Source organism: Actinomycetospora sp. NBRC 106375 (genome assembly GCF_030269665.1).
Lineage (GTDB): Bacteria > Actinomycetota > Actinomycetes > Mycobacteriales > Pseudonocardiaceae > Actinomycetospora.
This window is the reverse complement of the sequence record NZ_BSTS01000006.1, coordinates 55,049-165,738: the sequence shown is the minus strand read 5'-3', so window position 1 is coordinate 165,738 and position 110,690 is coordinate 55,049. Positions and strand designations below refer to the sequence as shown.

General features: G+C 74.9%; 118 protein-coding genes (2 of these 118 running past the window's edge). 59 read left to right on the top strand and 59 right to left on the bottom strand.

What is annotated here, in order from left to right:
* From QSK03_RS12265 to QSK03_RS12240, 6 genes are all read right to left on the bottom strand, one after another.
* Positions 1–353 carry the beginning of an SDR family NAD(P)-dependent oxidoreductase gene (locus tag QSK03_RS12265; RefSeq protein ID WP_285652157.1) on the bottom strand. The gene continues 463 nt to the left of window position 1, outside the view, so 353 of the gene's 816 nt are visible here — the first part of the coding sequence; the start codon lies at positions 351–353; the stop codon falls past the left edge of the window.
* A gap of 2 nt (positions 354–355) precedes the next feature.
* Positions 356–637, bottom strand: coding sequence for an antitoxin (locus tag QSK03_RS12260; protein WP_285652154.1), 282 nt, complete (start codon positions 635–637; stop codon positions 356–358).
* Positions 638–717: 80 nt separating this feature from the next.
* Positions 718–1,866: a DUF3500 domain-containing protein gene (locus QSK03_RS12255; RefSeq protein WP_285652152.1), complete on the bottom strand. Its 1,149-nt coding sequence runs from the start codon at positions 1,864–1,866 to the stop codon at positions 718–720.
* A gap of 31 nt (positions 1,867–1,897) precedes the next feature.
* A complete protein-coding gene (locus QSK03_RS12250; RefSeq protein WP_285652150.1) occupies positions 1,898–2,224 on the bottom strand; it encodes a putative quinol monooxygenase in 327 nt (108 codons plus the stop codon).
* A 77-nt stretch (positions 2,225–2,301) separates the two neighbouring features.
* The gene (locus tag QSK03_RS12245) at positions 2,302–2,832 is read right to left on the bottom strand and encodes a hypothetical protein (RefSeq protein WP_285652148.1); all 531 of its coding nucleotides are present in this window, start codon (positions 2,830–2,832) and stop codon (positions 2,302–2,304) included.
* A gap of 16 nt (positions 2,833–2,848) precedes the next feature.
* A complete protein-coding gene (locus QSK03_RS12240) occupies positions 2,849–3,343 on the bottom strand; it encodes an inorganic diphosphatase (RefSeq protein WP_285652145.1) in 495 nt (164 codons plus the stop codon).
* Positions 3,344–3,520: 177 nt separating this feature from the next.
* On the opposite strand from QSK03_RS12240, the gene QSK03_RS12235 reads away from it, so the two are divergent.
* Positions 3,521–4,576, top strand: a complete 1,056-nt coding sequence (locus QSK03_RS12235; RefSeq protein WP_285652143.1) for a YihY/virulence factor BrkB family protein — start codon at positions 3,521–3,523, stop codon at positions 4,574–4,576.
* Positions 4,577–4,610: 34 nt separating this feature from the next.
* Here the strand turns inward: QSK03_RS12235 and QSK03_RS12230 are convergent, their stop codons facing one another.
* Positions 4,611–5,165: a YceI family protein gene (locus QSK03_RS12230; protein ID WP_285652142.1), complete on the bottom strand. Its 555-nt coding sequence runs from the start codon at positions 5,163–5,165 to the stop codon at positions 4,611–4,613.
* A 118-nt stretch (positions 5,166–5,283) separates the two neighbouring features.
* Entirely contained in the window at positions 5,284–5,715 is a 432-nt protein-coding gene (locus QSK03_RS12225; RefSeq protein ID WP_285652139.1) for a hypothetical protein, read from the bottom strand.
* A 218-nt stretch (positions 5,716–5,933) separates the two neighbouring features.
* On the opposite strand from QSK03_RS12225, the gene ilvD reads away from it, so the two are divergent.
* Genes ilvD through QSK03_RS12210 form a run of 3 tightly spaced genes read left to right on the top strand, consistent with a single transcriptional unit; the run spans position 5,934 to position 8,878 of the window.
* The gene (gene ilvD, locus QSK03_RS12220; RefSeq protein ID WP_285652136.1) at positions 5,934–7,622 is read left to right on the top strand and encodes a dihydroxy-acid dehydratase; all 1,689 of its coding nucleotides are present in this window, start codon (positions 5,934–5,936) and stop codon (positions 7,620–7,622) included.
* Entirely contained in the window at positions 7,619–8,047 is a 429-nt protein-coding gene (locus QSK03_RS12215) for a GNAT family N-acetyltransferase (RefSeq protein WP_285652134.1), read from the top strand. Before ilvD ends, QSK03_RS12215 begins: the two co-directional genes overlap by 4 nt.
* A gap of 45 nt (positions 8,048–8,092) precedes the next feature.
* Entirely contained in the window at positions 8,093–8,878 is a 786-nt protein-coding gene (locus QSK03_RS12210; RefSeq protein ID WP_502872161.1) for a hypothetical protein, read from the top strand.
* An 11-nt stretch (positions 8,879–8,889) separates the two neighbouring features.
* On the opposite strand, the gene QSK03_RS12205 is transcribed toward QSK03_RS12210, so the two are convergent.
* Both QSK03_RS12205 and QSK03_RS12200 read right to left on the bottom strand, forming a co-directional pair.
* A complete protein-coding gene (locus QSK03_RS12205; protein ID WP_285652130.1) occupies positions 8,890–9,192 on the bottom strand; it encodes a protealysin inhibitor emfourin in 303 nt (100 codons plus the stop codon).
* On the bottom strand, positions 9,189–10,289 hold the full coding sequence (locus tag QSK03_RS12200) for a M4 family metallopeptidase (protein WP_285652128.1): 1,101 nt from the start codon (positions 10,287–10,289) through the stop codon (positions 9,189–9,191). The genes QSK03_RS12205 and QSK03_RS12200 overlap by 4 nt, the downstream gene beginning before the upstream one ends.
* 197 nt (positions 10,290–10,486) lie before the next feature.
* On the opposite strand from QSK03_RS12200, the gene QSK03_RS12195 reads away from it, so the two are divergent.
* The 4 genes from QSK03_RS12195 (at position 10,487) to QSK03_RS12180 (ending at position 14,388) form a co-directional block, all read left to right on the top strand.
* Positions 10,487–12,088: a DEAD/DEAH box helicase gene (locus QSK03_RS12195; protein WP_502872164.1), complete on the top strand. Its 1,602-nt coding sequence runs from the start codon at positions 10,487–10,489 to the stop codon at positions 12,086–12,088.
* Between the two features lie 136 nt (positions 12,089–12,224).
* Positions 12,225–13,145, top strand: a complete 921-nt coding sequence (locus tag QSK03_RS12190) for a TIGR04222 domain-containing membrane protein (protein ID WP_285652123.1) — start codon at positions 12,225–12,227, stop codon at positions 13,143–13,145.
* Entirely contained in the window at positions 13,142–13,984 is an 843-nt protein-coding gene (locus QSK03_RS12185) for an MbnB/TglH/ChrH family RiPP precursor modification enzyme (RefSeq protein ID WP_285652121.1), read from the top strand. Before QSK03_RS12190 ends, QSK03_RS12185 begins: the two co-directional genes overlap by 4 nt.
* Positions 13,981–14,388 carry an SCO6045 C-terminal-like domain-containing protein gene (locus tag QSK03_RS12180; RefSeq protein WP_285652118.1) on the top strand — a complete coding sequence of 136 codons (408 nt, stop codon included), beginning with the start codon at positions 13,981–13,983 and terminating at the stop codon, positions 14,386–14,388. Before QSK03_RS12185 ends, QSK03_RS12180 begins: the two co-directional genes overlap by 4 nt.
* Positions 14,389–14,546: 158 nt before the next feature.
* Here the strand turns inward: QSK03_RS12180 and QSK03_RS12175 are convergent, their stop codons facing one another.
* Both QSK03_RS12175 and xylB read right to left on the bottom strand, forming a co-directional pair.
* Positions 14,547–15,080, bottom strand: coding sequence for an Hsp20/alpha crystallin family protein (locus tag QSK03_RS12175; protein WP_285652117.1), 534 nt, complete (start codon positions 15,078–15,080; stop codon positions 14,547–14,549).
* Positions 15,081–15,290: 210 nt separating this feature from the next.
* Positions 15,291–16,688 (bottom strand): xylulokinase, encoded by a 1,398-nt coding sequence (gene xylB, locus QSK03_RS12170; protein WP_285652115.1) that lies wholly within the window; start codon positions 16,686–16,688, stop codon positions 15,291–15,293.
* Between the two features lie 34 nt (positions 16,689–16,722).
* Between xylB and QSK03_RS12165 the strand changes: the two genes are divergently transcribed.
* Positions 16,723–18,402: an NAD-binding protein gene (locus QSK03_RS12165; RefSeq protein WP_285652112.1), complete on the top strand. Its 1,680-nt coding sequence runs from the start codon at positions 16,723–16,725 to the stop codon at positions 18,400–18,402.
* Positions 18,403–18,411: 9 nt separating this feature from the next.
* On the opposite strand, the gene QSK03_RS12160 is transcribed toward QSK03_RS12165, so the two are convergent.
* A complete protein-coding gene (locus tag QSK03_RS12160; protein WP_285652109.1) occupies positions 18,412–19,470 on the bottom strand; it encodes a LacI family DNA-binding transcriptional regulator in 1,059 nt (352 codons plus the stop codon).
* A 223-nt stretch (positions 19,471–19,693) separates the two neighbouring features.
* Between QSK03_RS12160 and QSK03_RS12155 the strand changes: the two genes are divergently transcribed.
* Genes QSK03_RS12155 through QSK03_RS12140 form a run of 4 tightly spaced genes read left to right on the top strand, consistent with a single transcriptional unit; the run spans position 19,694 to position 24,038 of the window.
* The gene (locus QSK03_RS12155; RefSeq protein ID WP_285652107.1) at positions 19,694–21,073 is read left to right on the top strand and encodes an ABC transporter substrate-binding protein; all 1,380 of its coding nucleotides are present in this window, start codon (positions 19,694–19,696) and stop codon (positions 21,071–21,073) included.
* Between the two features lie 34 nt (positions 21,074–21,107).
* Positions 21,108–22,052, top strand: coding sequence for a carbohydrate ABC transporter permease (locus QSK03_RS12150; RefSeq protein WP_502872160.1), 945 nt, complete (start codon positions 21,108–21,110; stop codon positions 22,050–22,052).
* Positions 22,052–22,933 (top strand): carbohydrate ABC transporter permease, encoded by an 882-nt coding sequence (locus QSK03_RS12145; RefSeq protein WP_285652105.1) that lies wholly within the window; start codon positions 22,052–22,054, stop codon positions 22,931–22,933. Before QSK03_RS12150 ends, QSK03_RS12145 begins: the two co-directional genes overlap by 1 nt.
* A 13-nt stretch (positions 22,934–22,946) precedes the next feature.
* Positions 22,947–24,038, top strand: coding sequence for an ABC transporter ATP-binding protein (locus QSK03_RS12140; RefSeq protein ID WP_285652103.1), 1,092 nt, complete (start codon positions 22,947–22,949; stop codon positions 24,036–24,038).
* Here QSK03_RS12140 and QSK03_RS12135 read toward each other — a convergent pair.
* Entirely contained in the window at positions 24,035–25,189 is a 1,155-nt protein-coding gene (locus tag QSK03_RS12135; protein WP_285652101.1) for an FAD-dependent oxidoreductase, read from the bottom strand. The two genes, QSK03_RS12140 and QSK03_RS12135, sit on opposite strands and share 4 nt — an antisense overlap.
* A 92-nt stretch (positions 25,190–25,281) precedes the next feature.
* Here QSK03_RS12135 and QSK03_RS12130 point away from each other — a divergent pair, with 92 nt between their 5' ends.
* Genes QSK03_RS12130 through QSK03_RS12120 form a run of 3 tightly spaced genes read left to right on the top strand, consistent with a single transcriptional unit; the run spans position 25,282 to position 27,806 of the window.
* A complete protein-coding gene (locus QSK03_RS12130) occupies positions 25,282–26,193 on the top strand; it encodes a GntR family transcriptional regulator (RefSeq protein WP_285652098.1) in 912 nt (303 codons plus the stop codon).
* Positions 26,194–26,250: 57 nt separating this feature from the next.
* A complete protein-coding gene (locus tag QSK03_RS12125) occupies positions 26,251–26,553 on the top strand; it encodes a Dabb family protein (protein WP_285652096.1) in 303 nt (100 codons plus the stop codon).
* Positions 26,554–26,600: 47 nt separating this feature from the next.
* Positions 26,601–27,806: a macrolide family glycosyltransferase gene (locus QSK03_RS12120; RefSeq protein ID WP_285652093.1), complete on the top strand. Its 1,206-nt coding sequence runs from the start codon at positions 26,601–26,603 to the stop codon at positions 27,804–27,806.
* A gap of 22 nt (positions 27,807–27,828) precedes the next feature.
* Here the strand turns inward: QSK03_RS12120 and QSK03_RS12115 are convergent, their stop codons facing one another.
* From QSK03_RS12115 to QSK03_RS12105, 3 genes are all read right to left on the bottom strand, one after another.
* Positions 27,829–28,221, bottom strand: a complete 393-nt coding sequence (locus QSK03_RS12115) for a VOC family protein (RefSeq protein WP_285652089.1) — start codon at positions 28,219–28,221, stop codon at positions 27,829–27,831.
* A gap of 79 nt (positions 28,222–28,300) precedes the next feature.
* Positions 28,301–28,729, bottom strand: coding sequence for a CBS domain-containing protein (locus tag QSK03_RS12110; RefSeq protein ID WP_285652087.1), 429 nt, complete (start codon positions 28,727–28,729; stop codon positions 28,301–28,303).
* A 58-nt stretch (positions 28,730–28,787) separates the two neighbouring features.
* A complete protein-coding gene (locus tag QSK03_RS12105; RefSeq protein ID WP_285652085.1) occupies positions 28,788–29,915 on the bottom strand; it encodes an MFS transporter in 1,128 nt (375 codons plus the stop codon).
* A gap of 167 nt (positions 29,916–30,082) precedes the next feature.
* Here QSK03_RS12105 and QSK03_RS12100 point away from each other — a divergent pair, with 167 nt between their 5' ends.
* On the top strand, positions 30,083–30,730 hold the full coding sequence (locus tag QSK03_RS12100) for a class I SAM-dependent DNA methyltransferase (protein WP_285652083.1): 648 nt from the start codon (positions 30,083–30,085) through the stop codon (positions 30,728–30,730).
* 17 nt (positions 30,731–30,747) lie between these two features.
* Positions 30,748–32,724, top strand: coding sequence for an acetoacetate--CoA ligase (locus QSK03_RS12095; RefSeq protein ID WP_285652081.1), 1,977 nt, complete (start codon positions 30,748–30,750; stop codon positions 32,722–32,724).
* 237 nt (positions 32,725–32,961) lie between these two features.
* Here QSK03_RS12095 and QSK03_RS12090 read toward each other — a convergent pair whose 3' ends face one another.
* Entirely contained in the window at positions 32,962–33,510 is a 549-nt protein-coding gene (locus QSK03_RS12090) for a hypothetical protein (protein WP_285652077.1), read from the bottom strand.
* Positions 33,511–33,513: 3 nt separating this feature from the next.
* On the opposite strand from QSK03_RS12090, the gene QSK03_RS12085 reads away from it, so the two are divergent.
* The gene (locus QSK03_RS12085; RefSeq protein ID WP_285652074.1) at positions 33,514–33,942 is read left to right on the top strand and encodes a hypothetical protein; all 429 of its coding nucleotides are present in this window, start codon (positions 33,514–33,516) and stop codon (positions 33,940–33,942) included.
* Positions 33,943–33,953: 11 nt separating this feature from the next.
* On the opposite strand, the gene QSK03_RS12080 is transcribed toward QSK03_RS12085, so the two are convergent.
* The 9 genes from QSK03_RS12080 to QSK03_RS12040 all read right to left on the bottom strand — a co-directional run bounded on the left by QSK03_RS12080 (position 33,954) and on the right by QSK03_RS12040 (position 41,478).
* The gene (locus tag QSK03_RS12080; RefSeq protein ID WP_285652073.1) at positions 33,954–34,607 is read right to left on the bottom strand and encodes a PAS domain-containing protein; all 654 of its coding nucleotides are present in this window, start codon (positions 34,605–34,607) and stop codon (positions 33,954–33,956) included.
* Positions 34,608–34,734: 127 nt separating this feature from the next.
* Positions 34,735–35,391 (bottom strand): CoA transferase subunit B, encoded by a 657-nt coding sequence (locus QSK03_RS12075; RefSeq protein ID WP_285652072.1) that lies wholly within the window; start codon positions 35,389–35,391, stop codon positions 34,735–34,737.
* Positions 35,388–36,161 (bottom strand): CoA transferase subunit A, encoded by a 774-nt coding sequence (locus QSK03_RS12070; protein WP_285652436.1) that lies wholly within the window; start codon positions 36,159–36,161, stop codon positions 35,388–35,390. Before QSK03_RS12070 ends, QSK03_RS12075 begins: the two co-directional genes overlap by 4 nt.
* Positions 36,162–36,163: 2 nt before the next feature.
* Complete coding sequence (gene pcaD, locus QSK03_RS12065; protein ID WP_285652071.1) at positions 36,164–36,928, bottom strand: 3-oxoadipate enol-lactonase; 765 nt, start codon at positions 36,926–36,928, stop codon at positions 36,164–36,166.
* A 51-nt stretch (positions 36,929–36,979) separates the two neighbouring features.
* Complete coding sequence (gene catC / locus QSK03_RS12060; protein ID WP_285652069.1) at positions 36,980–37,261, bottom strand: muconolactone Delta-isomerase; 282 nt, start codon at positions 37,259–37,261, stop codon at positions 36,980–36,982.
* 73 nt (positions 37,262–37,334) lie between these two features.
* Positions 37,335–38,435 (bottom strand): mandelate racemase/muconate lactonizing enzyme family protein, encoded by a 1,101-nt coding sequence (locus QSK03_RS12055; protein WP_285652068.1) that lies wholly within the window; start codon positions 38,433–38,435, stop codon positions 37,335–37,337.
* The gene (locus QSK03_RS12050) at positions 38,432–39,376 is read right to left on the bottom strand and encodes a LysR family transcriptional regulator (RefSeq protein ID WP_285652066.1); all 945 of its coding nucleotides are present in this window, start codon (positions 39,374–39,376) and stop codon (positions 38,432–38,434) included. The genes QSK03_RS12055 and QSK03_RS12050 overlap by 4 nt, the downstream gene beginning before the upstream one ends.
* Before the next feature lie 3 nt (positions 39,377–39,379).
* Positions 39,380–40,249, bottom strand: a complete 870-nt coding sequence (locus tag QSK03_RS12045; protein ID WP_285652064.1) for a dioxygenase family protein — start codon at positions 40,247–40,249, stop codon at positions 39,380–39,382.
* The gene (locus QSK03_RS12040; RefSeq protein ID WP_285652063.1) at positions 40,246–41,478 is read right to left on the bottom strand and encodes an FAD-dependent monooxygenase; all 1,233 of its coding nucleotides are present in this window, start codon (positions 41,476–41,478) and stop codon (positions 40,246–40,248) included. Before QSK03_RS12040 ends, QSK03_RS12045 begins: the two co-directional genes overlap by 4 nt.
* A 211-nt stretch (positions 41,479–41,689) precedes the next feature.
* Between QSK03_RS12040 and QSK03_RS12035 the strand changes: the two genes are divergently transcribed.
* Positions 41,690–42,841, top strand: a complete 1,152-nt coding sequence (locus QSK03_RS12035; RefSeq protein WP_285652062.1) for a cobalamin-independent methionine synthase II family protein — start codon at positions 41,690–41,692, stop codon at positions 42,839–42,841.
* On the opposite strand, the gene QSK03_RS12030 is transcribed toward QSK03_RS12035, so the two are convergent.
* Positions 42,822–43,349: a TetR/AcrR family transcriptional regulator gene (locus QSK03_RS12030; RefSeq protein WP_285652061.1), complete on the bottom strand. Its 528-nt coding sequence runs from the start codon at positions 43,347–43,349 to the stop codon at positions 42,822–42,824. The genes QSK03_RS12035 and QSK03_RS12030 overlap by 20 nt on opposite strands.
* 175 nt (positions 43,350–43,524) lie before the next feature.
* Between QSK03_RS12030 and QSK03_RS12025 the strand changes: the two genes are divergently transcribed.
* A complete protein-coding gene (locus QSK03_RS12025) occupies positions 43,525–44,010 on the top strand; it encodes a flavin reductase family protein (RefSeq protein ID WP_285652060.1) in 486 nt (161 codons plus the stop codon).
* Entirely contained in the window at positions 44,007–45,203 is a 1,197-nt protein-coding gene (locus QSK03_RS12020) for a CaiB/BaiF CoA transferase family protein (RefSeq protein ID WP_285652058.1), read from the top strand. The genes QSK03_RS12025 and QSK03_RS12020 overlap by 4 nt, the downstream gene beginning before the upstream one ends.
* Here the strand turns inward: QSK03_RS12020 and QSK03_RS12015 are convergent.
* A complete protein-coding gene (locus QSK03_RS12015; protein ID WP_285652057.1) occupies positions 45,200–45,634 on the bottom strand; it encodes an SRPBCC family protein in 435 nt (144 codons plus the stop codon). The two genes, QSK03_RS12020 and QSK03_RS12015, sit on opposite strands and share 4 nt — an antisense overlap.
* A gap of 37 nt (positions 45,635–45,671) precedes the next feature.
* Between QSK03_RS12015 and QSK03_RS12010 the strand changes: the two genes are divergently transcribed.
* Entirely contained in the window at positions 45,672–45,944 is a 273-nt protein-coding gene (locus tag QSK03_RS12010; RefSeq protein ID WP_285652056.1) for a DUF3253 domain-containing protein, read from the top strand.
* A gap of 77 nt (positions 45,945–46,021) precedes the next feature.
* Positions 46,022–47,089 (top strand): alpha/beta hydrolase, encoded by a 1,068-nt coding sequence (locus QSK03_RS12005; RefSeq protein WP_285652435.1) that lies wholly within the window; start codon positions 46,022–46,024, stop codon positions 47,087–47,089.
* A gap of 43 nt (positions 47,090–47,132) precedes the next feature.
* Here the strand turns inward: QSK03_RS12005 and QSK03_RS12000 are convergent, their stop codons facing one another.
* Positions 47,133–48,140, bottom strand: coding sequence for an aldo/keto reductase (locus tag QSK03_RS12000; RefSeq protein ID WP_285652055.1), 1,008 nt, complete (start codon positions 48,138–48,140; stop codon positions 47,133–47,135).
* A gap of 87 nt (positions 48,141–48,227) precedes the next feature.
* Here QSK03_RS12000 and QSK03_RS11995 point away from each other — a divergent pair, with 87 nt between their 5' ends.
* The 3 genes from QSK03_RS11995 (at position 48,228) to QSK03_RS11985 (ending at position 49,320) form a co-directional block, all read left to right on the top strand.
* Positions 48,228–48,683 (top strand): hypothetical protein, encoded by a 456-nt coding sequence (locus QSK03_RS11995; RefSeq protein WP_285652054.1) that lies wholly within the window; start codon positions 48,228–48,230, stop codon positions 48,681–48,683.
* Positions 48,684–48,751: 68 nt separating this feature from the next.
* Positions 48,752–49,054: a WhiB family transcriptional regulator gene (locus QSK03_RS11990; protein ID WP_285652053.1), complete on the top strand. Its 303-nt coding sequence runs from the start codon at positions 48,752–48,754 to the stop codon at positions 49,052–49,054.
* A gap of 26 nt (positions 49,055–49,080) precedes the next feature.
* Positions 49,081–49,320, top strand: coding sequence for a PASTA domain-containing protein (locus QSK03_RS11985; RefSeq protein WP_285652052.1), 240 nt, complete (start codon positions 49,081–49,083; stop codon positions 49,318–49,320).
* Positions 49,321–49,338: 18 nt separating this feature from the next.
* Here QSK03_RS11985 and QSK03_RS11980 read toward each other — a convergent pair whose 3' ends face one another.
* The 4 genes from QSK03_RS11980 to QSK03_RS11965 form a co-directional block, all read right to left on the bottom strand.
* On the bottom strand, positions 49,339–49,803 hold the full coding sequence (locus QSK03_RS11980; RefSeq protein ID WP_285652051.1) for a group II truncated hemoglobin: 465 nt from the start codon (positions 49,801–49,803) through the stop codon (positions 49,339–49,341).
* Positions 49,804–50,088: 285 nt separating this feature from the next.
* On the bottom strand, positions 50,089–51,732 hold the full coding sequence (locus tag QSK03_RS11975) for an FAD-binding dehydrogenase (protein ID WP_285652049.1): 1,644 nt from the start codon (positions 51,730–51,732) through the stop codon (positions 50,089–50,091).
* Positions 51,733–51,766: 34 nt separating this feature from the next.
* Positions 51,767–52,159, bottom strand: a complete 393-nt coding sequence (locus QSK03_RS11970; protein WP_285652047.1) for a transglycosylase family protein — start codon at positions 52,157–52,159, stop codon at positions 51,767–51,769.
* Positions 52,160–52,470: 311 nt separating this feature from the next.
* Entirely contained in the window at positions 52,471–53,310 is an 840-nt protein-coding gene (locus QSK03_RS11965; protein WP_285652045.1) for an SAM-dependent methyltransferase, read from the bottom strand.
* A 328-nt stretch (positions 53,311–53,638) separates the two neighbouring features.
* On the opposite strand from QSK03_RS11965, the gene QSK03_RS11960 reads away from it, so the two are divergent.
* The 5 genes from QSK03_RS11960 (at position 53,639) to mihF (ending at position 57,983) form a co-directional block, all read left to right on the top strand.
* Positions 53,639–54,796, top strand: a complete 1,158-nt coding sequence (locus QSK03_RS11960; RefSeq protein ID WP_285652043.1) for a glycosyltransferase family 4 protein — start codon at positions 53,639–53,641, stop codon at positions 54,794–54,796.
* 94 nt (positions 54,797–54,890) lie between these two features.
* Positions 54,891–55,775, top strand: coding sequence for a GNAT family N-acetyltransferase (locus tag QSK03_RS11955; protein WP_285652041.1), 885 nt, complete (start codon positions 54,891–54,893; stop codon positions 55,773–55,775).
* Entirely contained in the window at positions 55,772–56,701 is a 930-nt protein-coding gene (locus QSK03_RS11950; RefSeq protein WP_285652039.1) for a lysophospholipid acyltransferase family protein, read from the top strand. The genes QSK03_RS11955 and QSK03_RS11950 overlap by 4 nt, the downstream gene beginning before the upstream one ends.
* The gene (locus tag QSK03_RS11945) at positions 56,691–57,329 is read left to right on the top strand and encodes a class I SAM-dependent methyltransferase (protein ID WP_285652037.1); all 639 of its coding nucleotides are present in this window, start codon (positions 56,691–56,693) and stop codon (positions 57,327–57,329) included. The genes QSK03_RS11950 and QSK03_RS11945 overlap by 11 nt, the downstream gene beginning before the upstream one ends.
* 342 nt (positions 57,330–57,671) lie before the next feature.
* On the top strand, positions 57,672–57,983 hold the full coding sequence (gene mihF / locus QSK03_RS11940; protein ID WP_274284601.1) for an integration host factor, actinobacterial type: 312 nt from the start codon (positions 57,672–57,674) through the stop codon (positions 57,981–57,983).
* Positions 57,984–58,047: 64 nt separating this feature from the next.
* Here mihF and QSK03_RS11935 read toward each other — a convergent pair whose 3' ends face one another.
* Positions 58,048–58,977: a hypothetical protein gene (locus tag QSK03_RS11935; protein ID WP_285652031.1), complete on the bottom strand. Its 930-nt coding sequence runs from the start codon at positions 58,975–58,977 to the stop codon at positions 58,048–58,050.
* A gap of 575 nt (positions 58,978–59,552) precedes the next feature.
* Here QSK03_RS11935 and QSK03_RS11930 point away from each other — a divergent pair.
* The 4 genes from QSK03_RS11930 to QSK03_RS11915 all read left to right on the top strand — a co-directional run bounded on the left by QSK03_RS11930 (position 59,553) and on the right by QSK03_RS11915 (position 65,550).
* The gene (locus QSK03_RS11930; protein ID WP_285652028.1) at positions 59,553–60,311 is read left to right on the top strand and encodes a pyridoxamine 5'-phosphate oxidase family protein; all 759 of its coding nucleotides are present in this window, start codon (positions 59,553–59,555) and stop codon (positions 60,309–60,311) included.
* The gene (locus tag QSK03_RS11925) at positions 60,308–61,372 is read left to right on the top strand and encodes an MBL fold metallo-hydrolase (protein WP_285652026.1); all 1,065 of its coding nucleotides are present in this window, start codon (positions 60,308–60,310) and stop codon (positions 61,370–61,372) included. The genes QSK03_RS11930 and QSK03_RS11925 overlap by 4 nt, the downstream gene beginning before the upstream one ends.
* 159 nt (positions 61,373–61,531) lie before the next feature.
* Complete coding sequence (locus tag QSK03_RS11920) at positions 61,532–63,964, top strand: HelD family protein (protein WP_285652025.1); 2,433 nt, start codon at positions 61,532–61,534, stop codon at positions 63,962–63,964.
* Between the two features lie 194 nt (positions 63,965–64,158).
* Positions 64,159–65,550, top strand: a complete 1,392-nt coding sequence (locus tag QSK03_RS11915; protein WP_285652023.1) for a serine/threonine-protein kinase — start codon at positions 64,159–64,161, stop codon at positions 65,548–65,550.
* Between the two features lie 12 nt (positions 65,551–65,562).
* On the opposite strand, the gene eccB is transcribed toward QSK03_RS11915, so the two are convergent.
* Both eccB and QSK03_RS11905 read right to left on the bottom strand, forming a co-directional pair.
* Positions 65,563–67,026: a type VII secretion protein EccB gene (gene eccB / locus QSK03_RS11910; protein WP_285652021.1), complete on the bottom strand. Its 1,464-nt coding sequence runs from the start codon at positions 67,024–67,026 to the stop codon at positions 65,563–65,565.
* Between the two features lie 49 nt (positions 67,027–67,075).
* The gene (locus tag QSK03_RS11905) at positions 67,076–67,567 is read right to left on the bottom strand and encodes a hotdog fold domain-containing protein (protein ID WP_285652019.1); all 492 of its coding nucleotides are present in this window, start codon (positions 67,565–67,567) and stop codon (positions 67,076–67,078) included.
* 149 nt (positions 67,568–67,716) lie between these two features.
* Between QSK03_RS11905 and QSK03_RS11900 the strand changes: the two genes are divergently transcribed.
* On the top strand, positions 67,717–68,100 hold the full coding sequence (locus QSK03_RS11900; protein ID WP_285652017.1) for a DUF2795 domain-containing protein: 384 nt from the start codon (positions 67,717–67,719) through the stop codon (positions 68,098–68,100).
* Between the two features lie 5 nt (positions 68,101–68,105).
* Here the strand turns inward: QSK03_RS11900 and QSK03_RS11895 are convergent, their stop codons facing one another.
* Positions 68,106–68,375 carry a hypothetical protein gene (locus QSK03_RS11895; protein ID WP_285652015.1) on the bottom strand — a complete coding sequence of 90 codons (270 nt, stop codon included), beginning with the start codon at positions 68,373–68,375 and terminating at the stop codon, positions 68,106–68,108.
* A 113-nt stretch (positions 68,376–68,488) separates the two neighbouring features.
* Here QSK03_RS11895 and QSK03_RS11890 point away from each other — a divergent pair, with 113 nt between their 5' ends.
* Positions 68,489–69,784, top strand: coding sequence for an MFS transporter (locus tag QSK03_RS11890; protein WP_285652013.1), 1,296 nt, complete (start codon positions 68,489–68,491; stop codon positions 69,782–69,784).
* 109 nt (positions 69,785–69,893) lie between these two features.
* On the opposite strand, the gene QSK03_RS11885 is transcribed toward QSK03_RS11890, so the two are convergent.
* Positions 69,894–71,999 (bottom strand): ArnT family glycosyltransferase, encoded by a 2,106-nt coding sequence (locus tag QSK03_RS11885; RefSeq protein ID WP_285652011.1) that lies wholly within the window; start codon positions 71,997–71,999, stop codon positions 69,894–69,896.
* A gap of 239 nt (positions 72,000–72,238) precedes the next feature.
* On the opposite strand from QSK03_RS11885, the gene QSK03_RS11880 reads away from it, so the two are divergent.
* Positions 72,239–73,633 carry an LCP family protein gene (locus QSK03_RS11880; protein WP_285652009.1) on the top strand — a complete coding sequence of 465 codons (1,395 nt, stop codon included), beginning with the start codon at positions 72,239–72,241 and terminating at the stop codon, positions 73,631–73,633.
* Between the two features lie 177 nt (positions 73,634–73,810).
* On the opposite strand, the gene QSK03_RS11875 is transcribed toward QSK03_RS11880, so the two are convergent.
* The 3 genes from QSK03_RS11875 to QSK03_RS11865 all read right to left on the bottom strand — a co-directional run bounded on the left by QSK03_RS11875 (position 73,811) and on the right by QSK03_RS11865 (position 76,807).
* On the bottom strand, positions 73,811–75,322 hold the full coding sequence (locus tag QSK03_RS11875) for a S1C family serine protease (protein WP_285652006.1): 1,512 nt from the start codon (positions 75,320–75,322) through the stop codon (positions 73,811–73,813).
* 98 nt (positions 75,323–75,420) lie between these two features.
* The gene (locus QSK03_RS11870) at positions 75,421–75,948 is read right to left on the bottom strand and encodes a dihydrofolate reductase family protein (protein ID WP_285652003.1); all 528 of its coding nucleotides are present in this window, start codon (positions 75,946–75,948) and stop codon (positions 75,421–75,423) included.
* A gap of 10 nt (positions 75,949–75,958) precedes the next feature.
* A complete protein-coding gene (locus QSK03_RS11865) occupies positions 75,959–76,807 on the bottom strand; it encodes an alpha/beta fold hydrolase (protein ID WP_285652001.1) in 849 nt (282 codons plus the stop codon).
* A gap of 148 nt (positions 76,808–76,955) precedes the next feature.
* On the opposite strand from QSK03_RS11865, the gene QSK03_RS11860 reads away from it, so the two are divergent.
* The 3 genes from QSK03_RS11860 (at position 76,956) to QSK03_RS11850 (ending at position 82,618) form a co-directional block, all read left to right on the top strand.
* Entirely contained in the window at positions 76,956–79,079 is a 2,124-nt protein-coding gene (locus QSK03_RS11860; protein WP_285651998.1) for an ArnT family glycosyltransferase, read from the top strand.
* Between the two features lie 70 nt (positions 79,080–79,149).
* A complete protein-coding gene (locus tag QSK03_RS11855) occupies positions 79,150–80,424 on the top strand; it encodes a bifunctional glycosyltransferase family 2/GtrA family protein (protein ID WP_285651995.1) in 1,275 nt (424 codons plus the stop codon).
* A gap of 73 nt (positions 80,425–80,497) precedes the next feature.
* The gene (locus tag QSK03_RS11850; protein WP_285651993.1) at positions 80,498–82,618 is read left to right on the top strand and encodes a glycosyltransferase family 39 protein; all 2,121 of its coding nucleotides are present in this window, start codon (positions 80,498–80,500) and stop codon (positions 82,616–82,618) included.
* An 80-nt stretch (positions 82,619–82,698) separates the two neighbouring features.
* On the opposite strand, the gene QSK03_RS11845 is transcribed toward QSK03_RS11850, so the two are convergent.
* From QSK03_RS11845 to QSK03_RS11835, 3 genes are read right to left on the bottom strand one after another with little or no spacing between them, the layout of a single operon-like run.
* Positions 82,699–83,328, bottom strand: coding sequence for a class F sortase (locus tag QSK03_RS11845; protein ID WP_285651991.1), 630 nt, complete (start codon positions 83,326–83,328; stop codon positions 82,699–82,701).
* Between the two features lie 56 nt (positions 83,329–83,384).
* Complete coding sequence (locus QSK03_RS11840; RefSeq protein WP_285651988.1) at positions 83,385–84,053, bottom strand: class F sortase; 669 nt, start codon at positions 84,051–84,053, stop codon at positions 83,385–83,387.
* A 1-nt stretch (position 84,054) separates the two neighbouring features.
* Positions 84,055–84,738: a hypothetical protein gene (locus QSK03_RS11835; protein ID WP_285651986.1), complete on the bottom strand. Its 684-nt coding sequence runs from the start codon at positions 84,736–84,738 to the stop codon at positions 84,055–84,057.
* Positions 84,739–84,991: 253 nt separating this feature from the next.
* Between QSK03_RS11835 and QSK03_RS11830 the strand changes: the two genes are divergently transcribed.
* From QSK03_RS11830 to QSK03_RS11820, 3 genes are all read left to right on the top strand, one after another.
* A complete protein-coding gene (locus tag QSK03_RS11830; protein ID WP_285651984.1) occupies positions 84,992–86,140 on the top strand; it encodes an excalibur calcium-binding domain-containing protein in 1,149 nt (382 codons plus the stop codon).
* 5 nt (positions 86,141–86,145) lie between these two features.
* Complete coding sequence (locus QSK03_RS11825) at positions 86,146–86,814, top strand: sortase domain-containing protein (RefSeq protein ID WP_285651983.1); 669 nt, start codon at positions 86,146–86,148, stop codon at positions 86,812–86,814.
* 198 nt (positions 86,815–87,012) lie between these two features.
* On the top strand, positions 87,013–87,693 hold the full coding sequence (locus QSK03_RS11820; RefSeq protein ID WP_285651981.1) for a phosphatase PAP2 family protein: 681 nt from the start codon (positions 87,013–87,015) through the stop codon (positions 87,691–87,693).
* On the opposite strand, the gene QSK03_RS11815 is transcribed toward QSK03_RS11820, so the two are convergent.
* Together QSK03_RS11815 and QSK03_RS11810 are read right to left on the bottom strand one after the other, a co-directional pair.
* Positions 87,620–88,381 (bottom strand): class I SAM-dependent methyltransferase, encoded by a 762-nt coding sequence (locus QSK03_RS11815; protein ID WP_285651978.1) that lies wholly within the window; start codon positions 88,379–88,381, stop codon positions 87,620–87,622. The two genes, QSK03_RS11820 and QSK03_RS11815, sit on opposite strands and share 74 nt — an antisense overlap.
* Positions 88,378–89,862 carry a WS/DGAT/MGAT family O-acyltransferase gene (locus QSK03_RS11810; protein WP_285651975.1) on the bottom strand — a complete coding sequence of 495 codons (1,485 nt, stop codon included), beginning with the start codon at positions 89,860–89,862 and terminating at the stop codon, positions 88,378–88,380. Before QSK03_RS11810 ends, QSK03_RS11815 begins: the two co-directional genes overlap by 4 nt.
* A gap of 229 nt (positions 89,863–90,091) precedes the next feature.
* On the opposite strand from QSK03_RS11810, the gene QSK03_RS11805 reads away from it, so the two are divergent.
* The 3 genes from QSK03_RS11805 to QSK03_RS11795 all read left to right on the top strand — a co-directional run bounded on the left by QSK03_RS11805 (position 90,092) and on the right by QSK03_RS11795 (position 93,375).
* Positions 90,092–90,808, top strand: a complete 717-nt coding sequence (locus tag QSK03_RS11805; protein WP_285651972.1) for a hypothetical protein — start codon at positions 90,092–90,094, stop codon at positions 90,806–90,808.
* An 81-nt stretch (positions 90,809–90,889) separates the two neighbouring features.
* Entirely contained in the window at positions 90,890–91,339 is a 450-nt protein-coding gene (locus tag QSK03_RS11800; protein ID WP_285651971.1) for a MarR family transcriptional regulator, read from the top strand.
* Positions 91,336–93,375: an MFS transporter gene (locus tag QSK03_RS11795; RefSeq protein WP_285651968.1), complete on the top strand. Its 2,040-nt coding sequence runs from the start codon at positions 91,336–91,338 to the stop codon at positions 93,373–93,375. The genes QSK03_RS11800 and QSK03_RS11795 overlap by 4 nt, the downstream gene beginning before the upstream one ends.
* Before the next feature lie 68 nt (positions 93,376–93,443).
* On the opposite strand, the gene QSK03_RS11790 is transcribed toward QSK03_RS11795, so the two are convergent.
* From QSK03_RS11790 to QSK03_RS11775, 4 genes are all read right to left on the bottom strand, one after another.
* Positions 93,444–93,743 carry a hypothetical protein gene (locus QSK03_RS11790; protein WP_285651966.1) on the bottom strand — a complete coding sequence of 100 codons (300 nt, stop codon included), beginning with the start codon at positions 93,741–93,743 and terminating at the stop codon, positions 93,444–93,446.
* Positions 93,744–93,963: 220 nt separating this feature from the next.
* Positions 93,964–94,338, bottom strand: coding sequence for a hypothetical protein (locus tag QSK03_RS11785; protein ID WP_285651962.1), 375 nt, complete (start codon positions 94,336–94,338; stop codon positions 93,964–93,966).
* Between the two features lie 222 nt (positions 94,339–94,560).
* A complete protein-coding gene (locus QSK03_RS11780; protein WP_285651959.1) occupies positions 94,561–94,893 on the bottom strand; it encodes a hypothetical protein in 333 nt (110 codons plus the stop codon).
* Positions 94,894–95,009: 116 nt separating this feature from the next.
* Complete coding sequence (locus QSK03_RS11775; RefSeq protein ID WP_285651956.1) at positions 95,010–95,345, bottom strand: hypothetical protein; 336 nt, start codon at positions 95,343–95,345, stop codon at positions 95,010–95,012.
* 473 nt (positions 95,346–95,818) lie between these two features.
* Here QSK03_RS11775 and QSK03_RS11770 point away from each other — a divergent pair, with 473 nt between their 5' ends.
* A complete protein-coding gene (locus QSK03_RS11770) occupies positions 95,819–96,697 on the top strand; it encodes an acyl-CoA thioesterase (protein ID WP_285651953.1) in 879 nt (292 codons plus the stop codon).
* Here the strand turns inward: QSK03_RS11770 and QSK03_RS11765 are convergent.
* From QSK03_RS11765 to QSK03_RS11755, 3 genes are read right to left on the bottom strand one after another with little or no spacing between them, the layout of a single operon-like run.
* Positions 96,628–98,208 carry a flavin-containing monooxygenase gene (locus QSK03_RS11765; RefSeq protein ID WP_285651952.1) on the bottom strand — a complete coding sequence of 527 codons (1,581 nt, stop codon included), beginning with the start codon at positions 98,206–98,208 and terminating at the stop codon, positions 96,628–96,630. The two genes, QSK03_RS11770 and QSK03_RS11765, sit on opposite strands and share 70 nt — an antisense overlap.
* On the bottom strand, positions 98,195–99,187 hold the full coding sequence (locus QSK03_RS11760) for an alpha/beta fold hydrolase (protein WP_285651950.1): 993 nt from the start codon (positions 99,185–99,187) through the stop codon (positions 98,195–98,197). Before QSK03_RS11760 ends, QSK03_RS11765 begins: the two co-directional genes overlap by 14 nt.
* 30 nt (positions 99,188–99,217) lie before the next feature.
* Entirely contained in the window at positions 99,218–100,129 is a 912-nt protein-coding gene (locus QSK03_RS11755) for an AurF N-oxygenase family protein (RefSeq protein WP_285651948.1), read from the bottom strand.
* Positions 100,130–100,238: 109 nt separating this feature from the next.
* Between QSK03_RS11755 and QSK03_RS11750 the strand changes: the two genes are divergently transcribed.
* The 3 genes from QSK03_RS11750 to QSK03_RS11740 are packed head-to-tail and all read left to right on the top strand — an operon-like array spanning position 100,239 to position 101,922.
* Positions 100,239–101,000 carry a TetR/AcrR family transcriptional regulator gene (locus QSK03_RS11750; RefSeq protein WP_285651946.1) on the top strand — a complete coding sequence of 254 codons (762 nt, stop codon included), beginning with the start codon at positions 100,239–100,241 and terminating at the stop codon, positions 100,998–101,000.
* Positions 100,997–101,374, top strand: coding sequence for a DUF4873 domain-containing protein (locus tag QSK03_RS11745; protein ID WP_285651944.1), 378 nt, complete (start codon positions 100,997–100,999; stop codon positions 101,372–101,374). The genes QSK03_RS11750 and QSK03_RS11745 overlap by 4 nt, the downstream gene beginning before the upstream one ends.
* Positions 101,374–101,922: a hypothetical protein gene (locus QSK03_RS11740; RefSeq protein WP_285651943.1), complete on the top strand. Its 549-nt coding sequence runs from the start codon at positions 101,374–101,376 to the stop codon at positions 101,920–101,922. The genes QSK03_RS11745 and QSK03_RS11740 overlap by 1 nt, the downstream gene beginning before the upstream one ends.
* Before the next feature lie 51 nt (positions 101,923–101,973).
* Here the strand turns inward: QSK03_RS11740 and QSK03_RS11735 are convergent, their stop codons facing one another.
* Positions 101,974–103,362 (bottom strand): FAD-dependent oxidoreductase, encoded by a 1,389-nt coding sequence (locus tag QSK03_RS11735; protein WP_285651940.1) that lies wholly within the window; start codon positions 103,360–103,362, stop codon positions 101,974–101,976.
* 198 nt (positions 103,363–103,560) lie between these two features.
* Between QSK03_RS11735 and QSK03_RS11730 the strand changes: the two genes are divergently transcribed.
* The gene (locus QSK03_RS11730; protein ID WP_285651920.1) at positions 103,561–103,851 is read left to right on the top strand and encodes a hypothetical protein; all 291 of its coding nucleotides are present in this window, start codon (positions 103,561–103,563) and stop codon (positions 103,849–103,851) included.
* 1 nt (position 103,852) lies between these two features.
* On the opposite strand, the gene QSK03_RS11725 is transcribed toward QSK03_RS11730, so the two are convergent.
* A complete protein-coding gene (locus QSK03_RS11725) occupies positions 103,853–104,593 on the bottom strand; it encodes a class I SAM-dependent methyltransferase (protein WP_285651918.1) in 741 nt (246 codons plus the stop codon).
* Between the two features lie 196 nt (positions 104,594–104,789).
* On the opposite strand from QSK03_RS11725, the gene QSK03_RS11720 reads away from it, so the two are divergent.
* Both QSK03_RS11720 and QSK03_RS11715 read left to right on the top strand, forming a co-directional pair.
* Positions 104,790–105,032, top strand: a complete 243-nt coding sequence (locus QSK03_RS11720; protein ID WP_285651915.1) for a hypothetical protein — start codon at positions 104,790–104,792, stop codon at positions 105,030–105,032.
* 76 nt (positions 105,033–105,108) lie between these two features.
* Positions 105,109–105,372, top strand: coding sequence for a hypothetical protein (locus tag QSK03_RS11715; RefSeq protein ID WP_285651912.1), 264 nt, complete (start codon positions 105,109–105,111; stop codon positions 105,370–105,372).
* A gap of 100 nt (positions 105,373–105,472) precedes the next feature.
* Here the strand turns inward: QSK03_RS11715 and QSK03_RS11710 are convergent, their stop codons facing one another.
* A complete protein-coding gene (locus QSK03_RS11710; protein ID WP_285651909.1) occupies positions 105,473–105,679 on the bottom strand; it encodes a DUF2795 domain-containing protein in 207 nt (68 codons plus the stop codon).
* A 53-nt stretch (positions 105,680–105,732) separates the two neighbouring features.
* Between QSK03_RS11710 and QSK03_RS11705 the strand changes: the two genes are divergently transcribed.
* Both QSK03_RS11705 and QSK03_RS11700 read left to right on the top strand, forming a co-directional pair.
* Positions 105,733–106,191, top strand: coding sequence for an HAD family hydrolase (locus QSK03_RS11705; protein WP_285651907.1), 459 nt, complete (start codon positions 105,733–105,735; stop codon positions 106,189–106,191).
* A gap of 4 nt (positions 106,192–106,195) precedes the next feature.
* Positions 106,196–107,509 (top strand): DNA polymerase IV, encoded by a 1,314-nt coding sequence (locus tag QSK03_RS11700; protein ID WP_285651905.1) that lies wholly within the window; start codon positions 106,196–106,198, stop codon positions 107,507–107,509.
* Positions 107,510–107,511: 2 nt separating this feature from the next.
* On the opposite strand, the gene QSK03_RS11695 is transcribed toward QSK03_RS11700, so the two are convergent.
* The gene (locus QSK03_RS11695; protein ID WP_285651902.1) at positions 107,512–108,717 is read right to left on the bottom strand and encodes an FAD-dependent monooxygenase; all 1,206 of its coding nucleotides are present in this window, start codon (positions 108,715–108,717) and stop codon (positions 107,512–107,514) included.
* An 88-nt stretch (positions 108,718–108,805) separates the two neighbouring features.
* Between QSK03_RS11695 and QSK03_RS11690 the strand changes: the two genes are divergently transcribed.
* The gene (locus QSK03_RS11690) at positions 108,806–109,267 is read left to right on the top strand and encodes a MarR family winged helix-turn-helix transcriptional regulator (RefSeq protein WP_285651900.1); all 462 of its coding nucleotides are present in this window, start codon (positions 108,806–108,808) and stop codon (positions 109,265–109,267) included.
* A gap of 7 nt (positions 109,268–109,274) precedes the next feature.
* On the opposite strand, the gene QSK03_RS11685 is transcribed toward QSK03_RS11690, so the two are convergent.
* Positions 109,275–109,832 carry a TetR/AcrR family transcriptional regulator gene (locus tag QSK03_RS11685; protein WP_285651897.1) on the bottom strand — a complete coding sequence of 186 codons (558 nt, stop codon included), beginning with the start codon at positions 109,830–109,832 and terminating at the stop codon, positions 109,275–109,277.
* A 69-nt stretch (positions 109,833–109,901) separates the two neighbouring features.
* Between QSK03_RS11685 and QSK03_RS11680 the strand changes: the two genes are divergently transcribed.
* Positions 109,902–110,690 carry the 5' portion of a zinc-binding dehydrogenase gene (locus QSK03_RS11680; protein ID WP_285651893.1) on the top strand. Its footprint extends 267 nt past the window's final position, so the window shows 789 of its 1,056 coding nt (coding positions 1–789); its start codon is at positions 109,902–109,904; its stop codon lies beyond the right edge, outside the window.

Sequence of the window (110,690 nt, the reverse complement as noted above, 5' to 3'; positions counted from 1 at the left end):
GCGAGGAAGTTCACCGCGAACCGCAGCTCGTGACCGTCGGCGCTCTCCTGCCGCTCGCCGCCGCCGGGCACGTCCGCGCCGATCCCGGCGTTGTTGACCAGCACGTCGAGGCGCGGGTGGTCGGCGGCGACCCGGTCGGCGAGCTCGCGCACCTGCGCGAGCTCGGCGAGGTCCGCCCGGTACCAGGACAGGGCCTCGTTGCCGGTCCCCCGCCGGATCTCGTCCAGCGCGGCCTTGCCGCGCTCGTCGTCGCGGCCGTGCAGGAGCACCGCGTCGCCCCGGCCCGCGAGGTCGTGGGCCAGGGCCCGGCCGAGGCCGTCGGTGGCGCCGGTGACAAGGACGGTGCGCGTCATGCTCAGGAGCGGTCGGTGCGCTGGCTCGGGTAGCGCGTCGCCGACTGCGGGCCGTAGTACTGCGGCTCCGGGAACGGCTGCGTGCGTCCCGGGATGCTCGTCTGCTTGCGGACCTGGCGCACCGCGGAGTCGATGTGCTTGCGGTACCGGCCGCCGGTGCGGCTGTCGACGAAGGCGGCCGCCTGGTCGGTGTACTTGTTGACCTTCTCGGGGTTCTGGCGGGCGTACTGCCGCGCGGCGGCGACGGCGGCGCCGAGGGCCGCGACCCTGCGCATCAGTGCCATGGGGTCACCTCTCTGGTTCCGGTGGCGTCCTCTCCTGCTTACCACGTCCCGTGGTGTCAGGTGCGACGTCACGATTGGTGTCACTCGTGGTGCTCGGCGAGGTGCTCGCCGAGGAGGTCGAGCCCGAAGTCGTGGCCGGGGTCGCGCCACACGGAGTGCGCGTGGTTCACCCCGCGCTGCGTGTGGTCCCACTCCGCGAGCAACCGGGGGCCCTGGAGACGGTAGTAGTGCGGCTGACCGCGCTCGGCCCCGCCGGCCCAGGCGAACGCGACGCCGTCGAGGGCGTCCCCGTCGAACCGGGCCCGCTCGCGCTCCACGACGCCCGGCGGCATCCGGCCGACGTAGGTCTCCAGCACCCCGCGCAGCATCTCCCGCTGGTCGGCGGTCATCTCCGACGCAGGCAGCCCGCGGGGCGTCGCGGTGAGCTCGGTGGCCGACCGGTCGGTGTCGGTGACCCCGAGCCGGCTCTCGAGGCCGTCGTGCATCGACCAGAGCCGGTCCTCGAGGTCCTGCGCGAAGTGACCGCGCCAGATGTCGGGCAGCGGGATCAGCCGGTCGCCGGGGATGGGCCGCACGCGGTTGGCGCTGATGATGTCCGCGGGCGCGGTCGGCGTCAGCACGGCGCGCGAGCGCTGCTCGGCGTCCAGGGCGTGCAGCAGCTGGCGGGCCGAGTCCTCGATCCCGCCCAGCGGGCGCAGCTCCCGGCCTCCGAGCAGCGGCGAGACCATCGGGTCGGCCCCGAGGAAGCACGGGCTGCCCGCGGCCGCCTCGCCGTCGAGGACGAGGTGGTGCACCGACACGTGGTGCCCGCCGAAGCGCCACGACCAGGGCCCGTTGCCGGTCGGGTCGCCGAAGACCCGCAGGTAGTACATGCCCGGGTCGCGGCCGCGGTCGCGGTCGAACCCCGTGGTGAAGCCCTCGGTGCGGTCGAGGACGTTCTCCAGGCCCATGATCGTCGAGGCGGTGACGTACCCCTCCTCCGACAGTCCGGTCGCCAGCAGCCGCATCGCGGCGCGGTGCTGGTGGGGGCGCTGCTGGTGGACGGTGAGGCCGCCGTGGTCGGTCGGCGTGTAGAACCACCGCACCCGCTCGGCGTCGGCGGCCTTCGAGCCCGGCCAGTCCCAGGCGCCGACCGCCCGCTGCTCCGCGTCGAGGGTGTCGATCCACGCCGCGGCCGCCTCGGCCATCGCCGAGGCGACCGTGCGCGGAGAGGGGCCGCCGGAGCTCATGGTCGAGCTCCGCTGCGCTCCGTCTCCCGCGTCACTTGATGCGCTGCAGCTGCGTGATCGTCAGGCCGTCGGCGCCGCCGACGAGGTACTCGTCGAGCTTGCCGGCGAACTCCACGAGGTGGCTGTTGGCCATGTGCGCCTCGAGGTGGCCCGGGCTCTTCCAGTTCTCGTAGAAGTAGAACGTCCCCGGGTCGTCGACGGCCACGTGCAGGTCGTAGTTGACGTTCCCGTCCTCGGCCAGGGTGGGGGAGACGAGCTGCTCGAGCTCCGAGCGCAGCTGCGCCTCCTTGCCGGGCAGGGCCTTCATGTGGGCGATCACGGTGAGCAGGTTGCGGTCGTCTTCGGTGGGCGTCGGCACGGCGGGGTCTCCTGGGGTCGACGGCGGCGTCGTCCACCACCTACCCGAGGGCCGGTGGTGTCACGCGTCACGGGCGTTCAGTCGCGGCGGGATCCCGGGGGGTCGTCGTCCTCGCTGCGCGACCCGGTGCCGTCCTCCTCGTCGGAGATCGACGGCTCCCGCTCCTCCACGATCTCCGCCTCATGGGTGTCGTCCCCGGAGCCGTCGTCCCTAGAGCCGTCCCCGGAGGCCGACGTCGACCCGACCGCCGCCTCGGCACCCGTGTCGTCGCCCGTCGAGGACGGCCCGCCGGTGCTGCCGTCGGGCGGCCCCGGGGTGGGCCCGGCCGACGCCGAGCGCCGGGGTCCGGGGGTGTTCGGGGGCGGCGCCGCGGGCGGGGGCGGCGTGTTGGTCAGCGTCCGCGACGCCCGGATCGCCGACCGCGCCCGGACCTGCTGGATGGCCACGAGGCCACCGCCGAGCAGCACCGCGAGCACCCCGAAGATGGCGACCGCGGCCACCGTGGCGATCGCCCCGACGACGATCGCCACGCCGCCGACGACCAGCCAGACCATGCCGATCGTGCGCATGGTCGCGATGGTCGGCGGCGGGTCCGGGGGCTCGGTCACGGTGTCGATCCCGGGGTCACGTCCGGTAGCCCGCCTTCGTGGCGCGGTCCAGCGAGGCCTGGACCTCCTTCTCGGCCGCGGCCCGCCCGACCCACTCGTGGCCCTCGACCGTCTTGTCGGGCTCGAGGGCCTTGTAGACCTCGAAGAAATGCTGGATCTCCATGCGGTGGTACTCGTCGAGGTGGTGGATGTCGCGCAGGTGCTCCAGGCGCGGGTCCTCGCTGGGCACGCAGAGCACCTTGTCGTCGCCGCCGGCCTCGTCGGTCATGCGGAACATGCCGATCGCGCGGCTGCGCACCAGGCAGCCGGGGAAGGTCGGCTGCTGGATGAGGACGAGCGCGTCGAGCGGGTCGTCGTCCTGCCCGAGGGTGTTCTCGATATAGCCGTAGTCCGCGGGGTAGCGCGTGGCCGTGAACAGCGTGCGGTCCAGCCGCAGCCGCCCCGTCTCGTGATCCATCTCGTACTTGTTGCGACTGCCCTGCGGCACCTCGACCAGCACGTCGAACTCCACGCTGGACCCTCCCGGTGATCGGCGTGTGGGGCCGCCAGTGTGGCGGTCGCATCCGAGGGGAACCAGCCCACCCCTCGCTCAGGTCGTGGCTGTCCGATCGGTCGCGCACCAGGTGCCCGTTGCGGCCGTGCCACGAACGGGGTACTCACCTGTGCGGGGGTCGGGAGAGGTGGCGCGGTGGGCTTCTCGAGGCGGATCGACGCGTTCCAGCGCCGGCACCGGTGGGCGGCCCTGCCCGTGGCGGTGGTCTACAAGTTCGTCGACGACGAGGGCACCTACCTCGCTGCGCTGCTCGCGTACTACGGCTTCCTGTCGCTCTTCCCGCTGCTCCTGCTCGCGGTCACCGTGCTCGGCTACGTCCTGCACGGCGACCCCGCCGCCCAGCAGGCCGTCCTCAGCACGGCGCTGCGCAACGTGCCGGTGATCGGCGACCAGCTCCAGAACAACGTGCACACCCTCACCGGGAACCCGGCCGCCCTGGTGGTGGGCGTCCTCGTCGCCGTCTACGGCGCGCTCGGGGTCATGCACGCCGCCCAGCACGCGCTCGACCGGATCTGGTCGGTCCCGCGCGCGGAACGCGCGAGCATCCACGCCGCCTACGGCAAGGGCGCGCTCGTGATCGTGATCGTGGGCATCGGGATGCTGCTCACCGCCGGGCTGTCGGCGCTGGCCACGACGGTGGGGGCGACGACGGGACTCGGCACGCTTGTCGGCACCGTCGCCACGCTCGCCGGCGTCGTCGTCAACATCGGCCTGTTCCTGCTGGCCTACCACCTGCTCTCGGCCCGGCCCGGCAACCTGCGCGACCGCTGGATCGCCGCGGTCGTGGCCGGCGTGACGTGGCAGCTGCTGCTCTCGATCGGTACGTGGCTCGTGGGCACCCGGCTGCAGGGCGCGAGCGCCACCTACGGGCTGTTCGGCATCGTGCTCGGGCTGATGGCCTGGCTCTACCTCGCCGGGTCGGTCTTCGTGCTCTGCGCCGAGCTCGACAGCGTGCTGGCCCGGCGCCTGCTCCCGCGCAGCCTGTTCAGCATGTATCCCGAGGACCGGGACACCACCGCCGCCGACCGGCGCGCCTACGCCTTCTACGCGGAGTCCGAGCGGCAGAAGGACCACCAGACCGTCGACGTGACGTTCGACGGCGAGCCCGCGCCGGAGATCCCGGAACAGCGCGGCGCGGTGGTGCCGGACCCGGACCCGGCCCCGGACGCGCGACGGCCCGCGTCCCCGTGAGGAGGGCGCGGGCCGTGTCGGGCTCGCCAGAGGCTCAGGCCTCCTTGATCGCCGAGACGTCGAACTCGAGGCCGATCTTCTCGGACACCAGCACGCCGCCGGTCTCGAGCGCGGCGTTGAACGTGATGCCCCAGTCCTTGCGGTTGATCGTGGTGGCGCCCTCGAAGCCGGCGCGGACGTTGCCGAACGGGTCCTTGGCCAGGCCGGTGAACTCGAACGGGACGGTCACCGACTTCGTGGTGTCGCGGATCGTCAGGTCGCCGGTGATGTTGTAGGTGTCGCCGTCCTTCTCGACCGAGGTCGAACGGAAGGTGATCTCCGGGTAGACGTTCACGGCCAGGAAGTCGTCGCCCTGGACGTGACCGTCGCGCTGCTCCTGGCCGGTGTCCAGGCTGCTGGCGGCGATGACGATCTCGGTCGACGACAGCGACGCGTCCTCGCCGATCGTCGCGGTGCCGCGGAACTCGCCGAACGAGCCCCGGACCTTCGTGACCATGGCGTGGCGCGCGGTGAAACCGATGCGCGTGTGCGCGGGGTCGAGCTGGTAGTCGCCCGCGAGCTCGAGGGTCGGCGCGGCGGTCTCGGTCATCGTGTCCTCCGTGGGACTTGAAGCATCAACTTTCAAGGCACAGCGTAGCACTCACTGTTGAGACGTCAACTATCAGGCCCGACTGTGACGGCCGTCTCCGCGCGGCCGGGGCGGGCGGTCAGGCGAGAGCGGCGTCGTCGTCACCGACGACGACGCCGCCCGGCCAGCGCGCCGAGAGCTCCGCGGCGAACGTCGCAGCGCCCGCGCCCACGGCCCGGATCACCAGGCGCCCTCCGGCGAGACCGGAGGCGCTCGCGGCGAAGCGCGCCAGGGCCGTCGGATCCCAGGCGGCGGCGGGGACGTCGAGCGCGACCCGCGCCGTGGTCGTCGCGAGCAGGACGGCGAGCGCCTGGGCGGTGGCCGGCCAGTGGTGGCGGGCCGGGGCGTCGGCGCCGGCGGTGGGGACGACGAGCACGGTGGCGCCGTCGGCCTCGGCCGCCCGGGCCCGGTCGAGCATGGCGTCGAGGTCGCGGGAACCGCCGGCTGGTGTCACGAGCCCGTGGTCGACGGGGTCGAGGTGGACGACGCGGGGCGGGGCGACGGTGGTCATGGCGGGCGAGCTCCTGGGGTGGTCGCGGGGGTCCGGCACGGGCGGACGGCGCCTGGCGACCGGCGCGAGGAATCCCTCGGGGCGGTCAGGCGCCCCGGCGACAGAGCTCGTCGTACGCGTCGGGGCGACGGCTCGGCCAGAACCGCTCGAGCGTCTCCCCGGACATGCGGGCGAGTGTGCCTCGGGCCCGGGTGGTCGACAAGCGTTACGTTCGCCTCATGGCCGACCTCAAGCCCCGCAGCCGTGACGTCACCGACGGGATGGAGCGGGCCGCGGCCCGCGGCATGTTGCGCGCGGTCGGCATGCGTGACGACGACTTCGCGAAGCCGCAGATCGGGGTCGCGTCGTCGTGGAACGAGATCACCCCGTGCAACCTCTCGCTCGACCGCCTGGCCTCCGCGGCCAAGGAGGGCGTGCACCACGCCGGCGGCTACCCGATGGAGTTCGGCACGATCTCGGTGTCCGACGGGATCTCCATGGGCCACGTCGGCATGCACTACTCGCTGGTCAGCCGGGAGGTCATCGCCGACTCGGTGGAGACGGTCGTGTCCGCCGAGCGCCTCGACGGCACGATCACGCTCGCGGGCTGCGACAAGTCCCTTCCCGGCATGCTCATGGCCGCCGCGCGCCTCGACCTCGCCTCGGTCTTCCTCTACGCCGGCTCGATCATGCCGGGCACCGTGGACGGCAAGGAGGTGTCGATCATCGACGCCTTCGAGGCCGTCGGGGCCTGCGCGCGCGGCCTGATCAGCCGCGAGAAGGTCGACGAGATCGAGCGCGCGATCTGCCCCGGCGAGGGCGCCTGCGGCGGCATGTACACCGCCAACACCATGGCCTGCGCCGCCGAGGCGATGGGGATGTCGCTGCCCGGCTCGTCCTCGCCGCCGAGCGCCGACCGCCGCCGCGACGGCTTCGCCCGCGCCTCCGGCGACGCCGTGGTCGGGATGCTCGCCCGGGGCCACACCGCCCGCGACATCATGACCCGCGAGGCCTTCGAGAACGCGATCGCGATCGTCATGGCCTTCGGCGGGTCGACCAACGCCGTGCTGCACCTGCTCGCGATCGCGCGGGAGGCCGGTGTCGAGCTGGTCCTCGACGACTTCAACCGCATCGGCGACAAGGTGCCGCACCTCGCCGACGTCAAGCCGTTCGGGCGCTGGATGATGAACACCGTCGACCGGGTCGGCGGCGTGCCGGTGGTGATGAAGGCCCTGCTCGACGCCGGGCTCATCCACGGCGACTGCCTGACCGTCACCGGGAAGACGGTCGCGGAGAACCTCGACGACCTGCGCCCGGAGGGCCTCGACGGCGACATCCTGCGGCCGCTGTCGAACCCCATCCACCCCACCGGCGGGCTGACGATCCTGCGCGGCTCGCTCGCCCCCGACGGCGCGGTGGTCAAGTCGGCGGGCTTCGACACGGCGTCCTTCGAGGGCACCGCGCGGGTCTTCGACGGCGAGCAGGGGGCCATGGAGGCCGTCGAGTCGTCCGGTCCGGACGGGCTGCAGCCCGGCGACGTCGTCGTCATCCGCAACGAGGGGCCTCGCGGCGGGCCCGGGATGCGGGAGATGCTGGCGGTCACCGGCGCCATCAAGGGCGCCGGTCTCGGCAAGGACGTCCTGCTGCTCACCGACGGCCGCTTCTCGGGCGGGACGACGGGCCTCTGCGTCGGCCACGTGGCCCCGGAGGCCGACCACGGCGGCCCGATCGCGTTCGTCCGCGACGGCGACCGGATCCGGCTCGACCTCGCCGCCCGCACGCTCGACCTGCTGATCTCCCCCGAGGAGCTCGCGGCGCGCGCGGAGGGCTGGACCACGCCGCCGCCCAAGCACCGCACCGGGGTGCTGGGCAAGTACGCGCGCCTGGTCGGCTCGGCGGCCGAGGGGGCCGTCGTCGGGTTCGCGTGATCCCCGCCCTGAACCGCCGTGCCTTCGCCGACCTGACCCCCGCCGAGCTCTACGACCTGCTCGCCCTGCGGGTGCGGGTGTTCGTCGTCGAGCAGGAGTGCGCCTACCAGGAGCTCGACGGCCGCGACGCGGTCGCCGAGCACGTGTGGACCCGTGGCCCCGGCGGCGAGGTCGCGGCGTACCTGCGCGTGGGCGACGAGGGCGGGGGTGTGGTGCGGCTCGGTCGCATCGTCACCGCGCCCGAGCACCGGGGCACGGGCGCGGGGGCGGCGCTGATGCGGGCGGTGCTCGGCGGCATCGACGGGCCGGTGGTGCTCGGCGCCCAGGTGCAGGCGCAGGGGTTCTACGAGCGCCTCGGCTTCGCGGTCGACGGCCCCGGCTACGACGAGGACGGGATCCCGCACGTGCCGATGCGCCGTCCCTAGCTCCCTCACAGGCGCATCTCAGGACCCGGGCGGAGAGTGGGAAACGTGGAGATTCTGCTCATCCTGCTCGTCGTCGGCGGCCTGCTCGCCCTCGTGCTCACGCGGGGACGCGGGCGGGGGACCACAGCGGAGCACCAGCTCGGCGACGCCGAGGCGGAGGCCCGGCGTTGGTACGACCGTCTCGGCGGGCAGGTCCTCAACCTGACCGGCAGCGACGACCCCTCGAAGCAGGCGCTCGCCGACGCCGGCGAGCGGTACAACGCCGCCGGCTCGCAGCTCGAGCAGGCCAAGACCGCCCAGCAGTACCGGCTGGCCGGCGACACGGCGCTCGAGGGCCTCTACTACGTGCGCGCCGCGCGCACCGCGATGGGCATGGATCCCGGCCCCGACCTCCCCGGCTCGGCCGAGCGCTCCCGCGCGGGCAGCCTCGGCGAGGAGCAGTCCGTCGATGTCGAGGGCCGCAGCGTCACCGGCTCGCCGCAGCCCTCGGCGCAGAACAACCACTACTACCCCGGCGGCATGGTCGGCGGCCGCCCCGTGCCCGCCGGCTGGTACTCCGAGCCCTGGTGGAAGCCGATGCTCCTCGGCGGCGTGGGCGCCTTCGGCGGGATGATGGTCGCGAGCGCGCTCTTCTCCGGCTTCGGCGCCGCCGCGATCGGCGGCGACGTGATGGCCGCCGACATGGGCGGCGGGTTCGACGGCGGCATGGACCCGGGCATGGATCCGGGCATGGATCCGGGCATGGACCCCGGGATGGACCCGGGCATGGACGGCGGCTTCGACGGCGGCGGCATGTTCGACGGTGGGGGCTTCGACTTCGGCGACTGGTGAGCCGCCGGGGGTCAGCGGCCGAGGCGGCGCGTGCCGTGGGAGCCGTCGATCACCCACGCGACCAGCGCGTCGGCGCCCGGAGGCGCCCCGCCCTGGCCGAACCGGGCGCGGCGCACCGACCCGTCGTCGCCGGCGACGGTGACCTCGTAGGCGAACCCGTCCGCGACCGTGCTCGGGGGACCGTCGACGAGGTCGCACCCGTCGACGAGCACGGTGAGCGCCGTGGCCGCGTCCGGGTCCAGCTCGGCGGCGTCCACGTCGACGGTGAGGACCATGCCGGCCACCCCGCCGGAACGGACCACGGTGACCCTCACCGCGGGTCCGCGGCCAACCGGACCTTCACCGCCTCCCAGCCGCCGCGTACCGCGTCCTGCTGCGGCGAGCCCTCGCCGTAGCGCTCGCCCGCGACCGTGACGGTCAGCGCCGCGCAGGCCGCGAAGTCGGCGGTGGGACGCAGGCGGCCGTCGGTGAGCACCGTGTACCAGACCGGCCCGACCGTCTCCCACGCGCGACCGCCGAGGGCGCGGGCCGCCTCGGCGAAGGCGCGGTTGGGGATGCCGGAGTTCACGTGCACGCCGCCGTTGTCGTTGCGCGGGTCGTCGTCGACGGGCAGGTCGGCGTAGCCGTCCATGTCGGCGGGCTGGTCGTCGCCGCTGAAGGCCGTCCCGGGCGCGATCATGCTGCGCAGGGCGCCGCCGAGCGTGGGCTCGAGGGTGCCCTCGCCGATCAGCCACGTCGCGGCCCGCGCGTCCTGCCCGCGCGCCCACTGCGCGACCAGGCTGCCGAACACGTCGGAGAACGACTCGTTGAGCGCCCCGCTCTGTCCGCGGTACTGCAGGGCGGCGGCGAACTGCGTGACGCCGTGGGTGAGCTCGTGGGCGACGACGTCGAGCGCTCGCGTCAGCGCGCCCGCCGCGAAGACGCCGCCCCCGCCGTCGCCGTAGACCATCTGGTCGCCGGTCCAGAACGCGTTGTCGTAGCGCTGCCCGAAGTGCACCGACGAGACGAGGTCGAGCCCGCGGCCGTCGATGGAGTCGCGGCCGAACACGTCCCGGTAGAACGCCGCGGTGCTGGCGGCCCCGTCGAACGCCTCGTTGACCGCCGTATCCGCGACCGGTGCGTCGGCCGAGCCCCGGACGCGGCGGCCCGGCAGCGAGCCCTCGTCGCCGCCCGCCATGTCGTAGACCGTGTTGTCCGGGCCCGTCGCGGGGGCCCGCGCGGGCAGGAACGCCACGTCCGCGGGGGAGATCCCGAGCCGGCGCAGCGTCGGCCCCAGCGAGGACCGTCGCGAGCGCAGCGCCGCGGAGGTCAGCAGCGTGCGCAGCGCCGCGTCGCGGACCCGGGGATCGCCGCGCTCGGCCACGGCCAGCAGCAGCGACGGCGGGGCGATCTCGCAGCGGCAGCCGGACACACCGGTCAGTCTGCCCGAGACGACCGACACCCCCCGCCGTGCCACGGCCGTCGTCGATCTCTGGGAGACTGGAGCCCGTACGCGGCGCCGCACCGGCGCCCGTGGGTCGTCAGCGCACCGCGCACCACGCGGTCTCCCTCCCCCGACGGACGGGCCGACGCTCGCGGCCCCTTGTTCCCCGTGGAGAGGTTCCCGACATCCCGACGACGTCTGCTCGTCCCGCCCCGACGTTCCTCGACCTCGGTGTCCCCGGCACCGTCGTCGACGCGCTCGCCGAGCGCGGCATCACCGAGCCCACCCCCATTCAGTGCGCCGCGATCGGCGACGCGCTGGCCGGGCGCGACGTGCTCGGCCGCGGCCGCACCGGCAGCGGCAAGACCCTCGCGTTCGGCCTGCCGGTGCTCACGCGCCTGCACGGCGGGCGCACCGTCCCGCAGCGCCCGCGCGGCCTGGTGCTGCTGCCGACGCGCGAGCTCGCGAGCCAGGTCCGCGACGCCCTCGCCCCGCTCGCCGAGATCCTCGGCCTGCGCCAGACCGTCGTCTACGGCGGCGTCGGGCAGGGTCGCCAGGCCGAGGCCCTGCGCCGGGGCGTCGACCTGCTGATCGCCTGCCCCGGCCGTCTCGAGGACCTCATCAACCAGGGCCTCGTCGACCTCGACCGCGTCGAGGTGACCGTGCTCGACGAGGCCGACCACATGAGCGACCTCGGCTTCCTGCCCGCCGTGCGCCGCCTGCTGCGCCGCACGCCCCGCGACGGCCAGCGCCTGCTGTTCTCGGCCACCCTCGACGGCGAGGTCGACCGGCTCGTGCGCGAGTTCCTCCACGACGCGGTGACGCACAGCGTCGACGCCGCCGAGGAGCCCGTCCCGGACATGACCCACCACGTCTTCACGGTCGACCCGGCCGACCGGACGGCGGTGGTGCACGAGCTCGCGTCCGGGCACGGCCGCAGCATGCTGTTCACCCGCACCAAGCACGCGGCGCGCAAGCTCTCCCGCCAGCTCACCGCGGCGGGCATCCCGGCCACGGAGCTGCACGGCAACCTGTCCCAGCCTGCCCGCGACCGCAACCTCGCCGGCTTCGCCGCGGGCGACGTGCGGGTGCTCGTCGCCACCGACATCGCCGCGCGCGGGATCCACGTCGACGACGTCGGCCTCGTCGTCCACGTCGACCCGCCCGCCGAGCACAAGGCCTACACCCACCGCTCCGGGCGCACGGCGCGCGCCGGGTCCGCCGGCGACGTCGTGACCCTGGTGCCACCGGCCGAGCGGGCCGAGGTCGCGTCGATGACGCGGAAGGCCGGCATCAAGGCCAAGCCGGTGGACGTGGCGCCGGGCGCCCGGGAGATCACGGCCCTGGTCGGCGAGCCCGCTCCCCGCGTGGCGCCCGAGGAGGGGCCGCCGTCCGCGGCCCGCAAGCCCGATCCGCAGCCCGCGGCGGGGAGCCGGTCCGGGGGCTCGGGTCGTCCGGGGCGCTCGGGCGGCTCGTCGCGGCGGGGTGGATCCGGCGGTCCCCGCGGCGCCGGGGCCTCGGGTGGGGCCTCGGGCGGCGCGTCCGGCGGGGGCTCGGGTGGCGCCTCCGGCACCGGCCGGTCGGGTCGCCGTGGCGGCGGACGACGGGGCGGTGGCGGTGGAGCGCCCGCGGAGCCGGGCCGGGGGACGTCGTCGTCGTCGCACGGCGGTCGCCGCGCGCCGGCGTCGTCCGGGTCGTCCGCGTCCGCGTCCGGCTCGTCGAGCCCGCAGCACTCCGCCGCGGCGCACTCCGCGCGCTCGGGTGCCGGGAGGGGCCGGCGCCGCTGAGGTACTACTCACCCTGAGTAGCTGATTGCTGGGCCGTTCGAGTGGCGACGCTTGCTGTCTGCGGTCGTCCCGGGCGACGCTGCGATCACGCGCACGCCCGTGCGTGACACCCGTGCGTCGCGACCCGGAGGTCGTCGTGGGACCCACCTGGGGCATCTCCGGGCCGCTGTTCCTGCTCGTGTACGTGGTCCTGCTCGTGGCCGCCGCGGTCGTCGGGCCGGTGCTGCGGCGTTCACTCGACCGACGCAGCGCCCGGGACCACGGCGAGGCCGCCGTACCGGACGCGAGCGTCGAGGATCTCGCCCTGCTCGCGGGCGGGCGGCGCCGGCTGGTCGAGGCGGCGATCGCGCGGCTCGTCGAGGGTGGTGTCCTGCGGGTCTCGACCGACCGCCGGCTCGCGTTCACGGGTCGCCCCCCGATCGGCGAGCTCGACGAGACCGTCGTCGGGGTGGTCGAGGCGCGCCCGTCCACCACCGCCGGGATCGTCGCCCGGACCACGCCGTCCGCGGCGGTCCGCGACCTGGAGGCGGGCGCCCAGCGCCGCGGCCTGCTGCACGACCCCGCCGCCGTGCGCCGGACGAAGGCGATCGGCACCGGCGCGGCGGCGGCGGTGTTCGTGCTCGGCGTGGCCCGGGTGGCGGCGGGCATCGCGCGCGACGCGGCCGTCGGCTTCCTCGTCGTCCTGGTCGTGATCGCCGCCGTCGTCGCGTTCACGACGCTCTTCGTCTCGACCCGGCGCGTCACGCCGCGCGGGAAGGCGACGCTGTCGCAGGCCTGGTCGCGGGAGATGCAGAGCCGCCAGGGCGGAGCGCCGGCGCACGCGCGCGCTCCCGGGGCGGTCCTCGCCGGGTCGCTCGGGGTGGCCGGGCTCGTCGCGGTCTTCGGACTGTCGTCCTACCCGGACCCGCAGCTCGCCGGACTGCTCGCCGCGCCGGTCGGTGGCGGGGGCGGCGGGTGGGACGGCGGCGGTTCCGACGGCGGGTCGTCGTGCGGCTCGTCCTGCGGTGGTGGCGGCGGTGGGTGCGGCGGCGGAGGCGGCGGGGGCTGCGGCGGATGACCCCGTCGCCGGACGCGCCGGCGCTGCCGGGCGGGCCCGTCGGGGTCGGCATCGGCTGGCGCCGCGAGATCGACCTGACCGTCGAGCGGTTGCCGGGCGTCGACTTCGTCGAGGTCGTGGCCGAGGACCTGGACCCGGACGAGCTGCCGGCGTCCCTCGGCGTGCTGCGCGAGCGCGGCCTGCCCGTGCTGCCGCACGCGGTGTCGCTGTCGCTCGGGGGCGCCGAGCCGCTGCGGCACGACCGCGTCCGGCACCTCGCCGCCGTGGCCGACGCCCTCGGCGCCCCGATGGCGAGCGACCACGTCGCGTTCGTGCGGGCGGGCGGGCTCGAGTCGGGCCATCTGCTGCCGGTGCCGCGCACCCGGGAGGCGCTCGCGGTCGTCGTCGACAACGTCCGCGCGACCCAGGCCGAGCTGGGCGTGCCCCTCGCGCTCGAGAACATCGCGCCGCTGCTGGCGTGGCCGGACGACGCGATGACCGAGGGCGCGTTCCTGGGCGAGCTCTGCGAGCGGACCGGGGCGTGGCTGCTGCTCGACGTCGCCAACCTGCACGCGAGCGCGGTGAACCTGGGCCAGGACCCGGGCGAGGTGCTCGACGAGCTGCCGCTGGAGCGTGTCGTCTACGTGCACGCCGCGGGCGGGGTCGAGCGCGACGGCGTCTACCACGACACCCACGCGCATCCCCTGACCCCGCCGGTGCTCGACCTGCTCGACGAGCTCTGCGCGCGCCGCCGCCCGCCCGCGGTCCTGCTCGAGCGCGACGACCGCTACCCGCCCGACGACGAGCTGGCCGCGGAGCTGGCGGCGCTGCGGTCGGTGCACGCGCGGGTGCGGGCGTGAGCCGCGAGGACCTCGCGGCGCGCCAGGCCGCGCTGCTCGCCGCGCTCGTCGCCGACGGCCCCGCCCCGGCCGGCTTCGACCCCGCGCGCCTGGCCCTCGAGGCCGACGCCCTGCGCGCGAAACGACGCCGGCTGCTCCTGCGCCTGATCCCGGCGGAGGTCCACGAGCAGCTGGGGGCCGATCTCGTCGCGCGCATCGACGGCTGGATCCGGACCCACGCCCGGCGCACCGGGACGTCGCTGCACGACGAGGCGACGGCGTTCGTCGACCTCCTCCGCGCCGCCGACCTCGTCCCACCCTCCCCGCGCCGCCGTCGTCGTGGTCGTCGTGGTCGTGGCTGGCGGGGTGTTCGAGCAATGCGGCTTTCCTGGCGTGTGACGCCAGGATCGCCACATCCTCGGTGACGCGACACGCCGAGAGCTCACCCGTCCCGGACACGACGACGCCCGCGGCACCGAGGTGGTGCCGCGGGCGTTGGGATCGCTGATCACCTCGTGATCAACGGGGACTTCGTGCGCCTCGAGGCAGCGAACAGCTCGTTCGCTGCGTCAGGAGGCGCTCGTCAGGCGGCGGCGCTGCCGGACTCGTCGGAGCCGGACTCGTCGGAGCCGGACTCGTCGGAGCCGGACTCGTTGGAGCCGGTGGGCTCGTCCGAGGGCTCTGGGGCGGTGACGCCGTCGATGGCGATGCGCCGGGCACCGGGCTGGGCCGGCTCGGCGTGGGCGCCGGCGACGCGCAGGGTCAGCACACCGGCGTCGTAGGACGCGGTGACCGCGTCGGCGTCGACGTGCTGGGGGAGGGTGAAGCTCCGGCGGAACGAGCCGTAGCGGCTCTGCCGGTAGCCCTCGCCGGACTGCTCGTCGCGGCGCTCGCCCCGGACGGTCAGGCGGTCGCCGTCGACCTCGACGGTGACGTCCTTGGCGACGTCCACGCCGGGCAGCTCGACGCGGACCACGGCGTCGTCGCCCTCACGGACGACGTCGGTGGTCGGCGCGAACCAGGCGGCGGGGCGAACGGTTCCGGGGCGGCGGAACAGGGCGGGAGCGACGGCGAACGGGTCGACGAAGCGCGGGCCCCAGGGGATCAGGGTGCTCATGGTGGTTCCTCCTCGATGGGGAAGGCAGCCCGGCCTTGCGGGCTCTCGACTCATGCAACCTGAGTCGGGTCCGCTCAATTCCCGGTCTCGAGGAGTTCTCGCCTCGGCGTGTCGCGCGAGCGAGGATGTGGCGATCCTGGCGTCACACGCCAGCAAAGCCGCATTGCTCGCACACCCCGTGTGCGATGACGGCGACGGCGGGGCGACGGGCTACGGGGCGCGGCCGTCGCGGACGTCGGCGTAGCGGGAGCGGACCTGCTCGGAGATCGAGGCGTCGGTGACGTCGCGGGTGGTCTCGCGGGCGACGGTCCAGCCGGGCTCTTCGCCGTGCAGCGCCCAGGCCGCCTGGCGGGCGGCGCCGAGGGCGACGTACTCCTGGGGCGCGAGGACCTCGACGGGCAGGCCGAGGACGTCGGGCGCGAGGTCCGCGACCGCCCCGGAGCGCGAGCCGCCGCCGATGAGCAGGGCCCGCCGGGTCGGCACGTCCTGCGCGGCGAGCGCGTCGACGGCGTCGGCGAGCCCGCAGAGCATGCCCTCGACGGTCGCGCGGGCGAGGTTCTCGCGGGTGGCGTTCGCCGTGGTCAGCCCGACGTAGCGACCGCGTGCCTCCGGGCGGTTGGGGGTGCGTTCGCCGTCGAGGTAGGGCAGCAGGGTCAGCCCGCCCGCGCCCGGGGCAGCGGCGCGCGCCAGCTCGTCGAAGCCGGCCGGGTCCACCCCCAGCAGCGCCGCGCCGGCGCCGAGCACGCGCGCGGCGTTAAGGGTGGCCAGCAGCGGCAGGTAGCCGCCGCGCGCGTCGGCGAAGCCGGCCACGAGCCCCGAGGCGTCGGTGGTGGGCCGGTCGTGGCCGGTGAACACCGCGCCGGAGGTCCCGATCGAGACGACCACCTCGCCCGGCCCCGGCCCGATCGCGAGGGACGCGCCGGCGTTGTCGCCGGTGCCGGCCGAGACGGCGAGCCCGTCGGGGGTCCGCCCGACCACCTCGCCGGGCGCGGCGACCCGCGGCACGTCGAGCCCGCGCCCGAACGCCATCTCCAGGAGGTCGGGGCGGTAGGAGTCGGTGACGGTCGACCAGTAGCCGGTGCCCGACGCGTCGCCACGGTCGGTGGTCGCCTCGGCGGGCGAGCCGCAGAGCCGCCAGGTCAGCCAGTCGTGCGGCAGCATCACGCGCCGCGCGCGGTCGGCGACCTCGGGCTCGGCGCGGGAGGTCCAGCGCAGCTTGGTGGCGGTGATGCTCGCGACCGGCACGGTGCCGACGGCCTCGGCCCACTTGTCGGGCCCGCCGAGCTCCTCGATCAGCGCCTCGGCGTCCGGCGCGGAGCGGGTGTCGTTCCACAGCAGCGCGTCGCGCACCGGCTCGCCGCCCTCGTCGAGCAGCACCATCCCGTGCTGTTGGCCGGCGACACCGATGGCGGCGACGTCGGAGGTCCCGACCTCACCGAGCGCGCCCGCCAGGGCGTCCCACCACGCCTGCGGATCGACCTCCGTGCCGTCGGGATGGCCGCGACGGGCCTCCCGCACGATCGTGCCGTCGGCCGGATCCACGACGAGGACCTTGGTGGCCTGGGTCGAGGAGTCGATCCCCGCGACATACCGCTCCGAACGCGCCATGGCCGCAGTATCCCCACGATTAGGGTGACGTCGCGTGACCACTGGGGGGTTCCGGGAACGGTTCGTGGTCTGCGGCGAGGACATGCTCTCCCTGCGGATGGTCGAGGCGCTCGTGCGGCAGGCGCGGCGCGGGACCACCGACGTCGTCGTCCTGACGGCCCCGGGCGGCGCCGTGGTCGACCGGCTCCGGGCGATCCGCGGGGTCGAGGTCGTCGAGGTCGCCGAACCCGACGACGAGGCGTTCGCCGCGGCCGGCGTCGACGCCGCGACGTCGGTGGCGCTCGTGCACCGCGACGACGTCGTCAACATCCACCGCGCCCTGCGCGTGCAGGAGCTCGCCCCCGCCGCGCGCCTCGTCGTCCGGCTCCACGCGCCGGCGCTGGCGGGGCGGATCCGGATGCTGCTGCCCCACGCCACGGTCCTGTCGGTCTCGGCGACGGCCGCGCCTGCGTTCGTCACCGCGGCGATCGGCGCGAGCTCGCGTCAGGACGTCGACCTGCCCGGCCACCCGATGATCGTCGCCGACCGCGACGGGCTGCGGCCCGAGCGCGTCGTGTGCGGGCTGGCGCGCCGCCCGGACGCCGGCGAGCCCGAGCTGCTCCCGACCGACGACACCGGCGCCGACCTCGTCCTCGCCCGCGTCCCGCTCCATCGCGAGGGGCGCGTCGTCGGGCACCGCCGCGCGATCTGGCGGCGGGTGCTGGCCCGGATGTGGCGCCGGGCCCGCGCGAGCATGACCCGCTCGCTGGCCCAGGCGACCCTCGGCCTGATCGGGCTGCTCGTGCTCGGCACGGTCGCGTTCGCGACGCTGGCCGATCTCTCGTGGGGCGACGCGATCTTCCTGACCGTCCTGGACTCCGCGGGCGCCGCCGACCCGGACACCCACGTCTCGCCGGTCGCCCGCACCATCCAGGCGCTCGTGACCGTCGTCGGGATCGCGATCATCCCGCTGGTGACCGCCGTCGTCGTCGACGCGGCGGTCAGCGCCCGGTTCGCCGGCACGCCGCAGCGCTCGCGCCCGCGACGGGGGCACGTCGTCGTGGTCGGCCTGGGCAACGTCGGGGTCCGCGTCGTCGAGCAGCTGCACGAGCGCGGCGTGCCGGTGGTCGCCGTCGACGACGTGGAGGGCCCCGGGGTGACCCAGGTGCGCCGCCTGGGCGTGCCCGTGATCGTCGGCGACTCGACGCGGCAGTCGACCCTGGACGCGGCCTCGGTCGCCGACTGCCGCGCGCTCGTCGCCGTCGGGCGCGACGACGTCGCGAACCTCGAGACCGGTCTGGTCGGCCGCTCCCTGCGCGCGCGGCTGCGGGTGGTGCTGCGGCTGCGCGACGACGACCTCGCCCGCCGGCTCGACCGCACGCTCGAGGTGGCGGTGTCCCGCAGCGTCTCGTTCCTCGCGGCGCCGGCGTTCGCCGCGGCGATGCGCGAGCACCAGGTGGTGGCCACCGTCCCGGTCGGGCGCTCGGTGCTCCTGCTCGCCGACGTCCCGATCGGGCGCAGCGCCCTGCTCGCGGGCCTGGCCGCGTCCGTGGCGGAGATCGAGGGCGAGGTCCGCGTGGTGGGGGTCTACCGCGGCTCCGGGGAGGACGCGGTGCTCGAGTGCCCGCCGCGACCCCAGCGCCGGCTCAAGGTCGGGGACCGTCTCGTCGTCGCCGCGACCCGCAACGGGCTGGTGGACGTGCACGCGCGGTGCGCCGCGCGGATCTCCTCCTGAGGCCCCTCCTCACGCCGTCCGCGCCGGACCCTCGCGCGCGGCCCCGCGGGCACCGGACGGCTCCGCCGGAGCGGGCTCGCAGCCGCACGACTCCCGGATGATCAGTTCCGGAGGGATGCGGCGGGTGGTGGCCGGGGCGTCGGGCTCGGCGATGCGGGCCAGCAGCATGTGCACGGCCGTCGCCGCGATCTCGTGGAACGGCTGGGCGACGACGGTCAGGCGCGGGGAGAAGAGATCCGCCCAGGCGAAGTCGTCGAACGACGCGACGGCGACGTCGCGGGGCACCGAGAGCCCGGCGTCGCGCAGCGCCTGCATGACGCCGATGGTCATGCTGTTGTTGCCGGCGACGATCGCGGTCGGCGGGTCGTCGAGCTCCAGCAGGCGGTGTGTGGCGGTCCGGGCCGTGGCGGTCTCGGAGGCGCCGGTGACCTCGAGGTCGGGGTCGACGGGCAGGTCGCGGGCGCGCAGCGCGTCGCGGTGGCCGTCGCGGCGCTCCGAGGTGGTGGCGAGCCCGGCGAGACCGGCGACGAGGCCGATGCGGGTGTGCCCGTGGTCGGCGAGGTGGCCGGTCAATGCGGCGGTGGCGTCCCGGTTCTCGCTGCCGACCTGGTCGTGGCCGGCGTCGATGAGGCGGTCGAGCAGCACCGTGGGCACCTCGTGGCGCGCGAGGTAGGTGAGCGCCGCGTCCGGGACCGCCGACGGCGCGAGCACGACGCCGTCGACGCGGTGGTGGTGCAGGCGCGTGACGACGGTGAGCTCGTAGTCCGGGTCCTCGTGGGGATCGACCAGGAGCAGCGTGTAGCCCGCCGACGCCGCGGCGGACTCGGCGGCGTGCAGCAGCTCGCCGAAGTACGGGTTCGAGATCGCGGACAGGACCAGGCCCATCGTCGTCGTCCGCGCGGTCGCCAGGGACCGGGCGACGGTGTTCGGGGTGTACTGCGTCGCGGCGACCGCGGACAGGACGAGCTCGCGGGTGCGGGCGCGTACGGGCCGGGTCCCGTTGAGGACGTGGGAGACGGTGGCCGTCGACACCCCGGCCATCCGCGCGACGTCGGCCATCGTGACCATGCGCGGCTCCCGTCCATCCGGCGGTGTCGCTTCGGCGACCTGCCGCCCCCACGCGCAAGTTGTACCGCTTGCGCGCGATCGGCGCTCGCCCCCGATCTGACGCGGTTAAGCGCTTGCTTATGACGGAGCGGAGCTTTACGGTCACGCCACCGCCAGTGGCCCACGTCACGCACGTTGCCGGGCGCGGGACCGATGACGGCGGATCACGGGGGCGGGAGGCGCGATGCGCGGCGCGGCGCGACGGCGGGGAAGGGGCCGCACACCGGCGGTCCTCGGGGCGGTCCTGGCGAGCCTGGCGTTGCTCGCGGGCTGTTCCGGCGCGGGCGCGCTGGGGGCGGCCGAGGGCGTCGAGACCGTCACGGTCGCGATCGTGTCCAACCCGCAGATGGAGGACGCGATCTCGCTCGCGCCCCAGTTCGAGGCGGAGAACCCGGGTATCCGGCTGCGGTTCGTCTCGCTGTCGGAGAACGAGGCCCGCGCCAAGATCACCGCGTCGGTGGCCACCGGCGGCGGCGAGTTCGACATCGTCATGATCTCGAACTACGAGACGCCGCAGTGGGCGCAGAACGGCTGGCTCACGAACCTCGAGCCCTACATGGCCGCGACCCCGGGCTACGACCGCAACGACTTCATCCCCACGGTGCGCGACTCGCTGTCGTACCAGGGCGCGATGTACTCGGTGCCCTTCTACGGCGAGTCGTCGTTCCTCATGTACCGCAAGGACCTCTTCGAGCAGGCCGGCATCCAGATGCCCGCCCAGCCGACGTGGCCGCAGATCGCGCAGATCGCCGCCCAGCTCGACCAGGGCCAGGGCCAGCGCCGCGGCATCTGCCTGCGCGGCAAGCCGGGCTGGGGCGAGGTCATGGCGCCGCTCGACACCGTGATCAACACCTTCGGTGGCCGCTGGTACGACCCGCAGTGGCGCGCGCAGCTGACCTCCCCCGAGGTGAAGCAGGCCGTGCAGTTCTACGTCGACCTCGTCCGGGAGCACGGCGAGCCGGGCGCGTCACAGGCCGGCTTCTCCGAGTGCGCGACGCAGTTCGGTCAGGGCGAGGTCGCGATGTGGTACGACGCGACGTCGGCCGCCGGCACCGTCGAGGACCCCGAGGAGTCGACCGTCGCCGGCCGCATCGGCTACGCGCCGGCGCCCGTGGTCGCGACGCCGTCCTCGGGCTGGCTCTACACGTGGTCGCTGGGCATCCCGCAGACCTCTCCGCGCAAGGACGCGGCGTGGAGGTTCATGTCCTGGATGACCAGCAAGGAGTACATCCAGCGGGCCGGCCGCGACCCGAGCATCGGGTGGACGTCGGTGCCGCCCGGGTCCCGCCAGTCGACCTACCAGATCCCCGAGTACCAGCAGGTGGCCGGCCAGTACGCGCCGCTGATCCTCGACGGCCTGCAGCGGGCGAACCCGCAGCAGCCGACCGTGCAGCCGGTGCCGTACCAGGGCGTGCAGTTCGTGCGCATCCCCGAGTTCCAGGACCTCGGCACCCGCACCAGCCAGCAGGTCAGCGCGGCGATCGCCGGGCAGATCAGCGTCGACGAGGCACTGGAGCAGTCGCAGAACTACGCGGAGACGGTGGGGGAGAGCTACCAGCGATGAGCGACACGAAGCGAAGCAGAGCTGGAGCCCCACGATGACGGCCACGCTCGAAGAACGCCCCGCCGCCGAGGCCAACGTCGGCGGCGCCGCGATGATCGACCGCGCCGAGGGCTGGCGCCGGCGGGGGCCGCTGCTCCCGGCACTGATCTTCACGATCATCGTCACGCAGATCCCGTTCATCCTGACGCTCTACTACTCGCTGCAGTCGTGGAACCTGGTCCGGCCCGGGTCGCAGGAGTTCGTCTGGTTCTCGAACTACGGCGACGTCTTCGCCGACAGCCAGTTCCGGACGGTCGCGCTCAACACCGTGATCATGACGCTGGGCTCGGTGCTCATCGCCGTGGTCCTCGGCCTGCTGCTGGCGCTGCTGCTCAACCGGCAGTTCGTCGGGCGCGGTGTGGTGCGCACGCTGCTCATCACGCCGTTCCTCATCACCCCGGTGGCGGCGGCGCTGCTGTGGAAGACGGTGCTGCTCGACCCGACGCTCGGTCTGATCAACTTCGTGCTCTCGCCGTTCGGCCTGTCGGGCACGGAGTGGATCAGCCAGTACCCGCTGGCCTCGGTCATGGCTGCTCTGATCTGGCAGTGGACCCCGTTCATGATGCTGCTGCTGCTCGCGGGGCTGCAGAGCATGCCGACCGACCAGCTGGAGGCGGCGCGGGTCGACGGCGCGAGCGCGTGGTCGACGTTCCGGGAGCTGACCCTCCCGCACCTGCGCCGGTTCATCGAGCTCGGCGTCGTGCTCGGCACCATCTACCTGGTCAACATCTTCGACCAGGTCTACATGATGACCCAGGGCGGACCGGGCGTGGCCAGCGCGAACCTGCCCTTCTACATCTACCAGCGCGCGTTCCTCGGCTTCGACATCGGCCAGTCGGCGGCGATGGGCGTGGTCGTGGTGATCCTGACCCTCATCGCGGCGAACTTCGCCCTCCGCCTGATCTTCAAGTCGTTCAGTGGCGAGCAGGAGGCGGCCTGATGGCGGTCACGACGAGCACTCCACCCGACACGCAGGAGCCCGCAGCGCCGCCCGAGCCCCGCCGTCAGAAGCGCAGCGCCGCCAACGTGTGGCTGGGCGTCATCGCCTGGGTCGTGGGGATCGCGTTCTTCTTCCCGGTCTTCTGGATGGTGCTGACGTCGTTCAAGCAGGAGACCGACGCCTACACCACCACGCCGAAGATCATTTTCGAGCCGACGCTGGAGCAGTACGAGGGCGTCTTCGCCGCCGGGGTCGGCCCGTACGTGGTGAACTCCGTGATCGCCACGGTGTTCTCCACCCTGTTCGTGCTGGTCCTCGGGATCCCGGCGGCGTTCGCGGTGTCGCTGCGCCCGGTGAAGAAGACGCAAGACGTCCTGTTCTTCTTCATCTCCACGAAGATGCTGCCGGTGGTCGCGGTGATCGTGCCCATCTACGTCGTCGTCAACCAGATCGGCATGCTCGACAACATCTGGACCCTGGTCGTCCTCTACACGGGGATGAACCTGCCGATCGCGGTGTGGATGATGCGGTCGTTCTTCCTGGAGGTCCCGGGCGAGCTGCTGGAGCAGGCGAGCATCGACGGCGCGCCGCTGTGGCGCACGCTGCGCGAGATCGTGCTGCCGATCATCTCGCCCGGCATCTTCGCGACCGCGCTGATCTGCGTGATCTTCGCGTGGAACGAGTTCTTCTTCGCGGTCAACCTGACCGCGGCCAACGCCGGCACCATGCCGGTCTTCCTGGTCGGGTTCATCACCTCGGAGGGCCTGTACTGGGCCCAGCTCTCCGCGGCGGCCACCCTGGCCGCGCTGCCGGTCGTCATCGCCGGCTGGGTGGCGCAGAACAAGCTGGTGCAGGGCCTGTCGTTCGGCGCGGTCAAGTAAGGGGATTCATCAGATGGCCGAAGTGGTGTTCGACCGGGCCTCGCGGATCTACACGCCGGGGGCGAAGCCGGCGGTGGACAGCCTCGACCTGACCATCGCCGACGGCGAGCTCGTCGTCCTCGTCGGGCCCTCGGGCTCGGGGAAGTCGACCGCGCTGCGGATGCTGGCCGGCCTCGAGCCGATCGACGCGGGCTCGGTGCGCATCGACGGCCGCGACGTCGTCGACGTCCCGTCGAAGGACCGGGACATCGCGATGGTGTTCCAGAACTACGCGCTCTACCCGTCGAAGACGGTCGCGGAGAACATGGCCTTCCCGCTGAAGATGCGCGGGATGGAGAAGGAGGAGCGCGCGCAGCGCGTCCGCCAGGCCGCGGACATGCTCGGGCTCACCGAGTACCTCGACCGCAAGCCGAAGGCGCTCTCCGGCGGGCAGCGCCAGCGCGTGGCCATGGGCCGGGCGATCGTGCGCGAGCCCCAGGTCTTCCTCATGGACGAGCCCCTGTCGAACCTCGACGCGAAGATGCGCGTGCAGACCCGCGCGCAGATCGCCGAGATGCAGAACCGGCTCGAGGTGTCGACGGTCTACGTCACCCACGACCAGGTCGAGGCCATGACGATGGGCGACAAGGTCGCCGTGCTCGCCAACGGCCAGCTCCAGCAGTACGCCACGCCGCCCGAGCTCTACGACCGACCGATCAACGCCTTCGTCGCCGGCTTCATCGGGTCGCCCGCTATGAACCTCCTCGACCTGCCGCGTTCGTCGAGCGGCGTCACGCTCGGCGGCGTCGAGATCCCGCTGCCGCGCGACGTCGCCGACGCCGCCGGGTCGCGCGACAAGCTCACCGTCGGCATCCGGCCCGAGGACTGGGTGCTCGAGAGCACCGACGCGGACGCGGGCTCGGTGGTGAAGGCCGTGGTGGACGTCGTCGAGGAGCTGGGCAGCGAGTCCTACCTCTACGCCCACCTCGCCGAGGACACCTCGACCTCGATCGTCGTGCGGGGGCCGGGACGGGTGCAGGTCCGCTTCGGCGACCCGATCGCGGTGCGCCCGAACCCCGACGCCCTGCACGTCTTCGACGCCGAGACCGGACAGCGGCTGCCCTAGTACGCGGGCAGGTCGATCGCGGTGGCCGCGCTGGCCACCCAGTGCTCGTCGAACCCCTCGACGGCCTCGCTCGCGCCGGTCATCTGGCGGGTGCGCTCGGCGTTGACCAGCGCGAGGTGCTGGTTGGCCTCGACGAACCCGCGCATCCGCTCCCGGTAGGCCGCGAACGCCGTGGGCTCGCCGTGGGCGCGGGCCAGTTCGCCGGCGAGCACGTACGCGCCGACCATCGCGAGGCTCGTGCCCTGCCCCGACACGGCGGTCGCGCAGTAGGCGGCGTCGCCGACGAGGACCACCCGTCCCCGTGACCACTCCGGCATCCGGACCTGGGTCATGGGCGAGAGGTAGAAGTCGTCGGCGCCCGCCATGCCCTCGAGCATCTCCGGGATGCGCCAGCCGCCGGCGGCGAAGGCCTCGGCGACGAGGCGGCGCTGCAGGCCGAGGTCGCGGTGGTCGTAGGTGACGGGCCGGTCGTCCGGGTCGGCCCAGCCCATGACGGCCCGGACCTCCGTGTTCTGCCGCGCCGTGTACAGGCCGACCATCGCGTCCGGGCGCTGGAGGAACACCTGCCAGCGGTCGAGCCCGAAGGTGTTGGGCAGGGTGAACACGGCGATGTGCTGGCCGAGCGGGTAGAGCCGGCCGTCGTCGTCCGGGCCGAACGCGAGGCGGCGGACGCCGGAGAACTGGCCGTCGGCGCCCACGACGAGGTCGACGTCGCGGCGCTCGCCGCTGCTCAGCTCCACGCGCACGCGGTCCCCGGTGTCCTCCAGGCCGGTGACGCGCTCGCCGTAGCGGTACTCCACGCCGGCGGTCGCGCCGACCAGGATGTCGACGAGGTCGTCGCGCAGGATCTCCACGTCGGGCCCGCCCACCGGCCCGCCGGTCAGCGTGAGGTCGGTGGTGCGCATCAGCTCGGTGCCGTCCTCGTCGACCACGGACATCCCGCGCATGTCGGTGCGCGAGGCCCGCAGCGCCTCGCCCAGACCCATCCGCTCGGCGATGGTCAGCGCGGGCCCGCGGACGTCCACGGCCTGGCCGCCGTGGCGGGGCGCCGGGGCGGCCTCCACGACGACGGGCGTGAACCCGTGGTGGCGCAGCCAGAACGCGGTCGTCGCGCCCGCGACGCCCCCACCGGACACCAGCACCTCGGTCATCTGTTCCTCCTCGCAGTACGGTGTACGAGCAGGAAATCTGCCGGTGGGGAAGGCTGTGCCGGCGAACTGTGCCGGCACAGACAGGACAGATCGTGGACGACGACCTCCCCTCGGAACGGGTCGCCGCGGCGCTGCGCGGCCGGATCGTCGACGGCGACCTGGCGCCGGGCGACCGCGTCCCCTCGACGCGGGCGCTGGCCGCCGAGCACGGCGTCGCGCTCTCGACGGCGGCCCGGGCGCTGACCCTGCTGCGCGATCGGGGCTGGCTCCGCACGGTGCCGCGGTCCGGGTCGGTGGTGGCGTCGCGGGACGAGCCCGGTGCGGTCCCGCGGGCGGGCACCGGGAGCCGGGACGTCGTCGAGGTGGCGATCGGGATCGCGGACGCCGACGGGCTCGCGGCGCTGTCGATGCGCCGCGTCGCGAGCGCTCTCGGGGTCCCGACGATGTCGCTGTACCGGCTCGTGCGCGGCAAGGAGGACCTGCTCGTCGCGATGATCGACGCGGTGTTCGCCGCCGCCGCGCTACCGCCGGCCACGGGGTCCTGGCGCGCGCGGCTGGAGGCCCTCGCGCGGCGGCAGTGGCGGGTGCACCGGCGCCACCCCTGGCTCGCCCGGGCCCTGTCGCTGAGCCGGCCCCAGTCCTCCCCGGCGCTGCTGCGCCTCGCCGAGGCCGAGCTCGCGGCGCTGGAGGAGGTCGTCGCCGACCCCGTCACCCGTTTCGACCTCCACGTCGTGCTGACCAGCTACGTCCGGGGCATGGCCGTCGACCTCGCCGCGGAGCTCGACGCCGAGGCCGACACGGGCGTCGACGCCGACACCTGGGCCGACCGGGACCCCCGGCTGCGCGAGACCCTGCACGCCCACGGCGGTCCGGCCCTGCGTCGCGTCGGCGACTACCCCTACGACCTCCAGCGGATCTTCGACACCGGCCTCGCGGCGCTCCTCGACGGGTTCGGGAGCCGCGCGGGTGGTCAGCGAAGTGCCCCTATCGGCGTGCTCCCCTGATCGACGCTGAGAGCGTCCGTAGCGGGACGTCGATCACCGGTCCGGGAGGATCGAGCCATGATTCGCAACGTGGTGATGGGCCGGGTCCGCGAGGGCGTGCCGGCCGAGCAGGTCGAGGCCGCGATCCAGGCCCTGCGGGACCTCACCGTGGACGGCGTCGCGTTCCGCCTCGTCGGGGGCCAGGACCGCGGGCTGCGCGAGGGCAACGCGAGCTTCGCTCTGACCGCCGACTTCGTCGACGACGAGGCCTACCGGATCTACGACGCCGACCCGGAGCACAACCGCATCCGCCGCGAGCTCTTCGCGCCGATCGCCGCCTCGATCGACCGCATCCAGTTCGCTCTGCCCGACGACCTCTGACGGAAAGCCGTTCGCCCGGTTCGTCCCGATCGGGACAGGGTGGGGCCATGGCCCACGTCCTGATGGTCGGTGTCGGCGCGCACGGTCACACCCACCCGCACCTGCCCGTCGTCGCCGAGCTCGTCGCCCGCGGTCACCGGGTGACCTACGCGATCCCGGCGGCGTTCGCGGACATGGTCGCGGCCACCGGCGCCACACCGCTGGTCCACCCGTCCGTGCTGCCCGACCAGGGCCGCGGCGAGCAGTGGCCCACCGATCCCGTCGCGGGCACCGCGCTCTTCCTCGACGAGGCGGTGCAGTCGCTGCCGCCGATCCGCCGGGCCCTCGCCGACGACGTCCCGGACATCGCCCTCCACGACATCGGCGGCCATCCCGCGATCGTCCTGGCGCGCGTCTGGGGCATCCCGGCGGTGCAGCTCTCGCCTGCGCTCGTCGCGTGGGACGGCTACGAGACCGACCTCGCCGACGACCTCGCCTTCCGTGAGACCCCGCAGTACGCCGCGTACCTCGCGCGGTTCTCCGCGTGGCTCGCCGGGTTCGGGATCGACGACGACCCCGAGCAGCTCGTCGGACGCCCGCGGCGCTCGATCGTCGAGATCCCCCGCGTGCTGCAGCCGTGCGCCGACCGCGTCGACCCGGACGTCTACACGTTCGTCGGCCCGGACCTGCACCGGCGGGCGCAGCAGGAGCACTGGCCCGCGCCGGAGCGCCCGCTCGTGCTCGTGTCGTTCGGGTCGGCCTACCACGAGCACCCCGGCCTGTTCCGCGCGTGCGCGGACGCCTTCGCCCCGGCGGGGTGGGAGGTCGTGCTGGCGATCGGCCCGCACGTCGACCTCGACGCGCTGGGCGAGCTGCCCGAGCACGTGACGGCGCACCGGTGGGTGCCGCAGCTCGGGGTCCTCGGCCGGACGAGCGCCTTCGTGACCCACGCCGGGATGGGCGGGTGCGCCGAGGGGCTCTACCAGGGCGTCCCGATGATCGCGATCCCGCAGGCCGTCGACCAGTTCGGCAACGCGGCGATGCTGGAAGCGGCCGGCGTGGCCCGCACGGTGCCGGACGACGAGGCGACCCCGGAGCGGCTGCGTGAGGCGCTGCGCGCGCTGACGTCGTCGTCGGAGGTCGCGGCGAGGCTCGCGGCGGAGCGGGACGCGATCCGTCGGGGCGGCGGCGCGGCCGCGGCGGCGGACGTGGTCGAGGGCGAGCTCGCCGAGACGCGTCAGCGAAGTGCCGTTACTGACGCTCAGCGTCCGTGACGGCGCGTCGCTGACACGCCGGCTACACCTGGACGACGGCGAGGTGGTTGCCGTCGGGGTCGCGCATCATGAACAACGTCGGCGCTCCGGGCGCCTCCATGACCGGGTCGAGGTCGACGCCGCCGATCGCGGTCAGGCGTGCGTGCTCGGCGCGGACGTCGGGGGTCTCGACGCCGATGCTGCCGCCGCCGGGCTGTCCGCCCATCGGCGGGTTCAGCGCGAGCCGCGCGGTGGAGCCCGGTGGCGCGACCTCGACCCAGCGGTTCTCGCCGTTCTCGCCGAAGCGCGCGTCGCCGCGCAGCTCCCACCCGAGCGTCTGCGTGTAGAAGGCGAGCGCGGCGTCCTGGTCGGCGACCGCGAACATGGCGACGCCCAGGTTCGACACGGTGGTGCTGGTGGGGGTCGGCGCGGTCATCGGAGCTCCTCGGCAGCGGGGCGGGGGGAGCTCCGTACTGTAGGGGGACGTCGTGATCCTGAACAAGGACCAGAGCGGATCAGCCCGAGATGTAGGCCTCGAGCTGGTCGCGGTGCTCCTCGAGCTGGTCGATCCGGTTCTTGACGACGTCGCCGATGCTGACGATCCCCGCCAGCCGGTCCTGGTCGTCGACGACGGGGATGTGCCGGATGCGGCGCTCGGTCATCGTGCGGCTGAGGGTCTGCAGGTCCTCGCCGCCGCGACACGTGGCGACAACGCTGGTCATGATCTCGGAGACCGGTGCGGCGAGGAGGTCGGTCCCGCGCTGGTGCAGGTGCCGCACGACGTCGCGCTCGGAGACGATGCCGGCCAGCCGCTCGCCCTCGAGGACGACGGCGGCGCCGACGTTGCGCTCGGCGAGCACAGCCAGCAGCTCGGTGACCGGGGCGTCGGGCGGGACGGTGAGCACCGCGTTCCCTTTGCGAGCGAGCACGTCCGCGATGCGCATGGCCGGTCCCTTCGTCGGGTTCTCGACGTCACACGAATATGACAGGAACCGTCCGGGTTCAGCCAGACCCGGACGGTGACTTCTCGTGGCGGGCGACCATCACCGCGACCGCCAGCAACGGGACGGCCAGCGCGGCGACGAGGACGGGCAGCGACACCCAGGGCGAGCCCGCGCCGACCACCGCGAGCACCCCGAGCGCGACCGCCTCCGACCCCAGCCCGGCCACGGACGTGACGGTGGCGCGCGCCTCGCCGGCGACGGCGTCCTGGACCCGCGTCTCGACGACCACCAGCAGCATCTGCAGCACACCCCACCCCGCGCCGAGCACGGCGAAGCCGGGGCCGAGCGGGAGGAGCGCGCCGACGGCCACAGCGATCGCCGCGAGGCCCAGCAGCACACCGAGCACCGGCCCGCGCGCCCGCGCGACCCGGCCGGCGAGGGCGACGCAGGCGCTCTCCGCGACGCCGACGCCGGCGAGGACGAGCGCGGTCACCGCCGGCGAGGCGCCGCGGTCGGCGGCGAGCAGCGGCAGGTACTCGTCGAGCGCCATGAGGCCGGTGAAGACGGCGGTGACGACGACCGCGCGGCGCAGCAGGGCGGTGCGCGAGACCTCGGCGAGCCCGGCGCGCAACGTCGCCCACCACGCGGTGAGCGCGCCCCGCGACGACGCCCGGTGCGCCCTCGGTCGTTCCGCCTCCGGCAACGTCAGGGCGAGTGCCCCTCCGGCGAGCGAGGCGGCCGCCCCGACGAGCCCCGGCAGCAGGTAGCCCCCGATCTGCACGAGCGGCGCGGCGGCGAGCGTCGCGACGAGCGTGGCCGCGAGGTAGCCGGACCGGGCGCGGCCCATCAGCGTCGCGTAGCGCTCCGTGGCGTCCCAGCCGGCCAGCGCGTCGTACGCCAGGGCCTCGAGGGTGCCGGACGCGAGCGCGGAACCGAGGCCCCAGAGCACGAAGCCCACCGCGAAGACCGGCAGGCTCGGGGCCAGCACCCACAGGGCGAACGCCGACCCGGACAGCAGGCCGGCGAGCGCGAGCATCCGGCGCCGCGAGGTGACGTCGGCCCACGCCCCCGACGGCACCTCGAACGCCAGCGTCGTCACCGACCACAGCCCGAACAGCGCTGAGATCGCGGTGTCGGAGAGGCCGTGCTCGACGAAGAGCAGGGCGTAGAGCGGGTACAGCGGCACGAACTGGCCGAGCGCCTCGACGGCGACGACCCGGGCGCCGAACCCGCGCGGGACCCTGCTGTCAGGCGATCAATGTCGCCGGAACGCGTTCTGCACGTGCTCGAGTGTATGTGAGCGAAATTCCCGGCTATAGCCGTGAATTTCGCTCACATAGAAGACTGGCGCGCATGACCTCCGACGAGCCCACGACCCCGAGCGGCGGCAGCAGCCACGTCGAGCGCGCCTACCGCCTGCAGGGTCCCGACGACGCCCGCGCGCTCTACGACGAGTGGGCGGCGAGCTACGACGCCGAGCTCGCCGGCGAGAGCCAGGGCTACGTGGCGCCGGGGCTCGCCGCCGACACCGTCGTGCGCGTCGCGGGCACCGGCGTCACCGTGCTCGACGCCGGGTGCGGGACCGGGCTGGTCGGGGCGGCGCTCGCCGAGCGGGGCGTCGGCGTGATCGACGGCGTGGACGTCTCGCCCGGCATGCTCGAGCAGGCGCGGGCGACCGGCGCGTACCGCACGCTCGAGCCCGCCGACCTCACCCGCCCGCTGCCCACGCCCGCCGACAGCTACGACGCCGTGGTCTGCGTCGGCACGCTGACCCACGGCCACGTCGGTCCCGAGGCCCTCGCCGAGTTCGTGCGCCTCACCCGTCCGGGTGGCACCGTCGTCGCCACCGTGCTCGACGACATCTGGGAGTCCGGCGGATACCGCAGCGAGGTCGACCGGCTGGCCGCGTCCGGCGCCGCCCAGCTGGTGTCGGCGGACATCACTCCGTACCGCGCCGGCGCCGGTGTGGACGCGCGGATGCTGGTGCTCGCCGCCCGCTGAGGGATAGAACGGTGACCATGAGCGATCAGCCCGAGATCCTGTGGCAGCCCGACGAGGAGACGGTCCGCCGGGCGCGGATCACCGCGTTCGCGCAGCGGGTGGCCCGGGAGCACGGGGCGAGCGTCGACGACTACGACCTGCTCTGGCAGTGGTCCACCGACCACGTCCCCGAGTTCTGGGGCACCGTCGTCGACCACCTCGGCGTCCGGTTCCACGAGCAGCCCCGCGAGGTCCTGGCGTCGAGCGCGATGCCCGGGGCGAGCTGGTTCCCGGGCGCCACGCTCAACTACGCCGAGCACGCGCTGTGGCCCCGCGAGGGCGGGGCGGACGGCGACACGGCGATCGTCGCCGTGCGCGAGGACGGCCGCCGGGTCGCCCGCACCTTCGGCGAGCTGCGCGCCGACGTCGCCCGCGCCCGGGCCGGGCTCGTCGCGCTCGGGGTCGGGTTCGGCGACCGGGTCGTCGCCCTGTCGCCCAACTCCGTCGAGACCCTCGTCGCGTTCCTGGCCGCCTCGTCGCTCGGGGCGACGTGGTCGTCGTGCTCGCCGGACTTCGGCCCGCGCGCCGTCGTGGACCGCTTCGCGCAGATCGAGCCGTCGGTGCTGGTCGCCGTCGACGGCTACCTCTACAACGGCAAGTCCTACGACATCCGCGACACCGTCGGCTCGCTGCGCGCGCAGCTGCCGACGCTCTCCGCCGTCGTCGGCATCGACTACCTCGCCGACGGCGCCTGGGCGGGCCACGACGGCGTCGTCGGCTGGGCGTCGTTCACCGATCACCCCGACGCCGAGCTCGCCGTCGACCCCGTGCCGTTCGACCACCCGCTGTGGATCCTCTACTCCTCGGGCACCACCGGGCTGCCCAAGGGCATCGTGCACTCGCACGGCGGGATCGTCGTCGAGCACCTCAAGGCGCTGTCGCTGCAGCACGACCTCGGTCCGGGCGACCGCTTCACGTGGTTCACCACCACCGGCTGGATGATGTGGAACCTGCTCATCTCCGGCCTGCTCGTGGGCACGACGGTGGTCGCCTACGACGGCAGCCCGGGCCACCCCGACCTCGACGTCCTCTGGAAGATGGCCGCCGACGAGGGCGTGACGCTGTTCGGGACGTCGGCCTCGTTCGTCCAGTCGTGCCTCAAGGCGGGGCTGCGGCCGAAGGACGCCTTCGACCTCACGGCGATCCGCTCGGTCGGCTCCACCGGGTCGCCGCTCTCGCCGGAGGGCTTCGACTGGATCCGCGACGCCGTCGGCAGCCACATCCAGATCGCCTCGGTCTCCGGCGGCACCGACACCTGCGCCGCGTTCGTCGGCGTCGCCCCCACCGTCCCGGTGTGGCGCGGCGAGATCTCCTGCCGCGCCCTGGGCTGCGCCGTCGAGTCGTTCGACCCGCAGGGGAACCCGATGATCGACGAGGTCGGCGAGCTCGTGATCACCCAGCCCATGCCGTCGATGCCGGTGATGCTGTGGAACGACCCGGACGGCAGCCGGATGCACGAGTCCTACTTCGAGGACTTCCCCGGCATCTGGCGCCACGGCGACTGGATCCGGATCACCCCGCGCGGCTCGTGCGTCATCCGCGGGCGCAGCGACTCGACGCTCAACCGCGGCGGTGTGCGGATGGGCACCGCCGAGTTCTACGAGGTCGTCGAGTCGTTCGACGAGGTGCTCGACTCGCTGGTCATCGACACCTCGGGGCTCGAGGGCGCGCGCGACGGCGGCGAGCTGCTGTGCTTCCTGGTGCTGGGCGAGGGGGTGTCGTTCTCCGACGTGGAACCGCAGCTCAAGAAGGCCCTGCGGTCGCAGCTCTCGCCGCGCCACGTGCCCGACCGGTTCCTCGTCGTCGAGGACATCCCCCGCACGCTCAACGGCAAGAAGTCCGAGGTGCCGGTCAAGCGCATCCTCGCCGGCACCCCGGTCGAGAAGGCCGTCAGCAAGGACGCGCTGCGCAACCCGGAGGCCCTGGAGACGGTGGTCGCGCGGGCCCGGGACTGAGGTTCGCCGGCGTCAGCGATCACCCACCGAGATCCTCGTGGGCTCGGCGCTTGATCCGCCCAGGTGCTCCTCTCACCCGATGTGGTCGGGTGAGAGGAGCACCTGGAGGGATCATGTTCGACAAACGGCCGCGCGGGCCCAGCCCCGACGGTCTGCGGCCCGTCGCAGCGACCGGACTGGAGACCGGCACGGCCGAGTGTCAGGGTCGATCACGACTGGAGGGTCCCGGCGTCACGGTTATCGTCTGGCTGGGGCTCCGCCCTGCTCGGGCTCGCCTCGCGGCGTGTATCCGGCCGTATGGCTCGCCACGCTGGCAACCAGCGGGTATGGCCGTGCGTTGTCCCCGGACGGTCGGGAGCTTTTCATACCGACGTAACCCATGATCATTTCGTCGATGTCGCTGATCCAGCCGGTGGTACGCCAGACGTGAAGGCTCGCATAGAGCCACGTCAAGAGGGCCGTGACGACAAGGAACATCGGCCAGACGGAGAACGCCCCCGTCGAGAGGAGGTGGAAGACGTAGTAGCCGAACATGAGCGGGGACGGCAGGAAGAACGCTACCGAGGCGACGAGCGTTCCCTCGCGGGAGTCCTGCCCAGGACCGATGGCTTTCTTCAGTCTGTCCAACGTCGGAGAACCGGCTCTCGTGTTCATCGCAGGGAGCCACGGACCCGGAGCGCGGCCCGGCCGGCCCTCGTTCCGGAGGAACTCCTCCCACATGAACAGCCCTGGATCACCGAGCTCGCGACGCAGTCGCGGGCGGAGTCGACACGTGATGTAGGTCACAGGGTGGCTCGATATCTGGGCGACACGTACTGGGAGCCACGATTCCCGGACATCCTCGGTGTCGGAGAACGTACCTCGGTCGCCGAGGGGCGGATCGAGGACCGGAATCTCATGGCGTCCGGCGTCGCCTACTCCGGAACGGAAGCTCAGTGGACCCTGTTCGACCCCGTACTCTCGGTGTACTGGGGCAGGAACTATGAGTCCGGTGGGGGCGAGCTGCACCGCGAGCGTCAACTCCACTATCTGCGGCGATCGCTGTCGCAGCTGGTCGATATCGAGGCCGAGCGCCGGAACCGGAAAGCCCTTCCCGAGGCCTACTATCTCGAGTTCGACGGCGCGACCAGTCATTGGGTGAAGAACGACCACACGCCCTTGCTGTGGAGCCAGGCGAACCTGCTCCGCGCAGTCAATCTGCTGGTGAGAACGAGCTGACGAACGCGGTCTCAGGGCGAGAGAACGGCACGTGCCGGGACGACCTCGGAGAGCGTGACCGTCGCGCCGAGGACGTCGCCGCGGTCGTCGCGGCGTGACGAGATCAGGACGTCGAAGAACCGGGGCCGGTGCGGTGCGTGACAGGGCACCTCGACGCGCGCCGGCGCCGGGAGGTCGCCGCGCAGCGCGGTGCGGATCGCGGCGGCGACCGCGGCGCTCTGGGCGTCGGCGGCCTCGTCGCACAGCGCGAGGAACGAGCGCCCGACCCCGGCCCGCGCGGGGTCCCCGCCGTTGGCCAGGCAGAACTCGCGCCACGCCCGGTTGACCCACACGATCGTCCCGGTGTCGTCCAGGAGCGCGGTCTCGACCGTCCGCTCGGGCAGGTCCCTCGGGTCGTCGGCGTTCGGCGGCGGCGGGAAGAGGACGTCACGGGCCGCCCGGACGGCGCCGTCGAGCTCGTCGGCCTCGATGCGCAGGGCCGTCCGCGTGTCGGGGTCTGACAGGCCGGCCCGGGCCAGCAGGCGGAGCGCGACCCGCTGGATCCGGAGCAGCGACGCGGTCGCGAGCTCGGTCGCGCGGCGCTCGCCGCCGACGGTCCGGGCGCACCGCAGCATCGCGCGTGCGGTGTCGCGCGGGATGACCGATATGTCACTGTTCGTGATCATGGGGTTGCCCTGTGGTGGGGAAGCAGCGAGGCGGCGACTATGCAGCGTGACCGGGTGCGGGACAACACTCCGTCGACCATCGGCGACCGTCTGTGTCCGGATCGTTCGCCGGATGGCCAGACGGCCGTCAGGCCGCCATCTCCGCGAGGTCGTCGGCGTCGGCGAGGGCCGCGTCGGTCTGCTCGCGGACCTCGTCGGCGGTGACCCCCGGAGCGAGCTCCCGCAGGACGAAGCCGCCGGGGGTCACGTCGACGACGGCGAGGTCGGTGATCACCCGGGACACGACGCCGCGTCCGGTCAGCGGCAGCGAGCACGACTCGACGAGCTTCGCCCCGCCCTTCTTCGTCACGTGCTCCATGACGACGATGACGCGGCGGGCGCCGTGGACGAGGTCCATCGCCCCGCCCATGCCCTTGACCATCGCGCCGGGCACCGCCCAGTTGGCGATGTCGCCGTTGGTCGCGACCTGCATGGCGCCGAGGACGGCGGTGTCGACCTTGCCGCCGCGGATCATCCCGAACGACAGCGCGGAGTCGAAGAACGAGGCCCCGTCGCGGACGGTCACGGTCTCCTTGCCGGCGTTGATGAGGTCGGGGTCGACCTCGTCCTCGGTCGGGTAGGGCCCGACGCCGAGCAGCCCGTTCTCCGAGTGCAGCAGCACGTCGACGCCGTCGGGCAGGTGGTTCGGGATGAGCGTCGGGAGGCCGATGCCGAGGTTGACGTAGGAGCCGTTGGTCAGCTCGCGGGCCGCGCGGGCGGCCATCTGCTCGCGGGTCAGGCTCACGTGTTCTCCTGGGTGGTCCGCTTCTCGATGTGCTTGTTCGCGACCTGCTCGGCGGTCAGCTCCACCACGCGGTGGACGAAGATGCCGGGCACGTGGACGTCGTCGGGGTCGATCTCCCCGGGCTCCACGAGCTGTTCGACCTCGGCGATCGTGGTGCGCCCGGCCATCGCCGCGAGCGGGTTGAAGTTGCGCGCGGAGCGGTGGAAGACGAGGTTGCCGTGCCGGTCGCCCTTGGCCGCGCGCACGAGCCCGAAGTCGCACACCAGCGACAGCTCGAGGACGAACGGGGTCCGCACCCCGTCCACGTCGAACTCGCGGACCTCCTTCGGCGGCGACGTCACCGCCACCGACCCGTCGGGGGCGTAGCGCCACGGCATCGCCCCGTCGGCCACCCAGGTGCCGACGCCGGCGGGCGTGTAGAACGCCGGCACTCCCGAGCCGGCAGCGCGCAGCCGCTCGGCCAGGGTGCCCTGCGGGGTCAGCTCGACCTCGAGCTCGCCGGCGAGGTACTGCCGGCCGAACTCCTTGTTCTCGCCGATGTAGGAGGCGACGACGCGGCCGATGCGGTGCTGCTCGAGCAGGATGCCCAGGCCCCAGCCGTCGGTGCCGCAGTTGTTCGACGCGACGCGCAGGTCGGTGGCGCTGCCCCGCGAGAGGGCGTCGATCAGCACGATCGGCACGCCGGACAGGCCGAAGCCGCCCACGGCCAGCGAGGCCCCGTCGCCGATGTCGGCGACGGCCTCGTCGGCCGAGGCGACGGTCTTGTCGATCGTCACGAGGCTCCCTTCGCGTGCTCGCGCAGCAGCGGCGTCACGACGTCGGGACGCTGGTACGACGCCAGGTGCGCGGCGTTGGTGACGGTCTCGAGACGGGCGCCGGGGATCCCGTCGGCGAGGATCTGCTGGCACTCCGGCGGGGTCGCCGGGTCCTCGACGCCGCCGACCACGAGCGTCGGCACGGTGATGCCGCCGAGCTGGTCGACGACGTCCCACGCGGCGACCGCCTCGCAGCACCCGGCGTAGCCCTCGGCCGGGGTGGACGCGATCATGTCGCGCATCCGCCGGACGGTGTCGGGCTCGGTCTCGGCGAACTCGTCGGTGAACCAGCGCGCGACGACGGCGTCGGCGATGGAGGCCACGCCCTCGGTCCGCGCGGTGGTCGCGCGGTCCCGGAAGGCGTCGGCGTTCGGGAAGCGCGCGGCCGTGCAGAGCATGGCGAGGCTCGCCGCCCGCTCCGGGGCGTGCAGCCCGATCCACTGGGCGACCGCGCCGCCGAGGCTGACGCCGGCGAACGACGCGCGCTCGACCCCGAGGTCGTCGAGGGTCTCGAGGGCGTCGAGGGCGAGATCGGCGACCTCGTACGGGCCGTCGGCGACGGGCGAGCCGCCATGGCCGCGGGTGTCGAGAGTGATCACCCGGTACTCGCCGGCGAGGTCCCGGCGCTGGGGCGCCCACATGTCGACCGTGCTGCCCAGCGAGCACAGGAGCACGAGCGGGGGGCCGTCGGCGGGTCCGTCGGAGACGTGGTGGAGCTTCACGCCCTCACCGTGCCCGGTGGTGGGGGCGGGTGAACCGTCCGCTTCCACCCATCAGGAGTCCAGCTTCGACGGATGCACGGTGAGCGCCGTGACCTCGACCTGCATGTAGGGGAACAGCGGCAGGCTCGTGAGCAGCTGGTGGAGCTCGTCGCCCGAGTCCACGTCGAAGCGGCTGACGTTCGCGTACTGGCCGACGACACGCCAGAGCTCGGGCCACTTGCCGGAGCGCTGGATCTCGTGTGCGCGGGCCTTCTCGCGGGCGCGGAGGTCGTCGGCGACGTCCTGCGGCATGTCGTGGGGGAGGCGGACGTCCATGCGGACGAGGAACTGCACGGGTTTCTCCCGGTGATCGAAGTACGGATACGGACGCTCAGTGTCTGCGACGGCACTTCGCTGACAACCCCGTCTACCGGTCGGCGCGGTAGCGGGCGAGCTTGTCGGGGTCGATCGTGATGCCGAGGCCGGGGGCCTGGCGCGGGGCGGTGCGGCCGTCGGCGATCACCGGCGGTTCGGCGAGGACGTCGTCGGCCATGAGCAGGAAGTTGGTGACCTCGACGGGGTGGCGGGCGAGGGCGCGCTGGCCGCACGCGAGCGCCGTGGACGCCACCGTGCCGATCATGCCGTCGATCTGGTTGCCGACCATGGTGGTGACACCGAGCCCCTCGCAGAGCCCGACGATCTTCGCGGAGTCGGTGAACCCGGTGCGGGCGACCTTGACGCTGATGGCCTGGGAGTCGCCGTCGAGCAGCGAGCGCGCGACCCCTCCCAGGGTGATCGTGGACTCGTCGCCGACCACCGGGATCGGGCTCTCGCGCACGATCCGGCGGCGCCCGAGGACGTCGTCGGCGGGGTTGGGCTCCTCGAGCATGGTCACGTGGAAGTCGGCGAGGCGGCGGGCGGCGACGATCGCGGTGTCGGCGTCCCAGCCGCGGTTCGCGTCGGCGTAGAGCTCGACCGCGTCGCCCAGCTCGCGCCGGAGCTCGCGGACCGCGGCGAGGTCGTGGGCGAGGTCGCGGCCGACCTTGACCTTGAACGCCTCGACGCCGTGGGTGTCGTTGACCTCCACCGCGTCGGCGACCATCTCGGCCGGCGTGCCCAGCCCGATCATGTGGGCGGCCGCGACGTCGTCGGCCGCGTGCCCGAGCAGCACGTGCACGGGCTGGCCGCAGGCCTGGCCGACGAGGTCCCACAGGGCGACGTCGATCGCGCCGCGGGCGGCGTTGTTGGCGACGGTACGGGCGAGGTCGGCGCGGAGGCGCTCGCGGGCGAAGGGGTCGGCGCCGACGAGTACCGGGGCGAACAGGTCGCGGACCGCGGCGACGATCGACGCCGCGGTCTCGCCGTAGGTGTAGGGGCGCGGCGGGGCCTCGCCGTGCCCGACCAGGCCGTCGTCGGTGGTGATCCGGACGAGGACGTGGTCGGCGGCGGTGACGGTGCCGCTCGCGAAGGCGAAGGGCCGCCGGTAGGGCACGGCGAGGGGGATCGCCTCGACGGACGTGATCTTCACGCTGGGGTGTCCTCCTGGTCGGTCGCGGGACGGCACAGCACGGCGAGCGCCCGCGCCAGGGCCGGCTGCGGGTCGTCGCGGCGCCACGCCAGGGCGACGTCGGTGGTGACGGGTTCGCGCTCGTCGAGATCCACGTAGCGCACGCCCTCGACGGCCACGGCGAGCACCGACGACGGCAGCAGCGCCACCCCCACGCCCGCGGCGACGAGGGCCAGGACGATCGAGGTCTGGTCGGCGGAATGCGTGCGGCGCGGCGTGAACCCGGCCGCCCGGCACGCCCGCGCCGCCGCGTCGCCCACCACCGAGCCCGGCGGGGCGTAGACGACGAAGTCCTCGTCGGCGAGGTCGGCGAGGTGCGCCGGCGCCGCGGCGTGGACGCAGCGAGGGGCGCCCTCGCTCCCCGACCCCGACGCCAGCCGGTGCCCGGCGGGGACCGCGAGGACGAGGTGCTCGCGGGCGAGGACGTGGTGCGCCAGCCCCGGGTCGCTCACGGGCGGGCGCAGGACGGCGAGGTCGATGCGGTGGTCGGCGAGCGCCTTCTCGAGCGCCGGGGTGAGCAGCTCGGTGGTGAACGCCAGCTCGAGGCCGGGCAGCTCGCGCGCCAGGCGCCGGACGAGGTCCGGGACGTGGCGGTAGGTCGCCAGCCCCGTCGCCCCGACGCGCAGGTGCCCGAGCGCCCCCGCGGCGACGCGGCCCACCTGGTCGCGGGCCGCGTCGAGCGAGGCGAGGATGCGCACGGCCTCCGGGAGCAGCGCCTCCCCGGCCTCGGTGAGGTCGACCCGGCGGGTCGTGCGGTCGAACAGCGGAGCGCCCAGCTGCGCCTCGAGCTGCCGGATCGCCTGGGACAGCGGCGACTGGGCGATGTGCAGCCGCTCGGCCGCCCGCCCGAAGTGCCGTGTCTCGGCGACCGCGACGAAGTAGCGCAGCTGGCGCGTCTCCACGCGCTACTCCGGCTCCAGCACGAAGTCCCGGTCCGAGCGGACCTCGGCGCCGTTGCCCGTGGGCTGGGGGTCGAGGGTGAGCTCGGGCTTGTCGGCCGAGGCGACGTCGTTGCCGAGGTAGGGGTCGCCGGTGAAGAACAGCTGGCTGGTCAGGGTGCGGTGCCCGGGCGCGGCGACGAGCAGGTGGATGTGCGCGGGACGCCACGGGCTCCAGCCGGCGGCCTGGGTCATCTGCCCGGTCGGCCCGTCGAGCGGGATCGTGTACGGGGCAGGCTTGCGGGTGTGGATCTCGAAGCGGCCCTGGTCGTCGCAGCGCACCACGCCGCGCAGGTTCCCTGCCGGGGGCTTCTCCGCGAAGCCGGAGTACCAGCCCTCGTCGTCGGTGTGCCAGATGTCGACGGTCGCGCCGGCCAGCGGCGTGCCGTCGGTCGCGGTGACCTGCCCGGCCAGGATCATCGGGGTGCCCGGCTCGTCGTCGCGCATCGGCAGCGTCGCCGGCGAGTCGAGCTGCACCTGCCCGTCGAGCCAGAACGGGCCGAGGATCGTGCCGACCGAGCCCTGCTGGGTCGCCGCGGCGACCTTCTCGACCTCGAACTCGAGGTAGACGTCGAGGAACAGCGGCCACTCACCGGTGTCCGAGACCGCGATCAGCCACTGCTTGAACGCGTCGAACTCCTCGTAGGTGACCTCGTTCTCGCGGATCGCCGAGCGGATGCCCTCCAGCGCGGCGCCGACGACGGTCGCGACGCGCTGCTGGTCGACCCCGCCGGCGGCCGGGCCGCGCAGGTTCGACGCGCCCGCGCGGGCGGAGTCGGTGGCGTGCGAGCCGGCGAGCGCGGCGCCGGAGACGGACTGGTCTTCCGTGGTGGTCATGCGGTCGTCCTCCTGTGGTGGGAGACGGAGCGGAGCGGAGCTCGACCCGTCGGCCGGTGGTGGTCGAGGTCCAGGGCGGCGTCGTGGTCGTGGACCCAGGCGTTGTCGGGCAGGTAGCCCGCGAAGCGCTTGTCGCGTTCCGCGAGGCGCGGGTGGTCGTCGTCGAGGTGCAGCAGCGTCCCGGTGTCCCAGGCGCTGGCGGCGACGGCGCGGGTGCGGGCACGCCGGCCGCCGGGGTAGGCCGCGAGCGCGGTGGCGGGGTCGTGCTCGACGAGCAGGCGGGCGAGCGTCGCGGCGTCCTCGATCGCCTGGTTCGCGCCCTGCCCGTGGTGGGGCAGCATCGCGTGGCAGGCGTCGCCCAGCAGCACGGCGCGGCCCCGGGTCCACCGGCGCAGCGGCGCCTGCGCGAGCAGCGGCCAGCGCGGGCTCTGCGGCACCGCGGCGAGCATCTCGCGCACCGCCGGGTGCCAGCTCGCGAAGGCCTCGAGCAGCTCGCCCGCGGGGGCCTCGCGCTGGGCGCCGTCCCACGTCCCGGGTCCGCAGAGCACGGCGAGGAAGTTGACGGTGTCGTCGTCGCGGCCCAGCGCGTAGTGCAGCAGGTGCGCTCCGGGGCCGGCCCAGAACTGGATGGCGTGCGGGTCCGGCAGGCTCGGCAGCGCCGCGATCGGCACGAGCCCCCGGAAGCCGCTCGTGCCGGAGTAGGTGGGTCCGGTGCCCGGGCCGGCGACGGCCTCGCGCACGATCGAGCGCACCCCGTCGGCGCCGACGACGACGTCGCCGGCGACCGTGCGGCCGTCGTCGAGGGTCAGGGCGCCCGCCTCGGCGTCCACCGCGGTGATCGCGTGTCCGAGGTGCAGGTGCTCGGCGCCCGCGGCGGCGGTGAACGCGGCGGCGAGGGTCTGCTGGAGGTCGACGCGGTGCACGCCCCAGTAGGGCGCGCCGAAGCGTGCGCGGTAGGCGTCGCCGCCGGGGTGGGCGGCGATCCGCGCGCCGGTGCGGCCGTCGCGGTAGATCAGCTCGGTGGGCTGGGTGGACACCGCGTCGAGGGCGTCGCCGACCCCGAGCCGGTGGAGGTGCCGGGACCCGTTGGCCGAGAGCGCCACGGCCGCGCCGACCTCGCGCAGCTCGTCGGCGCGCTCGTAGAGGTCGACCGCGATGCCGGCGCGGGCCAGGGCGATGCCCAGCGTGAGGCCCCCGATGCCGGCCCCGGCGACCACGACACGGGTCATGCCGCGCACCTCCGCTCGTTCCCGGACGCTCCTCCTCGAACGTCTGCCGCCGAGCGTGACACGAGCCATCCCGGACGAAAAAGAGGTGAATGCAGAATCATTGAGATGAGCAGCATCTCAACTCTCGCGTGGTTGACCCGCGGCGCCTCCAGGTCCACCCTCCACCTGAACCCATCGGTACAGGAAATAACTCGACGACGAGGAGACGCCCGTGCCGCGCATCCGCACCACCCACGTCGGGAGCCTGCCCCGCCCGCGGTCCCTGCTCGACCTGCTCGCCGCCCGCCAGCGGGGCGAGGAGGTGGCCGACGACGTGCTCGCCGCGGCCACCCGGACCGCCGTCGCCGACATCGTCGCTGCGCAGCGCGAGCACGGGATCGACGTCGTCGCCGACGGGGAGATGGGCAAGCTCGGCTTCTTCAGCTACGTCACCGAGCGCCTCGGCGGGCTGGAGCGCCGGCCCGGCGCGGAGACCGTCTACAGCTTCGCCGCCGAGCAGCAGGCCTTCCCGGAGTACTACGAGCGCTACTTCGCCGAGGCGATGATGGGCGGCACCGTCGGCACGATCGAGCCCGTCGTGTGCACCGGGCCGCTGGTCTACCAGGGGCAGCAGGCGCTCCAGCGGGACCTCGACGACCTGGCGGCCGCCGTCGGTGACGACCGGGGGAACGCGTTCGTGCCGTCGATCGCCCCCAGCGGCGTCGGCGTCAACGAGTACTACGGCTCGGAGGAGGAGTACTTCTTCGCGGTCGCCGACGCGATGAACGTCGAGTACCGGGCGATCGTCGACGCCGGGTTCCTGCTGCAGGTCGACGACCCGTTCCTCACCGAGATCTACAGCTTCCACCAGTACGACCGGCCGACCCGGGAGCGTCGCGGGCGGATGTACGTCGAGGCGATCAACCACGCGTTGCGCGGCATCCCGGCCGAGCGCGTCCGCTTCCACACCTGCTACTCGATCAACGAGGGCCCGCGCGTCTTCGACGTCCCGCTCGCCGACGTCGTCGACCTCGTGCTCGCCGTCGACGCCCGGTACTACTCGTTCGAGGCCGGCAACCCGCGCCACGAGCACGAGTACCACCTCTGGGAGACCGTCGCGCTGCCCGACGACAAGGTGCTGATCCCGGGCGTCATCACGCACGCGAGCAACATCGTCGAGCACCCGGAGCTGATCGCCGAGCGCCTGGAGCGGTTCGCGCGGCTCGTCGGGCCGGAGCGGGTCATGGCCGGCGCCGACTGCGGGTTCTCCTCGCAGGCCACGTTCCGCACCGAGGTCGACGAGCGCGTGATGTGGGCGAAGTTCGACGCGATGGCCGCGGGGGCGCGGCTGGCGGGCGAGCGGCTCAGCGTGCCAGCCCGCTGAGCGCGAGGTCGACGACGGTGCCCGGCCAGTCCGGGGCCGCCGTGTCCCGCCCGGCGAGGTGGTCGGCGTAGAGGGTGCCGACGACGAGGCTGGTGGCGGCCTCGACGTCGAGGTCGGCGCGCAGCTCGCCGCGTGCGGTCCCGGCGCGCAGCACGGCGGCGAACAACGTCCGGCGCGGTAGGAGCGTCGCCTCCCGGATGATCCCGAGCAGCTCGCCCGAGCCCGGCTCGTCGGCCAGGCACGTGCCGATGATGCTCATGGCGCCGACCTCGACGTACTGCTCGCGCATCGCCTCGAGCAGGGCGACCAGGTCGTCGCGGACCGCCCCGGTCGGCTCGGGCACCCGCCCCAGGCGCAGGTGGGCGAGCGCCGCGCCGATCAGCGCGTTCTTCGTCGCCCAGCGCGTGTAGACCGTGACCTTCGAGACGCCGGCCTCGGCGGCGACCCGGTCCATCGACGTCCCCGCCACGCCCTCGGTGGCGAGCAGCCGGACCGTGGCCTCGAGCACGGCGGCGTCCTTGGACCGGTCGCGGGGCCGCCCCCGCCCAGGACGTGACGAGGACGAAGAGGACGGTCGAGCTCCGCTCCGCTCCGTCTCCTGCACAGGGCGAGACTACGGCGGGCGTGCCCGGGGAGATCGCGGGCAATACGGTTCGAGGACGAGCCGCAGGGAGGCAGCGAACATGACCGACGGCACGGACGCCTCGACGATGCGCCAGGTGCTGGGGCACTTCCCCAGCGGCGTCACCATCGTCACCGGGACGACGCCGGAAGGGCCGGCCGGCTTCACCTGTCAGTCCTTCTCCTCGCTCTCCCTCGATCCGCCGCTGGTGCTCGTCCTGCCCGGACGCTCGTCGTCGAGCTGGCCGAAGATCGAGGCCACCGGCCGCTTCGTGGTCAACGTGCTGTCCGCGGAGCAGGAGGAGCTGTCCGGGCGGTTCGCGGTGTCGGGCGGCGACAAGTTCGCGGGCGTGTCCTGGACGTCCTCGGGTCTGGGCTCGCCGATCCTCGGCGGGGCGACGGCCTGGATCGACTGCACGCTGCACGCCGTGCACGACGGCGGCGACCACCTCATCGTCGTCGGAGCGGTGCACGACCTCGGCGCGCCCGGCGACCCGCCGCTCGTGTTCCACCGGGGCGGGTACGTGCGGACGTCGGTGGCGGAATGAGCGGTCCGCTGGCCGACGTCCGGGTCCTCGAGCTCGGCACGATCGTCGCCGGCCCGTTCGCCGGGCGGCTGCTCGCCGACTACGGCGCGGACGTCGTCAAGATCGAGCCGCCGGGCGGGCAGGACCCCATGCGCGACTGGGGTCAGGAGTCCTACCGGGGCCACCGGCTGTGGTGGACCGTCCACGCCCGCAACAAGCGCTGCATCACGCTCGACCTGCGCTCCGAGCGCGGCCAGGAGGTGTTCCTCCAGCTCGTCGAGGGCGCCGACGTCATCGTCGAGAACTTCCGCCCGGGCACGCTCGAGCGCTGGAACCTCGGCTGGGACCGGCTGAAGGCGGTGAACCCCGGGCTCGTGCTCGCGCGGGTGTCCGGCTACGGCCAGACCGGCCCGTACAGCGACAAGGCGGGCTACGCGTCGGTGGCCGAGGCGCTGTCCGGACTGCGCTACATCAACGGCTACCCGGGCCAGGCGCCGCCGCGGCAGGCGATCTCGCTGGGCGACTCGCTGGCCGGCATGGTCGCGGTGCAGGGCGTGCTCGCGGCGCTGCACCACCGCTCGGTGACCGGGGTGGGGCAGGTCGTCGACGTCGCGCTCACCGAGGCGTGCCTGTCGGTGCTCGAGTCGATCATCCCGGAGTACGACAAGCTCGGCCGCGTGCGCCAGCCCGGCGGCACGCGCCTCGAGGGCATCGCCCCGTCGAACGTCTACCGCACGGCCGACGAGCTCTGGCTGGTCGTGGCGGCGAACCAGGACACGGTGTACCGCCGGCTCTGCGGGGCGATGGGCCGCCCGGAGCTCGCCGACGACCCGCGCTTCGTCGACCACCGCGCCCGTGGCGAGCACCAGGACGAGCTCGACGAGATCGTCGCCGCCTGGGTCGGCTCGCTGCCGGCCGACGAGGTGCGGCAGGTGCTCGACGAGGCCGGCGTCATCTGCGGGCCGATCAACACCGCGGCGGAGGTCGTCGCCGACCCCCAGTTCCGTGCTCGCGGGATGCTCGCGCCCCACCACGACGAGCGCTTCGGCGAGGACGTCCTCGGTCCCGGCGTCGTCCCGCTGTTCTCCGACACCCCGGGCGAGGTCCGGTGGGCCGGCCCGCCGGTGCCCGGGCACCACAACGCCGAGGTCTACGCCGAGCTGGGCCTGTCGGCGGACGAGGTCACGGCGCTGACCGACGAGAAGGTCATCTAGCGCTCGGCGTCCTTGCGGATCGACTGCAGGTTCTTCTCGGCGCTCGAGCCCATCGCGCGGTCCAGGCCCCAGCGGGGGATGCCGGGCACCGTGACCTCCATGACCGACGCCATCTCGAGGCGCGTGCGGTCGTCGCCCTCGTCGCGGGCGGTGTAGGTGATCGTCGACTCGCGGATGAGGCGGGCGTCGACGCAGGTCAGCGTCACCGAGGTGTCGGTGTAGGCGACCTCGTAGGTCGCGTCGGTGGTGAAGGTCAGCGCCCCGAGGGTCACGACGATCCGCGTCGGGCGGCCCTGGTCGTCCTTGGCCTTCACGACCGCCGACTTCGCCTCGTTGGCCCACCGGTCGGTGTTCTCGAGGTCCGAGATCACCTCGATCACCCGCGACACGGGCGTGTCGATGGTCACCTCGCGGACAACCGGTGTGCTCACGGGTCCATCCTTACCCGCGCGTGGGTACCCGGCACGCGTGAACGCGACGGACCGCACGCTCGCCGACGCGATCGTCACCCTGCTCGCCCAGCGCGCCCCCGGGGCGACGATCTGCCCCTCCGAGGCGGCCCGCCGCGTGGACCCTGATGCGTGGCGCGACCTCATGCCCGAGGCCCGGCGCGTCGCGGGCGACCTCGTCGCCGACGGGCGGATCGAGATGACCCAACGCGGCGAGACCGTCGACCCGGCGACGGCCCGCGGCCCCGTCCGCCTGCGGTACCCCCGTGACCGGCACGAATCGGGCGGCTGACACTCGACGTCAGGAAATCCCCCACGTGAGCAATGCAGCACGACGCCGGGTCGGGCCGCGCCTAGGCTCCGCGGGTGATGTTCGGTGTCCTCCGGCGCATCCTGCGCGCCCTCATCGCGCTCCCCCGTCCCCTCCGCCGCCTGCTGGCCGGGCCGCGGGCGTCCGTCGACGGCCAGACCCTCGATCTCGACGTCCAGCTCGTGCTGCGTCTGCTCGGCATGCTGGCCGGCGGCGAGGAGCCGTCCCTGGTCGAGCAGCGGCGCGCGACCGACAAGGCCGCGGGCCTCGCCTGGTCGGCGACCCCCGGCGTCACGGCGCTGCCGCTGTCCGTCCCCGTGCCCGCCGGGCCCGGGCGTGATGCGCCGGGCAGGCTGCCGGCGCGGCTCTACACGCCGGCGGAGGTCGGTGACCGTCCCGCGCCCCTGCTCGTGCACTTCCACGGCGGCGGCTTCGCGCTCGGCAGCATCGCCTCGAGTGAGCCGCTCTGCCGGGTGCTGGCCCACCAGGCCGGCGTGCGGGTGCTGTCGGTCGAGTACCGCCTGGCCCCCGAGAACCCGTTCCCGGCGGGCCTCGCCGACGCCGCCGCGGCGCTGGACCACGTCCTGGCCCACCGCGCGGACTTCAACGCGGCGACGGTCGCGGTCGGCGGCGACTCGGCGGGCGCGAACCTCGCGCTGACCGCCGCGCACCAGCTCGCCCGCCTCCGCGACGCGACTGCGGCGTTCGTGCTCGCGCTCTACCCCGTCACCGACGCGGGGCGCGGCGGCGGCTCGCGGGAACTGTTCGCCGACGGGTTCGGCCTGCGCACCGTCGACATCGAGGTGTTCGAGCGCTATTACCTGCCCGACGGCCTCGAACCGATCCGCCCCACCGGGCTGCTCGAGGTCGACGACCTCGCGATCATGCCGCCCTGCTACGTCGCGACGGCGGGCTTCGATCCGCTGCGCGACGAGGGCGAGGAGCTGGCCGTGGCCCTGCGCGACGCCGGCGTCCCGGTCGCGGCCCGGCGCTTCCCCGGCCTGGTCCACGGCTACACGGGGATGGCGGGCGTCGTGCCGGCCGCCCGCGACGCCGTCCTCGACGCCGCCTCGGCCCTGCGCACCGGCCTGGCCCTGACGACCGACCGTGAGCGCGCCCGTACGTGAGCGAACTCTGGTGCCATAGCACCGAAGTTCGCTCACGTACCCGTCACTGGTGCAGCATCCGCATCGCCGCGGCGGGGTAGCGCTCGCCGGAGGCGACGCCGACCGGGGCGACCTTCTCGATCGCCTCGAGCTCCTCGGCGGTCAGCGTCACGTCCACGGCGCCGACGTTCTCCTCGAGGTAGCGGCGGCGCTTGGTGCCCGGGATCGGCGCGATGTCCGCGCCCTGCGCGAGCACCCACGCCAGCGCCAGCTGGGTCGGCGTGACGCCCTTGCGCTCGGCCAGCGAGTTCACCTCGTCGAGCACCCGCAGGTTCGCCTCGAGCGCCTCGCCCTGGAACCGCGGCGAGTTGCGCCGCCAGTCGCCCTCGGGCAGGTCCTCGGTGCGCCGGATCGTGCCGGACAGGAAGCCGCGGCCGATCGGGCTGTACGGCACGAAGCCGATGCCGAGCTCCCGGCACGTCGCCAGCACCCCGCCATCACCATCGGCGCCGGTCTCGACGTCGCGGGTGAACAGCGAGTACTCGGTCTGCACCGCGCTCATCGGCGCCGTGGCGTGGGCGCGGCGGATCGTCTCCGGCGCGGCCTCGGAGATGCCGAGGTAGCGGACCTTGCCCGCCGCGACGAGCTCGCCGAGCGCGCCCCAGGTCTCCTCGATCGGGACGTCCGGGTCGACGCGGTGCTGGTAGTAGAGGTCGACGTGGTCGGTGCCGAGGCGCGCCAGCGAGCCGTCGATCTGGCCGCGCAGGTAGTCCGGACGTCCGTTGACGCGACCGGTGCCCTTGCCGTCGGGGCCGATCTCGTTGCCGAACTTGGTCGCGAGCACGACCTCGTCGCGCCGGCCGGCGAGCACGGACCCGAGGAGCTCCTCGTTGGTGTGCGGGCCGTACATGTCGGCGGTGTCGAGAAACGTGACCCCGAGCTCGAGGGCGCGCTCGATCGTCGCGCGCGACTCGGTGTCGTCCTGACCCCCGTACGCGAAGGTCATGCCCATGCAGCCCAGGCCGAGCGCGGAGACGCGCAGGCCCTGGCCGCCGAGAGTGCGTTGTTCCATGATGCCTGGCTGCCCCCGCCCGGGTGCGCCCATGCACCGGAACGTGTCGTCTCGACGTGACCCGCGAGGCACGTCCGGAGTGGCACGGTGACCGGTGTGCGCCTGCTGCTGACGACGCTGGTGGTGGCCCTGCTCTCGCTCGGGGCGGGGACGGCGCTCGCCGACCCCGGGCTCGTGATCGGCGGCGATGGCGGCCCGGTCGTGCCGGGCGCGACCGTGCCCGCGCAGATGGGGTGCGAGGAGCCCGAGACGACGCCGGCGAGCGGTCCCGGCGTCACCGGCACCCCCTGGGAGCGCGACCCCGAGGGCCACCAGCCGTGGTCGGTGTCGTCGACCCTGACCGTCGCGCCGGACGCCGCGGGCGGTCCGGTCACGGTCACCGCGACCTGCGGCGGTCGCCCCCTGACGGCGACCCTGACCGTCGCGGACACGGGCTCGGGCGCCTCGACCTGGCGGTTCGTCGGCGGGGCCGCGGTGCTGCTGGTGATCGTCGCCGCGATGGTGCTGCTGCAGCGCCGGCGCCGGCGGGCCGACGCCGGCTGATCATCATGTGACGGCCCCACCCTCGCCGGGTATGCCGGTTCTACGACGAGTCGTAGGAGGTGGTCGCCGTGGCGGACGTGTCCCGTCTACCGGCCGCGATCGTGGAGCACTGGGACTGGCAGCGCCGCGCGGCCTGCCGCGACATGGACCTCGCGGTGTTCTTCCACCCCGAGGGCGAGCGCGACCCGTCCCGGAGCCGGCGGGTCGAGGGGGCCAAGGAGGTCTGCGCGTCCTGCCCGGTCGTGGAACCGTGTCGTGAGTGGGCCCGGGCCGTGGAGGAGCCCTACGGCGTGTGGGGCGGCGAGAGCGAGGACGAGCGCCGGGCGCTGCTCGCCCGCCGCCGCCGCGACCGCCGCACGTCCGCCGCCTGAGTCGAGCCACCCCGAGGAGGTCCCCCGTGTCCGAGGACGTCACGACCCCGTCCCCCGCACGCGTCCCGGAGCTGGTGGGCGTGCCCGCCGCCGAGGCCCACGACCGCGCGCTCGACGCCGGACTGCTCGCCGTGCCGGAGAACGCCTTCCACACCGGCGCCGGGCGTGCCCACATCTCCCGCCAGGACCCGGAGCCCGGGACGTCCGTCGCGCCCGGGTCGATCGTCCGCATCTGGATCGGCACCGACTCCGGGGCGCCGGGCTGACGGTCCGGTCCCGCTCGGTCAGGCCGGCGGCGGCCGCCCGTCGTCGTCTCCGGCCCACGTCCACCGCGGCACCTCGCGCACCGGGTGGAGCTCGTCGTCGGTGACGGCGTGGGAGTTCTGCATCGCGACCCGGGTCCCGAACTCGACGTGCTCGATCACCGCCGCGCGGAAGTCCGGGTCCCCGGGCATGCCCGCCGTGTCGAGGGCGGCGAGGTAGAGGGCCACGAACCGTTGGCGTTGCTCCTCGGAGATCCGTAGCCCCCGGTGGACCGCGATGAGGTGGGCGAACCCCAGCTCGCGGGAGAAGCGGTCGGGCCCGCCGAAGGACTCCGCGGTGAACGCGGTCAGGTGCGGCACGTGCTCGGGCCGTCCGGCACCGAAGAGCGGCTGGAGCAGCGGGTCGCGCAGGACGCTGTCGTAAAAGATCTGTTCGAGACGGTGGATGGCCTCCTCGCCGCCCGCGTACTCGTACAACGAGGTCACGAGACCGCCTCCCCCGCATGGTTGGGTCCTCCGGCAGGACCGTAGACGGGCGGGCGGTCGTCGCCGTGCCCGTCCGCGCAGGGCGAACGCACGGCGACGTCGCGCGGTGGTCGTGGGTGACCTCCTGACCCTATCGGCGTGCAGTATTGGATCTGCCAGCGTGGACGCCGGGCTGAGGCACCTCGGGGCCTCGGTCACCAGCGAGGGTCGCCGGCGTGTCGCGTCGGCGAGGATGTGGCGATCCTGGCGTGAGACGCCAGGAAAGCCGCATTGCTCGTTCAGGGATCAGGCGAGGGCGCGGCCGACCTGGCGGCCCGAGAACAGGCAGCCGCCGAGGAAGGTGCCCTCCAGCGAGCGGTAGCCGTGCACCCCGCCGCCCCCGAACCCCGCGGCCTCCCCGGCGGCGTGGAGCCCGGGGAAGGGGGTGCCGTCGGGGCGCAGGACCCGGCCGTCGAGGTCGGTCCAGAGCCCGCCGAGGGACTTGCGGGTCAGGATGTGCAGCTTGACGGCGACGAGCGGGCCGGCGGCGGGGTCGAGGATCCGGTGCGGCGGGGCGACGCGGACCAGGCGGTCGCCGAGGTAGGCGCGCGCCGCGCGGACGGCGGCGAGCTGACCGTCCTTGCCGTAGGCGTTGGCGAGCTCGGCGTCGCGGGCCAGGACCTCGCGCTCGACCGCGTCCTTGTCCAGCAGCGGCGTCGGCGTCAGCGCGTTCATCCCGTCGACCAGCTCGCCGAGCGAGTCGGCCGCCACGAAGTCCTCGCCGGCGCGCTGGAACGCGGCCACCGGCCCGGTCGGCCCCGGCCGGGCGCGCTGGAGCGTCAGGCGGACGTCGCGGCCGGTGAAGTCGGGGTTCTGCTCGGAGCCCGAGAGCGCGAACTCCTTCTCGAGGATCCGTTGGGTGAGCACGAACCAGGTGTGGTCGTGGCCGGTCCGGCGGATGTGCGCGAGCGTCGCGAGGGTGTCGTACCCCGGCCACAGCGGTGGCGGCAGCCGCCGGCCCTCGGCGTCGAACCAGAGCGACGACGGGCCGGGCAGGATCCGGATGCCGTGCAGGGGCCAGACCGGGGAGTGGTTGACGATCCCCTCGGTGTAGTGCCACATCCGGTCGCGGTTGACGACGCGCGCGCCCGCCTCCTCGCTGATGCCGATCATGCGGCCGTCGACGTGCGCGGGGACGCCGGAGATCATCTCCTGCGGCGGAGGGCCCAGCCGTTCCGGCCAGTACCGGCGCACGGCGTCGTGGTCGCCGCCGATGCCGCCGGAGGTGACGACGACGTTCGGGGCGCTCGCCGCGAACTGCCCGACGGCGATGCGCGAGCTCGATTCGCCGCGGGCGACGTCGGAGGGCTCGAGCACCGTGCCCGACACCCCGGTGACGGCGCCGGCGGTGACGTCGAGGGCGTCGACGCGGTGGCGGTGCCGGATCTCCACGCGGCCGGCCTCGACGCCGGCATGGACACGGCGGAGGAACGGTTCGAGGATGCCCGGACCGGTGCCCCAGACGATGTGGAAGCGGGGTACGGAGTTGCCGTGGCCGGTGGCGGAGGCGCCGCCACGCTCGGCCCAGCCGACGACGGGGAAGAAGCGCACGCCCATCGCGTGCAGCCAGGGGCGCTTCTCGCCGGCGGCGAACTCGACGTAGGCGCGGGCCCACTCACGCGCCCAGCGGTCCTCGTCGGGGCGGTCGAACGCGGCGGTGGAGGTCCAGTCGGACCAGGCGAGGTCGAACGAGTCACGAACGCGCAGACGGCGCTGCTCGGGACTGCCGACGAGGAAGAGGCCGCCGAACGACCACCAGGCCTGCCCGCCGAGGGACGCCTCGGGCTCCTGGTCGAGCAGGAGCACCCGGCGCCCGGCGTCGGCGAGCTCGGCCGTGGCGACGAGGCCGGCGAGGCCGGCCCCGACCACGATGACGTCGGCGTCGGGCACGGCGCTCATTCTGGCAGCGCCGCGGAGGCTCGGGTCAGCTGTCCTCGAGGCCGATCTTCTCCGAGCAGGTCGGCCAGGCGTCCCAGCCCTGCTCCTTCTGCACCTTCTTCGCGACCGCGATCTGCTCCTCGCGCGACGCCATGTCGGCCCGGGGCGCGTACTCCTGGCCGCCGTAGCGGTTCCAGGTCTTCTTGTCGAACTGGACGCCGCCGTAGTAGCCGTTGCCGGAGTTCGTGTCCCAGGTGCTGGTGCTCTCGCACTTGGCCAGGCGGTCCCAGGTGGCGTTGGAGTCGGGCGAGGTGGAGGCCGGGGCGGCCATGGCGGTCCCGGTGATCGCGAGCGGGCCGGTGATGGCGGCGGCGGCGACGATCCCGGCCTTCAGCGCGGGACGGGACGGGGAGGACGGCGCGGCGTGGCGACCAGACATCGGGGGCTCCGGTTCGTCTCGGGAGTCAGGCCGGGAGGTTGACCCGGGTGAGTGGACGGCGCCCCGCGGGGCTGTCCGTACGTCGTCCGGGGGAGTCGAGCTGGGGAGCGGAACGACGCGACCGGCACCGTAACCGAACCGAGACCTTCCGTGACAACCGGTGACCGTGTCGGCGCCGGGATGTCGCGATGAGTGGTCGGCACCTCGCGTCGGGCGGCGAACGGCCTAACGACTCGCGGTCGTCGTTGCGTCGAACGCCGCGATCATCCGGGCGGCTGTCGAGACGAGCGGAGCAGTGACGGCGATCCCCGTCACCCGACGAACCCCACCGCCGCGCGGTGCCCGCAGCACGGCTCGCCGACCGATCGCCCGGGGCGGGGCGGCTCGGGGCGCCACTGCGCGGCGTAGACCAGGCCGGGGTCGACGAGCCGGACGCCGTCGACGATCGTGGCGAGCTCCGAGGCCGAGCGCGGGGTGACCCCGCCGCCGGGGTAGGCCAGGCTCAGCGCGCGCAGCGACCCGACGTCCACCCGGGCGTCGTCGCCGGAGAGGTGGGACACGGCGAGGGCGCTGCCGGGCACGGCCCGCTCGAGGTAGCCGGCGACCACCGACGCCGGGTCGTCGGCGTCGGCCACGTGCTGGAGGACCGAGCACAGGAGCACCGCGACGGGGCGGGACGGGTCGAGCACGTCGGTGACCGCGGACGTCGCGAGGACCTGCTCGGGATCGCGCAGGTCGGCCCAGCTCACCGACACCCCGGGGCAGTCGCCCAGCAGGAGCTCCCCGTGCGCCACGGCGACCGGGTCGACGTCGACGTACGCGACGCGGGCGTGCGGCAGCACCCGGCGGGCGATCTCGTGGGTGTTGCCCATGGTCGGGATGCCCGAGCCGAGGTCGAGGAACTGGTCGACGCCCGCCCGCGCGAGGAAGGTGACGACACGGCGCAGGAACGACCGGTTCTCCCGGGCGATCTCGACGACGAGCGGGACCGCCTTGACCATCTCCCGGCCGAGCTCGCGGTCGACGGCGCCGTGCGAGGTGCCGCCCAGGAGGAAGTCGTAGACGCGCGCGGAGCTCGGACGGTCGAAGTCCTCGGTGCCGGGCACGGCGAGCGCGGGGCGCGGCCGGGCAGGGGAGAGGTCCTCGACCACGGTCCTCCCTCCGTCTCGGCACCCGGTGTCCGGGATGTCCGGAAAGCGACGGCGCGAGGACCGCGCCACCACGCCAGTTCGCTCGACCTTCGCAGTCGGGAACAGGATTCCCACTGTCCGTGATCGACACGCGGCGAATCCCGGGAAAGACACGCCGGGTTCTCCGGGCGGATCGCAGGATTCCTGATTCTTGGTGACCCCGAGTGACCTTCGATCACAGTCCGTCCGGATGCCGACGACCCGGCGTCTGCAGTGTTGGTTCCGTGTTGGGTCGCGCGACACGTCGTCGTCGGCCGGGAGGGACCCCGGGCCGGGAACCGTGCGGACCGTGCGCGTCGCGGTCGTCACCGAGTCCTTCCTGCCCGCCGTCAACGGCGTCACCAACTCCGTGCTCCAGGTCGTCGCCCACCTGCAGCGCCGGGGCCACGCGGCGATGGTCATCGCGCCGGGGGCCGGGCCGGACGAGGTGCCCGGCGCGCCCCACGTGCCCGTCGTCCGCGTGCCCGCGGTCGACCTGCCCGTGGTCGACTCGCTGCCGGTCGGCGTGCCCACACCGGCGGTGCGCGCCGCGCTGGAGGAGTTCCGGCCGGACGTCGTGCACCTGGCCTCGCCCTTCGTGCTGGGTGCCCGCGCGCTGACCGTCGCCCGTCGCCTCGGCGTCCCCGCGGTGGCCGTCTACCAGACCGACGTCGCCGGCTTCGCCGCGTCGTACGGGATCGGGCTGACCTCCCGGGCCGCCTGGCGCTGGATCCGCCGGCTGCACGGCGGGGCGGCGCGCACCCTGGCCCCGTCGCGATGGGCGGTCGACGCGCTGCGCGCGCACGGGGTGCCCCGGGTGCACCGCTGGGGACGGGGCGTCGACACCACGCGGTTCCACCCGCGCCACCGCGACGAGGACCTGCGCGCCACGCTCGCCCCGCACGGCGAGGTGCTCGTGGGCTACGTCGGACGCCTCGCCCCGGAGAAGCAGGTCGAACGCCTCGCCGCGCTGGAGGGGCTGCCGGGGGTGCGCGTCGTCGTGGTCGGCGACGGCCCCTCGCGGGCGCGCCTCGGTGAGCTGCTGCCCTCGGCGCACTTCCTCGGTTTCCGCGGCGGCCACGAGCTGGCCCGCGCCTACGCGTCGTTCGACGGCTTCGTGCACACCGGGCCGCACGAGACCTTCTGCCAGGCCGTCCAGGAGGCCCAGGCCTCCGGGCTCCCGGTGCTGGCCCCGGACGCGGGCGGCGTCGCCGACCTCGTCGACCCGGGCCGCACGGGGTGGCTCTACGACCCGGCAGCGCCGACCGCGGGCGCGGAGATCGTCGGGCGGGTCGCCGCGTGGCGCGACGACCCCGAGAGCCGGCGGGCCGCCGGTGCCGCGGGGCGGCGCGCGGTCGCCGACCGGACCTGGCCCTCGGTGTGCGAGGACCTCCTCGGGCACTACGCGGCCGTCCTCGGCGGGAACGAGACCGGCCTCGACGCGCCCGTCGCGACCCCCGCGGCGTAGGAGCGCGGAGCGCAGCAGCGAGTTCACCCGGACCACACTCGACCGTCACGGCGAGGTGGGCCCCCGGGCGATCAGGGCCCGTAGACACCGGCCCATGGCCACATCCCAGGTGCTGGCGCAGGTGAGCGCCCCCACCCCCGAGAGCCACGACGAGCACCCGACGCCGCCGGCGGGGCCCACCCCGGCCGTGGCCGGTGATGCCCCCGCCGACGCGGGCCGCTACAGCCTCCTGCTCACCCGCGAGCCGGCCCACGTCGCCGCGGCCCAGCGGCTGCGGTACGCGGTGTTCGCCGTCGAGCAAGGGGCCCGCCCGGCCCCCGACGACGTGATCGCCGTTGCGGCCGCCGCCGAGGGCCGCGACGCCGACGCCTTCGACGTCCACTGCGACCACCTCGTGGTCCGCGAGGACGCCACGGGCGAGATCGTCGGCACCTACCGGATGCTCACCCCCGACGGCGCCCGCGCGGCGGGGGGCCTCTACGCCGACACCGAGTTCGACCTCGCCGGGCTCGACGCCCTCCGCGCCGAGATGGTCGAGGTCGGGCGGTCCTGCGTGCACCGCGACCACCGCCACGGCGTGGTGCTCTCGCTGGTCTGGGCCGGGATCTGGCGCTACATGGAGCTCATCGGTCACCGCTGGGTCGTCGGCTGCGCGAGCGTCCCGGTCACCGGCGGCGGCGCGATGCCCGGCGGCGTGTGGTCGTTGGTCGCGTCCCGCCACCTCGCGCCCGCGGTCCGCCGGGTCCGGCCGTGGCGCGAAGCGCCGATCGCCCCGCACGACCGGGAGGCGCCCGGCGCCCGGCGCGCCGCGCAGGCCTCGCTGCCGCCCCTGCTGCGCGGCTATCTGCGTCTCGGCGCGGAGATCGGCGGGCCGCCTGCCTTCGACCCCGACTTCGGGGTCGCCGACCTGTTCATCCTGCTCGACCACACCGCCATCGACCCCCGGTGGCGGCGCTACCTGCTCGGGGACGCCGGGTGACCGCCTGGTCCCCCACCTCGCCCTGCGATCCGGGCTGCCTGCCGCTGCCGGTGTCGCGGCGGGGTGCCGCCCGCGCCGTGGCGGCCGTGCGGCTCACCGTCCGGGCCGCGGCCCTCGTGGCCGTGCTCGGCGCGGGCCTCGCCGTCGCCGTGGTCGTGCCGGTGCTCGGGTCGGCCGCGACCGGCCGCGTCCAGGGGGTCTGGACGGCCGCCGTCCTGCGCGCCGCGGGGGTCCGGGTGCGGCGGAGCGGTCCGGCCGCACCACCCGGGGCACTGGTCGTCGCCAACCACGTGTCGTGGATCGACGTGCTCGCCCTGCACGCCGTCGCGCCGGTGCGGATGCTCGCCAAGACCGAGGTCCGGCGGTGGCCGGTGCTCGGGGTCATGGCCGCCCGGGCCGGCACGGTGTTCCTCGACCGCGACCGGCTGCGGGCGCTGCCCGGCGCCGTCGCCGGCCTCGCCGACGCCCTGCGCGCCGGCGTCCCGATCGGGCTGTTCGCCGAGGGCACGACCCGCTGCGGGCGCGATCTCGGGCCCTTCCGCCCGGCCGCCTTCCAGGCGGCGTACGACGCCGGGGCGCCGATCGTGCCCGTCGCCCTGCGCTACCGGGGCCGCGACGGCGTCCTGCCGGGCGGGGGCCCCGACACCACCGCCGCCTTCGTCGGCGACGACACCCTCGCCTCCTCGCTGCTCCGCGTGCTCACCGCCCCCGGACTCGTCGTCGAGGTGACGACCTGTGCCGTGCTCGACACCTCGGCGGTGCCGGCCGGCCCGGCCCGCGCCACCGCCCGCCGGGTCCTCGCCCGGCGCTGCGCGGCCGCCGTGGCCGCCGCGCTCCCGCCGGCCGTCGACCACCCCGCCGCCGCGCGCCCCGTCGTGGCCCCCGTCCTGCCGACCGTGACCCCGGAGCTCGACCGTGCCGCCTGAGCCGCCCGACGCCGACGGGGCCCGCGAGGCCTCGCTGGCCGACCGTGCGGTGTTCGCCGCCCAGTTCGTCCGCGCGCCCGTGGCGACGGCCTCGGTGTGGCCGAGCAGCACGGCGCTCGCCCGGGGCATGGCCGACGCCGCCCTGCGCTCCACCCGCGCGGACCCGGTGGTGGTCGAGCTCGGGGCCGGCAGCGGCGCGTTCACCGACCTGCTCGCCGACCGGCTCGCCGGCCGTGGGCGCCAGCTCGCGGTGGAGCTCAACCCCGTGCTCGCCCACCGGCTCGCCGAGCGCCTGCCCGCCGTCGAGGTGGTGCCGGCCGACGTCGCCGAGCTCCCCGCGCTGCTCGCGCTGCGGGGGATCGCCGGGGCGGACGTCGTGGTCAGCGGGCTGGGCTGGTCGGCGACCCGGCCGGGCCGGGAGGACTCGCTGCTGCCGACGGTCGCGCGGGCCCTGGCCGACGACGGGGTGTTCGTGCAGTTCGCCTACTGCTGGACCTCCTGGGCCGCGCCGGCACGTGCGCTGCGCGAGGAGCTCGGGGACTGCTTCGCCGACGTCGTGACCTCGCCCGTCGTCTGGCGCAACCTCCCGCCGGCCGTCGTGTACCGGGCGTCGTCACCGCGACGCTGACCGCCGGCGACGGCCCGCGTGATCACCGCCCGCACACGCAGCCGCTGTCCGGGGAACGAGGAGGTGCACGTGGGTGATGACGTCGCCCGTCATGGTCACCCGAACGTCGCCGTGCGCGTGCCCGGCGCCGCCTCCGCGCGATCCGCCCAGGTCAGGGGCAGGTCGCCCGCCCGGCTGGTGTACCGTCCCGCAACCATCGGCCCGGGCGTCCGGATCGCGGCGTAGTCGCGGCGTGGCGTGCGGTGTCGACCGACCGTCCGTGTGACCGTCTGTGCGACCGGTCCGACCGATCGTCGTGGGCCGACCGCGACGACCCGCACCACAGAGAGGGGAGACACCGCGATGGCCCTCCCGACGTTGACCCCCGAGCAGCGCGAGGCCGCCCAGGCCAAGTCGCGCGAGGCCCGCCAGGCCCGCTCGGCCCTCCTGGCCGGCATCAAGAGCGGCGAGGAGTCGATCCCCGCCGTGCTCGACCGCGGCAAGAGCGACCCGATCGCCGGGAAGACGAAGGTCTCCCAGCTCGTCCGGGCGCTGCCCGGCTACGGCCCGGCGAAGGCGTCGGCGGTCCTCGAGCAGGCCGGCATCCCCGAGGACCGGCGTGTCGCCGGCCTGGGGTCCCGCCAGCGCGAGGCGCTGGTCAGCGCGCTGGGCTGACCAGCGCGCCGACCCGCCTGCCCCGCCTGCCGGGGCAGCGACGACAACGGGGCGGTCGTCCCGGTCAGTAGCCGCCGGCGTCGGCGGTGCTTCCCGACGAGCCGGAGGAGCCCGCCGAGCCCGCCGAGCCCGACGAGCCCGACGAGCCCGACGAGCCCGACGAGCCCGACGAGCCCGACGAGCCGGACGAGCCGGCCGCCGAGGAGGCGGACCCGGCGTCGCCGCGGGTGCCGTCGGCGCGGTGGCGACCGCTCTGCTGCTGGTCGTGCCGGGCCTGGGGCTGGTCGTGCTGACCGCCGACGGTCGCGGCCGCGGCGGCGCTGCCGGCGGCCAGCTCGGGTGCCGGGAGCTCGCCGGTCACCGGCGTGCGGTCCGACGCGAGCATCGTGCCGCCGCCGATGACCGCCACCCCACCGCCCGCGAGCGCACCCAGGAGCGCGAGCGCGCCGGCCGTGCGGGTCGGCAGCGGGACGCGGCGGCGCGGGTCGACACGACCCCCGCGGCTTGCCGCCGGGACCGGGTGCGCGGGCGTCGGCGGTGCCAGGGCGCTCGGGACCGCGGCCGGGTAGGCCGGGCGCGGCGTCCCGCCGGTGGTGGGCCCGCCGGGCTGCTCGTCGGCCGCGGTGCGCGGCACGGCCGTGCCGGCGGGCGACGTGCCCGGCGCGGGCAGGCCGGCCTGGCGGGTGCTCGCGGCCGCCAGGGCGATGGCGGCGAGGTCGAGGGGCGACGTCTCCGACGCCCGGGGGCCCGCCCCCGCGTCGCCGGGCGCCGGACGGGTCGCGGCCCGCCGCGACCGCGGCAGCGGACCCGACGGGTGCGCCTCGGTCAGGCCGCCCTGGCGGGGCAGCAGGGCGCCGAGGTCGGTGTCGCCGGTGTCGCTGGTGTCGCCGGGACGCTCCGCGACCGCGGTGCGGGTCGCGGGGCCGGGTTCGGGGTGGGCGGGAGCAGGGGGAGGCGTCGCCGCTCGGGCGGGCGCCGCACGGTGTCGGGCCATGCGTGGTCTCCGTCGCGCCGCCGATCGACCTGGCCGAGGGGGAGCGAGCCAGGTGCCGCGTCGCCGGTGGGGAGTCCGGTGCGTCGGCGTTCGGCCTGTCCGCGCTGGGTCGGGGGCCGCACCCGCCGGACAGGCCACGGGCGGAACGGGCGCGGGTCCGGCACCAGCTGCCACGGGTGGCCGGACAGGAGCCAGACTAGGCACCGGGGGAAGCCCCGCGGCGCGATCGGTCACCCGTCGTCGCGGTCGGCGCGCGGCCCGTGACGCGGCGTCCGGGCTGCTCAGGCCCTCGGCGTGGGTCACGGGCCCGGCGCGGCCAGGTCTCGGCCACATCACGGCGTGACGTACGTCACAGTCAAGTGCGGCTGTTCGGAGCACAACCCGTTGGTCGACCTGCCGAGGTGTTGCTCCGGGTGAGCGGTGCGGCACGCAGCGGGCTCGACAGGGCCCGATTTGCAGGGTTCCATCGGTGGCTGTTCCCCGACCGACGTAGTCCGGACCAACGGGCGTGAGCCCGCCCCGCGGCTGCGGCGACAACCCCGTGGTCCCCGCGAGCGGGCCGCAGAGAGGCGTCGATGAGCGACCGGGCGTCCCACCCCGATCCCCATCCCGAGCGTCCCGGTTCCGCCGGTGAGCACGCGCTGCAGGAGTCCCTCGGGGCCACCGCGCGGGCGGACCGCTTCTACTCCGACCAGATGTGCGACCGGCTCGTCCCTTCGATGCAGGAGTTCATCGCGGGGATGACGATGGCGTTCGTCGCGACGGCGGACGCCCACGGCGAGTGCGACTCGACGCTGCGCGCGGGCCCGCCCGGGTTCCTGCGGGTGCTCGACGACCGGCACGTGGCCTGGCCGGAGTACCGCGGCAACGGCGTCATGGCGAGCATGGGCAACATCAACGAGAACCCGCACGTCGGGCTGATGATGGTCGACTTCACCGACGAGCTCATCGGTCTGCACGTCAACGGGGCGGCCCGCCTGGTCACCGACGAGGAGCTGCGCGGCGAGCACCCCGACCTGCCGGTGGAGAGCGCCCCGGGCCGCCGCGCGGAGCTGTGGGTGGAGGTCACCGTGGAGGAGGCCTACATCCACTGCCGCAAGCACATCCCGCGTCTGGTCCCGGTCGAGCGGGCGCGATCGTGGGGCACCGACGACGTGCGGCGCAAGGGCGGGGACCACTTCGGCGTCGCCGGCGCCCGCCGGGCGGCCGCGCGGGACGCCGACGGGGCCGTGACGGTGGCGGGCGACGCGACCGGGCCGGACGGGGCGGTCGACACCGGCGACGACCCCCGTGAGGCGGCGACCGCCGGGGCAGGGGCATCCTCCGGGGAGTGATCTCCGACCGGCACGCCTGGAGCCGACCCGAGCTGGAGACGGTCGCCCCCGGGGTGCACCGCCTCCCGCTGCCGTTGCCGAGCGACGCCCTGCGCGCCGTCAACGTCTACGTGCTCAGCCCCGCCGACGGCGCCGACCTGACCCTCGTCGACGGCGGCTGGGCGATCGACGCCTCGCGGGACGTGCTGCGCCGGCTGCTCGGGGAGCTGGGTGCCGAGCCGGGCGACGTGCGCCGCTTCCTCGTCACGCACGTGCACCGCGACCACTACAGCCAGGCCGTGGCGCTGCGCCGCGAGCACGGCGGGCGGGTCGCGCTCGGCGCGGGCGAGGCCGAGTCCCTGGAGGTCGTCCGCACCCGCGACGAGGGCCTGAATGCGCAGGTCGTGGGACTCGACAGGGCCGGCGCGCCCGAGCTCGCCGCCGCGGTCCGCGCCTGGCTCGCCGAGGCCGAGCCGCCGCCGAGCGAGGACTTCGCCGACCCCGACGAGTGGCTCACCGACGGCCAGGCGCTCCACGCGGGCGGGCGCCGGCTGATCGCCCGCGAGACCCCGGGCCACACCCGCGGGCACCTCGTCTTCGTGGACGAGACCGCCGCCGACGCGACGATGCTCTACGCCGGCGACCACGTCCTGCCCCACATCACGCCGTCGATCGGCTTCGAGCCGGCCGCCCGGCCCGGCGCCCTCATCCGCTACCTCGCCTCGCTCGCCGCGCTGCGGGCCGAGCCCGACCGGCTGCTGCTGCCCGCCCACGGGCCGGTCGCGCCGAGCGTCCACGCCCGCGTCGACGAGCTCCTCGCCCACCACGACAAGCGCCTCGACGAGATCGCCGCGGCGGTCGACGAGGGGAGGACCACCGCGGCCGAGATCGCCGCCGCGCTGCGCTGGACGCGCCGGGAGCTGCGACTCGAGGACATGGAGGTCTTCAACCGGATGCTCGCGGTGCTGGAGACCGACGCCCACCTCGAGGTGCTCGCCACCCAGGACCGGGTGCGCCGGACCGCCGAGCCCGACCCCGACGGCGCCGACGGGCCCGACGTCTTCCGGAACACCCCCGGCTGAGACTCGCCGGGAGGACGGCCGTCTCGCGGACCGGACACCGGCACCGGATCACCCTCGGTCGATCGGCTGCTCGGCGGCACGGTGTCGGGGTGCGGGGCTACGGTGGATGGTCCTCCCGGCACACCGGCGCCGGAGCCCGAGACGCTGGAGAAGGCCCGCGTGACCCGTACGTCCCCGCCCGCCGAGCCCGACGTCGACCCTGCCACCGATCCGGTCGCCGACGAGCAGCCCTACGTGACCATGCTCTACGGCAAGCTCGACGAACGCCGGGCCGAGACCGCGGCGCTGCTCGCGCGCGTCCTGCGCGAGGAGACCACCGGGACGCCCCAGGCCGTCTCCGAGCGCGACGCCGCCGCCCAGATGTACTCCGAGCAGCTCGCGACGCTCTCCGCGGTCGAGAACGGGCTGTGCTTCGGGCGCCTGGACCTCGACCCGGACCGCCCGCCGCCCCCGCCGGTCGACGGCGGGCCCGACACGATCGAGGGGCTCGACCAGGACGTGCTCTACGTCGGGCGCCTGGGTCTGCTCGACGACCAGCACGACTACGAGCCGCTGCTCGTCGACTGGCGCGCCCCGGCGGCGCGGCCGTACTACACGGCCACGGCGGCCTCGCCGGACGGCGTGCGCCGCCGCCGGCACATCCGCTCGCGCAGCCGCCGGGTCACCGCCGTCGACGACGAGATCCTCGACCTCGAGGAGGCGGCGCGCCTCGGCGCCACCGTCACCCAGCGCACCGGGCTCACTGGCGAGGCGGTGCTGCTCGCGGCGCTCTCGGCGGGGCGCACCGGGCGCATGGGCGACATCGTCGCGACCATCCAGGGCGAGCAGGACCGGGTCATCCGCTCCAGCGCCAACGGCGTCGTCGTGGTCGAGGGCGGGCCCGGCACGGGCAAGACCGCCGTGGCGCTGCACCGCGCGGCGTACCTGCTCTACACCCACCGCCGCCAGCTGGCCCGCCGCGGCGTGCTCGTCGTCGGGCCCAACCCGACGTTCCTGCACTACATCGAGCAGGTGCTGCCCTCGCTGGGTGAGACGAGCGTCCTGCTCTCGACCGTCGGCGAGCTCTACCCTGGCCTCGCCGCCCGCCGCGGCGAGCCCGCGGAGACCGCGGCGCTCAAGGGCCACGCCGAGATGACCAAGGTGCTCTCCACCGCGGTGCGCGACCGCCAGGAGCTGCCCCGGCAGCCGATCGAGCTGACCGTCGACGGCGAGCCCGTCGTGGTCGACCGCGACGTCGTGGCCCAGGCCCGCACCCGGGCCCGGCGCACCCGCCGCCCGCACAACGACGCCAAGCGCACCTTCGTCCGGGAGGTGGTCGACCAGCTCGCGCGCCGCGAGGTCGACCGGGTGGGCAAGGACCTCGACGGCCGGGGCAACCTGCTCGACCGCGGCGACCTCGCCGACGTCCGCGCCGGGCTGCGCGCCGACCCCGACCTGCGGGCGGTGCTCGACGACCTGTGGCCCACGATCACGCCGCCGCAGCTGCTCGCCGACCTCTGGACCACCCCGCGGCGCCTGCGGGCGGCCACGCGGGGCTGGTCCGACGCCGACCGCGATCGGCTCGCCCGCGACGCGGCGCCCGGGGATCTCCTGGACGGCACGTGGTGGAGCCCCGCCGACGCGGTGCTGCTCGACGAGGTCGCGGAGCTGCTCGGCGAGGACGACACCGCCGCCCGCGAGGCCGAGGAGCGCAAGCGCGAGGCCGACGAGGCCTACGCCGCCGGCGTGCTGGAGATCCTGGCGATGGAGGAGGACTGGGACCCCGAGCTCCTGCGTCCCACCGACGTGGTCGACGCGAGCGTGCTTGCCGACCGCACCCGCGAGGCCACCTACGCCTCCGCGGCCGAGCGCGCCGCCGACGACCGCACCTGGACGTTCGGCCACGTGATCGTCGACGAGGCGCAGGAGCTCTCTCCGATGGCCTGGCGGGTGCTCATGCGCCGCTGCCCCAGCCGGTCGATGACGCTGGTCGGCGACGTCGCCCAGACCGGCGCCCAGGGCGGGGCGTCCTCGTGGGGCGAGGTGCTCTCGCCGTACGTGGCGAAGCGCTGGCGCCGCGAGGTGCTCACGGTCAACTACCGCACCCCGGCCGAGATCATGGCCGTCGCCGCGGACGTGCTGGCCGCCATCGACCCGACCGCGTCGCCCCCGGAGTCGGTGCGCGAGTCCGGTGTGGCGCCGGTCGCGGTGGGCGTCGACGAGCCGGACCTCGTCGCCGCCGCGGCCGAGCGGGCCCGCGCGGCGCGCGACGCGGTGGTCGACGCCGAGGGCGCGGGCCGCGTCGCCGTGCTCGCCCCGGGCGGGCGCGTGGGGGCCCTCGCGGACGCCCTCGGTGTCACCGCCGGGCCGGGGGAGACGGCGGGGGGGACGGCGGACGGCGTCGACCTGGGCTCCGAGATCGTCGTGTGCGAGGTCGCCGACGCGAAGGGCCTCGAGTTCGACGCGGTCGTGCTCGTCGACCCGGCCGGGATCGTCGGCGACTCGCCCCGCGGGCTCAACGACCTCTACGTGGCCCTCACCCGGGCCACCCGGTCGTTGGCGGTCGTGCACCCGGACGCTCTACCGGACGTCCTGGGTCGCCTGAGGGGGTAACGCCGCAACCCGTCCCGTCGAACCACCGGGCAGGGGCCGCACGTGTTCCGTGACGTGCGGCTCGGCCGAGGCCGCGATCACCGCCGCCGGCAACCCCCCGTTCGGGCGACGCGCCGCCCGGGACGTCACGCAGACGAGGGACCGGCCGTACGGGATGATCGGGGCGGACCGCGCACCGGGAGGAGGGCGGGCTGTTGAGCACCGACACCGGTCCGCCCGCGATGGTGGGCGGCCGCTACACCGTCGGCGACCTCATCGGGCGAGGTGGCGCGGCCGACGTGTTCCGCGCCCGCGACGAGCTCCTGGGCCGCGACGTCGCCATCAAGATGTTCAACGCCGCCGGCTCGGCCGCGGCGCCCGACGCCCAGCCGGGGGACCCGGCCGACCCCGCCGAGAAGATCGGCGACATCGAGGAGGGCCAGGAGGCCCGCCACCGCCGTGAGGTGCTCACCCTCGCCGGGCTGTCGCACCCTGGCCTCGTCACCGTCTACGACGTCGGCGACGAGGACGGCCGCGCGTACTTCGTCATGCAGCTCATCGAGGGCGACACCCTCGCGCAGCGGGTGCGCACCGGCCCGCTGCCCGTGGTGGACGTCGTCGCCCTCGGCGCGGCGCTCGCCGACGCGCTCGCCTACGTGCACCGCCGCGGCGTCGTCCACCGCGACGTCAAGCCGGGCAACGTGCTGCTCGACGCGGAGGGCCGCGCGCACCTCTCGGACTTCGGCATCGCCGCGGTCCACGACGCCGCGCCCGTCACGGCGGCGGGCATGGTCATCGGGACGGCGTCGTACCTCAGCCCCGAGCAGGTCCGCGGCGAGCCGATCGACGGCGCCGTCGACATCTACGCGCTGGGCCTCGTGCTCATCGAGTGCCTCACGGGCCGCCGCGAGTACCCGGGCAACGCCCTCGAGGCCGCGGTCGCCCGCCTGCACCGCCGCCCGGTCGTGCCCCCGGGGCTGCCGCCCGGTCTCGAGGCGCTGCTCACCGCCATGACCGCCGACGACCCGGGCGACCGGCCGACGGCGGAGGAGGTCGTGGCGGCCCTGCGCGGGGTGTCGCGCGAGGTGGGCATGGAGGCCGAGACCGTGCTCTCGCCGGTCCTCATGACCGCGCCGACCGCCGTGGTCAACGGGTCCGGGCCGCTCGCGGCCCAGCCCGCCGCCGTCGGCGTGGCTGCCGCCGCCCCGGAGCCCGACCCGACCGGCGCGTCCCCGCTGGCGCAGCCGGGACGCCGGCGCCGCCGGATCGCCGCGGCGATCGCCGCGGCGGCGGCCGTGCTGCTCGTCGCCGGCTCGGCGGTCGCGTACGCCGTGCTCTCGAACGACCAGCCACTGCCGCCCCCGGTGCCCTCGGCGACCCTCGCGCCGCCCCCGCCGCCCCTGCCGGTGGCCCCGCAGGTCACCACGACCACCCGGGACGAGACCGAGGTCGCCACGGCCCCGCGCACCCGGCGCACCACCACGGAGCGGCGGACGACCACGACCACGCGGACCACGACGACCACGACGACGACCCCGCCGGCCGCGGTCCCGCCGCCGGTGGTGCCGCCGACGACGACCACGACGACCACCGCCGCCGTCCCGTAGGGCGCCGGGAGCTCAGCCCCCGGCGGGCAGGGGCGTCAGGGCGTCCGCGACGGAGAGCGCCGGCCCGGCGGGCAGCAGGCCGACGATGGCCTGCGGGGCGGGCGGGAACGCCGTCCCGAGGCCGAGCGCCTCGGCGGTCGCGGGGTCGGGTACCGCGCAGGCCGTCCCGGACCCGGACACGACCGTGGGGCTGCCCGGCGCGTCCGGGCGACCCGGCGGCACCGCACGCACGGTCACGCCGCCGCCGGGCACCGCGACCGCGTCCACCCGCTCGCCCGAGCCGTCGGCCTGGGCCAGCGTCGTCGGCGGCGTGGCGGCGGCGGGGGCCTCGGCGCCGACGGTGAGCACCACGGGGCCCCCGCCGTCGGCGCTCGCGCACGTGGTCGGCGCGTCCGCCATCGGCACGGCGCGCGGCACGGGGTCGGGGTAGGCGCTCACGGCGATGCCGCGGGCGGTCCCGAGCGGGCGCAGCTGGCCCGGCGACACGACCGGCACCGGCGCGCCGGCGCGGGCCGGATCCGGGTCGGCGAGGCGCACCAGCCGGGCGACCACCTCGGGCACCTCCTGCACCCCCTCGCGCTGCACCACGTACCAGCGGTCGGGCGTGCCCGGCCCGACCAGCCGCACGACCCCGCCGACCGGTTCGCCGACGAGCGGGCCGGTCGGCGGCACCTCGCCCCGCCCCGCGATCACCGGCGCGACGACCGGGGCGCCCTCGGGCAGCGTGTTGAGCAGGCTCGTGCTCACCGGCCGGGGCAGCTGCCCGGTGAGGCCGAAGGCGACCACCACGGCGGGATCGCGCAGGTCCAGGCGGGACCGGACGCCGTCGTGCACCAGCCAGGTGCCGAGGAAGCGGTCGCGCAGCAGGAGCCCGCGACCGGGCTCGAGGGGCCGCGCGGGCACCTGCGCCCCGGCGAGCACCGTCGTCCACACCCGCGGCTGCTCCCAGGGCCGGGCGGCGCCGGGCTGGGGGCTGCCGGTGTCGCACACCGACCAGATCGGCGGCACGGGCGCCCCGGCGGGCGGCAGCGGCGGCGCGTCGACGATGCCCACCCCCCGCTCGCGGGGCGCCGTCGCCAGCTCGGCGTCGCCGACCTCGACCGGGGCGGGGTTACCGGCCGGACCGCCCGCCGCGGCGAGCCCGGCCAGCACCAGGCGCGCCGAGGCGAGGTTGGGCACCGGGACCAGGCGGTCGGGCTCGTGCACCACGACGTAGAGCGCGCCGGAGCCCGCGGCGACGACGACCCCGGCCGTGCGCCAGTCGGCGGGGCGGTCGAGCAGTCCCCACACCGCGGCGACGCCGAGCGCGAGCGCGGCGATCAGCACCCCGGCGACCGTCGCCCGGCCCTGGGCGCGCAGCCGGTCCGCGCCGGGCACCGCCTGCCGCCCGACCAGTGCCGACTGCAGGCGCCGCAGCCCGAAGCGGTAGGCGTGGACCTGGTCGGAGGTCGGGGTCGGGGGCGTCGGTGGGGGCATCTCGCCGCGGATCGTGGCACGTCCCGGGGCGATCGGGGGCGCGTTCGGATCAGGCGGTGACGGGGGTCCGCGCGGGCCGCGGGGAGATCCGCAGGCTGATCGTCGCGCGGACGACCTCGCGGCCGTGCGCGTCGGTGAGCACGACGTCGGCGTCGACGTCCTCGCGCTCGTCGCCGAACGCCGGAGGGGCCGGGAACGTCGCCACGGCCACCAGGTCGGTCTCGGCCTTCGCCAGGTACGCCACGCTCATGCCGCGGGGGATCCACCGGTGGGTGTCCGGCACGGTCGCCTCGGCGAGCACGCCCATGGCGTACTCGGCGAGGTTGCACGACGCGATGGCGTGCACCGTCCCGAGGTGGTTGTGCACCAGCCACCAGTTGCGCAGCGAGACCTCGGCCCGTCCCGGCTCGAGGCGGCGGATGACCGGCGCCGCGGTGAGGAAGTAGGGCGCGCGCAGCCAGACGGCCGCGCTGACCAGCAGGCGGCCCGGCCACGAGCCGGAGAAACGGTGCCACGCGCCCAGCACGCTCGGAGTGCTCACGGACCGAGAGGTTACCCGTCGGTAGCAAGAGGCGGGATCGTGCGGCCGCGAACGATCATGGACGCATCGGTGACGCGACAGGGTTGACGAACGGTCGTTCGGGGAACTGTCCCGTCTGCGCGACCAGGCGCTCCTGCACGGAGGAACCGATGACCGCACACGACCGGCCGATGACGACCGCTCCCGTCGAGGCCCGTGGCCTCCCCGGGCGACTCGCCGCCGTCCTCGGCGACCTCGCCTTCCCCGCCCAGCGCTGGCAGGTCCTCACCGCGGGTGAGATGTACGGGACCGACACCGTGACCCGTGGCCTGCTCGAACGCCTGCCGGAGCGGCGCTACCAGTCGCTCGGCGAGGTCGTGGGCGTCCTCGCCGCCGTGCTGTCCGGGCGTCCGGTCGCCTCGGTCGGGCAGGCGGGTCCGCCGCGCACGGCCCGCGTGGCGCCGCGGCGCGGTCCCGGTGCGCCGGTCCCGCCCCGGACCGCCCGCGCGCACCCCGGCGCCCGGCGTCCGGCGCCCCGCACCCCCGTCGCCTGAGGTCGCTAGGTCTCCGCGCTGACGATCTGCTCCTCGAGGTCGAAGGCGTCGTCCCCGACCCACACCCGCAGGCCGTCGCCGTCGTCGGTGATCGCGCCCTCCTCCTCCTCGGAGAGCTCGCGGGCCGCGCCGAGGGAGCGCTCGTCGTAGGCGACGCGGCCGTCGCCGAGATCGCGCGGGCGGTACTCCGAGGCCAGCACGGCCGTGCGGCTGCGCGTGGCGAGGAACGCCGCGTTGTCTTCCCCGACCTCGGCGACCCACCGCTGCTTGCGCACCCGTGACGGTGTACTCGACCGGGCGCGGTGGCACAACGGAAACCGGTGGACCTCGACCCAGGTGGACGTCCTACCGTCGCGCAGCGCCCCGAGCCGCCAGGAGGTCGATCCCGATGCGCGCCCTGCGCCCGCTGCGCCGGTCCGCCTACCGGCGGCTGGCCGTCGCGCTCGCGCTGTCGGTGCTCGCGGAGGGCCTGTGGACGCTCGCGGTCGTCTGGCAGGTGATCGAGCTCGGGGGCGGGCCCGCCGAGCTCTCGCTGGTCTCCGGCGCGCTCGCCCTGGGCCTGATCGTCACCGCGCTGCTGGGCGGGGTGCTCGCCGACCGCGTGCCACAGAAGCGCATCCTCGCCGGCGTCCAGATCGCCCTCGCGTCGTCCATCGGCGTCGTCGCGGCCCTCGCGGCGGCGGGGGCGCTGGCCGTCGCCGTGCTGGTCGTCGTGGCCGCGGTGATCGGCCTGTCGATGGGCCTGTTCTTCCCCGCGTACTCGGCGCTCGTGCCCGCCCTGGTCGACCCCGACGACCTGCTCGCCGCCAACGGGCTCGAGGGCGTCGTGCGCCCGGTGCTGCTGCAGGGCGCCGGTCCCGCGCTCGCCGGCGTCCTCGTGGCCGCCTTCTCGCCGGCCGCGGCGCTCGCGGCGACCGCGGTGGCGTGCGTGGGCTCGCTGATCGCGGTGCTCGCGCTGCCCGCGCACCCGCTGCGCCGTGACCTCTCCGGGGAGGACCGCGGGCACCCCGTCGCGGCGGTGCTCCGCGACCTCGTCGAGGGTTTCCGCTACATGGTCACGACGCGCTGGCTGCTCGTGACGCTGGTCTTCGCGTCGCTGATGATCCTGCTGGTGCTCGGGCCGCTCGAGGTGCTCGTGCCGTTCGCGATCATCGAGCGTGCCGGGGGCGGACCGGGAGGGCACTCGCTGGTGCTCCTGGCCTACGGGGCCGGCGGGGCGATCGCCTCGGTCGTCGTGTCCTCGCTGCGCCTGCCCCGGCGCTACCTCACGGTCATGATCGTGCTCTGGACGTCGGCGTGCGTGCCGATGGTCGTGTTCGGTCTCGCGACGTCCCTGTGGCCGATGATCGTTGCCGGGTTCGTGGTCGGCGGGCTGTTCAGCGCCCCGCAGGTCATCTGGGGCACGCTGCTGCAGCGCCGCGTCCCGCCCGCGCTGCTCGGGAGGGTCACGAGCCTCGACTTCTTCGTCTCGCTGGCGTTCATGCCCGTGTCGATGGCCCTGGCCGGGCCGGTCAGCGAGGGGGTCGGGCTGACGCCGGTGTTCCTCGCCGCCGGCCTGGTGCCGATCGTCTTCGGTGCCCTCGCCCTGGTCCTCGGGCGCCCGGGTCCCGACGAGATCGCGCACCCGCTCGACGTCGGGGTCCCGGACGACGACGCCGCGAGCGACGAGCCGCGGGCGGCCTGAGGGTCCGGCGGGGCGTGCACGGGTTACTGGCTGGTATCCCTCGCAGGGCGAGGGATACCAGCCAGTAACCGTGACTCCGGTCGTGGGCTGGGTCAGGTCGTGGGCTGGGTCAGGTCGCGGGCTGGGTCAGGTCGTAGACCGTGGTCCCGCCGACCGTCGTCGCCGTGTAGTGCGCGGCGACCCACGCGGTGATCTGGGTCCCGACGCTGTCGCCGCCGCCTCCGGGACCGCCCTGCCCGCCGCCCTGGCCGCTCGCGACGAACCAGTGGATGTCGCCGGCGGCGACGTACGCCTGGAACTGCGCGAGGCTCGGTGCGGCGTCGTAGCCGGAGAACCCACCGATCGCCATCACCGCGGTGCCGCTCGCGAGCTCGAGGCTCGACGCGCCCTGGGCGGACACCGTGGCGGCCGACCAGCGCGTGGTCGACGCCGTGAGCAGGGCCGTGAGCTCGGTCGACGTGCCGGCCTCGCCGGGGCCGCCGCCGGCGGCTCCCCGCGCGCCGCCCTGCCCGCCGTCGGGCGGGGTCTGGCCGGCCGGGGGCTGCCCGTCGCCCTGACCGCCCGGAGCGCCACCCGGTCCGCCCTGGCCGCCGCCGGGACCGCCGCCCGTCTCCTGGCCCGTCGAGGGACCGGCACTGACGATCGAGCCCTGGTGCGCGGTCGCCGCGGTCTGCAGTGCGTACGCGGTCGAGCCGCCGGCGCCGGCGAGCAGCGCGCCGAGCAGCATCACCGGCAGCGCCCACCGCCCGGTGCCGCGGAGAGCCTGCCGCCGCAACGACGCTGGCACCACCAGCGCGATCGCGACGGCGACGCCGGCGATCGCGACGACCCAGCGCAGCCAGGGCAGGAACTCCGGGGTCCGGCGCAGGAGCACGACGCTCCAGCCGGCGGTCACCGCCACCATGAGGGCGAGGGTCGCGTCGGCGGCGAGGACGCTGCGGCGGCGCCACACCTCGCGGCCGCCGACCACCAGCGTGCCGACCAGGCCGGGCGCGAGAGCGACGGCGTAGTAGGCGTGGATCGTGCCGCTCATGAAGCTGAACACCAGCCCGGTGACGAGCAGCCAGCCGCCCCAGAGCACGAGCCCGGCGCGGGCCCGGTCGGTGCGCGGGGCGCGGCGCGTCAGCCACAGCCCGGCGACGAGCGCGACGAGCGCCGCGGGCAGCAGCCAGCTGATCTGGCCGCCGAAGGAGGCGTTGAACATCCGCGTGATGCCGGTGCTCCCGCCGAAGCCGGTGTCCCCACCGCCGGCGCCACCCCCCGGACCGCCCCCGCCGCCGTTGCCCTCGCCGCCGAGGATGCGGCCGAGACCGTTGTAGCCGAGGACGAGGTCGAGCAGCGTGTTGTCCGTCGAGCCGCCGATGTAGGGGCGGGAGTCGGCCGGCCAGAGGTCGACGAGCAGGACGTACCAGGCCACCGACGCGACGAGCGCGCCCGCGCCGGCCGCGAGCGCGGCCAGGCGGCGGCGCAGCGGCGCGGCCGAGGCGAGCAGGAGCACCGCGGCGAGGGCGGGCAGCACGAGGAACGCCTGCATCATCTTCGTCAGGAAGCCGAGGCCGATCAGCGCGCCCGCCGCGGCGGACCACCACGCAGCGGCGCGGGCGGCGCCCGCGTCCACGGCGCGCACGATCGCGTACGCCGCGGCGACCAGCGTCAGCACGAGCAGCGCGTCCGGGTTGTCGAACCGGAACATCAGCACCGCGACCGGCGTCAGCGCGAGCGCCGCGCCGGCGAGGAGCCCGGCGCCCGGGCCCGCCCAGCGGCGGACGGTGGCGTAGAGCAGGGCGACCGCGCCGACGCCCATGAGCGCCTGCGGCGCGAGGAGCGACCACGAGCTGAACCCGAAGATCCGCCCGGAGAGTGCCATCACCCACAGCGCGGCCGGCGGCTTGTCGACGGTGATGAAGTTCGACGAGTCCATCGAGCCGAAGAGCCAGGCCTTCCACGACTGTGTCCCGGCCTGCACCGCAGCGGCGTAGTAGGTGTTGGCGTAGCCCGAGGCGCCGAGGTTCCACAGGTAGAGCACGGCGGTCGCGACGAGCAGGGCGATCAGGGCCGGGCGGACCCAGCGCGGGTCGGCGGCACGACCGCGCCAGAACGTCGCCAGGCGCCCCGGCGCGGCGTGGCGACCGGCGCCGGGGGCCGCGGCCGGGCGGGGCGCCGGCGCGCGGAGGGGCACCCGCAGCTCGGTGGTGAGGGCGTCTCGGACTGTCATGGTCACGAGGATCGGATCGGTGGATGTCGGCGCCGTGGGTCGAGGTTGTGCGTGGGCTGTGAACGGCGGCGGCGTCCTCACGCCGACCCGACGCGCAGGGTCCTCGGGCCGTGGACGAGACCTTCTGGGTGATCGCCGGGTGACGACTGTGGGGCGATGAGGTCACGGATGGGTGTTCCACACTGAGATGCCCTGCACTGGGAGGTGACGGGGCGGCGGGAACCGGGAACGCTGACGGGGTGTCCGGTCCCTTCGCGCGCTCCTGGCGTGTGCGGTTCGTCGTCCGCACCGCCGTCGGCGCGTTGTCGGTGGCCGTCCTCGCCGCCTCGGCGCTCGGGTGGTTCCAGCTGCAGGCTCTGGATCGATCCACGCCCGCGGCGGCCGTCATCGACGGGCCGTCGCCCACCCCGGCGGGCGAGCAGAACATCCTGCTGGTCGGTCTCGACAACCGCACCGACGCGCAGGGGAACCCGCTGCCCGACGACGTCCTCGCGGCGCTCAACGCGGGCGCGAGCGACTCCGGAGGCGGCACCGCCGACTCGCTGACGGTCGTCCACATCCCGGCCGGGGGCGGCCGGGCGACGGCCATCTCGATCCCGCGCGACTCCTATGTCGACCTCGGGCAGGGCCTCGGGCGACACAAGATCAATTCGGCGTGGTCCCGGGCCGCGGCGCAGGCGACCGACGCGATGACCGGCTCCGGGCCCACCGGCACCACGAGCCTCTTCGCCGCCGAGGCCGCCGGCCCGGCGTCGCCGCACGACCCCGCGGTGGTGCGCGCGGCCGCCGCCGCCGGCGCCCGCGCCACCATCGGCGCCGTCCAGCAGCTCACCGGGCTCCCGATCTCCCACTTCGCCGCGGTCAACCTCGCGGGCTTCGCCGACCTGAGCACGGCGATCGGCGGCGTGCCCGTCTGTCTGCGGGCGCCGACCCAGGACTCGTACACCGGGCTCTCCCTGCCCGGCGGTCCACAGGAGGTCTCCGGGGCGCAGGCCCTGGCGTTCGTCCGCCAGCGCCACGGCCTGCCCAACGGCGACCTCGACCGCATCGCCCGCCAGCAGGTGTTCCTCGCCGGTGCGACCGAGAGGCTGCTCTCGGCGGGCACGCTCGCCGACCCCTTCGCCGTCGCGCGCATCACCGACAGCGTCTCGCGCTCGGTGACCCTCGACGCCGGCTGGGACGTCCTGGGGTTCGCGCGGCAGATGCAGGGCCTGTCCGCGGGTGCGGTCACCTTCCGCACCATCCCGACCGGCACCACCGAGCTCAGCACCTCCTCGGACGGCACCGCGGTGGAGGTCGATCCGCGCAGCGTGCACACGTTCGTCGCGACGGCGATCGCCGCGGACGCCGGCAACCCCGCGGCGGCGGCCGCGCTCATGCCGCCTCCGGCCGTCGGGTCCTCCGACGCCTCGGTCAGCGCGAGCCAGGACCGTCTCGCGGCGGCCTCCGACGACGCCGAGAGCTCGGATGACGAGTCGGGGAGCTCCGGCGACGACGGGTCCGGCGACGGGAGCTCCTCGAGCGAGGACGGCTCCTCGACCTCGTCGACCTCCTCGACCTCCTCGGCCGGCACCAAGGCGGTCGTCTCGTCGACACCGCCGATCACGGCCGCCGCGCCCGGCTGCGTCAACTGACTCGACGCTCGCGAGCGCAGAGAAGCAGCGAACATCCGATTGAGCACGCCGATAGGGCGTTCGCTGCGCTCGATGCGGTCCGCTGCGCTCCGCCGTGTCCTCCCTGGGCGCGGCGTCCGGAGCAGACGCTCGCCCGGATGGCCCGCCCCTGGTGCCGTGCCGGGGCGGGACCTCGTGTCAGCTCGAGCGCTCCGAGCCCAGGGTCACCGGGACCTGGCGGGGCTGGGCCCCGGGCGAGGTGACCGTCAGGGTCACCGGGGCACCCGGCTGCTGCGAGCGGATGGCGGCGACGAGGCTGTCGGCGTCCTGGATGGTCCGGTCGCCGACCTTGGTGACGACGTCGCCCTGGTTCAGCCCGGCGGCCGCGGCAGGCCCGCCCGGGGTGACCTGGCCGAGCGTCGCGCCGCCCTGGCCGTCGGCCACGCTCACGCCGAGGACGGCGCGGGTGGCGAAGCCCTGGGTGACCAGCTCGTTGCCGATGCGGGCGGCCTGGTCGATCGGGATCGCGAAGCCCAGCCCGATCGAGCCGGACTGCGACTGCTCGCCGCCGGAGGACTGCCCGCCGAGCGAGGCGATCGCCGAGGTGATCCCGACCACGCGGCCCTGCATGTCGACCAGGGCGCCGCCGGAGTTGCCGGGGTTGATCGCGGCGTCGGTCTGGATCGCGTCGAGCACCGTCGCCTGACCGCTCTGGGCGCCGCCGCTGGCGACGGGACGCTGCAGGGCGCTGACGATGCCGGTGGTCACCGTGCCCGAGAGCCCGAGCGGCGACCCGACGGCCACGACGTCCTGGCCCACCTGGAGCTGCGAGGAGTTCCCGATCGTCGCCGGGGTGAGCCCGGAGACGCCCTGGGCGCGGACGACCGCGAGGTCGGCGCTCGTGTCGGTGCCGACCACCTGGACCGGCGCGCGGTTGCCGTTCTGGAACACCGCGGTGAGGCCCTGGGCCTGGGCGCCGGGCACCTGGCCGCCGCCCTGGCCGCCCTGGCCGCCCTGGCCGCCCTGGCCGCCCTGGCCGCCCTCTCCGCCCTGACCGCCCTCGAGACCGCCGAGCCCGCCGAGCCCGCCGAGCCCGCCGAGCGGCGACTGCTGCTGCTGGGCCTGGCCTGCTTCGAGCACGTGGGCGTTGGTGAGGATGAGACCGTCGGGGGAGATGATCACGCCGGAGCCCTCGCCCGACGGGCCCTCGAGCTGGACGACGCTGGGCAGGACCGTGTTGGCGACCTGCTCGACGGAGCCGGCGGGTGCCGCCGCCGCGGGTGCCTCGCCCGAGCCCGAGGGCGCCGAGGAGAGCACGGAGGTGTTGCCGCCGCCGCCGGAGGACGCGGCCTCGTAGCCCACCGCGCCGCCGACGCCACCGGCGACGAGCACCGCCGCGAGCGCGCCGGCCACGAGGGCGACCGGCCGACGCCGGCGCGGGCCGGACGGCGGGGGCGGGGCGGAGCCCGGTCCGGGCGAGGTCGGGGGTCCGGGCGGCTGGCCGCCGGGGATGTCGTGCCCGGCCCACGGGGTGCCCGCGGGGGGCGTGGCGCCGGACGTGCCGCCGTGGCGGCCGAGGCCCGAGCCGTAGGGGGCCGTCGGGTAGCCGCCGGGCCACTCCCCACGGGGACCGTGGGGCAGCGTCCCGGCGCCGGACCCGGTCGCCGCACGCGACGGGTCGGAGGGGGAGGAGGGGCTGGTGTCGCTCACGCGCTCCAGGGTCGGCCCGTCGACTGTGCCGACACTGCGTCACACCTGCGGGCTTCCTGAGAGCCGGCTGCGAACCGGGCCTGAACCGGACGAACCGCTCAGCGCACGATCCGGTACCAGTGCCCGGTCTCTCCGGGCAGCTGCTCGAGGCGGACGCGGTCGCGGGTGCGCCGCGGGAACATCCGCGTCCCGTCACCCAGCAGCACGGGCACGACGAACACGACGATCTCGTCGAGCAGCCCCGCGTCGAGGACCTGCGTGGCCACGTCCGCACCCAGGATGTTGACGTCGCGGTCGCCGGCCAGCGCCGTCGCGCGGTCGACGGCCGTCGCGAGGTCGGTGGCGAACTCGACGCCGGGCACCGGGGCGGCCGGTGGCCGGTGGGTGAGGACGACCGCCGGGCCGTCGTAGCGACCGCCGAACGCGCCCTCGGCGTCCGTGCCCGCGTTCGGGTCGTCGCCGTCGTGGGTGACACGCCCGACGAGCAGGGCTCCGGTGCGGGCGAGCAGGCGCTCGGCCTCGGGGTTCTCCTCGCCGACGAACTCGGTCAGCCAGGACATGTCGCCCCCGGGCCCGGCCATGAAGCCGTCGAGCGACACGGCCGCCGAGAAGATGAGCTTCGCCATCGGGGACTCCTCAGTGGGGGACGTGCTGGTCGAGCATCGCCCCGACGAGGCGCTCCCACGTCGGGGCGGGCGGCAGCTGGTGGCCCATGTCCTCGATCTCCAGCAGGCGGGCGCCGGGGACGGCCGCGGCGAGCGCGCGGCCGTGCTCGACCGGGAACAGCGGGTCGGCCGTGCCGTGGACGACGAGCACGGGGAGACCGGCCAGGGTCCGCAGGTCGGTGCTGGCCGGTGGCTCGAACGCGGCGAGGAAGAGGTTCCCGGCGGCGGCGAGGTCCCGGCTGCGCGCGACGACCCGCGCGGCGATCGTCCGCATCCGCGCCTCGTCGAACGCGCCCGGTCCCGCGAAGGGGCGCTCGGCCTCGACGAGAGCGGTGACCGCGGCCTGCGGATCGGCCGGGTCGGGGACCGTGGCCTCGCCGGCGAACGCGGCCGTCACCGCCGGGGCCGGGCCGGGCAGGTCGCCGACGGCGGGGTCGACCGGGCTGGTCGCGATCAGGGTCAGGGCGGCCACCCGCTCGGGGTGCTCCAGGGCGAGGCACTGGGCGACACCGCCACCCATCGACAGACCCGCCACGTGCGCCCGCGGCACCTCGAGGGCGTCGAGCACGGCCAGCGCGTCGCGCCGCAGGTCGCCGCCGGTGTAGCCCGGAGCGCCCGGCGGCCAGGTGGTCGACGCGCCGGTGTCGCGCTGGTCGTACCGGATCACGCGCAGCCCCCGAGCGACGAGAAGGGCGCAGAGCTCGTCGTCCCACCAGTCCATCGACCAGCCGCCGCCGGCGAGGAGCAGCAGCGCCGGGGCGTCCGGCTCGCCGAGCGACTCCACGCAGAGGTGCACACCCGCCTCGACCTCGATGTCCATGTCGCCGCCCTCCGACCGGTTTCACGGTGCAACCGGTACTGCACCGGACACCGGTAGTGGTTGTCAAGTGCAACCGGTTGTCCGTGCACAGCTGGCACACAGGTCGCGTCCAGCATCGGGACAGCCCCGGGGACGACCGTGCCCGATCATGGCGTCCCCGCTCCTCGCCGCCCTGCGCTCCCCGCTGCGGCCGTCCGCCCCGCGCGTCCCCGCCGTGACGGGCACGCCGACCCGCCGTCGCGCGGGCGGGGGCGACGTGCGCCGGACGCGGTGGGGCCTGCCGGCGCTGCTCGTCGGCACCGCGGTGCTCTACCTGTGGGGTCTCGGGGCGTCGGGCTGGGCCAACGCCTACTACTCGGCGGCCGCGCAGGCGGGGGCGACGAGCTGGTCGGCGTGGTTCTTCGGTGCGTCCGACGCCCCCGGTCTGATCATGGTCGACAAGCCGCCCGCCTCGCTGTGGGTGATGGGTCTCTCGGCGCGCCTGTTCGGCGTGACCAGCTGGGCGATCCTCGTCCCCCAGGCCCTCATGGGGGTGGCGACGGTCGGGCTGCTGGTCGTCACCGTCCGCCGGTGGGCCGGGTCGGCCGCCGGGCTGCTCGCCGGCCTCGTGCTGGCGCTGACGCCGGTGGCCACGCTGATGTTCCGGTTCGACAACCCGGACGCGCTGCTCGTGCTCCTGCTGGTCGCGGGGGCGTGGGCGCTGGCCCGCGCCGTCGACGCCGACACCCCGCGCGGGGCCTGGCGGTGGCTGGCGCTCGCCGCGGCGCTCGTCGGCACCGGTTTCCTCACCAAGTCGCTGCAGGCGTTCCTCGTGCTGCCGGCGTTCGCCGCGGTCTGGCTCGTCGCCGGGCCGGGACGGGTGCGCGCCCGGCTGCTCGCGCTCCTGCCGACCGCCGTCGTGCTCCTGGTGGCCGCCGGTTGGTGGGTCGCCGTCGTCGAGCTGTGGCCCGCCTCGTCGCGGCCGTACGTCGGCGGCTCGCAGACGAACTCCGCGGTCGAGCTCCTGCTCGGCTACAACGGCCTCGGGCGCCTCACCGGTGACGAGACCGGCAGCGTCGGCCCCGGGGGCGGTGGCGGCGGTGGCGGCGGGCGCTCGAGCGGCTCGCTGCTCCAGCTGTTCTCCTCGGAGATGGCGGGCCAGATCTCCTGGCTGCTGCCCGCTGCCCTGCTGCTGCTCGTCGCGCTGCTCGCCCTGACGTGGCGGGCTCCCCGCACCGACCGCACCCGGGCCGCGGCGCTGCTCTGGGGCGGCGTCCTGATCGTCACGGGGGCGGTGTTCACGCTCTCGCAGGGGATCATCCACAGCTACTACACCGTGGCGCTGGCCCCCGCGATCGCCGCGCTGGTCGGGATCGGGACGGTCACGCTCGCGCGCCGGCGCGACCGGCTCGCCCACGGTGTCACGGCGGTCGTCGTCGCGGTGACCGCGGTCTGGTCGTGGTCGCTGCTGCGGGAGACGCCGACGTTCGTCCCGTGGCTGCGCGCGGTCGTGCTCGCCGGGGGCCTGGCCGTCGCCGCCGGGCTCGTGGTCCTGGCGCTGCGCCCGGCGTGGGGCCGGGCGGGCGCGGGCCGGGTCGCGGCGGCCGGTCTGTTGGCGGCCGCGGTCGTGCTCGGGATCGCGGGGCCGGCCGCCTCGTCGGTGGTCACCGCGGCCACCGCGCACGAGGGTGCGCTGCCCTCGGCGGGACCCGAGAGCGGTCGCGGTCCGGGCGGTGGGTTCCCGGGCGGTGGGTTCCCGGGCGGCGGGTCCCCGGGCGGTGGACCGGGCGGCCCCGGGGTCCCCGGGGCGGGCGGCCCGGGCGGCCCCGGGGTCCCCGGTGGGGCTCCGCCCGGCGCGGCGGCGCGGGACGGCGGCGGTCGGGGCGGCCCCGGTGGTGGCGGCGGGATGATGACGCTGCTCCGGGCGAGCCGGCCCTCGGCGGAGCTGACGGCGCTGCTGCGCGACGGCGCCGCCGGGCACACCTGGGTCGCGGCGGCCGTGGGCTCCAACGCCGCGGCGGGCTACCAGCTCGCCTCCGGGGCGCCGGTGATGGCGCTCGGCGGCTTCAACGGCACCGATCCGGCGCCGACGCTCGCGCAGTTCCAGGCGTACGTCGCGTCCGGGGCGGTGCACTGGTTCGTCGGTGACGAGAGCTCGGCGTCGATCTCCACCACGGACAGCGGCGGCAGCGACGACGCGGCCCGCATCGCGGCCTGGGTGGCGTCGCACTACCGCGCCACGTCGGTCGGCGGCACGACCGTCTACGACCTGACCGCCCCGGCGGCGGTGTGACGTGGACAGGCACAGCCCGCCCACAGGTTCGGCACACGACCGGTCCACGAACGACTCCGACGCTGCGATCATGACCGCAGCGACCCCGCTCCGCGCCCCGTCCGCAGGCCACTCCGCCGTCCGGGAGCCCATCGAGGCGACCGGAGGCGCCGTGCTCGACGTGGTCGTCCCCGTCTTCAACGAGGAGCGCGACCTCGGTCCGTGCGTGCGCCGGCTGCACTGCCACCTGACCGACGAGTTCCCCTACCCCTTCCGGATCACCGTCGCCGACAACGCCAGCACGGACGCGACCCTGGCGGTCGCCGAGGAGCTCGCCGGCGTGTACGACGAGGTCGAGGTGTCCCACCTCGACGAGAAGGGCCGCGGGCGGGCGCTGCGCGCGGTGTGGTCGGCGTCGGACGCCCCGGTGCTCGCCTACATGGACGTCGACCTCTCGACCGACCTCAACGCCCTGCTGCCGCTGGTGGCGCCGCTGATCTCCGGGCACTCCGACCTGGCGATCGGGTCCCGGCTCGCCCCGGCGTCGCGGGTGGTCCGCGGGGTCAAGCGCGAGGTGATCTCCCGCTGCTACAACGTGCTGCTGCGCGGCACGCTGCGGGCGCGCTTCTCCGACGCCCAGTGCGGGTTCAAGGCCATCCGCGGCGACGTGGCCCGCCGGCTGCTGCCGCTGGTCGAGGACACGGGCTGGTTCTTCGACACCGAGCTGCTGGTGCTCGCCGAGCGCTCCGGGCTGCGCATCCACGAGGTGCCCGTCGACTGGGTCGACGACCCGGACTCGCGCGTCGACGTCGTGTCGACCGCGATCGCCGACCTCAAGGGCGTCGCCCGCGTCGGGCGCGCGCTCGCCACCGGGGCGCTGCCGGTCGCCCGGCTGCGCGAGGAGTTCGGCCGCGAGCCGCTCTCGGCGGAACCGTCCCCGGACGAGATGGCCGGCGTGACGCCGGGCCTGACCGGGCAGATGGTGCGCTTCGCCGCGATCGGGATCGTGTCCACGCTCGCGTTCCTGCTGCTCTACACGCTGTTCCGCGGCGTGCTGGGCCCGCAGCCGTCGAACCTGCTCGCGCTGGTGATCACGGCGGTCGCCAACACCGCGGCCAACCGGCGCCTGACCTTCGGCATCCGCGGGCGCCGTCACGCCGGACGCTCGCAGGTCGAGGGCCTGGTGGTGTTCGGCCTGGGTCTGGTGCTGACGTCGGGCTCGCTGGCCGTGCTCGGCGTCGTCGCCCCGGCGGCGTCGCACGCCGTCGAGCTCGCGGTCCTCGTCGTGGCGAACCTCGTCGCGACCCTCCTGCGCTTCGTCGCCTACCGCGCCTGGGTCTTCCACCCCCGCCGCCAGCGCGCGTGAGGGTTGTCAGCGAAGTGCCGTCACAGACACTCAGCGTCCGTATCCGTACTTCGATCATGAACCCGGAGAACCGATGAGCACCGCGACCGACCCCGACATGGTCGCCACGTCAGCGCCGCCCGCCGACCCGAGCTCGCCCCCGCGCCCCCCGTGGGTCCGGCGGGCGTGGCGCGGGCGCGCCGACGACCCCCGCTGGGTGCGCCCGGCGCTGCTCGGCCTGCTCGCCGTCACCGCGCTGACCTACCTGTGGAACCTCGGCGCGACGGGCGACGCGAACACGTTCTACGCCGCCGCGGTGCAGGCCGGGACCCAGTCGTGGAAAGCCTGGCTGTTCGGTGCCCTCGACGCACCGGGACTGATCACCGTCGACAAACCGCCGGCCTCGTTGTGGGTGATGGCGCTGTCCGGGCGGATCTTCGGGTTCGGCCCGTGGTCGATGCTCGCGCCACAGGCCCTCATGGGCGTCGCGTCGGTCGGGCTGCTCTACCTCACCGCGCGGCGCTGGGCCGGTCCGCGCACCGCGCTAGCCGCCGGGGCGCTGCTCGCCGCGACACCGGTCGCGGTGCTGATGTTCCGGTTCAACAACCCCGACGCGATGCTCGTCCTGACCATGGTCGCGGCGCTGTACACGACGACCCGGGCGATCGACGCCGCCGGTCGGCGGGCCGGGACGTGGTGGATCGTCGCCACCGGTGCGCTCGTCGGCCTCGGCTTCCTCACCAAGCAGCTCCAGGTGATGCTCGTCGTCCCCGCCCTCGCGCTCGGAGTGCTCGTCGTCGCCCCGTCCCGCCTGCGCCGCCGGATCGGCGACCTGCTCGCGGGTGCCGCCGCGATCGTCGTGTCGGCCGGCTGGTTCGTCGCGCTCGTCGAGATCTGGCCGGCCTCGTCGCGGCCGTACATCGGCGGGTCGACGACCAACTCGCTGCTCGAGCTCGCGCTGGGCTACAACGGCCTCGGCCGCATCTTCGGCAACGAGCGCGGCGGGGGCGGCCCGGGCGGCGGACCCGGCGGCGGTGCACCCCCCGCGGGCGCACCCCGCGCGATGGGTGGTCCCGGCGGCATGGGTGGACCCGGCGCGATGGGAGGCCCCGGCGGCGGTCCCGGCGGCCCCGGCGGGGGCTTCGGCGGGCAGGCCGGGATCGAGCGGCTGTTCACCTCCGAGTTCTCCGGCCAGGCATCCTGGTTGCTGCCCGCGGCGATCGTGCTCCTCGCCGCCGCGCTCTGGGCCCTGCGGCGGGCCCCGCGCACCGACCGCACCCGCGGCCTGCTGGTCCTCGCCGGCGCGTGGATGCTCGTGCACGCGCTGGTCTTCAGCTACATGAGCGGGATCATCCACCCCTACTACACCGTGGCCCTGGCGCCCGGGATCGCGCTGACGACGGCCGTCGGGGCATCCGTCGTGTGGCGTCGCCGGACGGAGCTCTGGTCGCGGGTGGTCCTCGCGGTCGTCGTCGCGGGCACCGCGGCGTGGAGCGCGGTGATCCTCACCCAGCACGCGTGGCTCCCGTGGGCGCGCTGGGTGCTGCTCGTCGTCGGGGTCCTCGGCGCGCTCGCCGTGCTCGTCCCGCCGGCCCGGTGGAGTCGGGTCGCGACGGTGGGGGTGCTCGCCGCGCTCGTCGCCGTGCTGGGCGGGTCGACGGCGTTCGCGGCCGAGACGGCCGTGACCCCGCACCAGGGCTCGATCGTCAGCGCGGGCCCGCTCGGCGGAACAGGTGGCCCCGGCGGGGGGCCGGGCGGCCGCCGCGACGGCGGGGCGCGCGACGGTGCCCGCGGCGGTGCGACGAGGGGCGGCCCCGAGGGCGAGACCCCGTCACCACAGCTCGTCGCCCTCCTGCGGGGCGCGGGCACGCGGTGGGCGGCGGCGACCGACGGCGCCATGAGCCAGGCACCGCTGCAGCTCGCCAGCGGCGTCCCGGTGATGGCGATGGGCGGCTTCATGGGCAGCGACCCCGCCCCGACCCTGGCCGAGTTCCAGGCCGATGTCGCGTCGGGACAGGTGCGCTACTACGTCGAGGGCGGGGGCCCGGGCGGTGGGGCTCCCGGCCGGTCTCCCGGGGACGATGCCCGAGTCGGCCGCGGCGGGCCCGGCGCGCGGGGCACCACGGCGGAGATCCGCACCTGGGTGACCCAGCACTTCACGCCGATCGACGTCGGAGGGCGCACCGTCTACGACCTGAGCGCCCCGAGGTCCTGACCCGGACCACCGGCACGGCCGGTGCCCGCGAGGGCCGTGCGGACTCTCCCCCCGAGTTCGCGCGGCCCTCGCCCCGGCCGTCAGGCGGTGCGGTAGGCCGAGGTGAGGTGGGCGAAGACGACGACGTTGTCCACGTAGCTGCCGGCGCCGCCGTCGAACTCCCCACCGCAGGTGATCATGCGGAGCTCCCCGTCGGGCGTCGGCGCGTACACGGCCTCGGTGGGGAACGCGGCCTTCGCGACCTGCTCGACGCGGTCGACGGTGAAGACCGCGGTGGTGTCGTCGTCGCGGTGGACCTCGACGGCGTCGCCCGCCTTCATCCGCCCGATGTGGATGAAGGCGCCCTGCTCACCGCGGTAGTTGACGTGGGCCGCGAGCACGGCGGGGCCCACCTCGCCGGGGCTGACTCCGCCGTCGTACCACCCGACCGTCTCGGCGTCCCGCGGCACCTCGAGGGCGTCGTCGGGCCCCAGACCCAGGTCGGTGGTCTCGCGGGTGGAGAGCCCGATCGTCGGGGCGTCGACGCCGGTGATGTCCGCGGCGGGCAGCGGCACGGGGACGGGCACCCGCGTGCCGGGCGGGACCGGCGGACCGGCCGCCGCGGGGGGATCGGACGGGCCGCTGCCCTGCCCGACGAACGCCACGAGCACGCCGACCGCGAGCACGGCGAGCACGAGGGCGGCGATCCGGCCGTTCACCCGGTCGAGCATGCCCCCACGGAGCGGTGTCGGCGTGGGTCGGACGACCGGCGTGTCGGTCGGGCGGCTCAGATCGGCCGGTACGCCCCGGTGAGGTGCGCCCGGACGACGACGTTGTCCTGGTAGCTGTGGGTCCGCTCGTCGAACACGCCCCCGCAGGTGATCATGCGGAGCTGACTGTCGGGCGTCGGGCCGTAGACCGCGTCGGTCGGGAAGGCGTCCTTGGCGAACCGGTCGACGCTCTCGACGGCGAACACGGCGGTGGTGTCGTCGGCCCGGTGGACCTCGACGGTGTCGCCGGGCCGCAGCTGACCGAGGCGGGCGAAGGCGCCCTGCTCGCCGCGGAAGTCCACGTGCGCGGCGAGCACGGCCGGCCCGACCTCGCCCGGGCTCGCGCTGCGCTCGTACCAGCCGACCGTGGCCGCGTTGCTGGGCACGTCGAGGGAGTTGTCGTCGCGCAGGCCCAGGCTGGTGGTGTCGCCGGTGCTCAGCCCGATCGTCGGGGCGTCGACACCGGTGATCGGCGCCGCCGGCAGCGGCGTCGGCACGCTCACGCGCTCGGCCGGCGGCAGCGACGTGCTCCGCGGCCCCTCCGGTTCGTCGCCGCTGTTGAGGAACGCGACCAGGACGCCGACGGCGAGCACCGCGAGCACGAGAGCGGTGATGCGGCCGGTCGCCTTGTCGAGGACGCCCTCGCGCCGGGACGGGGTCTCCGGCGGTGCCTCGGGTGCGGCCACCTCAGACCGTCCGCCGCCGGGCCGCGACGACCTGGCCGCCGCGCACGACCCCGGCGCCCGCCCCGATGCCGGCGATCACCAGGAAGGCGACCTGACCGAACGTCGCACCCGACCCGGAGCCGTCACCCGTGGCGACGCCGCCGACGGGGTAGCCGTGGTGGTAGCGGGGACCGCCGACGCCCCACTCGCACGCCCGGCCGTCGTTGTCGCCGTCGAGGTTGTTCGGGTCCGACGGGTCGGCGATGAGCACCGCCTGGGCGTCCGCGCGGTCCGCGAAGTCCCAACAGTTCAGCAGGTACACGGGTCGGACCGGGACCACGTAGTGGTAGTACGGGCTCCCCGGGCCGTAGACCACCGGCGGCACGGTCACGGTCTCGGTCTCCGTGGTGACGCCGGTGGACGGCGAGGTGGTCGGCGACGACGTGCTCGACGAGCTGCCCGTGTCCGGGAGCGGCAGCGACGGGATGTCCGGGACCGGCGACGAGCCGTCGCCGTCGAGGAGCCCGGTGAGGCCGTCGATCAGGCCGCCGATCACCGACCCGAGGCTGTTGTCGCCCGAGCCCGAGCCCGAGCCGCTTCCGCCGCCGTCCCCGTCCTCCGCGACCGCGATCCCGGCGGTGGAGATCATCCCCGCCGCGACCAGCCCGACCAGCGCGCTCGCCACGCGCCGACGCCCGTTCCCCATGTCCCGACCCGATCTGTTCGCCCGTGTCCTCCGATCGCCCTAACGGCGTGGGCCTCGGATGGGTACGGATGTCGGCCTTGCCGTCTTCGTCGGGGCGCCGCGCTGTGATCACCGGCGACGACGTCGCGCCGTCACCTGAACGGGTGGTCTCCCAAGGCAGGCCAAAGATCCGGTAACGACGGTGACTCTCCGTGCGAAGCGTGGGTCATACGGCTGAGAGCACTCGGCCGCAGGCACCTGACGAGGAGTACGGATGAGGGGTCGACGGAGCAGCCGCAGCGCCGCGGTCGTGCTGGCCGGCTGCGTGGGACTGGCGGTGATGGCTCCGGGTCTGGCGCTCGCGGCGCCGATCACCAGCGCGACGACCGAGGCCGAGTGCAACGACGCCGGAGGGTCGTGGGTCGGCGGGGCGTGCGAGACCACGAGCTCCTCGACGACCACGACGACCACGACGACCACCTCGACCGCGCCCGAGACCGACACCTCGAGCTCCGTCCCCTCGGGCAGCGTCGCAGGGGTCACCCCGGCGGACGGCACCACCGACGCGGTCGACGGCGGCGGGTCGGCCACCCCCGGCTCCGGGAGCGGGCAGTCGAGCGCCGCCCGCAGTGCGGCGACCGCCCCGGGCTCGACGACGGGGACCGCCGAGACCACGACCGAGACCACCACCGCGACCGCGCCCACGACCACGGGCGGTGACGACGCCACCGGCGCCGGCGCCCCGGTGACCCGCGCGGCGGTCGCCGACAGCGGCCAGCAGCTCGCCCAGCAGCTCACGACCATCCAGCTGCCGGACGGCACCACGCTCCCGGTCACCTTCGAGCCCGGGAAGGGCAACCTGCCCCTCGGCGGGAACCGCCTCACCGAGCTGCCGTCGAACCCGACCGCCCAGCAGGTGTGCCGGTTCTTCGCGAGCGGGCTGTCCGTGCCCGACGCGCAGGTCACGCAGGTGAGCCAGGCGCTGACCGGCCTGTGCGACCGTCTCGCGGTCAACGGCACCGCCGACCCGGAGCAGGTGCAGCAGGAGGTCGTCCGCTGCTACCACGAGTGCGTCTCCTTCGACGTCCGGTCCGTGTACTTCACGTACTGGAACCACCGCTACGACGTCGACTGCGACGAGCTGACCTACGACGAGGCCAACGCGATCCTCGACTGGGACCGCTCCGACCCGTTCCGCCTCGACGGGGACGACGACGGTGTGGCGTGCGAGTGGAACGCGCACGACGACGACGAGGTCGCCTACGTCCACTACGACGGCTACCCCGAGGGTGGCGTCTCGACCGGTGACGGCAGCACGGGGACCGGCGCGTCGGACGTCGAGGTCGCGCTGGCGGCCGGCGCCCTCGCGGGCCTCGGTGTCACCGGCATGGTCGTGGTCCGTCGCTTCGCGCGGCAGGGCTGAGCGCCGTGACCACGACGACCGACCGCACCCCGGAACCGCGGGCCGACAGGACCGCGAAGGGCTCCGGCGTCGGGACCCGGGCGACGATCGGCATCCTCGTCGTCCTCGCGCTGCTCGCGGTGGTGGCCTACGTGCAGGGCGGCTCGTCCCAGCGCACCGGCCCCGCGACCGTCGAGCTCCCCGCCCAGCGGACCGCGGTGGCGCTGCCGCTCGAGCCCGCGGAGACGGCGGCGCTGCGCATCCCGTCGATCGGGGTCGACACCCGGCAGCTCACCGAGCTGGGCCAGACCGAGGACCGCCGCCTCGAGGTCCCGGGCGACGCCACGACCGTCGGCCACTACCGCGGCGGCGCGGCGCCCGGCCAGACCGGCCCGGCGATCTACGCCTCCCACGTGAACTACCACGGCGCGCAGGGCGGGTTCGCCCGTCTCGCCGACGTCGCGGCCGGCGACCAGGTGCTCGTCGAGCGCACCGACGGCGTCACGGTGGTCTACGCGGTAGACCGGGTCGCGGAGGTGTCGAAGAACGCCTTCCCGACCGCGGAGGTCTACGGGCCGACCGGCGACCCCGCGCTGCGGATGATCACCTGCGGCGGCGACTTCGACGCCGACGTGCGCAGCTACGAGGACAACATCGTGGTGTTCGGCCACGCCGTGGAGGCCTACCGCGCGTAGGTGGAGCACGGCACGCGAGCGACGGCCGGGTCCCTCTCGAGGAGGGGCCCGGCCGCCGGCGTGTCGGGTGAGCGTGTCGTCGCGACCGTGTGGCGATACGGACGCCAGGTGTCCGCGGTGGGCCACCGCTGATGGTTCTCAGGTGCCGTACAGCAAGCGGTCAGGCGGGCCACACCGTGCGCGCGCAGCGTGGTGGGCATGACGTCGATCGCGCACGCCCGGACCGTGCCCCTGCTCGACGCGCCGCCGCGGCGGGACGGGCGGGGCGGGGCGGTCGCCGGGCTGGTCGCGATCCTCCTCGGCGCCGGCACCGTGATCGTCTCCTACGTGGTGGGCGTGCTGGACGCCTCAGGCCGGGCCGTCGACGACGCGGTCCTGCGCGCCGCGCTCGGGCTCGGACTGCGTCGCGAGGCCCTCGATCTCCTGGAGATCGTCGGCATCCCCACGGTCGCGCTCGCCGTCGTCGCCCTGGCCGGCCTGGCCCTCGCCCGGGGACGGGGCGCCCGGGCGGTGTCCGTCGTCGCGCTGGTGCTCGGCGCCCAGCTGATCACCCAGGTGCTCAAGGCGGGCCTCGTGCGGCCCGACTCCACGGACGCCAACTCGCTGCCCAGCGGCCACGTCACCCTCGTCGCGTCGCTCGGCGTCGCCCTCGTGCTCGTCGTCCCGCGCGTGCTGCGGCCGCCGGCGGTCCTCGCCGGGCTCGCGGTCACGGGGATCGCGGGCGTGGCCACGATGGTCGCCGGGTGGCACCGTCCGAGCGACGTCGTCGCCGCGCTCGGCGTGGTCCTGGCGACCACCGGGGCGATCAGCCTCGCGGGGGCGCTGCTCCGGGGGCGACCGCGTCGACGATCTGCAGCACCGAGTCCGATCGCGTCGTGACACGCACGAACCCGTGGCGCACGAGGGCGTCGGCCATCTCGCCGCGCCGGAACAGCCGCGCCTGACCCCCGCGGGCGAGGACCTCGGTGAACGCGCGGAACGGGCCGCGCCCGTGGGCGGGCACGGTGACGGCGAGGCGCCCGCCCGGGCGGAGCACCCGCCGGAGCTGGGTCAGGGCGGTCTCGAGGTCCGGCACGAGCTGCAGGCACAGCGAGCAGCACACGGCGTCGAGGGACGCGTCCCGCAGCGGCAGCGCCATCGCGTCGGCGCGCGCGAACACGGTGTTCGCCGCCGTGACCGCCCGGGCGGCGCGGGTGAGCATCGCGGGGGAGAGGTCCGCGCCGATCACCAGCCCGTCGGCGCCGACGCCCTCGGCGAGGTGTCCGGTCAACGTCCCCGGACCGCAGGCGAGGTCGAGCACCGTCTCCCCGCCGACGAGGTCCAGGCGCCGGGCGACGCCGTAGAAGTCGCGGAACACCCCGCCCCCGACGAGGTCCGGCATGTGCGAGCCGTACCGGTCCCCGGCGCCGACCACCCAGTCGTAGACCCCGGCCCCGCCCCCGGACTCCCACAGGTCCTGGATGCGTCCGCGGGAGCCGGGGCGGCCCTCCACGAGGTCGACGTACGGCGCGTCCCCGTCGGGCAGCGGGACGGTGAGCAGGGGCGCGAGGCGGTCGCGAGCGGTCACGCCCCGGTCCCCTCGGCACGCACGGCGTCCCGCAACGCGTCGAACTCGGCGATGATCGCGTCGGCGAGGTCGTGCAGGTCCGGCAGGAGCTCCGCGCACCCGAGCAGGCCGAAGTCGAGCTGGTCGACGTAGCTCTGCACCGTCACGTTGAGCCCGACACCGTCGGCCACCGCGGACACCGGGACGTAGTGGGTCATGGCCGCGCTGCCGAGGTAGAGCGGCTCCCGCGGCCCCGGGACGTTGGAGACGATGAGGTTGAACGGCGCCGGCCCGATGGTCGACCACCGTGTCACCGCGCGGCTGATCGCCGTGGTCATGAGCGGGGCGCCGAGCCCGACGACGTCCGGGGTGAGCTCGCCGGGCAGGGCGGCGAACACCTGCTTGGCCAGCGCGAGCGCCTCGTGCGCCGCGCGCAGCCGCTCGAGCGGGCCGTCGACGTCGGTGGGCAGGGCGGCGACGGTGCCCGAGACGCGGTTGGTCCACCGGTCCTCCTCGTCGCCGCTGCGCAGCGACACCGGGACCATCGCGGTCAGCGGGTCGTCGGGCAGCTCGCCGCGGTCGAGCAGCCACCGCCGCAGCCCGCCGCCGCACAGCGCGACGACCACGTCGTTGATCGTCGCGCCGGCCTCCTTGCCGACCGCCTTGACCTCGGCCAACGGCAGCGAGCGGTGCGCGAACCGCCGGTACCGGCTGATCGGGTGGTTGAACGGCGTCGGCGGCGACGTCAGGGGCGGCAGCCGCGGCAGCCGTCCGTCCTCGTCGCGGGAGCGGCCGGCGTTGAGCAGCGAGCCCAGCGGACCCCGCAGCGTGCCCCGCACCCGGTCGGCCAGGTCGATCACCGACGGGTTGCGCGTGGCCCGCGCCAGGCTCTGGCCGGCGCGGGCGGCAAGCAGCAGCCCGCGGGCGGGCCGGCGCACCCCGTTCGCCGCGGCCCGGGCCAGCACCTCGGTGGTCGACGGCGCGGTCTCGGAGCGCCAGCGCCCGGCGCCGTCGGGTCGCTCCGCGTCGGGCGCGTCCTCGAGCATGAGCTCGAGCAGCTCGGCGCCCGCGGCCCCGTCGACGGCGCTGTGGTGGATCATCGTGAGGATCGCGAACCGGTCGTCCGCGAGCCCCTCGATCACGTGGGAGACCCACAGCGGGTGGTCGCGGTCCATCGGCGCCGCGACCAGGCGGCCGACCAGCTCGTCGAGGTCGGCGTCGGAGCCCGGCGGCGGCACCGCGCTGCGCCGCACGTGGAAGTCGAGGTCGAAGTCGGGGTCGGCGATCCAGTAGGGGTGGTCCAGGCCGAACGGCACCTCGACCAGCCGGCGACGCAGCGGCTCGAGCTGGTGGAGGCGGTCGGCCAGCTGGCGTCGCCACGTCGTGTGGGGCTCGAAGTCCGCCGACGGCCGCTCGAGGATCAGCAGCTGGCTGATGTGGGTGTACTGGTGGTCGTCCTCCGCGTCCAGGAACACGGAGTCCAGACCCGACAGCTGCTTCACGGCGGTGACCTCCTCGTCGGCGCGCGCCCAGTCTGTGGCCGGACGGGTGCGGGGGCCAGCCGAGTCCGGTTCGTGCGAACGGGCCCGCTGGGTTCACCTCATCGATGGACTCAAGCCGGGATGACCGTGATGCGTAACCTGCGAGCGCCCGCGCCCGTTGAGCGTTCCGGAGGGACGTTCACCCGATCGGTTGTTCATCCCTGACAGGCGAGCGGACGGAGAGCCAGGCATGGGCAGGCACCAGATGGCGGCGTCGTCCTCGGCGCGCGCCCGGGTGGCGCTCGGCGCGCTCCCCCTGGTCGCCACCGTCGGTGCGATCGGGATCGGCTCCGTGGTCATGAGCCCCGTCAGCTCCGACGCCGCCCTCGAGCCGCCGGCCGGGGGAGCGGGCGGCACGGGTGCCGGTCTCCCGGCGCCCTCCGTGCCGATCGGCCCGGGCCTCGCGCCCGCGCCGGTCCAGGTGCTCGACCTGGCCGCGACCGACGGCGCGGTGACGGCCGACCGCGGCGGTCCCGGCGGCACGACCGCAGGCGCGCGATCCGCCGGGAGCGGCGACCGCACCACCGCCGTGCGCCGGGCCACGGCAGGCGCCGGCGGCGCGGACGCGACCTCGGCGCGCACCGCCGCGGGCCGTGGCCCCGGCGCCGCGGGAGGCACCTCCGGAGGCGGCACCGCGGGCGGCGGGTCGGGTGGCTCCGGCGGCGGCTCCGACCACGGTGCGGGCGGTTCGGGCGGCGGTGCCGGCAGCACGGGCGGCTCGGCCGGCTCCGGCGGGTCGGGGAGCTCCGGGGAGTCCGGGATCTCGGGCGGCTCGGGCGGCTCGGGCGGTGGCCTGATCGGCGGGGTCGTCGGCGGCCTGGGCTCGACGGTCTCCGGCGCGACGTCGCTGCTGTCGTTCGGCGACTCGTCGTCGTCGGACTCCTCGCTGCTGTCCTTCGGTTCCTGAGGTCCGCTCCGCGATTCCCCCGGATCACCTGCGGCGATGTTCACATCGACCGTTTATATAGTTAGGTGATACAACGGTCGGGTGACGACATCGACCGACGAGCGCCTGGCGACCGCGGCCGCGCTCGACGCCTTCGCGGCGTGGGCGATCCGGTCCACCGCGAGCCGTGACCTCAGCCTGACGACGGCCGCGACGCTGGCCACGCTCGACCGCGACGGCCCGCAGCGGCTCTCCGATCTCGCGCTCCGGGAGGGCGTGACGCAGCCGAGCATGACGGCGCTGGTCACGCGGCTCGAGCGCGACGGGTTCGCCGTCCGCGGCGACGACCCGAGCGACCGGCGCGCCGTGGTCGTGTCGCTGACCGACGCCGGTCGCGAGGTCCTCGTCACCCGGCGCACGCGGCGGGCGTCCCGCCTGGCCGCGCTGCTCGACGAGCTCGATCCGGAGGAGCGCGCCGCGATCGCCGCGGCCGCCGGTGCCCTCGCCCGCCTGACCCTCAATCGCACCGACCCCGCCCGAGGAGAGTCGTGAGCACGGACACGAAGCGAAGCGGAGCTGGACCGTCGGGTTCGGCACACGCCGGATCGCAGACCGGCAGCCCGTTCCGCCAGCCGAAGGCCGTCTGGGCGGTGGCGTTCGCCTGCGTCATCAGCTTCATGGGCATCGGTCTGGTCGACCCGATCCTGCCGGCGCTGGCCAGCCAGCTGCAGGCGACGCCCGCGCAGGTGTCGCTGCTGTTCACCAGCTACCTGCTCATCACCGCGGTGATGATGCTCGTGACCGGCTGGGTCTCCAGTCGCATCGGCGCCAAGGCCACCCTGATCACGGGCCTGACGATCATCGTGGTGTTCTCCGCGCTCGCCGGTGCCTCGGGCTCGATCGGGGAGATCGTCGGGTTCCGCGCGGGCTGGGGTCTCGGCAACGCGCTCTTCATCGCGACCTCGCTGGCGGTGATCGTCGCGTCGGCCAGCGGCGGCTTCGCCGGCGCGATCATCCTCTACGAGACCGCGCTGGGCGTCGGGATCGCGCTCGGGCCGCTGGTCGGCGGGCTGCTCGGCTCGGTGAGCTGGCGGGCCCCGTTCTTCGGGGTCGCCGTGCTCATGGCGATCGCGCTGATCGCGACGCTCGTGCTGCTGGACAAGACACCGAAACCGGCGAAGAAGATCAGTCTGCTCGACCCGATCAAGGCCCTGCGCCACCGCAGCCTCGCGACGATCGCGCTGACCGCCTTCGCCTACAACTGGGGCTTCTTCACCCTGCTCGCGTACTCGCCGTACTCGATGGGCGGGCTCGACGAGCTCCAGCTCGGTGGGGTCTTCACGGCCTGGGGCGTGCTCGTCGCGATCTTCGCGGTGTTCGTCGCGCCGTGGCTCGAGCGACGCTTCGGCACGGTCCGGGTGCTCTACTGGGTCCTCGGCCTGCTGGCGGTCGACCTCGCCGTCATCGCGTACTGGAACGACACCCCGAGCGTGGTCATCGGCGCCGTGATCGTCGCCGGCGCGATGATCGGGCTCAACAACACGCTGGTCACCCAGGCCGTCATGTCGGTCGCACCGGTCGAGCGCCCCGTCGCGTCGGCGTCGTACAGCTTCGTGCGCTTCCTCGGCGGCGGCCTGGCCCCGTGGGTCGCCGGTCTCATCGCCGAGGCGTTCCTGCCGAACACGCCCTTCTGGGTCGGCGCCGTCGTCGTCGCCGTCGGCATCCTGATCCTGGCCACCGCGCACCGGCTGCTGCGCTCCGTCGAGACCGCCCAGGCCGAGGAGGTCGCGGAACCCGCCGACGAGGTGGCCGTGTCCGACGCGGCGCGTCCCGTCCTCGTGGCCGTCGACGGGGCGCCGCACGCCCCGGCCGTCGCCGCGGCGGGCGGGCGGCTGGCGGCGCTGCTCGGTGCCCCGCTCGTCGTCGTCCACGTGCCCGAGAGCGCCGTCGTCGACGCGGCGGCGGCCGACGACACCGACCTGGGCCTGGACCGTTCCGTCGCCGCCGCCCGCGCGGCGCTGGACCCGTCGGCGTCGGTGACGACCGAGACGCTCGCGGCGGTCGGCACCCACGGCGACGTCGGTGGCGAGCTCGTCGCGGTGGCCCGTCGCCGCGACGCCCGCGCGGTCGTGGTGGGGCGGCCGCAGGGTGGCGCCCTCGCGGGCCTGGCCTCGCCGAGCGCCGACCGCGCGCTCTGGACCCACGGCCCGTGCCCGATCGTCGTCGTCCCCGACGGCGCCGATGATCGACGTCCCGATACGGACGCTCAGCGTCCGCGAGGGCACGTCGCTGACCACCCCGGGTCGTCGGTGCGCGGGCGGGTCCGCGACAGGGACGGGCACCCGCGGCGGGCCGTCGTCACGCTCATCGACCCCGACGGCCAGCAGCTCGGCCGCACCGAGGCGGGTCCCGACGGCGCCTACCGGCTCGAGGTCACCGGGCGGCGCACGGGCACGGCGCTGCTGCTGGCCCGCGGGCGGGACGACACGCACGGGCACGCCGAGCCGACCGTCGTCCCGGTGGCCCTGGACGGCGAGGTCGTGCACGACGTCGTGCTCACGGGGGCGGCCGTGCCGGCCGGTCGCTGACCCCGCACAGGAACGGGCCCGGCCCACCGTGACGGTGGACCGGGCCCGTTGGAGTGTGTGCGGCGGCGTCAGCCGGGGATCGCGACCTGGCCGGGCACGCCCGCGAAGACGTCGCTCACCCCGGGGAAGTCCGGCACCTCCGGGGCGTCCGGGAAACCGGGGACCTCGACGCCGTTGAACGTGTTGCCTTGCCCGTTGCCCTGGCCGGCGATGTTGCACTTCGTCACGCCGTAGTTGTTGCCGCCCTCGGCGTCGGACGTGACGTTGCAGTCGTCGCCGTGGTGCGCCTCGTGGGCCGAGGCGAGCGGCGCGGCGGCCATGAGGCCGGCGGTGACGCCGACGGAGACGAGGCCCAGCTTCTTCAGCACGGAAACTCCAGTGGTGTGTCGGGGGAGCAGGAGCGCGGGGCCGACCGGGGAGCAGTGCGGCACCGAACGCCTCGGAGGAGCAACGAGGCTGTGACGTCCTCGTGACTTCCGCTGAGGAGTGCCACCCGATCGAGGGATCAACTCCGCGGAACTCTCTCCCGAGGACGACGACGGCCCGGCCACCGTCCGGTGGCCGGGCCTCGTGGCGATCTGGTGAGGACTAGGAGACCGCGGACTCCTCGGGAGTCGCGGGCGCCTCGGGGAGCTCGATCGGCACCTCGGACCCGGCGTCGCCGCCGATGGCCACGGCGACGTCGTTGCCACTGAGGTTGCCGTTGAGGATGTCGTTGCAGACGATGTTGCCGACGTTGTTGCCGCCGACCGGAACCTGCGCGACCGCGTTGCCCAGGAACGCGTCGCCGTCGATGCCACCGTTGGCCTCGGCGCTGCCGCCGTTGACGTTGCAGTCGGACGACGAGCCGTGGTCGCCGTGGTGGCGGTTCGAGTGGTCCGACTCGTGGGCGGAGGCGATCGGGGCGACGGCCACGAGGCCGGCGGTGACGCCGAGGGTGACGACGCCCAGCTTCTTCAGCACGGGATCTCCTGATGTTGTGTCGGGGAGCGGCGTGGGCCGAACAGGTGTCTCGCACAGTGCCCACACTCGAAGGGCCCAACGAGGGCTTGGCGGGCGTGTTACCTCTGTGGGACCGGAAGCCCCCGATCGTGGGACGCGCCCGCGGGGCGGTCCCCGACACACGAAGGCCCGGCCACCGATCGGATGGCCGGGCCTTCGCGCGCGTGTCGCGGTGACGCCGTGCTAGTCCGGGGTGACCGCGGAGCCCAGGACGCTGATCGCGACGTGGTTGCCGCTGACGTTGTCGTTCAGGATGTCGTTGCAGACGATGTTGCCGACGTTGTTGCCGCCCACCGGAACCTGCGCCACGGCGTTGCCGAGCACCGAGTCACCGTCGATGCCGCCGTTGGCCTCGGCGCTGCCGCCGTTGACGTTGCAGTCCGAGCTGTCGTGCCCGCGCTTGTGGTGGTCACCGTCGTGCCCGTGGCCGGGGTCCTCACCGGCCGAGGCGAAGGGCGCGGCCGCGAGCAGGCCCGCGGCGACCGCGATCGTGACGGTGCCGGCTTTCTTGAACAATGTTCCCCCAGGGGATTCGCTGGTACTGCGCGATGGGTGTTGCGGAGTGGCGGCCGGCGGGGCCGGGACGCCGAAGGTGGGCCGCCCGGTCAGGGCGGCCCACCGGCGAAGGGACCTCAGACGGGCAGGCCCGGCAGCGCGTCGCCGAGGACGCTGACGGCCACGTCGTTGCCGCTGAGGTTGTCGTTCAGGATGTCGTTGCAGGTGATGTTGAGGATGTTGTTGCCACCGATCGGGGCCTGCGCGAGCACGTTGCCGGCGAACGAGTCACCGTCGATGCCGCCGTTGGCCTCGGCCTCGCCGCCGTTGACGTTGCACGAGCCCGAGCTCTCGTGGCCGCCGTGGCCGCCGTGGCCGTGGCCACCGTGCGACTCGGTGGCGGACGCGAACGGGGCGGCGACGACGAGGCCCGCGGCCACACCGACACCCACAACACCCAGCTTCTTGATCACATGAACTCCTCGTAGAGCTTGTCGGGGGAGTCGGGACTCACTCGCGGGGTCCGCCCGTCGCGGCGGGCAAGGACGCTGGCGATGTGTCCCCGAGGAGCCACCGCCCGGGCTTGATCGGCCCCGGGGGTGACGTCACGGGGTCCAACGAGGTGGTCACGGCGCGGTTACGCAGCGAAATCGCGGGCCGGATTTTCGTGACTCAATGTACACGCTGAGCAGGATCGAGGGCGCACGAATCGCCACACCGCCGAGTGGCGCGGGCTCCCGGACGGCCCAGCGGATGACCAGCGCGTCGAGCGACGGGCCTGCCACGCCCCCCGATCGGGCGTCACGATGTGGTCCACGCCGCTCCGGTGCGGTCCTCGCCGACCGTGACGGCGCGGTCGGCCGCACGCTGCGCCGGACGTGGGGGACGATGCCGGGGCTCGGCGGGGGTTCTGGCGGGCACGTCCGGCGACCGGAAGGCGGTGGGTGTGGGTCAGGCGCTGCGCGAGCTCGTCGACGACGTCCTCGATCTCGAGCGCATCGAGCGCGACATCTTCCGGGGCCGCAGTCCCCGGGAGTCGCTGCTGCGGGTGTTCGGTGGCCAGGTCGCCGGGCAGGCGATGGTGGCGGCGGGCCGCACCGTCGACGGGGACCGCGGCGTCCACTCCCTGCACGGCTACTTCCTGCGCCCCGGGGATCCGTTCGCGCCGATCGTGTACGAGGTCGACCGCACCCGCGACGGCCGCTCGTTCACCACCCGGCGGGTCACGGCCGTCCAGCACGGCGAGACGATCTTCACGATGTCGGCGTCGTTCCAGCGCCCGGAGGCCGGCGTCGACCACCAGGCGCCGATGCCGGACACGCCGTCCCCCGACGGGCTCCAGCGCCGCGACATGGCCCCGGTCCCGGGCGACCGCCCCGCGTACACGACGACCGGGCGGCGGCTGACCTGGCCGCTCGACGTCCGCTACGTCGATCACTCGCCGTGGGACGAGAGCGCCGAGCGCGACCCGTGCAACCGCGTCTGGGTCCGCGCGGACGGCGAGCTCCCCGACCCCGAGTCGGCCGGTGGGCGCCTGCTGCACGCCTGCGTGCTCACCTACGCCAGCGATCTCACCCTGCTCGAGGCGGCGGTCTTCCCGCACGTCGTCGGCGGCGCGGCCTCGGGGGAGGTGAGCCTCGCGAGCCTTGACCACGCCGTCTGGTTCCACCGACCGTTCCGGGCTGACGAGTGGCTGCTCTACGTCCAGGAGTCGCCCAGCGCCGGCGGCGGCCGCGGGCTGGCGAGCGGCCGGTTCTACACGCGCGACGGCGTCCTCGTCGCCTCCGTCGTCCAGGAGGGCCTCATCCGCCGCCGCCGTACCTGAGGGGCGGGACGCGCGGGTCCGGCGTCGGCCGCCCGTCCGAAGAACTCGAAGTCCTCGGGGTCGAAGCGCCGGGTCTCGAGCCAGTACCGCACGGTGTAGCCCGGCCAGATGGTGCGGTTCACGCCCTGCGCGTCGAGGTACCAGCTCGTGCACCCGCCGCGGGTCCAGATGCCCTTCGCGAGCCGCCGCTGCACGCCGGCGTTGGACCGTTGCTGCACCTCGGCGCGCACGTCGAGCCCGCCCATGCCGGCCTCGTGCACCGCCCGGACGGCCTGCGCGACGTAGCGGGTCTGGCACTCGATCATGAACACGACCGAGTTGTGGCCCAGGCCGGTGTTCGGCCCGAGCAGGAAGAACAGGTTCGGGAAGTCCGAGACGGTGATGCCGAGGTGGGTCGCCATGCCCCCGGCGGCCCAGACGTCCCGCAGCGTCCGGCCGCCGCGCCCGCGGATCTCGAGACCGTCGAACGCGTCGGTGACGTGGAAGCCGGTGCCGTAGATGATCACGTCGACGTCGCGCTCGGTGCCGTCACCGTCGACGATCGACGAGCCCCGCACCTCGTGCACCCCGCCCGTGATCACCTCGACGTCGAGGCGGGCGAGCGCGGGGTAGTAGTCGTTCGAGACCAGCACCCGCTTGCACCCGATCGAGTAGTCGGGCGTCAGCTTCGCGGCCAGGTCGGGGTCGTCGATCTGGTGCTCGATGTGCTTGGTCGCCAGCCACTCGACGGGCCTGAGCAGCGCCGGGTGGGCGTTGAAGCCCACCGCGCGCGACTCGAGCGCGGTGTACATCGCAGCCCGGTAGGTGCGGTGGAGGCGCGGGTGGCGGGCGAAGAAGGCGCGCCGGCGCTCCGAGAGCGGCCGGTCGCCTTTGGGCAGCACCCAGGCCGGGGTGCGCTGGTAGAGCTGCACCTGGGCCGCGACCCCGGCGATCTGCGGGACGAACTGGATCGCGCTCGCCCCGGTGCCGATCACGGCGACCTTCTTGCCGCGCAGGTCGACGTCGTGGTCCCACTGCGCGGAGTGGAAGGAGGGGCCGGCGAAGGAGCCCGCGCCGGGGAGGTCCGGCGTCTTCGGCAGGTGCAGGGCGCCGACGCCGGACACGAGGAAGCGCGCGGTCCACCTCCGGCCGCCGCGGGTGTGCACCGTCCAGGTGCGGCGCTGCTCGTCCCAGCTCGCCCCGGTCATCTCCTGGCCGAAGCGGACGTGACCGCGCAGATCGTTCTCGTCGGCGACGCGCTCGAGGTAGGCGCGGATCTCGGACTGCGGGGAGTAGGAGCGCGACCAGTCGGGGTTCGGCACGGTCGAGAGCGAGTACATGTGCGACGGGATGTCGCACGCGCAGCCGGGATAGGTGTTGTCGCGCCACGTGCCGCCGAGGGTGTCGGCCTTCTCGAGCAGCACGACGTCGTCGATGCCCGCGCGGCGCAGCGCGAGGAGCTGGCCGAGCCCCGAGAACCCGGAGCCGACGACGAGGACCTCGTGCGTGGGCTCCTGGTCAGGCGCTGACACGGGTGACGTCCTCCTGGGCGATGACCTCGGTGGTGGTGATCGGGGGCGCGGCGAGCAGCCCCGCGACGTGGGCGGCGACCTCGTCGGCGCGCTCGAGATTGATCATGTGTCCGGCGCCCGGGAGCAGCACCAGCCGGGCGTCGGGCAGCGCCGCCGCGATCGCCCGCGCGTGGCGCTGCGGGCAGAGCCGGTCGCGGTCGCCGACGAGCACGACGGTCGGGGTGCCGGACAGGGCGGCGAGCGCGGTGCGGCGGCGGTGCTCGGCGATCGAGGCGCGGAACGCCGCCACGCTCGGCGGGTGGGCGGCGAGCGCCTGCTCGGCGACCGACAGGACGTCGGCCCGCCGGGGCCGGTGCCCGAAGACGAGCGCGCGCACCGCGGGGGCGAGCAGCGTCGCCCGGGAGCGGGGGCGGGCCCCGCCGGCCCGGCCGACGTCACCGATCTCGCCCGCCGGCGCGCGGTGGCCCAGGCGCGCGGTCAGCGGTCCCAGCGCGTGCTCGATGCGGCCCACGGCCTCGCCGCGCCGGCCGGGCAGGGCGAGGTCGAGGCGCGCCATGTCGTCGCTCGCCGTCGCGACGAACGCGATCCCGACGACCCGCTCGGCCACCAGCCCCGGGTGGCGCTCGGCGAGCGCCATGAGCGTCATGCCCCCCATGGAGTGGCCGGCGAGCACGAGCGGGCCGTCCGGGACGCGCTCGGCCAGCAGCGCGGCGAGGTCGTCGGCGGCCGTATCGATGGTCGCCGTGCCCCGGGCCGCGGCGTCCGACCCGCCGTGGCCGCGGTGGTCGTAGCGCAGGACGCGCGCGGACACGCCGGTGCGGCGCAGGTCGTCGACGACCCGGTCCCAGGTGCGCAGGTCCTGCGACCACCCGTGGACGAGCACGAGGGTCGGGCCGTCGCCGTCCCCCGTCCGCCCGGTGTCCGCGACGCGCAGCCGGGTGCCGTCCGGCGTCGTGAAGCGATCGACGCGCTCCTCCACGGCGGGCTCCTCCTGTCGTCGCAGCGGTCCCTAGTCCCCCAGGAGAAACGACCGGCGCCACCACGTCATGCCCGGGTGACCGACGAGACCCGCCTCGTCGAGGAACGGCATGATCTTCTCGCCCGCCCAGCGGATCATCTCGTGGTGGTGCGGGTTGCCCAGGGCGGCGCGGCGACCCACCGCGGGGTCGATGCCGACGGCCGCGTAGACCTTCGGGTTGATCAGGCTGCGCACGACCATCATCGAGACGTAGGCGATGACGAAGCGCTGGTAGGCCTTCTCGGCCGGTCCGAGCTGCGCCATCCCGCGGGTGACCTCGTCGCGGGCGAAGGAGACGTGGCGTGCCTCCTCCATGATGTGGATCTTGTTGACCTGGCGCATCAACGGCTGGATGTTCTCGTCGTTCGCCTGCTCGCGCTGCAGCCGGTCGAGCACCTCCTCGGCGACGAGGATGGAGCCGTAGGCCGCGGGGCCCCAGCTGATCACCGAGAAGAGCTTGCCGAGCTGGCGGATCCGCTCCTGCGGGCCGTAGGGCTCGACGCCCGCGGTGTGCACCATGCGGGCGAACATCTGCGAGTGCCGGCACTCGTCGGCGACCTCGGTGAGCGCGAACTGCGCCCGCGGCGTGGTCGGGTCCTCGGCGTAGAAGTCCTTGAGCAGGCGCTGCATGAGCAGGACCTCGAACCACAGGCCGACCGAGGCGACGCTGCACGCCTCGTGCTTGCCGAGCTCGACGCGCTGCTCGGGGGTCATCCGGTCCCAGAGCTCGGTGCCGTAGAGCGAGACGCGGTGCTCGGGCACCCAGATCTTGTCCGCGGGCAGCGGGGCGTCCCAGTCGATGTCGACGGCGGGGTCGTACGACTTCTTCGCCGACGACTTCAGGAGGCGCTCGGCCGTCACATGACGATCGGCTGCGTGGCGATCGGTCGTGGGGGCGCTCATGGCTGGGTGGTCCTCCTGCTCGCCGCGACTGTGTCCCGTACATCCGGTAACCCGCACCCGGTGTACGTCTTACCGCTGGTAACTGTAACCAGTGGTAGCGTGCGGACCCGTGCCGGACGATGTCAAGCCGAACCGCCCCGGGAACGCCCCCTCGCGTGACGGGCGTCGCACCCGCTGGGAGAAGCACCGCACGCAGCGGCGCGCCGAGTTCGTCGAGGCCGCGATGCGCGTGCTCGCCGACGTCGGTCCGGACTTCGGCATCGAGCAGGTCGCGGTCGAGGCCGGGGTCACCAAGCCCGTGCTCTACCGGCACTTCTCCGACAAGGCCGACCTCGTCGAGGCCATGGGTGAGCGGGCGACGGAGATCCTCCTCGACCGCCTGATCCCGGCGCTGAACAGCGAGGAGGCGCCGCTCCCGCGCATCCGCAAGTCGATCGACGCCTTCTTCGGGACGCTGGACGACTACCCCAACCTCTACTGGGTGCTGGCCCGGCACACGCCGATCGACGGCCGCGGCTCCGACGTCGTCCGCGAGGACAAGGAGATCATCGCGACCGCGCTGTCGGCGATGCTCGGCGACTACCTGCGCGCCTTCGGGCTCGACTCCGGTCCCGCCGAGCCGTGGGCCTACGGCGTCGTCGGCTTCGTCCAGAACACCGCGGAGTGGTGGCTCGACCGCCAGTCCATGAGCCGCGAGTCGGTCGTCGAGTACCTCACGACGCTGGTGTGGGCGGCCATCGACGGCTTCGCCCGCCAGCGTGGCGTCTCCATCGACCCCAACGTCCCCCTCGAGATCAACAAGGTGGTCCAGCTCAGGGCCGGCGAGAAGAACACGAACACCGATCGAGCAGTGAGGAGCCCGGAGCGATGACGCCGGCGGCAGCACCCGAGCACGGTCACGAGCACGACGAGGACGGCTACACCGGCCCGGCGACCCTGGTGGTCGACGACGTCGAGTACGCCGTCGACGTGACCCTCGTCGGGCACTTCGAGCCCCTCGACGGCCGCTACCACTGGTACGGCCGCGTCGCCGTCCACGCCGAGCTGGACGCCGCCCTCGGCGGGAAGAAGCGCCCCGCCCGGGTCACCACCCCGGCCGGCGACGCCGACGGCGAGCTGTCCGACGTCGACCCCTGGGGCCGCTACCGCCTCGCGGGCACGTCGACGCCGCCGTTCGCGGTCGAGTCGGCCGGCAGCCTCGAGACGGCCTCCGAGGTTGCCGAGGCCGCCGGGGCCTCCGCCTGATGGCCGCCCGCGACGCGCAGAGCCGCGCGGTCGCCGAGCGCGAGGCCGCCGCGCACGGGCTGGACCTCGACACCGTCCTGTCGCTGGCCACGCCGCAGCGCGCGGTCCGGGTGATCGGCGGGCTGATCGGCGACACCGTGGCGTTCGGGCCGGTCCCGGCCGGACCCCACGACATGGCGACCGCGTCGGCCACCGGCACGGTCGGGCGGCTGACCGCGTGGCGCGACGGCGTCACCCGCGTGATCGTCTGCGTGCCGGTGGCGCTCGACCTCGCCGTGGACATCGGGTCGCGCCGCGTCCCGGCCGAGGTCGACCTCGTGGTGCGCGTCGGTCTCGTCGGCCGCGCGGCGCCGGGCGCGGTGGAGATCGACGTCGAGGCGATCGCGAACGAGGACATCGACGCCGACATCCGCACGCGCGGCGTGGGCGGGGTGTTCCTGCGCCGCCTCGGCGACCTCGACGCGGAGATCCGCCACCACGTCGGCGTCTACGTCTCCACCCTCCTCGCGACCCCCGAAGCCATGGCGGAGTGCCGGATCGCGGTCTGACACGTGAGCAGTTGGCGCCCCGATAGGGGCGCCAACTGCTCACATTGGGGGTCAGGGGCGGGAGACCTTGATCAGCTCGTCGCGGTCGACGACCTTGACGCGCGGGCGGCCGCCGGGCTCGCCGCGGCCGCGTTCGTGGGCGTCGATGGCCTCCCACCCGGTCTGGTCGACCAGGTCGGGGCAGCGGTCGCGCAGCCAGTCCTCGACGTCGTCGGGGTGCTCGACCGGGGTCTGCTCGGCGAGGTCGGCGAGCAGGTGGCGGACGGTCTCGTTCGCGTCCTTCTTGTTGGTGCCGATGATCCCGGTGGGTCCGCGTTTGATCCAGCCGACGACGTACTCGCGGCGGTGGTCGTCGCTGTGCTCGCCGATGCGGCCCTCGGTGTGGGGCACGGTGCCGGTGTCCTCGTCGAACGGGACGCCGGGCAGGGCGAGGCCGCGGTAGCCCACCGCGCGCAGCACGAGCCCGGTCGGGATGGTCTCGCGCTCGCCGGTGTCGACCGCGCGGGTGCGTCCGCTGTCGTCGGTCTCGAGGCGGTTGACCCCGAGCACGATCTCCTCGACCTTCCCGTCGCCGCGGATCTCCACCGGCGAGCGGTAGAAGCGGAACTCCATGCGCTGGCGGGCGTCGGGGTCGGGGCCGGACTCGGCGAAGCCGCGCAGGATCTCCAGGTTGCGGCGGGTGCCCTTGGCGAGCGTGTCGTCGTCGGCGATGCCCGCGGGCACCTGCTCGGGGTCGACGACGACGCCGAGGTCGTCGATGTCGGCGAGCTCGCGCAGCTCGGTGGTGGTGAACGACGCCTGGACCGGGCCGCGGCGCCCGCAGATCAGCGCCTCGCGCACCCCGGAGCCGACCAGGGCGTCGAGGGCGTGGTCGGCGGTGTCGGTGGCGCGCAGGTCGGCCTCGGTGAGCAGGACCATCCGCGCGACGTCGAGGGCGACGTTCCCGGCGCCGATCACCACGACCCGCTCGGTGTCCAGCGGCGGCGCGAGGTCGACGTAGTCGGGGTGGCCGTTGTACCAACCGACGAAGTCGACCGAGGCGATGCTGCCGGGCAGGTCCTCGCCGGGGATGCCGAGACGCCGCTCGGTCTGCGAGCCGACCGCGTAGACGATCGCGTCGTAGCGCTCCAGCAGCTCGTCGCGGGTGACCACGCCGGGCTCGGCGGGGTCGTCGCCCAGGTGGACGTGGCCGAAGAACCGGAACCCCTCGCGCCGGGCGGTCTTGTCGTACTGGGCGCTCACCGACTTGATCTTCGGGTGGTCCGGGGCGACGCCGGCGCGCACCAGACCCCACGGGGTGGCCAACCGGTCGAACATGTCCACCCGCACGTCGGGTCCCTCGCTCGCCGCAGCGTCCAGCAGCGCGGCCGCGGCGTAGAAGCCCGACGGCCCGGAACCGACGATCGCGACGTGGTGGGGTCGCGTCGTGTGATTCTCCACGCGGATCATCGTGGCCCACCCGGCCGCCGGGCGCACCCGTCCGGCCCAGGGCCGCCACACGGCACGCCCGAGTCCGACACGCCGTCGGACGAGTGATCCCGAGCCGGGGCGTGGCCCCGAAGCGCTCCGGTCGAGTGGTCACTCCATGGGATCATCGAGCGCGAGAACGACGCCTCACCAGGGCTAACGTCCGTCGCAATGATCAGCGACGAGGTCGGCGCGCACGACGACGCCGCGGCGGCGGGCGGTGCCCCGTGGCGCCGCGGGCTCGACGTGCTCGACGACTACTCCGGTGGGGGTGTCCTCTCCGAGGAGCTCGCCGACGACCTCGTCAACGAGCTCGCGGGCCTCGTCGGGAGCTCGCGTCCGCGCCGGGGCCGCCGCGGCCCGCACCCCGTCGGGCGACCCGGGCCGCAGCCCAGCCGGCCCGCCGTCACGCCGCCGGCGATCCGGCCGCGGCTGACGCTGGTGCACGGCTCCGGGAGCTGAGCTACTCCTTGACGGCCACCAGCACGAGGTAGAACAGCTCGGTGCCGGCCATCGAGACCCGGTGCCGGAAGCGGCGGCGCACCACGGTGCGCGACGGGTGCGCCGTGTCGGCGGTCGCCGCCAGCATCCCCTCGACGTCGGTGACGTCGTGGTCCTGCTCGCCCGCCGCGAGCGTCAGCGCGAGGTACGACCCGGGCGGGAACGCGTCCCACAGCTGCGCGAGCGCGTCCACCGGGACGTGCCCGGCGCCGACCGCGCCGGCGGCGACGAGCGCGGTGAGCTCCTCGTCGCGGACCAGCCGGGTGACCTCCTCGACGTCCAGCCGCTCGCCCACGAGGTAGTGCGCGTAGAGCCCGGGGCGGTCACGGTGCGCGGCCTCCCGCGCCTCCGGGACGCCGTCGGCGCCGGCGACGACCGTGACGCCCCGGTCGCGCAGCTCCTCGCCGACCACACCGTTGCCCGCGCCGAGGTCGAAGGCGCGCAGCCCCTCGACGCCATGCTCCCCGGCGGCCTCGACCAGTGCCTCCGCCACGGTGGCCGGTGAGGCGCACTCGAGGCGCCGCTGCACCACGTCCTCGTACAGCCCGGGCACCGAGTACACCCGCGCGTAGTCGTGCAGGGTGATCCGTTCGGTCTCACCGTCGGGGTGGCGCAGCAGGAACTCCTCCTGTGCCTGCCGCCGTCCCGGGGTCGTGTCGAGCTCCACCGTCCAGCCGGCCGCCGGCTCCCTCGCTGTGGCCATGGCCGCCATCATGCCGGTCACACGGGCACCCGACCCTGTGGCGGACATCCCCGTCACGGTGGTGTGGCCTGGGTCCCTTGTCGTTCCCCGCGCGATCCGCGGCGGTCACCCTCGGTGGTGCCAGGACGCGTCGACGTCGCCGCGGCGTACGACCCGGTCGGGACCGGACCGCCGGTCACCGCAGGGGAGGTCCGTCATGAGTGTTGTCCCCGCCCACTCGCCCATCGCGCAGCTGATGCGCCCGGGCGCCCGTCCCCGCGTCGCGGACATCCCCGTCGACGACCGTGAGCACGCGGTCACCGTCGTCGCCCACCTGCTGCACGCCGAGTGCGAACAGTGGAGCTGGACGACCCACACCGCCGACCACCACCGCGCGGACGCGCTGCGCATCGTGGGTGCGCTCACCCGGGAAGGGTGGGCTCCGCGCTCGGCCGCCTGAGAGGGTGTGCCCGTCACCCCGATCGGCCGGTAGATTCCTGCTCCGATCGGCTCACCGGAGCCGTGAAGGGGTGGGCATGGCCATCGAGGTGGACGGCGTCGAGCTCAACGAGACGTCGCGGGGGTCGGGCGCTGCCTGGCGCTGGAGCACGCAGGGCCAGGACCCGATCGACTACGAGATCCAGTGGGTCGAGAACAAGGACACGTTCCTCTACTCCACCCGCGTGCGGCCGGGCGGATGGAACGTCTCCCAGCTGGACCCGAACACGTGGGTCGGCGACGGGACGCTCGAGGGCGCCCGGGACATGGTCAAGCGCGGCCTGCCGACGCTGCCGCACTGAGGCGGGCGGGCCGGGCCGGTCGCGCCGGGTCCCGAGAAACGAACGGCGCTCCCGCTCCTTCACAGGCAGCGAGAGCGCCGTTCGTTCGTTCTCCGAGGCCTCAGCTGCCGCCGAGCACCCCGGACTTGCTCAGCTGCTCCATGACGGCGTTCGGGCCGTCGAACTGCTGCTTGTCGAGCCCCTTCAGGGTGTCGACGAGCTGCTGGTCGGCCCCCTGCGAGCCCGCGTGGTCCGCGAGCTCCTGCGGCCCGCCCGGGTACCGGAACCCGGCGAGCGACTTCTGCACCTGCGTGACGTCGTAACCCATGCGCGGCGGGTCCCCGACCGTCCGTCCCTCGAACCGTTGCCACACTCGGCACCGTGACGCCCGCGTTCCCCGTCGTCGTGTTCGACCTCGACGGCACCCTCACGGCCCCGGGGACGACGCGCCCGGCGCCCGGGGCCGTCGCCCTGGTCGAGGCACTGCACCGCGACGGCACCGCGCTGGCCCTGGCGACGTCCGCGTCGACGCGGGTCGCGCGCCGGGTGCTCGACGAGCTGGGCGTCGGCGGATCCTTCGCCCACGTCGCCGGGCTGGACGGCGGCGGCGACAAGGACGCGGCCGTGGCCGAGGCGTTGCTGGGTCTGGGGCTCGCCGACGCCCCGACCGGCTCGCTGCTCGTCGGCGACGGTCCGGTCGACATGCACGCCGCGATCACGCATGGGCTCCGGCCCGTCGGCGCCGGGTGGGGCGGCTCGTCGGCCGACGAGCTGCGCGCCGCGGGGGCGACGGTCGTGCTGGGACACCCGGACGAGCTGTGGTCGCTGCGGGCATCCTGACGTCGTGCCCCGCTGGGTCCTGCACCTCGACCTCGACTCGTTCTTCGCGTCGGCCGAGCAGCTGACCCGTCCGACGCTGCGCGGGCGCCCCGTGCTCGTGGGCGGGCTGGGGCCGCGCGGGATCGTCGCCGGCGCGAGCGGCGAGGCGAAGGTGCACGGGGCTCGCTCGGCGATGCCGATGGGCCAGGCGCGCCGGCTCAGCCCGCACGCCGTGGCGCTGCCGCCGCGGACCGCGCTCTACCGGGTGCTCTCGGAGCGCTTCTTCGGCGTCGTCCGGGCGTGGGCGCCGGTGCTCGAGCAGATCGCCTACGACGAGACGTTCGCCGAGCCCGAGGCGCTCGCCGACGCCGACGCGGACGACGTGAGCGCCTTCGCCGAGCGCCTGCGCGCGGAGGTCCGCGCGGTCACCGGGCTCGCCGTCTCGGTGGGCGCCGGGTCGGGCAAGCAGGTCGCCAAGATCGCCTCGGGGCGCGCCAAGCCGGACGGCGTGCACGTCGTGGCCCAGGGCGGCGAGCGGGCGCTGCTCGACCCGTTGCCGGTGCGCGCGCTGTGGGGGATCGGGCCGGTCGCCGAGACCACCCTGCACCGCGCCGGCGTCGACACCGTGGCCAAGCTCGCGGCGCTCGAGACCGGCGAGGTCACCGCCCTGCTCGGCGTCGCGGTCGGGACCGGGCTGCACCGGCTCGCCCGCGGCGTCGACGACCGCCCCCTGGTCGAGCGCGGCGAGGCCAAGCAGGTGAGCGCCGAGACGACGTTCGACGAGGACCTCTCCGACCTCGGTGCCGTCCGTGCCGCGGTCGCGGAGCTGGCCGAGGGCGCGCACCGGCGCCTCGTCGCGTCCCACCGCGCGGCCCGCACCGTCAGCGTCAAGATCCGGAGCGCGTCGTTCGGGACGACGAGCCGCGCCGAGACCCACGCCGACGCCACCACCGACCTCGCGACGCTCACCGACACCGCCCAGCGCCTCGCCGTCGCCGCGCTGCCGGACGCGGGCGTGCGGCTGGTCGGCGTCTCCTTCTCCGGGCTGACCACGGCGGTGCAGGAGGCGCTGTTCCCGGGGACGGCGCCGGAGCCCGCGCCCGCTCCCGTCCCCGCCGACCGGCCCGAGCCCGAACCGGAGCCCCCACCGGGCCGCGAATGGCGCACCGGCGACGACGTCGCCCACCCCGAGCACGGCCACGGCTGGGTCCAGGGCAGCGGGCACGGGCGCGTCACCGTCCGCTTCGAGACGGCCTCGACCGGCCCCGGCCGCGCCCGCACCTTCCGCGCCGACGACCCCGCCCTGACCCGCGCGGACCCCGTGGCGAGCCTCTCCTGAGGTCACACGCCCGCGGGCACCCGCACCGGGTAGTCGGGCAGGGCGACGATGTCGACCGGCAGGGACGGGTCGAACACGCCGAGGCGGGCGAGGGTGCTCCCGAGCGGTCCCCCCGCGACGCGGAGCCCCGCCCGGAGGAGCCGGCGGTGCCACTCGACGCGCGGGTGCCCGACGCGCGGGACGAAATCCTGCGCACGGTCGACCTGGGGCCGCAGCAGGCGCTCGTAGCGCGTGAAGGCCGCGGGGACGTCCCCGGGGGTCGCGCCGAGCTCTCCGGCGAGGACGTACGCCCCGGCCAGCGCGCTGGTCGTCCCGGTGCCGAACGGACCGGCGCACCACGCGGCGTCGCCGAGGACCGCGACCCGGCCCCGGTGCCACGAGGGGAGACGGACCTGGGCGATCTGGTCGACGTGCAGCGAGTCGTTGTCGAGCCCGGCCAGGACGCGGGGGGCCTCCCACCCGACGTCGGCGTACGTCGCCCGCAGGACCGCCACGATGCCCTCGCGGTCGAGCTGGTCGAGCCCGCGCAGGTCGGTGTGGACGCTGAGCATCGCGCGCGTCGTCCCCACGTTGTCGGGACGCAGGTGCACGAGACGCCCGCGGCCGCCGAAGTGGATGCGCCACTGCCGGTCGTCGTCGGCGGTGCGCGGGAGCGTGAGGTACGCCGCCAGCAGGCCGAGCTCGTCGATCCGGGCGTCCGGGAAGACCAGGTCGCGGGTGCGGGAGCGCGAGCCCTCGGCGATCACGACGGCGTCGAACCGGCGGGCCTGGCCGTGCGCGAGCTCGACGTCGACGCCGTGCCCGTCGTCGTGCAGCGCGGTGATCCGGTCACCGAAGAGGTACTCGGCTGCGCCCGCGGAGTGCTCGTGGAGCAGGCGCGCGAGCTGCCCGCGCAGGATCTCCAGCTCGGCCGTGGGGCTGCTGTCGGTGTCGTCGCCGCCCGCCGGGAAGGAGGCGTAGGCACGTCCGGGCTCGTCGACGAAGGCGAGACCGGTCTCGCTGGTGTGGTGGGCACGGACGGCCTCCTCGAGCCCCATGCGCCGCAGCACCTCGCGCCCGACACCCCGGACGTCCACGTTCTGGCCCTCGTCGCGCAGACGCCCGGCGCGCTCGACGACCGTGACCTGCCACCCCGCGGCGGCCAGCCACGACGCGGCGGCGGGTCCGGCGATGCTCGCACCGGAGACCAGGATGCTGGGGCTGCCCATGGCGGCATCTCCTCGACGACGGCGGTGATGTCCGCGGCTACCCAGTAGATAAACAAGTTAACGATTCTCGGATGATGGGATGCGCCACGTGAGCGACGAGCAGATCCGTCGGGAGCCGGCACTCGCGACGGTGGACGACACGACCCTGGCGGTCCGTCGTCTCATCGCCGCCGCCCAGGACCTCACCGTCCGCACGGCTCACGGCATGGCCATGAACCTCAGCGACATGACCGCGATCATGCAGCTCAGCGAGCACGGGCCGATGGGCGTGGCGGAGCTCGCCCGGCGGCTGGGGGTCACGTCACCGGCGACGACCGTCCTGGTCGACCGTCTCGAGCGGGCCGGGCACGTCGAGCGCCTGCGGGACGCCGGCGACCGCCGCCGGGTGACGATCACCGACACCGCCGCGGGGCGTGCGGCGACGCTGCACGCCTGGCTGCCCGCGATCCGGCGGATCGACGAGGTCTGCCGGTCGCTCTCGCCGTCCGAGCAGGTCTTCGCCCGCGAGCTCCTGGGCCGCCTCGCCGCGGCGATGGCCGGCAGCCCGTGATCGGGTCTCACCGGGCCGCGGCCCGCTCCACCAGCCCGCGAGCCGCGTCGCGGGCGACGCGGAGGGCCGCGGGCTGCCCCGCGACGGCGTGGGCCACCAGAGCGCCCTCGTGGAGCACGAGCAGGTGCAGGGCCAGGTCGGCGACGTCGTCGGCCCCGGCCGCGGTGAGCTCGGCGGCGAAGAGCGCCCGCAGCCATTCCTTCTCCCCGGTGACGACGGCGCGCCCGGGGTGCCCGGGGTCGTCGAGCTCGGCGAAGGCGTTGACGAAGGCACACCCGCGGTCGGCGGCCCAGTCCTCGAGCACGGCGAACGGCGCCAGGGCCCGGCGCCGCGGGTCGGTCTCGGCCTCGACCGCCGCGGTGACCCGCTCTCGCCAGCGCTCGTCGCGGGCCCGCAGGTACGCCGCGACGAGCTCGTCCTTCGAGCCGAAGCGGTCGTAGAGCGTCCGCTTGGTGACCCCGGACTCGGCGGCGATCGTGTCGACCCCGACCGCGTGGATCCCGCGCTCGTAGAACAGGTCGGACGCGACCTCGAGGATGCGGCGGGCGCCGGGGGTCAGGGTCATCGGCTTGCCTTCACAGGGCTGTGTACCTACGGTAACACTTCACAGGTCAGTGTAGTCGAGAGGACGGCGATGATCCCGGAGACGATGGACGCGGCGGTGCTGACGCGGCACGGCGGGCCGGACGCCCTGGAGCTGCGGACGGTGCCGGTCCCGCGGCCGGGCGACGGTGAGGTGCTGGTGCGCGTGACCGCGGCCGCGCTCAACAACACCGACATCTGGACGCGTCAGGGCGCCTACGGTCTCCCCGGCGATCCCCAGGCCCTCGCCGGCTGGCGCGGCCCGATCGCGTTCCCGCGGATCCAGGGCGGCGACATCGCGGGCGAGATCGCGGCGGTCGGCGGTGGGGTCGACCCGGCCCGCGAGGGCCGGCGGGTCGTCGTCGACAACGCGTTCTACGAGGGCGACGGCCCCGACGCCGGCCCGATCGGGCTGCTCGGCAGCGAGGCGGACGGCGGCTTCGCTCAGTACGTGGTCTGCCTCGACCCGCGCGCCCACGACGTGGGTGCGTCCCCGCTGTCCGACGAGGAGCTCGCCTGCCTGCCGGTCGCCTACGGCACGGCGGCCGGGATGCTCGCGCGCGGCCGGATCACGGTGGGCGAGACGGTGCTGGTCACCGGGGCCTCGGGCGGCGTGGGTCTCGCGGCCGTGCAGCTCGCGGCGGCCCGGGGCGCGCGCGTGGTGGCGCTGACCGCGCCCGGCAAGGAGGAGGCGCTGCGCGAGGCCGGCGCGGCGGGGGTGGTGCTGCGCGGCCCCGAGCCGGGCGCGGTGGCCGACGCCGTCGCGGACGCCGCGGGCGCGCCGCTCGACGCCGTCGTCGACGTCGTCGGCGGGCCGCTGCTGCCGGCCCTGCTCGACCGG

Coding starts and splice junctions, on each gene's coding strand:
- QSK03_RS11730 (WP_285651920.1), top strand. CDS start 103,561: ATGATCAGCGACGAGGTCGGCGCGCACGACGACGCCGCGGCGGCGGGC.
- QSK03_RS12225 (WP_285652139.1), bottom strand. CDS start 5,715: ATGACCACCGTCGCCCCGCCCCGCGTCGTCCACCTCGACCCCGTCGAC.
- QSK03_RS11820 (WP_285651981.1), top strand. CDS start 87,013: ATGACGTCGATCGCGCACGCCCGGACCGTGCCCCTGCTCGACGCGCCG.
- QSK03_RS11860 (WP_285651998.1), top strand. CDS start 76,956: ATGGCGTCCCCGCTCCTCGCCGCCCTGCGCTCCCCGCTGCGGCCGTCC.
- QSK03_RS11685 (WP_285651897.1), bottom strand. CDS start 109,832: ATGACCCTGACCCCCGGCGCCCGCCGCATCCTCGAGGTCGCGTCCGAC.
- QSK03_RS11970 (WP_285652047.1), bottom strand. CDS start 52,159: ATGTCTGGTCGCCACGCCGCGCCGTCCTCCCCGTCCCGTCCCGCGCTG.
- QSK03_RS11900 (WP_285652017.1), top strand. CDS start 67,717: ATGACCGCACACGACCGGCCGATGACGACCGCTCCCGTCGAGGCCCGT.
- QSK03_RS12005 (WP_285652435.1), top strand. CDS start 46,022: ATGTTCGGTGTCCTCCGGCGCATCCTGCGCGCCCTCATCGCGCTCCCC.
- QSK03_RS12230 (WP_285652142.1), bottom strand. CDS start 5,165: ATGACCGAGACCGCCGCGCCGACCCTCGAGCTCGCGGGCGACTACCAG.
- QSK03_RS12100 (WP_285652083.1), top strand. CDS start 30,083: ATGACCTCCGACGAGCCCACGACCCCGAGCGGCGGCAGCAGCCACGTC.
- QSK03_RS12255 (WP_285652152.1), bottom strand. CDS start 1,866: ATGAGCTCCGGCGGCCCCTCTCCGCGCACGGTCGCCTCGGCGATGGCC.
- QSK03_RS11695 (WP_285651902.1), bottom strand. CDS start 108,717: ATGGGCAGCCCCAGCATCCTGGTCTCCGGTGCGAGCATCGCCGGACCC.
- eccB (WP_285652021.1), bottom strand. CDS start 67,026: ATGCCCCCACCGACGCCCCCGACCCCGACCTCCGACCAGGTCCACGCC.
- QSK03_RS12095 (WP_285652081.1), top strand. CDS start 30,748: ATGAGCGATCAGCCCGAGATCCTGTGGCAGCCCGACGAGGAGACGGTC.
- QSK03_RS11890 (WP_285652013.1), top strand. CDS start 68,489: ATGCGCGCCCTGCGCCCGCTGCGCCGGTCCGCCTACCGGCGGCTGGCC.
- QSK03_RS11850 (WP_285651993.1), top strand. CDS start 80,498: ATGAGCACCGCGACCGACCCCGACATGGTCGCCACGTCAGCGCCGCCC.
- QSK03_RS12175 (WP_285652117.1), bottom strand. CDS start 15,080: ATGAGCACCCTGATCCCCTGGGGCCCGCGCTTCGTCGACCCGTTCGCC.
- QSK03_RS11935 (WP_285652031.1), bottom strand. CDS start 58,977: ATGGCCCGACACCGTGCGGCGCCCGCCCGAGCGGCGACGCCTCCCCCT.
- QSK03_RS12160 (WP_285652109.1), bottom strand. CDS start 19,470: ATGGTCACGATGGCCGACGTCGCGCGGATGGCCGGGGTGTCGACGGCC.
- QSK03_RS11885 (WP_285652011.1), bottom strand. CDS start 71,999: ATGACAGTCCGAGACGCCCTCACCACCGAGCTGCGGGTGCCCCTCCGC.
- QSK03_RS12135 (WP_285652101.1), bottom strand. CDS start 25,189: ATGACCGAGGTGCTGGTGTCCGGTGGGGGCGTCGCGGGCGCGACGACC.
- QSK03_RS12125 (WP_285652096.1), top strand. CDS start 26,251: ATGATTCGCAACGTGGTGATGGGCCGGGTCCGCGAGGGCGTGCCGGCC.
- QSK03_RS12110 (WP_285652087.1), bottom strand. CDS start 28,729: ATGCGCATCGCGGACGTGCTCGCTCGCAAAGGGAACGCGGTGCTCACC.
- QSK03_RS12260 (WP_285652154.1), bottom strand. CDS start 637: ATGGCACTGATGCGCAGGGTCGCGGCCCTCGGCGCCGCCGTCGCCGCC.
- QSK03_RS11720 (WP_285651915.1), top strand. CDS start 104,790: ATGAGTGTTGTCCCCGCCCACTCGCCCATCGCGCAGCTGATGCGCCCG.
- QSK03_RS11955 (WP_285652041.1), top strand. CDS start 54,891: ATGGCCACATCCCAGGTGCTGGCGCAGGTGAGCGCCCCCACCCCCGAG.
- QSK03_RS12150 (WP_502872160.1), top strand. CDS start 21,108: ATGACGGCCACGCTCGAAGAACGCCCCGCCGCCGAGGCCAACGTCGGC.
- QSK03_RS11835 (WP_285651986.1), bottom strand. CDS start 84,738: ATGGGGAACGGGCGTCGGCGCGTGGCGAGCGCGCTGGTCGGGCTGGTC.
- QSK03_RS11865 (WP_285652001.1), bottom strand. CDS start 76,807: ATGGACATCGAGGTCGAGGCGGGTGTGCACCTCTGCGTGGAGTCGCTC.
- QSK03_RS12140 (WP_285652103.1), top strand. CDS start 22,947: ATGGCCGAAGTGGTGTTCGACCGGGCCTCGCGGATCTACACGCCGGGG.
- QSK03_RS11740 (WP_285651943.1), top strand. CDS start 101,374: ATGGCCGCCCGCGACGCGCAGAGCCGCGCGGTCGCCGAGCGCGAGGCC.
- QSK03_RS12145 (WP_285652105.1), top strand. CDS start 22,052: ATGGCGGTCACGACGAGCACTCCACCCGACACGCAGGAGCCCGCAGCG.
- QSK03_RS11745 (WP_285651944.1), top strand. CDS start 100,997: ATGACGCCGGCGGCAGCACCCGAGCACGGTCACGAGCACGACGAGGAC.
- QSK03_RS12185 (WP_285652121.1), top strand. CDS start 13,142: ATGACCCCGTCGCCGGACGCGCCGGCGCTGCCGGGCGGGCCCGTCGGG.
- ilvD (WP_285652136.1), top strand. CDS start 5,934: ATGGCCGACCTCAAGCCCCGCAGCCGTGACGTCACCGACGGGATGGAG.
- QSK03_RS11930 (WP_285652028.1), top strand. CDS start 59,553: ATGAGCGACCGGGCGTCCCACCCCGATCCCCATCCCGAGCGTCCCGGT.
- xylB (WP_285652115.1), bottom strand. CDS start 16,688: ATGGCGCGTTCGGAGCGGTATGTCGCGGGGATCGACTCCTCGACCCAG.
- QSK03_RS11830 (WP_285651984.1), top strand. CDS start 84,992: ATGAGGGGTCGACGGAGCAGCCGCAGCGCCGCGGTCGTGCTGGCCGGC.
- QSK03_RS12040 (WP_285652063.1), bottom strand. CDS start 41,478: ATGACCCGTGTCGTGGTCGCCGGGGCCGGCATCGGGGGCCTCACGCTG.
- QSK03_RS11805 (WP_285651972.1), top strand. CDS start 90,092: ATGGGCAGGCACCAGATGGCGGCGTCGTCCTCGGCGCGCGCCCGGGTG.
- QSK03_RS11715 (WP_285651912.1), top strand. CDS start 105,109: ATGGCCATCGAGGTGGACGGCGTCGAGCTCAACGAGACGTCGCGGGGG.
- QSK03_RS12000 (WP_285652055.1), bottom strand. CDS start 48,140: ATGGAACAACGCACTCTCGGCGGCCAGGGCCTGCGCGTCTCCGCGCTC.
- mihF (WP_274284601.1), top strand. CDS start 57,672: ATGGCCCTCCCGACGTTGACCCCCGAGCAGCGCGAGGCCGCCCAGGCC.
- QSK03_RS12025 (WP_285652060.1), top strand. CDS start 43,525: ATGACCGACGGCACGGACGCCTCGACGATGCGCCAGGTGCTGGGGCAC.
- QSK03_RS11870 (WP_285652003.1), bottom strand. CDS start 75,948: ATGGCGAAGCTCATCTTCTCGGCGGCCGTGTCGCTCGACGGCTTCATG.
- QSK03_RS12020 (WP_285652058.1), top strand. CDS start 44,007: ATGAGCGGTCCGCTGGCCGACGTCCGGGTCCTCGAGCTCGGCACGATC.
- QSK03_RS11710 (WP_285651909.1), bottom strand. CDS start 105,679: ATGGGTTACGACGTCACGCAGGTGCAGAAGTCGCTCGCCGGGTTCCGG.
- QSK03_RS12120 (WP_285652093.1), top strand. CDS start 26,601: ATGGCCCACGTCCTGATGGTCGGTGTCGGCGCGCACGGTCACACCCAC.
- QSK03_RS11755 (WP_285651948.1), bottom strand. CDS start 100,129: ATGAGCGCCCCCACGACCGATCGCCACGCAGCCGATCGTCATGTGACG.
- QSK03_RS11725 (WP_285651918.1), bottom strand. CDS start 104,593: ATGGCCACAGCGAGGGAGCCGGCGGCCGGCTGGACGGTGGAGCTCGAC.
- QSK03_RS11855 (WP_285651995.1), top strand. CDS start 79,150: ATGACCGCAGCGACCCCGCTCCGCGCCCCGTCCGCAGGCCACTCCGCC.
- QSK03_RS12115 (WP_285652089.1), bottom strand. CDS start 28,221: ATGACCGCGCCGACCCCCACCAGCACCACCGTGTCGAACCTGGGCGTC.
- QSK03_RS12155 (WP_285652107.1), top strand. CDS start 19,694: ATGCGCGGCGCGGCGCGACGGCGGGGAAGGGGCCGCACACCGGCGGTC.
- QSK03_RS11845 (WP_285651991.1), bottom strand. CDS start 83,328: ATGCTCGACCGGGTGAACGGCCGGATCGCCGCCCTCGTGCTCGCCGTG.
- QSK03_RS12080 (WP_285652073.1), bottom strand. CDS start 34,607: ATGATCACGAACAGTGACATATCGGTCATCCCGCGCGACACCGCACGC.
- QSK03_RS12045 (WP_285652064.1), bottom strand. CDS start 40,249: ATGACCACCACGGAAGACCAGTCCGTCTCCGGCGCCGCGCTCGCCGGC.